Genomic DNA, 114,747 nt, shown 5'->3' with positions numbered 1-114,747 from the left:
TGCGATCCGGTTCCCGTGTACGACGTCCTCCTCCTCGACGGTGATGTCCACGTCCGCCTCGATCCTTAGCGCCACCATCACGGGCGCCCACGTGGAGCCCGTCGCATCGCGCGACGCCTTCCCGCTCCTCGCCGCCGACCCCGCGCTCCACTACCTGGACTCGGCCGCGACGGCGCAGAAGCCGCGCGTGGTGCTGGACGCGCTGCGCGACTACTACGAGACCGCGAACGCGAACCCGCACCGCGGCGCGTACCGCCTGAGCGTGGCTGCGACCGAGGCGTACCACGCGGCGCGCGCGCGCGTGGCGCGCTTCGTCGGGCTCGCGGACGCCGACTGCCTGCTGTTCGTGCGCGGCACGACCGAGGCGATGAACCTCGTGACCGGCAGCTGGGGCCGCGCGAACGTCGGCGCGGGCGACGAGGTCGTGGTGACGGCGATGGACCACCACGCGACGTTCGTGGCGTGGCAGCAGCTCGCGCGCGCGCAGGGCGCGACGTTCCGCATCGCGGAGCTGACGCCCGACGGGCGCGTGGACCTGGAGCACCTCGCGTCGCTCGTCAACGCGCGCACGAAGGTCGTCGCCTTCCCGCACGTCTCGAACGCGCTCGGCACCGTGAACCCGGTGCGCGAGATCGTGGCCCTCGTCCGCGAGCGGTCGAACGCGGTCCTGGTGTGCGACGGCGCGCAGGGCGTCCCGCACCTGCCGGTGGACTTCGACCGACTGGGCGTGGACTTCTACGCGTTCAGCGGGCACAAGGTCGGCGGGCCGATGGGGATCGGCGCGCTGCTGGGCCGCCGCGCGCTGCTGGAGGCGATGCCGCCCTGGCAGTACGGCGGCGACATGATCGCCGTCGTCGGCGACCAGGAGACGACGTGGAATGCGCTCCCGCACAAGTTCGAGGCGGGGACGCCGAACGTCGGCGACGCGGTGGGGCTGGCCGCGGCCTGCGACTTCCTGGCGGGGCTCGGGATGGACGCGGTGATCGCGCACGAGCGCGCGCTGGTGCGGCTGGCGATGGCGCGCCTCGCCGAGATCGAGGGCCTGACGGTGCATGGCCCGGCAGCCGACCAGCGCAGCGGCGTCGTCAGCTTCTCGATGGCCGACGTGCATCCGCACGACCTGGCGACGATCCTGGACGAGCGCGGCGTGTGCATCCGCGCCGGGCACCACTGCGCGCAGCCGCTGATGCGGCGGCTGGGCGTGCCGGCGACCGCGCGGGCGTCGTTCTGGGTCTACAGCGACGCGGGCGACGTGGACGCGCTCGTGGACGGGCTGCAGGCGGCCCGCCGCCTGTTCGGGGCCTGAGGAGGGCCGATGGCCGGCGTCCCCACCCCCGAGGCGGCCGAGGGCCGGACGGAGGCCCAGCTCGCGGCCATCTACCAGGAGCTGATCCTCGACCACTACCGGCGGCCGCGGAACAAGGGGGCCCTCGAGGCGCCCGACGCGTCCGCCGAGCGGCGCAATCCGCTCTGCGGCGACGAGATCGTGCTCCAGCTGGCGTTCGACGGGGACGTCGTGCGGGAGGCGCGCTTCACCGGGCGCGGCTGCTCGATCTCGCAGGCCTCGGCGTCGATGCTGACGCAGGCGCTGCGGGGGCGCACGCGGGCCGAGGCGGACGCGCTGCTGCGCCGCTTCACCGCCCTGGTGCATGGGGACGCCGAGGCGGCACGGGACGGGGCGCTGGGGGAATTGCGGGCGCTGCAGGGGGTGGCGCGGTTCCCGGCGCGGATCCGCTGCGCGACGCTGGCGTGGAGCGCGCTGGACGAGGCGCTGCGGGACGCGTAGGCTTGCGCGTAGGCTTGCGTGTAGCCACACCCAGGGCGTTGCGTGGACCGGTTGCCGGCCGTCCTCCCGCCGTCGTCCGCCGTCTCCGCCGTCTCCCGCCCGTCCCGTGAGCCTCATCCACGCGATCGAACGCCGCCTTCCCAGCGGCTACCGCATCCAGGACCAGATCGGGTCGGGTGCGACGTCGTGGGTCTACGTGGCGCGGCATGAGGGGAACGCCGCGCCGCCGCTGGTCGTGAAGGCGCTGCACCCGGGGCTCTCCAAGGAGGCGAGCGTCGACCGCTTCGCGCGCGAGATGCAGATCCTGCGCTCGCTCGACCACCCGCGGATCGTCCCGCTGCTGGAAGCGGGCGAGGCCGATGGCTCGCTGTTCTTCACGATGCCCTACGTCACGGGAGCGACGCTGGCCGAGCTGCTGCGCTCGCACGGGCCGCTCTCCGTGCACGATGCGCTGATCGTGGCGCGCGACCTGGTGGAGGCGCTGGGGCACGCGCACGGCCGCGGGGTCGTCCACCGGGACGTGAAGCCGGCCAACGTGCTGGTCGACACCGAGGGGCGGGCGCTGCTGATCGACTTCGGCTTCGCGAGCGCGCCCGGCCTGACGACGCCGAACGCGGCGGCGCAGGACGCGCGGCTCGCGATCGGGACGCCGGAGTACATCAGCCCCGAGCAGGTCACGGGGAAGCGCGCGGAGGACTGGCGGAGCGACTTCTTCTCGCTCGCCTGCGTGCTGCAGGAGATGCTGACCGGACGGCCGCCGTTCACCGGGGGCGCGGCGCGGGCGGTGATGCAGCGCCGGATGACCGAGCCGCCGGAGGACATCCGCGCGCTGCGGGCGGACGTGCCGGACGAGGTGATCGCGATCGTGCGCCGGAACCTCGCCGTGTCGCCGAACGACCGGATGGCGACGGCGGGCTTCTTCCGGATGGCGCTCGAGGCGGCGATCGAGCGGCTGGACACGCCGGCGGCAGCAGAGCCCTGAGTCGGCGCGCCGGACCCGGACGAGCGAACGGCATTCGACAGGATTGGACGGATTAGACGGACAAGATCGGATTGCTCTCCGTGTGGCAGCGCGGTGCCGTGCGCCGTGAGGAGCGTACATCAATCTCGTCCGTTCAATCCGTCTGATCCTGTCTGCTCTTGTCGTTCGAGCCCCGCGCGTCGCCGGCGACCATGCGCGCGAAGTCGAGCTGCGCCCGGTCGCGCAGCGCGTCGCGCATGAAGCGGAACTGGTAGTAGCCGTACTTCAGCGGCTCGCGGCCGAGCGCCTGGTAGTTGGCGCCGAAGTAGGCGACGGCGTCCTCGCCCGCCGGCGTGGGGTCCGGCAGCGTCGCGGCCGCGTGCGCGGCGAGCCGCTCCAGCTCCGCGAGGAGCGCCTCCCCGCCGGGCTGCGTGCGCCAGAACGCGACCGCGAGGCGGTTCGCGACGTTCTCGTTCTCGTAGAGCGTGCGCTCGCGGCGGTTCGCGCGCGCCTGGAACCAGTGCCCCGCCTCGTGCGCGATCAGGAAGCGGTTGAAGAAGGCGCGGAACAGGTGCTCGGCCTCCGCATCCCCACCGCCCGCGAAGGCGCGGAACGCCGCGCGCATCTCGGGCGGCGTGGTCTCCCACCACGGCACGGTGATCTGGTTCGAGCTGCCGGTGAAGAAGATCAGCTGCGGCGTGTCGCGGACCTGCACCGTGGGCGCGTCGGCCAGCGGCCCGCCGCGCGCGCGCGAGACCTCCGCGGCGAACGCCCGCACGACCGACTGCGCATCCGCGCGGAACGCCGCCGTGTCGGTGTGGACCGGCACCACGACCGCCGCGGTGGACGTGGACGCGCGCGGCGCGCCGGCCGCGCAGCCGACGGCGAGCAGCGCACCGGCGAGGGGCAGGACGCGGATCGAGCGCATGAGCGGCACGGGTGCGGGCGACGGCGACCAGGTGGGCGCGCGAACTTCCGCCACCACGGCGCGAGCCGCAAGCCGTCGCTAGACGCGCGGCGGCCCGCAGCGCCCGACCGCCGCGATCGACGCCTCGAGCCGCGGCGCATCGACCGGACGCAGCTTCCCGTCCCGCCGCAACGCGGTCCACACGTCGAGCCCGCGCCGGCGCACGTCGCACGCGGCCCGCGCGTCCCCGAGCGCGGCGTGCGCGGCCGCCAGCTCGTCCAGGCGCAGCGCCAGCCGCCCGCGCATCAGCGCGTTGCGCGGCGCGGCCACCGCCGCGCGCTCGCCCAGCGCGACCGCGCGCTCGTGCGCGGCGAGCGCCGCGCGTGGATCGCCGAGCGCGGTGTGCGCCTGCCCGACGAAGGCGTGGCTGACCGCGAGGTCCTCCAGCTCGCGCGCCGCGGCCGCCGTGTCGCGCTCCGCGCGCGCCTGCAGCGCCATCGCGCGGCGCGCCGTCGCCATCGCGCCGCGCGCGTCGCCCGCCCCCAGCTGCGCCTCGGCCAAGGACTGCAGCGAGAACGCGAGGTCGCGGCGGTTCTCGGCGTTGCCGGTGTCGGCGGCCGTGCGCGCCTCCTCCAGCGCGAGCGCGCGGCGTCCCGTCCCGACCGCCGCGGGCGCGTCGCCGGCGCGCGCGAGGTGCCGCGTGAGCGCGTTGAGCGTCACCGCGAGGTCGCGCTGCGCCATCACGTTGCGCGGATCGGCGGCCGCCAGCGCCTCCAGCAGCGGCACGCTGCGGCGCAGGTCGCGCGCGGCCTCCGCGTGCAGCCCGAAGTCGCCGAGGATCAGCTGCAGCCCCTGGTACGCGCCGAGCAGGTCGTGCTGGTAGACGACGTCGTCGGGCCGCGCCTTCACGCCCACCTCGTGCAGCCGCACCGAGCGCCGCAGCCGCGCGAGCGCGGTGTCGGCCGCGCCGTTGGCGCGCGCGAGCATGCCGCCGTACAGCAGCACGCGCCCCAGGGCGACGCTCCGCTCGACGTCGTGCGGGGTGGCGGCGAGCAGCGCCTCGCGGATGGCGATCGCGCGCGCATAGTGCGCGCTGGCGCCGTGCGGGTCGCCGAGGTTGGCGAAGCCCTCCATCCCCTTCACGTCGCCCAGCCGCTGCTCGACGAGCGCCTGCTCGCGCGTGTGCCCGGTGTCGCGCGGCGCGGCCGCGACCACGCGCACGAGGACCGCGGCCGCGCGCTCGTAGCTCGCGAGCGCGGCGCGCAGCGAGTCCACCGTGTACTGCAGGTCGCCGACCTCGCGCAGGCTCCCGGCCAGCTCGCGCTGCAGCAGCGTGTCGGTGGGCGACGCGGCGGCCAGCCGCTCGCGGATCGCGAGCGCGCGGCGCGTGCTGGCCAGCCCGCCCGCCGTGTTGCCGAGGTTCTGGAAGTACGAGTTGCCCTGGATGCGGCCGATGCGCTCGTACGCCGCGGCCAGCTCGCGCTCCAGCGACGCGTCGCGCGCGTCGTCCGCACCCACCGTGCCCGAGAGCCGATCGAGGTACTCGAGCGCGCGCGTCACGACCAGCTCGCGCGCGGGCGTCGCGCCGGCCAGCGGCTCGATCGCGTCGTGCACCTCGAACACGAGCGAGTTCGCGAGCCGCCGCAGGTCCGCGAACCGCTGCTCCGCGCGCGCCCGCTCGGCCCGCGCGACGCGCGCCTGCCACGCGGCGACGGCGAGCCCGCCGGCGAGCGACGCGACCACGAGCGACGCCGCGGCCACGCCGGCGGCGTTGCGGCGCACGAACTTCGTCGCCCGGTAGCGCCACGTGTCCGGGCGCGCGATCACCGGCCGCCCGTCGAGGAAGCGGCGCACGTCCTCGGCCAGCTGCTGCGCGGAGACGTAGCGGCGCGCCGCGTCCTTGTGCATCGCCTTGGCGACGATCGTGTCGAGGTCGCGCGGCAGCCGCGGCGACGCGACGCTGGGACGCGGCGGCTCCACCTCGCACACGACGCGCGCGACGTCGTGCGGGCTGTGGCTGGGGAAGTCGTACGGGCGCTTCCCGGTCAGCAGCTCGTACAGCAGCACGCCGAGCGAGTAGACGTCGCTGAGGGTGCTGATGGGGGCGCCGCGCGCCTGCTCGGGGCTCGCGTACTCGGGCGTCATCGCGCGCGGCGCGCCCGCGGCCAGCGTCGACGCCTGCTCGTGATCCGCATCGAGCAGCCGCGCCAGCCCGAAGTCGAGCAGCTTGGGCGTGCCGTCGGCGGTGACGAGGATGTTGCCCGGCTTGATGTCGCGGTGGATGACGAGGTGCTGGTGCGCGAAGTGGACCGCGCCGCACACGGTGTGGAAGAGGCGCAGCCGATCGGCCACCGACAGCGCGCGCGCGCGGCACCACGCGTCGATCGGCTGGCCGTCGATGTACTCCATCACGAAGTACGGCAGCCCGTCGTCGGTGCTGCCGCCGTCCAGCAGCCGCGCGACGTGCGGATGGTCGAGCGTCGCGAGGATCTGCCGCTCGTGGCGGAAGCGCCGCACGATCGCGTCGGTGTCCATGCCGCGCTTCACGAGCTTGACGGCGACCTGCTTCCGGTACGCGTCGTCGTCGCGCACCGCGAGATAGACGGTGCCCATGCCGCCGCGTCCGATCTCGCGCAGCAGGCGGTAGCTTCCCGCGCGCCGCCCCGCGTACGCCGACGCCTCGTCGGGCAGCGCGTCGCCGGCCGCGTCGAGCGCGGTGCGCGCGAGGAAGTCGTCCGCGTCGTCGTGCGCCGAGAGCAGCGACGCGACCTCGGCGCGCAGCGCGGCATCGTCGCCGCATGCGTCGTCGAGGAAGGCGTCACGTTCCGCGGGCGCGCGCTCCAGCGCGTCGCCGAACAGCGCCCTGATCCGCGCCCAGCGCGCGGCCGATGCGGTGCCCGCTCCCGTCGCGCTCATGCGCGGCTCACGCGGCGTGCAGCTCGCGGCGCAGCCACGCCCGCGCCACCGTCCAGTCGCGCTTCACCGTGGCGGGCGAGACGCCCAGCACCTCGGCCGTCTCGTCGATGCCCAGGCCGCCGAAGAAGCGCAGCTCCACCACGCGGCTGGCGCGCGCGTCCACCGCGGCCAGCGTCTCGAGCGCGCCGTCGAGCGCGACGAGGTCCACGTCGTCGGCCTCCAGCACGCGCACCGCCTCGTCGAGCGCGACGCGCGGCGCGTCCCCGCCCCGCTTGGCCGCCCGGCGCGCCACGGCGTGGTTCACGAGGATGCGGCGCATCATCTCGGCGGCGACGCCGAGGACCTGCGCGCGGTTCTGCCAGTCCACGCAGCGCTGGCCGACGAGGCGGAGGTAGGCCTCGTGGACGAGCGCGGTCGGCTGGAGGGTGTGCCCGTCCGCCTCGGCGCGCAGATAGGCGCCGGCCATCCGCCGCAGCTCGTCGTAGACGAGGGGGAAGCAGGCATCGAGGTCCGGCGGGGCGGCCGGACGGCCGTCGAGGGGAGGGGCGTCCTGCGACATGGCGTCTGGGCGGGAGCGGCCGCGAGGCGTCGGCGGCCGAGTGCGCACGAACATGAACGAACCGTGAGCCAAACTGCCGCGATTATCGGCGTTGGCAGGGTGAGACGCCAGATCGGCCTCACAGGTCACCCCGCCACCCGCCGCAGGAGCTCCCGATGCCCGCGATCCGCCACGCCGCCTCCGCCCTCGCCCTGACCGGTCTGCTGGCCGCGCCCGCCGCCGCCCAGACGTGGGACGCCCGCGCCGACTTCAGCCCGACGACCAACCCGAACGGCGCCTGGACCTACGGCTACGCGACGGCGGTCGGCACGCCGGGCGCCCCCGCGGCGGTCACGGTCCACACGAGCACGAGCACCACGGCCGACGTCCACTCGTGGTTCACGAGCGGCCTGTGTGGCGACAACACCCCCGCGGTCGCGAAGAACCTGGGGGCGACGGCGTTCACGTACGGCGGGTCGGGGAACATCGGCGCCGGGGAGCTCGTCCTGCACCCGGGGTGCAGCAACCAGTACAGCGTCGTCCGGTTCACGGCGCCGGCCGCCGGCTTCACGCCGGGCGCGTACGACCTGATGGCGAGCTTCCGCGGCGCGGACATCGGGTACCGCACCATCGGCCTGTACCTGAACGGGTCGGCGCTGTTCGAGGACTTCCTGAACGGGGGCGCCACCGCCAGCTGGACGGGCGCGCGCGTGCTGGCCGCGGGGGACGTCGTGGACCTCGTGGTCGGCGCGGCGGGCGACTACCGGTTCGACCAGACGGGGGCGAACCTGACGATCAGCGCCGTCTCGGCGCCCGTGTCGGCGGTGCCGGAGCCGGGCACCTGGGCGCTGCTGGCGACGGGGCTGGTCGCGGTGGGCAGCATCGCGCGCCGCCGGCGGGTGGTCGCGGGCTAACGTCCCGTTTCCCTTTGGAGAGGATACGGATGCTCCGGATGCGACGGATCGTGCGGATCGCTCCGCTCGGGCGCAGAGGACGTCGCGCTTCGGGGGACGATCCGGAGCATCCGCTTCATCCGGAGGATCCGCATCCTCCCCAATAGGCACATCGGTCCGGCGCCGGTCGCCGTGTTGACGAGCTTTTTCAGGCGGCGCCCTGGCGCTGACCCGGAGGGTGCGTCCATCGTCATCTGCCGGACTCCCGGAGCCGGGAGCGCCGCAGGCAGGTCCACGTTGGCACGTCCACCCCTCACGTCCCGGACTGCATGTCGTCCCCCCTTCCCCCGCGCGCCCGCTGGCCGCGCACGCGCCGGCCGCTCGCCGCGCTGGCCCCGGCCGCGCTGGCGCTGACCGCGCTCGTCGCGCTGCCCGGCGCCGCGCGCGCGCAGGCGGGCGCCGCGAGCGCGCGCGTCGCCGCGCCGCGCATCCCGCACACCAAGTTCACGCTCCCCAACGGCCTCACGGTCGTGACGCACGAGGACCACTCGGCCCCCGTGGCGACCGTCAGCGTGCACTACAAGGTGGGCTCCAAGCACGAGAAGCCCGGCCGCACCGGCTTCGCGCACCTCTTCGAGCACATCATGTTCGAGGGGTCGCAGAACGTGCCCGAGGGGTCGTTCGACAAGTACCTGGAGTCCGCCGGCGCCAACAACAACGGCACCACCGACAACGACCGCACGCTCTACTACGAGAGCATGCCGTCGAACGCGCTCGAGACCGCGCTCTGGCTCGAGTCCGACCGCCTCGGCTTCCTGCTGCCGACGCTCGACCAGAAGAAGCTCGACGGCCAGCGCGACATCGTGAAGAACGAGCGCCGCCTGCGCGTCGACAACCAGCCGTTCGGCTCGCGCTTCGAGGTCGTGAGCGCCGCGATCTACCCGGCCGGCCATCCGTACTCGTGGCCCGTCATCGGCTCGATGCGCGACCTGTCCGACGCGACGCTCGACGACGTGAAGGACTTCTTCCGCACGTACTACACGCCGAACAACACCGTCCTCGTGGTGGCCGGCGACATCGATCCCGCGAAGGTGCGCCAGCAGGTCACGCGCTACTTCGGCGACATCCCGCGCGGCCCCGCGCTCACGCGCCCCAAGATCGCGCCCGTGACGCTGGCGGCCGAGAAGCGCCTGGTGCTCGAGGACAGCAAGGCGCGCCTGCCGCAGATCGCCTTCACCTGGCCGTCGGTCGGCATCCGCAGCAACGACGACGCGCCGCTCACCGCGCTGTCGCGCGTGCTGACGCAGGACCGCACGAGCCGCCTCACCAAGCTGCTCGTCTACGACCGCCAGCTGGCGACCAACGTCGGCGCGTTCCAGGGCAGCAACGAGGACGTCGGCGAGTTCACCATCAACGTCACGCCGCGCCCCGGTGCGTCGCTGACCGAGATCGAGCGCCTCGTCGACAGCGTCGTGACGGGCCTCGTCGCCGCGCCGCCGACGGCCGCGGAGGTGGAGCGCTACAAGAACTTCTTCGCCGTCAGCACGATCACCGGCCTGCAGTCGGTGTTCGGCAAGGCGACCACGCTCGGCGAGAGCGAGCTGTATTTCGGCGACCCGGAGCACTTCCGGAAGGACCTCACGGACGCGCTGGCGGTGACGCCGGCCGACGTGCACCGCGTCGCGCGCCAGTACCTGTCGAAGGGGCGCATCGTGCTGAGCATGGTGCCCGCCGGACAGCTGACCCTCGTCTCGAAGCCCGACCTCCCGTACGTGAACGTGACCCCCAAGCCCGCGGTGCAGTGAGCATGGCGCCCCACACGACCCTCCGCGCCGCGCTGCTGCTGACGGCCTTCGCGCTCCCGCTCTCGGCCCAGCAGGCGCCGCGCGTCACCAAGGACGGCCCGGCGCGCCCGGCCGCCCAGCCGCCGCGCACCAGCGGCCTCGATCGCAGCAAGCCGCCCACGCTCCCGCCCACGCCGCAGCTGCGCGTGCCGGTGATCGAGACGCGCACGCTGAGCAACGGCATCACCGTCGCCGTGCTCGAGAACCACGAGATCCCCGTCGTGAACGTCCGCGCGCTGATGGACGCGCCGGCCGTGCTCGACCCGCAGGGCAAGGAGGGCGTCGCCGCGCTCACCTTCGCGATGCTGTCGGAAGGCACCAAGACGCGGACGGCCGAGCAGCTGGCGGACGCGTTCGCGGAGCTGGGGACGACCGTGTCGCCGACCGGCTTCCTGACGATCACGAAGAACGTCGATCCCGCGCTGGAGCTGATGCGCGACCAGCTGTGGGAGCCGTCGTTCCCGCAGGCCGCGCTCGACCGCATCCGCGCCAACCAGGTCGCGAACCTGCGCCGCCTGAAGGACCAGCCGACGTACCTCGCGGGCCGCGTGCTCGCCAACGCGCTGTACGGCACCGGCCATCCGTACGAGCGCTCGACGTCCGAGGCGAGCCTCGGCGCGATCACGCGCGACGACCTGGTGGCGTTCCACTCGACGTACGTGCGGCCGCAGAACGTGAAGTTCGTGGTGGCCGGCGACATCACGCCCGCGCAGGCGATGGAGAAGCTGGAGCGCGTGTTCGGCAAGTGGCCGGCGGGCGGGCAGAAGGCGCGCTACGAGGTGCCGGCGCCCACGCCCCTCGCGCAGACCACGATCTACCTGTTCGACCGTCCGAGCTCGACGCAGAGCGTGATCTACGCGGCGTCCACGGGCCCGCGCCGCGACGTCCCCGAGTACTACGCGCTCGACCTCGCGAACACGGTGCTCGGCGGCTCGTTCCTGAGCCGGCTCAACTCGAACCTGCGCGAGACGCACGGCTACGCCTACGGCGCGGGCTCGGGCTTCACGTATCGCCGCCGTCCGGAGATCGGGCAGTTCACGGCGAGCGCGCAGGTGCAGACCGACAAGACGGATTCGTCGGTGGTCGAGATCATGAACGAGCTGCGCGGCATCGCGGGCGGCCGCCCGGTGACGCAGGCGGAGTTCGACCTCGCGATGAGCAACGCGGTGAAGGGGCTGCCGCTCGCGTTCGAGACGGTGAGCCAGATCGCCGGCGCCGCGACGACGATCCTGCAGGACTCGCTGCCGCTCGACTACTACTCGACGATCTCGCAGAAGTACGAGGCGGTGACGGTGGCCGACGTGAACGCGGCCGCGAAGCGGTACATCGATCCGGGCAAGCTGGCGATCGTGATCGTCGGCGACCGCAAGCAGATCGAGCAGAAGCTGCGCGCGCTGAACGTCGCGCCCGTGGTGGTCGTCGATGAGCAGGCGAAGCCGCTGCCGGCGAGCGGAGGCGGGTCCGGGCGCTGATCCGGCGTCCACGCGCCGGACCCGAACGGCAACGGCAGCAAGGATAAGATCGGACAAGATCGGACAATGACGGATGGCTCCGTGTGGTGCGAGATCCCTCGCCACCCGTGGAGCCATCCGTCGTCATCAGACCTTCTCGGACTTTCATCCTTGCAGCCGTTGCCGTTCGTGGTTCCGCAGTCTCGCGGATCGCCTCCCGGCGGCCCACGTCGTGCCATCCGTCACGTCGGGTGTGACGGGAGGCGAGGGTGGCGGAGACGGAACGGACGGCGAGGCGGACGCGCGCGGTGCGCGGCCCGGTGGTGGACGACGCGACGCGCGCGAAGGTGCTCGTGGTGCACGAGCGATTGTGCGCGGCCTACGGCTGCCCGATCGCCTTCTTCCACGACCTGGACCCGCTGAGCGAGCTGGTCTCGTCGCTGCTGTCGCACCGCACGAAGAACAGCGACTCGGGGCGCGCGTTCCGGCAGCTCCGGGCGCGCTTCCCGGACTGGACGGCGGTGTGCGACGCGCCCACGGCCGAGGTCGAGGCGGCGATCGCGCCGGTGACGTGGCCGGAGCAGAAGGCGCCGCGCCTCCAGGCGGTGCTGCGCGCGATCGCGGAGCGGCGGGGCGCGCTGGACGCGCACGCGCTCGACTTCCTGGCCGATCTCTCCGTGCCCGAAGCCCGCGCCTGGCTGGAGACGATCCCGGGCATCGGCCCGAAGACGAGCGCCGCGGTGCTGCTGTTCAGCCGCCTGCGGATGCCCGCGCTCCCGGTGGACAGCCACCACCACCGCGTGGCGGTGCGGCTGGGGCTGATCCCCGCGAGCATCGACGTGGGCCCCGCGCACGCCTGGCTGGAGGCGCAGCTGCCGTCCGACTGGGATGCCCAGACGGTCTACGACAACCACGAGGCGCTGATGCTCCACGGGCAGCGCTGCTGCTTCCACCGGGACCCGGCGTGCGGGCGGTGTCCGGTGCTCGACCTCTGTCCGACGGGGCAGGCGCGGGTCCAGCGCTGAGCTGCGTGCTGCTGCGTGCTGCGTGGCCGGGTATCGACGCGCCGGACCCGAACGGCAAGGCATAAGATCGGATAAAGTCTGATGACGACAGATGGCTCCGTGTGGCGCGACGTTCCTCGCACCTGCATGGAGCCATCCGTCGTTATCCCATCTTCTCCGACTTCCATCCTTGCTGCCGTTGCCGTTCGGGTCCGGCGCGCCGGGCGCTGGTCGGCGAACTGGGGACTACGGATGCTCCGGATGAGACGGATGCTCCGGATGAGACGGATGCTCCGGATCGCTCCGCGCGGCGGCGACGTCCCCTGTGCAGCGAGGAGCGATCCGCACGATCCGTCTCATCCGGAGCATCCGTTGTCCTCCCGCGACGCTCGGGCAGTGCCGGGCGCGACGTGGGCGGCCGAGGGCAGGGCGCCCGCACGCCGCACGCCGCACGAAGCACGCAGCACGCAGCCCGGCTGCCGGCCCACCCCTTGCCCCCTCTGCCGGCTCCAACTTCCAGGAGCAGAGCAGATGAGCGACCGACCGCAGCCCGAGAAGGGCCCCCGTCCCCCGCGCGGCGACCATGCGCAGGGCGAGCGCATCGACGCCGAGGCGCCGGAGCGCGTGGCGTCCGCGGAGAGCCGCGCGCACGGCACGCACGGCAAGGGTGACGACCGCGAGCAGCTGATCGACGAGCAGGCCGTGGACACGGGCGACGATCCGCAGCTGCGCAACGCGGGCGGCGGCGGCAACCGCGCGCCCGAGCCGAACGCCTTCCGCGAGAACAGCGAGGGGCGCATGGGCGGGCCCGGCTGGGGGAGCGAGGCCGCGGGCGGCTCGTCGGTCGATCGCCGGCCGAACGACCGCAGCGCCTGACGCCGGCATGACCCGCGACGGGCGTGGGCCGGCCCGCGCGACGCACTGCGCGACGCACTGCGCGACGCACTGCGCGATGGCCGGCCCCGCCCGTAGCTTCCCGTCCTCGTGACGACCGCCCTCGACCCCACCACGCCGGCGCTGCCGACCGAGCACCGCGACGCCTCCGCCCCCGGGCGGCTGCGGCGCGGGCTGGTGGCGCTGCTCGCGCGCCTGCACCGGTGGGCCGAGTCGGGGCATGCGGGGAGCGCGGTGTGCACGTGGAACGCGCTGCAGGGCTCCGTGGTCCCCGGGCCGAGCGAGGCGCTCTTCCTCCCCCTGGGCCTCGCGGACCCGAAGCGGGCGCCGCACCTCGCGCTGATGGCGGCGATCGGCGCCACGGCGGGCGGGCTGATCGCCTACGCGATCGGCGTCTACGCGTTCGACTCGATCGGCATGCCGCTGGTGTCGCTGCTCGGCGTGAGCCCGGAGCGGTGGGCGTCGATGGAGGGGCTCTTCCTGCGCCGCGGCGCGCTGCTGGTGCTGCTCAGCACGATGTCGCCGCTGTCGACGAAGCTGGTGTGCATCGGCGGCGGGGCGTTCGGCGTCCCGTTCCTTCCCTTCCTGGGCGCGCTGGCCGTGGGGCGCGCGGCGCGCTTCGCGGTGATCGGGCTGATCGTGCGCTTCGCTGGCGACCGGCTGATCGCGCGGCTCGAGCGGAAGCTGGGGCGGCCGATAGAGCGGGTGCGATAGGGCTGCGGGCTGCGGATCCTGACCGAGCCCTGTTGCCTTTGGGGGGATACGGATGCTCCGGATGTAGCGGATGCTCCGGATCGTTCCCCGTGGCGGCGACGTCCCATGCGCTGCGAGGAGCGATCCGAACGATCCGCTCGGATCCGGAGCATCCGCATCCTCCCCGACAGGCACCATCTCCGCGGCGCGATGACGCGTCCCGAGGTCGTTCACGCTGCGCGCAGCACGCAGCCGCCCTACCTCGCCCCCCGGATCGCGCGCAGGGCCACCAGCGGCACCAGCGCCACCAGCGCCAGCGCCGCGGCCACCGGCAGCGCCTCCGACAGGCCGTAGCCCGTGAAGCGCTCGTAGGCGAGCGTGCTCGCGACGCGCGGATGGTACGCGACCACCACCACCGCGCCGAACTCGCTGATCGCCCGCGCCCACGCCACCACCGCGCCGGCGAGCAGCCCGCGTGACGCCAGCGGCAGCGAGACGCGCCAGAAACGACGCCACGGCCCCGCCCCCAGCGTGCCGGCGACCAGCTCGTGCTCCTCGTCCACCGCCGCGAAGCTCGCGCGCGCCGCGCTCACGAACAGCGGCGCGCTCACGAACAGCATCGCCGCCGTCGTCCCCGCCAGCGAGCCGACGATCCGCAGCCCCAACTCGAGCAGCGCGCCGCCGACCGGGCTCTGGCGGCCGAGCACGAGCAGGAGCGCCAGGCCGGCGACCGGGTGCGGAAGGACGAGCGGCAGGTCGAGCGCCGCCTCCACCAGCGCGCGCCCCGGGAACGGGCGACGGGCCAGCAGCCAGGCCAGCGGCGTCCCCAGCACCGCCGCCAGCAGCGCGGCCAGGCACGCCGCCAGCGCCGTGCGCCCCAGCGCGTCGCGCAGCTCGCCGTCGCGCGCGAGCGCCACCAGCGCGGCACCGAGGTTCGGGACCACCAGCACGGCCACGGGCGCCAGCAGGAAGAGCAGCAGCGGCAGCGCGAGGAGCGCGGCGGGAGAGCGGCGGGCGGTCATGGCGGGGATCGTCGCCGATGGGACGCGCGCCGGCAAGCGGATCGAGGGATGCGGCAGTTGCCGGGAGGTTAGCACCGCGTCATGATCGGCACCCTACCTCTCTCGTGGACGTCCCTCCGATCGTGCCCAGCCTCGCCCCGCCCGACCCGCGGCCCGCCGCCGTCGCGGCCGATCCGCCCGGTGCCGCGCCCAGCGGCGCGGCGGCACGGCGCGTCCCCTGGCAGCGTGCGCTCGCGTCGCTCGTGCTCGTGGCGTGCGCCGCGTGGAGCGCGCGGCTGCTCTGGTGGGCCCGCGACTACGTCCCCATGTGGGACGCGCGGATCTACGCCGAATGCGCCGTGTCGGCGGCCGAGCGGCCGTTCGCGCTGGAGGCGCTGCGCTGCGGCGGGCATCCGTCGCACGCCTACATCGGCGTCCTCTCGCTCCTGCAGCGGCTGGACGTCGGGAATCCCCAGCTGCTCCTGCTCGCGAACGCGGCGCTGCTCGCGCTCGGCGCGGTCGCGTTCGCGCGGCTGCTCCGGTCGGCCTTCCCCGATGAAGAGGTGGCGCTCGAGCGCGCGCTGCTCGTGGGCGCGCTGCTGCTCGATCCCGCGGTCCTCTCCAGCGTCCTCCACGTCAACGTCGACGTGGGCGTGCTGGCGTTCCTGGTGGGCGCGGCCGCGGCGCTCGCGGAGCGTCGCCTGTGGATCGCCGCGCTCTTCGGACTGCTGGCGAGCTTCAGCAAGGAGACTGGCGCGCTGCTCTACGCGGCGCTGGCGGCGATCCACGTCGCGGTGCTCGCGCTGCCGCAGCCCGTCCCCCGCCCCGTGCGACTCGGCGCCTATGCGGGGGTGCTCGGCGCGCTGCTGTCGGTGCTGCTCGTGCCGTGGGGCCCGTGGAGCGCGCCGCTCGCCGTTGGAGTGGCGCTCGCGGCGGCGCGGCTGGCGTCCGGCACGCCGTGGCGCATCGACGGCCGGCGGTGGCTCGCGGTGGCGGCGACGCACGCGCCGCTCGCGCTGCCGCCCGTGCTCTACGCCGCGCACCTGCTGTGGCGCGGGCACGCGAACGCCGCCGGGGGCGCGCTGTGGGCCGGCACGTCCGGCGGGGACGTCGCGCAGATGCTGCTCCATCCGCAGCTCGGGCCCGAGGCGCGCACGTTCCTGGCGCTGATCCTCGTCCTCAACTTCCACTGGATCCCGAGCGTGGCCCTGGCGGCGGACCTGGCCGTCGGGCTCCGCCGCTTCGTCGCCCGACTCGCCCCTCGCACGGTGCCGCACGCGCGCGCCGACGCGGTGATGGTGGTGACGCTGTTCGCGGTCGCCGCGGTGTACCTGGTGACGCGCTTCCCATCGCTGGTGATGGCGCGGTACGTGGTGCCCGTCTTCCCGTACGTGTTCGCGGCCGCGCTGGCGAGCCTGCTGCGGCTGCGCGTGCCCGCCGTCGCGCGTCGCGTCGCGCTCGCGGCGTTCGTCGCGCTGCTCGCCTGGTCGGCCCGCGCCACGCCCGACCCGGTGTCGCGCGCGCTGTGGGGCACGTACCGCGTCGGCCGGCACGAGCTGCTGTACGTGAACTCGTTCGCGGGCACGTGCTGCGGCCGTGGCCTCAACCAGGCCATCTACAACCTCGAGTTCCTGCGCTTCGCGCAGCTGACGCAGGCCGCGCTCTCGCACGTCCGCCCCGTCGCCACCGGGCGCACGCTCGTGCTTCCGGGGCCGGCGGACTGGCTCTCGATCAACGCGCTCGACCGCGACGAGCGGCGCCGCCTGCGCGGCCGCGACCTCACGGTGCCGACGCTGATGCGCGCACAGGATCTCGCCGACGGCCGTGCGCTGCCCGACACGGCGTGGTTCCTGGACGTCGCGTACTTCCCGGGCGACGCGGAGCTCGCGCGCGTCGCGCGCCTGTACCACGTCGGCGCGCCGGACTCGCTCTGGATCGACGGCTACGGCATCGGCGTCCGGCGCCTCGTGCGCCGTGCGGACGCCGGGAGCGCGCCGCGGTGAGGCCGCCATGAGCGCGACGCCGGCCGCGTGGCTCGACCGGGGCGTGCTGAGCGTGCTCGTCGCGCGCCTGCTCCCGCTCATGGCCGCGCCCGTGGCGCTGGTGCTGGTGGCGACCACGCGCTCGCCGGCCGAGCAGGGGTTCTACTTCATCCTGCTCAACCTGCAGGCGCTGGCGCAGCTCGCGGAGCTGGGCACGGGCGCGTTGCTCGTGCAGTTCGCGGCGCGCGAGTCGGACGCGGTGCACTGGGCGCACGGCGACCTCGCGGGCGACGCCGACGCGGTCGCGCGCGTGCGCGCCGTCACGCGCGCCGCCGTCGCCTGGTACGCGCGCGCCGCGCTCGGCCTCGCGCTCCTGGCGCCGCTCGTCGTCCTCGCGCTGCGCGAGGAGGGCGCGCGCACGGGCGTCGCGTACGGCGGCGCCACGATCGCCGCGCTGCTGCTGACGGCGTGCTACCTGCCGCTCGTGCCGCTGATCGCCGCGGCGGAGGGGATCGGCCGGCTGGTGGCGGTGCAGCGCATGCGGCTCGCGCAGGCCGCGCTCGGCCTCGTCGCGCTGTGGAGCGGCATTCTCACCGTGGGTGCGCCGTGGGCGGTGGCGCTGCTCGCCGCGGCGTGGCTGCTGGTGGCGGCGCTCTGGCTCGCGCGGCACGCCGCATCGTTCGCGCGCGCGCTGTGGCGGCCGGGTGCGCACGGCGCGGACGACGTGCGGCGGCTGCGCGCGGCGCAGTGGCGCACCGCGCTCCACTGGCTCGCGCTCTGGGCCGCGCCGCAGTCGCTCGGCCCGCTCCTGCTGCGCGGCCAGGGGGCCGCGGCGGCCGGACGCGCGGGCCTCGCGCTCGCGCTCGCGACGGCCGCCGCGACGCTCGGCGTCTCGTGGCTGCACGCGCGCTATCCGCGGCTCGCGGCGCTGACGGCGGCGGGCCGCCACGCGGAGACGGCGTCGCTCGCGCGGCGCGCGCTCGGCCAGGCGCTGGCGGTGGGCGCGGCGGTCGCGGTCGCGATCACCACGCTGGTCGCGGTCGCGGGCGTCTACCTTCCCGCGCTCGCCGCGCGCTCGCTGTCGCCGTGGGGCGTCGCGGCGCTGGGCGCGTCGGCGCTGGGGTGGGTGGTGGTGCACGGCGTGAGCGCGTGGCTGCGCGCGGAGCGCGCGGAGCCGCTGTGGGCGCACACCGTGTGCGGCGCGCTGGCGGTGATCGCCGCGAGCTGGTGGGGTGCGCACGCCGCGACGCCGGAGCGCGCGGCGCTTGCCTACGCGGCGGCCGTGCTGCTGGTCGCGGCGGTCATCGGGTGGACGGGCGCGCGGCGCGCCATGCGCACCACGCCTAGGTTGGGCCGCGTGGACGCCGCCGTCGACACCATCGCCACCATCGACACCATCGACGCGACGCCGGATTCGATGCTCGACCTCTCTTCCCGTCCCACATGACCACGCGCCTGATCACCGTCGTCACGCCCTGCTACAACGAGGAGGGCAACGTGCGCGAGCTGTACCTCGCGGTGCGAGGTGTCTTCGAGGGGCTGCCGCAGTACCGGTACGAGCACCTGTTCATCGACAACGCGTCGCAGGACGCGACGGCGGAGATCCTGCGCGCGCTCGCGGCGGCGGACCCGAAGGTGAAGGTGATCGTCAACTCGCGCAACTTCGGCCCGGTGCGCTCCCCGGTACACGGGATCCTCCAGGCCGAGGGTGATGCGGTCATCGGCATCGCGTGCGACTTCCAGGAGCCACCAGCGCTCATCCCGGACTTCCTGCGGGCATGGGAGGCTGGGTCGCCCATCGTACTGGGCGTGAAGCTCGAGGCCGACGAAGGACGCATCATGTACATGATTCGCGACGCGTATTACCGCTTGCTCGCGCGCATCGCAGACGTCGAGATCGTCCACCAAGCGACCGGATTCGGCCTCTACGACCAGGCGATCATCCGCGACATGCGGCGCATCGACGATCCCTACCCCTTCCTGCGGGGACTGATCGCCGAAATCGGCTATCGCCCCGTGACGGTTCCGTTCCGCCAGCCCGTGCGTCGCAGCGGCCAGAGCAAGATCAGCACGTACCAGCTCTTCGACGTCGCCTTCCAGGGCTTCGTCAACTATTCGAAGGTTCCCCTCCGGCTGGCCAGCCTTCTAGGCTTCGCCGTCGCGGGCGTTTCGCTCATCACGGCGTTCGGCTACCTCGTCGCGAAGCTGATGTTCTGGAGCAGCTTTTCGCTCGGCCTCGCGCCGGTCGTGATCGGCGTCTTCTTCGTGTCCGCGATTCAGCTCATCTTCATCGGCGTCGTGGGCGAATACGTCGGCGCCATCTACACACAGGTGAAGCACCGCCCGCTCGTGTTCGAGAAGGAGCGCATCAACTTCGCACCACAACCAGCGACGACCGCGTCGAGCCCGACGGACAGGCCATAGCAGACCTGTGGCGCGCCCGTCGCCGCGCGCTGATCGACGCGACGCCTCCGGAGGTGCCCGGAGGCGCGTGGCCTCCGTCCGGTGGCTAGCGAGCCACGGCGAGACGCGCAATCACCCCCTCGTGCGCGCCGCGGTGCAGGAAGAAGAAGTTGGTCTCCACCGTCGCCTCGTCCATGGTCGTGAACGGCACCAAGGACGCATTCTCCACTCGGAAGCAGCGATACTCGAGCTCCGCGAGATATGAGATGATCTCATTCGGGTGGTAGCCGAACGGCTTGCTGAGCTTCCGAAGCATCTCCGCGAACACCATCGGACGGTCGCGCTCGAGCATGCGTCGCGCACCACGGAGCGCAGCGAACTCGCCACCCTCGATGTCGAGCTTGAGGAAATCGGCGCGCACGTCGTGCACCCGCGCGAGGTCGTCCAGCGTGGTCGCACCGACGGACACGGGCTCGGCGCCCTGCAGGATCTCCGCAGGCGCCGCGGATGCCGCTCCCGCAATCCCCTCGCTGACGAAGAGGACAACCTCGCCGACCCGATCGGAGATCGCGCGCGCGACCACTTGAACGTTGGCCAGGCCGTTGAGCGCGACCGCGCGAACGAGCCAGGCGCGCGACGCCGCCACCGGCTCGATGGCGATGACGCGCGCGGCAGGATCTCCGAGCGCGACGTGGACGGAGTACCACCCGATGTTCGCGCCGACGTCGACGAAAGTGCCTCCCGGCGGGAACAGCCGCCGCACCATCTCGAAGTCCTTCCGCTCGTAGCCTCCGAAGTTCAGCGCCACGATCGGCGGGATGCCGCGATCCCGGGGATCGCACGGGAATCTGGCACCGCCGTATCGGCTGCGGAGAACGACCTGCCCATCGGTGATCTCGATCCCCTCCACGTCGGTCCCGCGCACGAGCTCTCCGTACTCGCGCAGCACGTCGTGAAGCTGTGCCATCCGCTTCGCGAACTCGTGCTTCTCGATCTCACCGCGCTCGAAGGCCGCGCGCGCGTCGAGCCGTTCCGTGCTCATAGCAGCGTGTCGAGTGTTCGCCGAAAGCCATCCGTGATGCCAACCGTTGGAAACCACCCCAGCGCGTTCATCTTCGCGATGCTCACCGGGCGCGGCGGGTCGCGATTCGGAAGGTACCCTACGCCGGGCGCCTCGCCCCCCTGCTGCACATGCACGCGCCGCTCGGGGGCGAGCTGCGCGATGATGGTGGCGAGATCACGCACGCTGCACGTCGCGTGCGGGTTCTGCACGAGGTAGGCCTCTCCGTGACTACCGGTCAGCAGCACGCGCAGCATCCCCTCCGTGGCGTCGGCTAGGTAGCAGTATGGGCGTACCGCAGAACCGTCGCTGTTGAGCACGATGTTGCGCCCGTCCACGACCGCGTACAGGAACTCGGCGAATGCGCGCTCGTCGGACCGGCTGACCCCAGGGCCGTACGTATGTCCCAGTCGGGCGATGACCGTTGGCACGCCGTACTGGGCGTGCCAGCTCCGGCACATGGTTTCCCCCATACGCTTGGACTCGGCGTAGCCCGACCGCAGGTCGAGCGGATCGACGACTCCGTACACATCCTCGGCAATGACCGCGTGCGCGGGGAGAACGCCGTGGACCGCGCCCGAGCTGACGAACAGAAAGCCTCTCGCGCCGTCGCGCCGGGCCCGCTCCAAGAGGAGATGGGTGCCGAGCACGTTCGGCAGATACGTGCCTACCGGATCGCCACCAAATGCGCTCGGCATCGCACGGCCGGCCGCGTGCACGATGAAGTCGAACCGCGTATCGTGTTGGATGGGCCTCGCCACGTCCTGCTTGAGCAGCAACAGGTCTCGACGTGTCGCGTATCCCGCATACCGCCCCTGAGCGCGTCCGAGGTCGCGCACCACGGCGCACACGACCGCCGGCCCCACGCCGAGCTGTTCGCGGAGGGAGAGCAGAAACTCCACGACGTACGAGGCGACCAGCCCACCAGCCCCGGTCACCAAGACCGAGCTGCGATCTAGCGCATGCCAAGGCAGTGGGGCGGAGGCGATGCGCGCGAAGTCCGCCTGCAGGACCGGATGCAACGACATGGTCATGACCGTGCGCGGTGCCAGGCCAGCGTCCGCTCGACGGCGTGCTGTAAGGGCACGCCTTCCGAGACGCCGAGCTCCGCGATTGCGCGCTGAACGGATGGCACGTACCGGTCGACGGGCGCGCCGGGCACCGGGGTGCCTCGAACCTCGACACGGACATCCCTGCCAGCGACGGACGCGACCACCCTGGCTACGTCCGCGAGCGAGGCGTCATGCGAAGAGCCGACGTTGTAGACCCGCCCGTCCCCGCCGGCCACGAACGCTGCCAGCAACCAGATGCTGAGATCCGCGGCGTACATGTACGATCGCACCGCGGTCCCATCGCCGGTGACCACGACCGGCCCCCCCGCCAGCGCATCGCGAAGGAAGTTCCCAATCGCAAAGTGTCGGTCGAGTGGCAGTCGCGGACCGACGAACGCGAAGCAACGAGCGACGACGCTCTCGATGCCATACTGCCGCGAGTAGGCCGCGCACATGGTCTCACCGATGCGCTTTCCCTCCGCGTAGACGGACTCCGCCCGGAAGGGATCCGGCCCTCCGCGATAATCCTCGGACACGCACGCGACGGCGGGTGGCAGCGGCCCATACACGGCGCCGGAGCTCACGAACAGCACTCGCCGGGCCCCGGAGGCTCGCGCGAATTCAAGCGTGCGACGCGTTCCCTCCACGGCGCTCTCCAGGGTGGGTATCGGCCGGGCGCTGATGGTGGACGCGTCTACGTGGATGGCGGCATGGATCACACCATCGAATGCATGGGAGGCGCGCGATGCATCCAGCGTCACGAGGTCGCCTGGAAGGATGCGCACGCCCGGTAGCATGGCGAGTCCGGCGACCCGCTCGGAGCTCAACTCATGCTCCGGGACGAGCAGCGTCAGATGACACGCCAGGTTCTGATGCTCGTTCGCGTGCGCGATCGCCTCCACCAGCCACGACCCGATGAAGCCCGTGCCGCCAGTGACGAACAGCCGCCCCCCTCGCAGGCGCGCCAAGTGCGGGAAGGCGCCCTCGAGGACGTAGTCCCTGTCCTCCCGGGACAACCGCTTCATGCGGCCAGCACGGACGACCGATGTTCAGGCCAGAGTGAGGCGGACGTGGCGTCAGCCGGCGACGGGTCAAACTTCATATAGCAGGATGATGTCATTCGGGAGCCGAAGCTCATCGCGAATCTGATCGCGGATCTCGCGCTCGAACACGCGGGATGAGATGAGGATCGCCTCACCTCGCCCGCGCAGCCACTCAGGCCCAACGACGGGGATGCCATTCAAGGTATGCCCGTGGTATTTGAGATTAGAATCCACAAACGCGATGATGCGAGCGTCGCGCAGTCGACTACTCGAGAGGAGCCGGCTGGTGTGGGTACCGACGCCCCACACGGCGATCGGGCGCGCCGAGTCGACGACGTCGTCGATCCGCTGTTGCAGTCGACCGTCCTGCGCGGCCGACCACGCCACATACTCACGGAGCGCCGGTAGCGTTTCGGAGTCCCGCGTGATCTCCGGCGCATCACCGTCGAGCGCGGGCAGCATGCGAAACATTGCGCTGAGGTTGGGCATGATGGTCCCCGAGCTCTGCGGTCGCGAGTTGCGCAGCACGGTCACCTCCTCGAAGCCGCGGAGCGACATCAGGTTGCTCAGCGAGCGTGGCGAGAAGAACTGAATGTGCTCCACGCTGAATTCCTGGAACGGCGCGTTCGGCCACTCGCTGAAGCCGAGCACGTCCGGCACTTCGACCCAGACGATCCCCGCTGGTGCGAGCAGGCGGCGCACCGCGGCAAGCGCAACGTCGAGGTCTTCGAGGTGCTCCAGAACCCCGATGAGGAGGACGACGTCGTATTGCTGCATCGAAGACGGCAGGCGATTCAGCGTGCCGGTGCGGACGTCGATTCCGTAGAGGCGGCGGGCGACGTCGCAGCAGCGCGGCGAGGGGTCGAGCCCGGTCACGCTGTCGACACCCTCCGCCCTGAGCAACGAGAGCAGCCGGCCGCTCGCGCACCCAACGTCCAGCACGCGCGCGTTCGTCCCCGGCAGGTGCGGGAGCAGATCCGCGACGACCTGCTGCAGTCGCAGGCGGTCATGCTCCGACTCCATGCCGTCACGCTGGTCGTACTCGTACTTCGACAGGTCGCGGTAGTATTCGTCGAAGTGGGCCTGTGTGGGGATGCGATCGGCGAATCCCGCACCGCATGCGCCGCAGACCACGACATCGTAGCCGGCCAGGAACCCCACCTCGCTCACGGTCGTGAAGCGCTGGGTGTAGACGTGCGTCCGGGGCCACGCATGGCACACCGGGCAGGCGCGCGGTGCGAGCTGGCTCACCAATCGGCCCCCCACGCGAAGTCCCCGCACTGCAACAGGCGCGTGATCGGGACGCCCACGCCTGTCCGAGCCTGCCCGCGGTCACCCAGCATCACTCGGCGACCGGCGCCACGATCATGTTCGCCAGGAACTCCTCGCGATCGAGGAATGGCCACAAGTCCTCCAGCGGCTTCGATACCATGCTGCCGTCCGGACGCTGCGCCGAGGCCACGCGGGGCCCGCGGGGCTCGTCGTCGGGGACGCGGACCTCACACACGACTGGGCCGGGCCGGTCCAGCACCTCGCGGATGCGCGCGCGCAGGCCGTCCGGCGAGTTGATGCGGGCGGTCGGCAGACCATAGGCGGCTGCCACGGCGGTGACGTCCGGCAGTCGTACTCCGCTGGTCGCATCCGCAGCCACGAGCCGTCCGAAATAGTTCGCCTGCGAGGTGCGGATCGACGCGTAGCCGCCGTTGTTGACGACGAAGAACTTGATGGGCAGTCCGTGGGTCGCGACGGTCGCCAGCTCCTGGATGTTCATCTGAAAGCCGCCGTCTCCATCTACCGAGATCGTCCGGCGACCGCTCGCGATGCACGCCCCGATGCTCGCCGGGAGCCCGAATCCCATGGCACCGGTCCCCCGATTGTGAAACAGCCGCTGCCCCGCCTTCACGCGCGCCACCAACAGGAAGATCTCGCAGGCGAAACCGGAGCTGCCGGGCGTGATCACGTCATCCGACGCCAGCTCGTCCGAGAGCACGTCGGAGAAGTGGTACATGCTCACCCCGTCCGCGCACGACCGGTGCTCCGGTTGGACCAACGGATAGCGCGCCTTCCACGAGCGACACCGCTCCCGCCACGCGGCGTAGTCGCCCGCAGGGTCGGCACCCGAGGCCGAGAGCGCTGCACGCAGGAAGTCGCCCGCGTCGGCGACCACCGGCATCTCGATACCATCGCGAAGCTTGGCGATCTCCGCCGGATCGACGTCGACCATCACCTTCCGGGCCCCGCGAGCCAGCCGCTCGGGCGCGTACGCCATGAGCGCGAGGTCCATGCGCGCCCCGATGATCAGCAGGAGATCGCTGTTCTGAAGCGCGAAGTTCGCGTAGCGCGGCGCGATCCCGCCGGGCCGCCCGGCAAAGAGCTGGTGGTCGTCCGCGATCAGATCGTGTCCGAGCCAGGTCGTGAGCACCGGGATGCCGTGCCGTTCCGCAAACGCCCTCAACTCCTCCACCGCGCCGGCGCTCCGCACACCATTCCCGGCGAGGATGACCGGGCGCTCGGCGCCTGCCAGCATGGCGAGCACGCGCGCCGCCGCTTTGGCAACGTCCGTGCACTCCCCTTCTCGCTCGGTCGGCGGCGTGAAGCCATCCAGCATCGCCGGGTCGACCTGCGCCGCCTGCACGTCGAGTGGGATGTCGATCCACACGGGTCCGCGGCGCCCATTGCGCGCGAGCCAGACCGCGCGCTCCAGATGGTACCGAATCGTCACCGGGTCAGTGACGGTCACCGCGTACTTGGTGATCGGCGCGACGAGCGAGACGATATCGATCTCCTGCACCCCGAGCATGCGCAGCGCGGTGCCCCCCTTCAGGTCGGCCCGCTTGACCTGCCCCGAGAGGAACAGCACCGGCGTCGAGTCCAGCCACGCTCCGGCGACGCCGGTGATCGCGTTGGTCCCGCCGGGACCCGTCGTCACCATCGCGCAGGCGAGGTCGTTGGTCACACGCGCGTACGCCTCGGCGGCGATCGCCGAAGCTTGCTCGTGCAGGTTGCACACGTACGCCAGGCGTTCACACTTCCCCAGCGAGTCATTCAGATGCATCGCGCCGCCGCCCGGGAGCATGAAGACATGCTTCACGCCCTGGTCGGCGACGAATTCCACTACATAGTCCGAGAGCTTCATCGAGGGGCGGTAACGGTCGGGGAGGCCGGACCGGCGTTCCGGTAGTCGGGAACCCACGCGTCGGTCGCGTAGTCGATCAGGCGGTTGTCGGCATCCAGAATGGGCACGACGCGCGTGCGCCCGTGCAGGCTCGCGCGGATCTGCTCCGGTGCCATGTCGACCGTGGCGTACACGTAGTGACGGGTCATGATGTCGGCGACCGGACCGGTGAGCGTGCGCCGCCGGACGAGCCCATGCCGGATGTCTCCGTCGGTCACGACTCCCAGCAGCACGCCCTTCGCGTCCACGACGAAGCCAATGCCCAGCGCGTTGGCATCGATCACGCGCAGTGCGCCCAGGATGCTGGCTCCTTCCGGGATGCGCACCAGATCGGTCGCCGGCCGGCGGCCGCGGTCCGTGGCGCGTGCGAGTGCTCGCGAGGCCCAGAGCAGGTCGGCGAGCGACTCCAACGCCACCTGGAAGCCCTTGCCACGCTGGTGATGTCCCATCCAGATCTCCGGCACGACGCTCGGCGCACGTGAGAGTACGGGCGGCAGCACCTCCGCGAAGTTCACGTCGCCCTCACCGATCTGCAGGCCCTCGCCACCGGTGCCGGCCGCGTCGGAGACGTGCAGGTGGCGCGTGTAGGGCGCCACGCGCTGCGCGAACTCGGTCAGGCTGGCGCCGCTGCGGTTGCACTCCATGCCGGCGTGCGACGTGTCGAAGCAGAAGCCGAGTCCCGACTCGCGGCAGAGATACTCGGCGCTGTCCGCGTTGGTCAGCACGTGCCCGAACCACTTTCCGCCGAAGAACCACGGGAACGGCGCCAGGTTCTCGAGGAGCAGATCGACACCGTCGTGATCGAGTCGCCTCAGCGAGTGCAGCAGGCGTTCGGTCGCCCCCTGGGTGTCGTACCCTTCGGCGACGGGCGACATGCCCCCGACGTGCATGACGATCTTCGGCCCGCGCTCGAAGGTGGGGGCGAAGAGCCGGGCGAGCCTGCGCGTGAAGTCGATCGTCTTCTGGATGCGATGGATGGACGCCTCGCGCTGGTCGGCGTCGACGGCGCACAGGTCGATGAGCCGATCGTGCATGTACTCGGGCGCGTGTACGACCAGCCCGTACGGACGTTGCACCTGTGGCAGCTCGTCCGGCCCGGCATCGAGGTCGCGATCGCTGACGTGGAACTCGACGAACGAGAGCCCTGCGTTCGCGAACCGGGCCATGAGCCCGTCGAGATCGTTGAAGCGGGCGACTATCCCCCACGGCACGCCGAGATCGATCGGCCCGCACACCGAGGCGGGGAGCCCCGCGTCGAGCAGGTCGTCGTCGAGGAACATGTCGTCGCGTGCCACCGCGCGCGTGAGGCGGCGGCCCACGAGCTGGTCCAGGTGCTGCGGCGACAGTCCCATGCCAGGGCTCTTGCTGGTCACCATGGCGCGCGTGACCTCGACCCCCGCGGGAATGTCGCGCGTCGCGACGAGGCTCTTGCCGAGCACCCGTCGGTTGAGCAGCTCACCGCGCGTGATCCACCGATGCGCCACTCCGAGCGAGGCCTCCGTGTCACGGATCGCAGCCACCTGCGCAGCGAATGTCGAAGGCTCCAGGCTGGCATGGTGATCGGAGCCGCGCATCGCACGGTCGAGCGTGATGTGACGCTCGATGAGGTGCGCACCGAGCGAGACCGCCGCGACGGACGCGGAGATGCCCGTGTCATGGCCCGAGTAGCCCACCGGACGTCCGCCGGACCACTCGTGCAGGACCGACATGAAGCGCAGGTTGAGCTCCTCGGGTGCAGCCGGGTACGTGCTGACCGCGTGGAACAGGGCGTAGTCAGCGCGGCGGTCCTCCAGGAACGTGATCGTGCGCCGGATCTCGTCCTCGGTCGACATGCCGGTCGAGACGAGGAGCGGCTTCCCGAGAGCTGCCAGGTGGTCCAGCAGTGGGAAGTTCGTCATGTCGGGCGAGCCGACCTTGAACGCCGGCACCCCGAGGGCATCGAGAAAATCGGCGCTGCTCGTGTCCCACGGAGTGCAGAGGAAGGTGATCCCGCGCTCCGCGCAGTACGCGTGCAGAGCACGAAAGGCCTCATCCGACAGCTCGAACTCGATCAGCAGCGGCACGACGTACTGGATTCCCTGCTCACCGAGCCGCGGCTCGTCGACGATGCGCTCCTGGTAGACCTCACGCAGACGACGCTTCTGGAACTTGACGGCGTCAGCTCCCGCCGCGATTGCCGCGTCGACCAACCGCTTCGCGATCCCGAGATCCCCGTTGTGGTTGACTCCCACTTCGGCAATGACGTAGCACGGCTCGCCCGGACCGACCCGGCGATCCCCGATGCGGACGTGTCTGCTCTCCGCGCTCACCCGAGGCTGGGATTGAAGTTGTGTTGATGCCACGCGAGCGTCCGCTCGACCGCGGCGTCGAGCGGCGTCCACGCCCGCAGCGCCAGCTCCGATTCGGCGCGCGCGACGTCCGGCACGTAGCGCGATGCCACGGCGCCCGGCTCCGGATCGCGCGCCCGCTGCACAGGCAGGCCGCCGGCGACGCGCGCCACGACCTGCGCCACGTCCCACAGCGGCATCCCGCACGCCGAGCCCACGTTGTACGCGCGCTGCGCCGCGCCGTGCGTGAGCAGCGTCCACAGCCACGCCGCCAGGTCCGCGGCGTACAGGTACGAGCGGTACGGCGAGCCGTCGCCGCTCAACCGGATCGGACCGCGCGCGAGCGCGTCGCGCAGGAAGTTGCCGATCGCGAAGTGCGCGTCCAGCGGCAGGTGCGGCCCGACGAAGGCGAAGCAGCGCGCCGTCACGACCTCGGGCCCGTCCGGCGCCCGCCCGGCGACCGCGCCGAGCAGCTCCGAGATCCGCTTTCCTTCGGCGTACGCCTGCGCGGGATCGAGCGTGTCGGGTCCCCCGACGTACGTCTCCGGCAGGTGCGTGATCGTCGCCGGCTGCGGTCCGTACACGGCGCCGGAGCTGACGAGCAGCACGCGCCGCGCGCCGCGCTCGTGTGCCAGCTCGAGCACGCGGTGCGTCCCGCCGACGATCGTCGTCAGCAGCTCGATCGGGTCGGACGCGTTGAGCGCCGCGCTCGTCGAGGTCGCGCCGTGCACGACGTGCGTGAAGTCGCCGTCCGGGAAGTCGAAGCGCCGCACGTCGCCCGCCGCCAGCCGGATCGCCGCGTCGTCCGCCAGGTGCGGCGCGCGCGCGCGGAACGCCGCGGGATCGCGCGTCAGCACCACCAGCTCCGCGCCCAGCCCGCGCGCCGCGTTGGCGTGCGCGAAGCTCTCCAGCAGCCACGTGCCGAAGAAGCCCGTGCCGCCCGTGACGAACACGCGCGCGCCGCGCAGCGCCTCGAACGCGGGCGCCGCATGCGCCAGCACGAGCGACAGGTCGGCCGCCGGCAGCCGCGCGTGCCGCACGCTCAGCGCGCCTCGCCGCGGCAGAACGCGCGGATGCTCGCCGCCACCCACGCCAGCATCGGCTCCGTGAGCCCCGGCCACACGCCCACCCAGAACGCGCTCCGCATCACGCGGTCGCTGTTCGCCAGGTCGCCCACCACGCGATAGGTCAGCCCGCGGTACGCCGGCTGCCGCACCAGGTTCCCGCCGAACAGCAGCCGCGTCGCGATCCGCCGCGCCTCCAGGAACTGCACCAGCGCATCCCGGCTGAAGGGGGCGCCGTCACGGACCAGAACGGGGAACCCGAACCAGCTCGGCTCCGACCCGGGCTGCGGCTCGGGCAGGAGCAGCACGTCCTCGAGGTCCGCGAGCGCCGCGCGCAGCCAGGCGAAGTTCGCGCGCCGCGCCGCCACGAAGCCCGGCAGCCGCTCCAGCTGCGCCACGCCCACCGCCGCCTGCATGTCGGTCGCCTTCAGGTTGTAGCCGACGTGCGAGTACGTGTACTTGTGGTCGTAGCCGCACGGCAGCTCGCCCAGCTGCCAGCCGAAGCGCTTGCCGCACGTGTTGTCCTTCCCCGGCTCGCACCAGCAGTCGCGGCCCCAGTCGCGGAAGCTCTCCACCAGCGTGCGCAGCGCGGGCGCGTTCGTCAGCACCGCGCCGCCCTCGCCCATCGTGATGTGGTGCGCGGGATAGAAGCTCACCGTCGCCAGGTCGCCGAACGTCCCCACCGGCCGGCCCGCGTACGTCGCGCCCACCGCGTCGCAGCAGTCCTCGACCAGCCGCAGCCCGTGCTGCCGCACGAACGCCGTCACCGCCGCGAGGTCGAACGGGTTGCCGAGCGTGTGCGCGATCATCACCGCGCGCGTGCGGTCGCTCAGCGCCGCCTCCAGCTGCGCGACGATCGGCCCGTACGTCCCCAGCTCGACGTCGAGGAACACCGGCACGAGCCCGTTCTGGAAGATCGGGTTCACCGTCGTCGGGAAGCCCGCCGCAACGGTGATCACCTCGTCGCCCGGCCGCAGCCGGTCCTCCAGCGACGGCGACGTCAGCGCCGACAGCGCCACCAGGTTGGCCGAGGAGCCCGAGTTCACCAGCGTCGCGTGGCGCACGCCGCACGCGCGCGCGAACGCGCGCTCGAACTGCGCCGCGAAGCGCCCCGTCGTCAGCCAGAAGTCGAGCCCCGCGTCCACGAGGTGCTGGATCTCGCGCGCGCCGAACACCTTCCCCGACACCGGCACCGGCGTCTCGCCCGGCACGAACGCGCGCGCCGGGAACGCCTCCGCGTGGTACTCGGCCACCAGCGCGAGGATCTGCGCGCGCAGCGCGTCCGCGCGCGACGGCGCGTCGTCCGCGGCGTCGTCCAGCAGGGGCAGCGGCTGCGTCACGAGCCCACCAGGCGAAAGAACTCGCGGTACCACGCCACCGTGCGCGCCATCCCCTCGTCCAGCGTGTAGTGCGGACGCCAGCCCAGCACGCGCCGCGCCTTCTCGGCCGACAGCCACTGGTGCGGGATCTCGTGGCGCGCCTCGTCGCGTACGTCGGGCTCCAGGTCCGAGCCCAGCGCCTCCAGGATTCGCCGCGTCATGTCCAGCACCGTCACCTGCAGCTCGTTCGAGAAGTTGAACGCCTCGCCCGCCAGCTCCGGCCGCGCGCGCAGCGCCTCCGCCAGCTCCAGGTACGCCGCGACGCCGTCCTCGACGTAGAAGTAGTCGCGCACCAGCGTGCCGTCGGAGCGGATCACCGGCCGCTCGCCGCGCAGCACGCTGCGCACGGTGCCCGGCACGAGGCGGTTCCAGTTCAGGTCCCCGCCGCCGTAGAAGTTGCCGCAGCGCGTGATGGCCACCGGCGTGCCGTAGGTCGCCGCGTAGCTCTGCGCGATCAGGTCCGCGCAGCTCTTGCTCACGTCGTACGGATGCCGCCCCTGCAGCGCGGCGTCCTCGGCGTACGGCAGCGTGTCGTGCGCGCCGTACGCCTTGTCCGAGCTCGCGAACACGACCGCGCGCACCAGCGGCGAGCGGCGGCACGCCTCCAGCACCGTCCACGTGCCGCGGACGTTGCTGTCGAACGTCGAGACGGGATTGCGGTTCGCGGTGCCGACGACCGTCTGCGCCGCGAGGTGGAACACGCAGTCGATCTCGTACTCGCCGAGCGTGCGCTCGACCAGCGCCTGGTCCTGGATCTCGCCGCGCACGACGCGCACGCGATGCGCCAGGTCGCCGCCGAGCACCGCGCTCGCGGGCACCCAGTCGCGCACCAGGCAGACGACGTCGGCCCCCGCGTCCACGAGCGCGCGCACGAGCCACCCGCCCAGCAGGCCGGTGGCGCCGGTGACGAGCGTCGGGCGGTCGCGCCAGAAGCCGGGCGTGCGTGTCGCGGGCTGCGTCATCGTCTCAGCTCCGCGCCCGCGCGGCGTGCGCCCACGGCGCCTGCCCCGATGCCCACAGCGACTCCAGCAGCCGCACGTCGCGCAGCGTGTCCATCGGCTGCCAGAACCCCTCGTGCCGGAACGCGCGCAGCTCCCCCTCGGCCGCCAGGCGCTCCAGCGGCTCGCGCTCCCACAGCGTCGCGTCGCCCGCGATGTAGTCCAGCACCCGCGGCTCCAGCACGAAGAAGCCGCCGTTGATCCACCCCTCGCCGATCTGCGGCTTCTCCTCGAAGTGCGCGACCGCGTCGCCGTCGAGCGCCAGCCCGCCGAAGCGCGACGGCGGACGCACCGCCGTGACGGTCGCGAGGCGGCCGTGCGCGCGGTGGAACCCGACCAGCTGGCCCACGTCCACGTCGGACACGCCGTCGCCGTACGTCATCAGGAACGGCGCGTCGCCCACCCAGTCGCGCAGCCGCCGGAGGCGGCCGCCCGTCTGCGTGTCGGCGCCCGTGTACACCAGGTGCACCAGCCAGTCCTCGGCGTCGCCGCCGTGCATGCGCGTCGTGCCGTCGGCGAGGTTGATCGAGAAGTTGCGGCCGACGTAGTGGTAGTGCAGGAAGTAGCTGCGCACGACCTCCGCGCGGTACCCCAGCGCGACGACGAACTCGGTGAAGCCGTGCGCCGCGTAGTGCTGCATGATGTGCCAGAGCATCGGGCGGCCGCCGATCTCCACCATCGGCTTGGGCTTGAGCGCCGTCTCCTCGGACAGGCGCGTGCCGAGTCCGCCGGCCAGGATCACGACCTTCATCGGGCGTCGCGCCGCGTGAGGCGCCGGAGGGACATGACGTAGCCGTCCACCTCGACGCGCACGGGCGGGCCGATGACGTACGTGGAGTCGAGTCGCTGCAGCAAGGGGAGGTTGTCGATGTACGGGTAGGCGAGATACCACGCGCTGTCGGGCCGCACCCCGCCGGCGATGACGTCCTCGGCGTGGGCGAGCGTGGGGGCGGAGAGCGGCGACGCCCCGAAGCGCCGCTGCGACCGCTCGTCCAGAGCACCGACGATCCACCAGTTGGCGAAGGAACCGGTCACCAGCACGCGGTCCCGCACGGGATGCAGCCGGTCCAGCGCGCGCTGGGAGAGCTGGGCGATGCGCAGAAACTCGAGGTTGTACAGCCCCTCGTCCAGCCCGTAGTGGAACCGGTGCACGAGGCGGTTGGTCCACAGCATCTCGCGCGAGCCGACGGAATGCGTCCCCCACACCGCGCGCGACACGGGGTCGAGCGTGCGCGTGAGCGACGCCCCGAGCAGGACGACGAGCGCGGCGAGCGTCGCGCGGCGCGCCGCGGTCGGCACGCGCAACCGCAGCAGGGCCGCCAGCGCGAGCAGCAGCAGCACCGGGAACACCGGCTGCATGTAGCGCGCGATGGGCGCCGTGGGGATGCGCGTGATCAGGAAGATGGCGGCCGCCCCGAACAGCGTGCACGCCAGGAGCATCCGCGGGTCAGCGCCGGGCACCGTCCGCGACGGACGCCCGGTGGCGAAGCCGCGGATCCCGACCAGCAGGTCGGCGAGGATCGCCGCCCCCGGGATCCAGTGGAAGTTCACGAGCAGCAGGAAGCCGAAGTACGTGACCGTCGGCGGCCGCAGGTGCGGCGTCACGAGCGCCTGGAGCATCTCGCCGGGATCGGACGCGGCCCACAGCAGCGAGGTCCGCGGCAGGGTGGCCCGCCAGGCCATGTACGCGGTGAACACCACCAGCGGCAGCACGGCCGTCCCCAGGGGCATCGCGCGGCGCAGGCGGGCGGCCGTCGCCAGCGGGGCCCAGCGCGCGCCCATCGCCGCCCGCAGCAGCACGCCGGCGCCCAACAGTGCCACCGGCACGCTCCACGGCCCCCACGGCAGCAGCGCGGCGATCAGCAGGAAGGCGACCGGTCCCGCGAGCAGGCCGTTGCGGGTGTCGCGCGCGACGGGGAGCCCGACCACCAGCGCCGTCGCGAACGACGCGACGAGCGCCGCGTACAGGACCGGCCCCGTCTCCTTGGAGAAGGCGGCCATGAGTCCGAACACGGCCGCGATCCCCCAGCGCCGCTCCGTGGCCGCGGCCGTCGCCACCAGCAGGAAGACGAGGATGCCGAAGTCGGGGTTGACGTGCACCGCGCCCGCCACGACCACCGGGTCGATCAGGAGCGCCGCGGTCAGGAGCGCGCGCTCGGGCGCGAGCGCCGGATCCGGGAAGACCCGCCGCAGCAGCCGCATGAAGGCGAGCGCGCCCAGGAGCAGGAGCAGCCCGTTGGCCAGCAGGAGCAGCGGCATGCTCCCGGGCGCCAGCCGCTGGAACGCCGCCAGCACGGCCACGTAGGCGTGGGTCGGATGCTCCGCGCACCGCAGGGCGCCCGGCGCCAGCGGCGCCACGGCCGCCCGCACGATGCAGTCGGCATAGATGCGCGCGTCCCAGACGGGGACGTAGTCGCGGGCCTGCCACAGCGCCCACGCGACCCGCCCCACCGCGCCGCCGAGCACCAGCCCGGCGAGGGCGCGGTGCCACGATCCGGCCATGCGCGGGCGCGCGGCGGCGGGGGTGGACGGGGTGGCGGGCGCCGTCGTGGACCGCGCCGCGTCGCGCGCCGCGGCGGAGTGGCCGGGACTCACGGGATCTCGGAGGCGACGGATGCGCGCGGCGCGAGCTCGGCGCCCGTCGTCAGCGGACGCGCGCGACCCGGGCGCGCGCGACGAGCGCCCGCGACCGCATCCACGCCGCGTCGGCCCACACGGGCAGCGCGCCATCGTTCGGCCGCCGCAGCACCAGCAGCAGCGCCGGCAGGTAGAGGCCGACGAGGACGTACGGTGCCGCGGCGAGCACGAACAGGTCGCCGGTCTCGAGCCGCGCCATCCAGACCAGCCACGCCGTCAGGCCGCAGGCCGCCAGCAGCTGCGCCTCCCCCTTGGTGCGCGCGACGAGGGCGAGCGGCAGCTGATCGGCGAAGAAGAGCAGCTGCGGGACGCAGGCGTAGAGCGCCAGCAGCCACGCCTCCGGCCGCCGCCATCGCAGCAGCGCGAGCAGGGCGAACGCACCGATCGCGGTGGTCACGGGCGCGGGATGCGCGTGCACGTGGTCGAGGTTGCGCAGCCACGCCATCGGCCACGTCGGCAGCGCGGCGACGCTCAGCAGCGCGACGAGCGTCGCCACCAGCGCGCCGCGCACGTTCCAGCGCGCGGCCAGCAGCGCCGCGCCGAGCGTGGGCTTGAGCACCGCGAGCCCACCGGCGCGTGGCGCGAGGTAGGCGACGCAGAGCAGCGGCGTCCACTGCCCGAACTTGAGCGCCATGATGAAGCCGGGGCCGGCCAGCGCCCACAGCCGCCACCACCCGCCCCGCACCAGCAGCGATGCCAGCGCCCCCGAGGCGAGCCCCATCAGCGTCGCGCCGGCGGCCGGCAGCGGCATCCACGCCACCGGGATCGTCGCGAGCACGGTCGGCATCGGATAGTAGAACCGATCCGGCAGGGGCCACGCCGGCGTTCCGGGCAGCTGCAGGTATGGATCGCCCCCCGCCAGATAGAGCCGCGCCGCACGCCACCAGAACTCGAAGTCGCTGGGGATGACGGTCGTCGCCAGGCAGTAGTACGTGTAGGCGGCGGCGAGCAGCGCGATCGCGCCGGCGGCAGCGTGCGCGGCCAGCGGCCGGGATCGAGCCTGGGGACCGGAGAGCACGACGTACCGAGAAGTGGGCGGCGCGGGAGTCGGGTGCGGTCCGGCCGGAGCCGTCGTGCGGCGAGCCGTCGGGGCATCCCCGGGAGGGCGCCGAGGGGAGGGCGGTGCGCCGGCGCCGGCCTGCCAGCTTGCACACGAGCCTCCCGGTCGTCAAGCTCGTAGTCCTTCCCCCACCCCGCCCCATGTCCCCTCCCGCGCTGGCCGTCCGCTCTGTCGTGAAGCGGTACGCCGACCACACCGCCGTCCGCGACCTCTCGCTCCGCGTCCCCACGGGCGTCGTGTACGGCCTGCTGGGCCCCAACGGCGCCGGCAAGACGACCACCATCCGCATGCTCCTCGGCATCATCGCGCCGGACGAGGGGTCGATCGAGGTGCTCGGCCGCCCGCACATGGAGCGCGGGGTGCTCGACCGCGTCGGCTACCTCCCCGAGGAGCGCGGCCTGTACAAGAAGATGCAGGTCCGCCGCGTGCTCGTCTTCCTCGCCGCCCTCAAGGGCGTCGCGCGGAAGGACGCCGAGCGGCGCATCGACGAGTGGCTCGAGCGGCTGTCGCTGCGCACGCCCGAGAAGGACTGGGGCGAGCAGCGCGTGGACGAGCTCTCGCGCGGCATGCAGCAGAAGGTGCAGTTCATCGGCACGCTGCTGCACGACCCCGACCTCGTGATCCTCGACGAGCCGTTCAGCGGGCTCGATCCGATCAACGCGCAGGCGCTCAAGGACACCGTCGTCGAGCTGCGGAAGCGCGGCAAGACGGTCGTCTTCTCGACGCACCTGATGGACAACGCCGAGCGCCTGTGCGACGCGGTGTGCATCATCGCGCGCGGCGAGAAGGTCCTCGACGGCGGCGTGGCCGAGGTGAAGGCGGCGCACGGCGGGCGGCAGGTCGCGCTGGCGCTGGCCGGCGGCACGGAGGTGACGCGCAACGGCGTCGGCGAGGTGCTGGCCGACCGCACGCTCGTCACGCGCGTGGACGATCACAACCGCTACCTCGATCTGGAGCTGGCGCCGCACGCCGATCCGCAGCGGCTGCTGGCGCGGCTCGTCGAGGTCGGCGCGCCCATCAGCCGCTTCGAGCTGGTGCAGCCGTCGCTCCACCAGATCTTCCTCGAACGCGTCGGCGCCACGGGCGTCGAGGCGGGGATGACGGGCCATGGGTGACTTCGAGAAGCTGAAGGCGATCGTCGCGCGCGAGTTCATGGAGCGCGTGCGCACCAAGTGGTTCTTCATCATCACGCTGCTGGGGCCCGTGCTCCTCAGCCTCCTGCTCTTCCTGCCGGCGTGGCTGGCGTCGCGCGACCGCACGTCGCGCGCGTCGGGCCCGATCGTCGTGCTCGACGCCACGGGCGCCGGCGTGGGCGAGCGCGTGCGCCAGGCGCTCTCCGCGCCCGCCTCGGGGCTGCCGCCGGTCATCGGCGCCGCCGCGCGCGCGACGATCCCGGTCGAGGTGCGCCCGACGACGCTCGACTCGCTCGCGCACGCCGAGTCGCTGGCGACGCGCGCGGTGATGGACAAGGAGGCGCAGGGCTACCTCGTCATCGGCCCGCGCGTCTTCGAGGGCGACTCCGCGCGCTACTCGGGGCGCAACGCGACGTCCGTGGGCGACATGGCGCGCCTCACGACCGCCGTGCGCACCGCGCTGCTGGACGTGCGCCTGGAGCGCGCCGGCGTGCCGCCCGAGCGCATCCGCGAGGTCACGCGCTACCGCGGCGGCCTGAAGACGGAGCGGCTCACCGAGCGCGGACGCGGCGGCTCCGGCGAGGCGAACCTCGCGCTGGCGCTCGGCGTCTCGTTCCTGCTCTACATCTCCATCGTGCTGTACGGGCAGAACGTGCTGCGCGGCGTGCTGGAGGAGAAGACGACGCGCGTCGCGGAGGTCGTGCTCTCGAGCGTGCGCTCCGACACGCTGCTCGCCGGCAAGGTGCTGGGCGTGGGCGCGGTGGGGCTGCTGCAGATCCTGGTCTGGATCGCGGGCACGATGGCCGTCGGCGCGTACCTCGCGCCCTTCCTGATGCGCGGCGCGGGCGGTGCCGCGGCGGCGGCGACGCCTGGCACGTCGGCCGTGATGTCGGGGATCGACTTCTCGTTCGGCGCCGCGGCCGCGCTGCTCGTGTTCTTCGTGCTCGGCTACACCTTCTACTCGTCGCTGTACGCGGCGGCGGGCGCGATGGTGAACTCCGAGCAGGAGGCGCAGCAGGTGCTGCAGCCGCTCATCCTGCCGCTGGTGGCGACGGCGATGCTCATCCAGCCGGTGCTGCTCAACCCCACCGGCAACCTGTCGCGCTGGGCGGCGATCTTCCCGCTCTCGGCGCCGATCATCATGCCGCTGCGCATGAGCCTCACGCCGGTGCCCGCATGGGAGGTCGCGCTGTCGGTCGCGCTGCTGATCCTCGCCTGCCTCGCCGCCATCTGGGCGGCGGCGCGCATCTACCGCGTGGGCCTGCTGATGTACGGCAAGCGGCCGACGATGCGGGAGCTGGCGCGGTGGATCGGACAGGCGGGGTGAGGCGGAGGACGGAACGGCGGAGGACGATGTAGCGGAGAACGATGGCGCGTGAAACGATGAAGCGGACGCTACGAGCCTGAAGCTCGTAGCATCCGCTTTTTCGTATCGCGCCCTTCCGTCCTCCGCCGTATCGGCTTCCGCGTTTCCGTCCTCCGCCTTTCGGTTCAGCGGAAGTTGACCGTTATGCGCGCCCCCGGCGTCACCGTCACCGTCGTCTCCGCCGGCGCCAGCGTCCCGTGCCCCGTCCGCACCGACACGCGGTGCTCGCCGGGCGTGAGGCGCACCCACCGCGGCACGCCGCCGCGCGGGATGCCGTCCACGATCGCCATCGCGTCGGCGGCCGGCGTGACCGGCACGATCATCAGCTCGCCCAACCGTCCGCGGGCGTGCACGCGCGCCTCCTCCAGCTCCGGCGACACCGGCACCACCGTCGAGGTGACCACCGGCTCGCGGAAGCCGAGGCCGATCAGGACCGCGTCCCACCGGTCGGAGAGGACGCTCGTCATCGTCGCCAGCGCGGCCGCCAGCGCCGTGACGCGCAGGCCCGAGCGGACCGCGGACGGCTCGCGCGGCGGCTTCCAGTCGAACGGATGCTCGCGCGGACGCTCGGCCGGGAAGCCGCAGGCCGTCGCGAACGCCTCGGCGAACTCGCCGGCGGACTCGTAGCGCCACTGCGGGTCGCGCAGCGTCGCGCGGTGCAGCGTCTCGTTCACCTCGGGGCTCAGCCCGTGGCGCAGCTCGCGCTGCGTGGCGACGTCGATCAGGTTGAACGCCAGCAGCGGCGTCGTGCCGACGCGGTCCTCGCGCACCTCGCCGATCAGCAGCTCGTAGGCGATGAGCGCGAGCGCGTACTGATCGACCTTGTGCGTGATCGGGAACTCGTCGCCCGCGCGCAGCTCGGGCGCGTGGTAGGTCGGCGAGCGCGCCGGCAGCGGCGGCTCCTCCTGCAGCTCGGCGTCGTCGACGACGATGCGGAAGTCGGCGACCTGGCAGTGCCCCGTGGAGTCGAACAGCACCGCCTGCGGGGAGAGCGCGCCGTGCCAGACGCCCTGCGCCTGCGCGTGCTCCAGCGCGGCCGCGATCTCGCGGACGATCGTGACGATCGCCTCGATCGAGAGGAGCTCGCCGGCGGCCTGCCGCGCCGCGAGCGTCCCGCCGGCGCAGTAGCGCCAGGCGCAGTACGCGACGTCGCCCTTCTCGCCCGCGGTGACCAGCGAGGCCGCGTGGCGGTGCTTGAGGCGGCGGGCGACCTTCGCCTCGCGCAGGCAGCGGCGGAACTCGATGTCGGCCGACGAGCGGTCGCGGCGCGCCACCTTGAGCGCGACCTGGCGACGGCCCCGCAGCTCCTGCGCGTGCCAGACCACCCCCGACCGGCCGGTGCCCAGCAGGGCGAGCGGCTCGAAGTCGGCCTCGAGCTCCGCCGGGAACGGCGGCGGAGCGCACGACGGCCCGACCAGCCAGGCGGGACGCGCGAGGGCGAAGGGGAGGGTGTCGGCCACGGGGGGTCGCGGGGATGGGCACGCCGGTGGGCGCACGTCTGGTGGACGCGCGTCCCGGCTGTCCCACGACGACGACGAGGGCGACGCGTCACGCCGCGCCGCCCCCGTGCCACCCGACCGCCGACCGTGCGCGGCGGCCCGACTGCGCTACGGCGTCCGGAAGGACGCGCTCGCGGTGTCGCCCGCGGACACGAGCACGGTGACGACCGCCGGTGCGTAGGCGCGGCCGGACGCCTGGAGCGAGACCGTGTGGAAGCCCGGGCCGGCGGCGATCGTGGCCGGCGCCGTGCCGGCCTGGCGGCCGTCGAGGATGATCGTCGCCGCGCCGCCGCCCGTCCGCACGTCGATGAAGCCCTGCGCGGCGGCCGGCGTCGTCGCCGACGTCGTCGCCGGCGGCGACGCCGGCGTCGTGCTCCCGGTCCCCGTTCCGGTCGCCGCCCCGGCCACCTGTGAGGCCACGGAGGGGCGGTCGCTGCCGCCGCCCCACAGGCTGCCCAACGACCGGCCGGTGACGTTGAGCGCCAGCATCGTGAGGCCGATGACCGCGCCGACGGCCAGGCCGCCGTACGCCAGGAGGGCGAGGAAGCGGCTGGCCGGCGAGGGGCCGGTCGATCCGCCACCGGTGCGCGCCGCGCGCGCCATCCGCGCCGCCGCGACACGATGGAGCACCTCCTCGTCCGGGGTGGTGACGGGAGGCGGCACGTCGAGCTGCGTGGCGAGCGCCTCGACGAACTCGGTGGCGCTGCCGAAGCGCCAGCCGGGATCGCGCGCCATCGCCCGGCGGATCACCTCGTTCGCGGTGGGGCCGAGGCCGGGACGGAGCGGGTGCTCGGGCCCGAGGCGGATCTCGTTCACGACGTCCAGCGCCGGCGCATCGGGGATGCGCGCCTCGCGGCGCTCCCCCGTCAGCAGCTCGTAGGCGATGATCGCGAGCGCGTACTGGTCCAGGCGCGTCTCGGGGCTGTCGCCGTGGCGCTGCTCGGGCGCCAGGTAGCCGGGGCGCAGCTCCTCGACGTCCTCGGGCGGCACCAGGTAGGCGCGCCCGTCGGTGCCGACGGCGATGGTCGACGGCGACAGCGCGCCGTAGACGCGTCCGTGCTCCGCCAGCTGGTCGATCGCCCGGGCGACCTCGCGCAGGATGTGGACGACGCGCGGGAGCGGCAGCAGCTCGCCGGCGAGCATCAGCTCCAGCGACAGGGCGGTGGCGGGCGGGGTCGTGAACCACCCGGCGGGCGTGTCGCTGCGCGCGACGGTCCGCAGGGGGACCTCGCGGTCGCTGAACGTCGGATCCAGTGCCGTGTCGCGCGGGCCCGCGGGCTCCGCCGGGCGACCAAGCGGCCGGTCGTCTGACATGTCGCCCCCGGAATGCGGCGCGTCGAAGGGTGGCATCGCGGCTCTCGCGGATCGGGGCGCGCGGCGTCGCGCGCCCCGCCATCACCGCACCAGGATCAGCCGCTGCTGGTCGCTGGTGACGTTGCCGAGCTCCGTGTTCGGGCTGATGACCGGCGAGGACAGCCCCTGGATCACGCCGACGACCGTCCCCTTCGGATAGGTGGCGACGATCGTCCCGCCGGGGATCTGGCACCCCTCGACGTTGTTCGCCGGCGCCCCGAAGACCGTGGAGATGCCGCGGAACACGCACACCACCTTGAGCCGCCCGATCTCGCGGAAGTCGGTGGCGTTGGAGCCGTTGTAGACGTTGTCGCCCCACGCCACGGTCTGCATGGTGCCGACCTGCGTCGCGGTGGTGCTCGCGTAGCAGCCGGAGTCCCAGCTGCGGATGCCCGTGGTGGCGTCGAGCACCGACGCCCGGTAGTGGCAGGTGACCGGCTCCGTGATGCGCGGCCGGTTGTTGCCGGACGGCCAGTCGGTGCTCTCGGGATTGGTCCAGTTGCTGGTGTTCGCGGGCTCGCACTGGTTCTCGGTGCTGCCCATCAGCGCGTTCACCATGGCGCACGGGATGTCGTTGGACCCCGGCAGCGTCGCGCCGTTGGCCGTGTTCACCGACACCGTCTGGTACGTGCAGCCGAAGGTGTTCTGCTGGAACGTCGTCGTGGACGCGTTGTTGTTGCCGCTCGGGCTGAGGAAGTTGTAGCCCGTGAACATCCCGTTGTTGTACCCGAGGTTCCCGAGCGCCGCCGTCGAGTCGGGGTTGCCGCCGGCGCCGTCGTAGGTCGGCGGGCGGAAGATCACGATGCGCATCGACTCGGTGATCGTCCCCGCCTCGATGCCGGCCGTCATCGTGGGCAGCGCGCGGGGATCGAGGTCCGGGCGCGGGTTGGCCGTCGAGGCGACCGCCGGGAAGCTCGTGATCGCCTGGACCTTGTCGTACAGCACCTTGTACGGCAGCGCCCACGGCTTGACGCACGTGCCGTTGTTGATGTTCGCGATCCACGCCGTGCCCTGGCGCCCGATGGTCGGCGCGACCGCGCGGTTCGTCCCCGCGAGCACGAGCCCCGGCGTCGCACGGGCGGTCACGCGTACCGAGTTCGCGTCCGTCCAGTTGCTGGCGGTCAGCGTCTGGGTCGTGGGGTTCCACCACATCGGCTCGACGTCCGCCGCGGCGACGGAGACCGCCTGCGCGAACGCCTTGTTCGCGGCCGCCGTGTTGATGGCGTAGGCCTCGGCCGTCGTCTGCACGTCGGCCTGGCCGCGGTAGAGCATCAGCGCGCGCGCGGCCGCGAGGGCCGAGGCGTCGGCGGTCGTCTGGAGCTGGTTGGCGCCCACCTGCCACCAGCCCGCGTCGATCGCGAGGGCGGCGATGGTGATGATCGGCACCGTGAGCAGCGCGACGAGGATCACCGTCGCGCCGCGACGGTTGGTCGGTCGGCGTGTTGTGCGCATGGAGGCCACGGCAGAGCGTCGGGACGGCAGACGCGAGACTCGGCCTGCCGCGCTCCCGCGCCTACGGCGGCGGGAGCGGCTTTCCCAAGATCATGACGCAAGCCTCATGCGGCAAGCACGAGAATACGGGCGCGCGGGACGCACGTCACCGACGCCGGCCCTTCGCGGCCGGCGTATCGCGTCCCCCGCGCCACAGCCTGTGGCGTCAGCGCACCAGGATCAGCCGCTGGTTGGTGCTGGTGACGTTCCCCAGCTCGGTCGCCGCGTCGATGGTCATCGTCGCCAGCCCCTCGATCGCCACCACGAGGGTGCCGATGGGCAGGTTGGTCAGCGTCGTCCCGCCCGCCGGCGCGCACGACTCGGCCGTCGCGCCGCCGGTGCTGCCCCCGCCGTTCCCGCCGCCGTTGTTGCCGCCCCCGTTGTTGCCACCCCCGTTGTTGCCGCCCCCGTTGTTGCCGCCGCCGTTGCTCCCTCCGCCATTGCTGCCGCCGTTGCCGTTGCTCCCGCCCGACGCGCTGGCGCCGAGCCCCCGGAACACGCAGAGGACGCGCACCATGCCGATGACGCGGTGGTCGACCGCGTTCGAGCCGACCCCGACGTAGTCGCCCCAGGCGACCTTCTGCGCGGTGCCGAGGGCGGTCGCGGTGGCGCTGGCGTAGCAGCCGGCGTCGTGGGTGGTGACGGCGTTGGCGCCGTTGCCGGTGGTCGTCGGCGCCTTGTAGTGACAGGAGACCGCGTACGCGGGCGCCTCGTCGATCCACCCGCTCTGGCAGGTCTGCGCGCTGCTCCCGGTGAGGGCGCGCATCGTCCAGCACTCGTAGTCGGTGCCGTTGCCGGGGAGCGTCGTGCCGTTGTTCTGCGTGACCGAGACGCTCGTCAGGTCGCAGCCGAAGATGTTGGCCTGGTACGACTGGTTGCCGGCGTTGCCGGAGAAGTTGTACCCCTCCCACCGGCCGTCGTAGGCCGTCAGGCCGCTGGCACCGGCGGGGATCGCGGCGGGGGTGTTCGGGCCGTAGAAGACGAGCGTCCGCGCGCCTTCGGAGTAGCCGCCGACGGCCAGCGCCGCCACCTGCGCCTGCGACAGGTCGGGCCGGCGCCCCCCGCCCGGCGACGTCGCGGTGCTCGCGATCCCCGTGAGCGACGTGACGCGGTCGTACAGTTCCTCGTACGGGAGCGACCAGGGCTTCACGCACGTGCCGCTGTTGACGTTCGCGATCCAGGCGACGCCCTGTCGCGCGACGGTCGGGGCGGAGGACCGGAGGAGCCCGCCCAGGATCAGCCCGGGCGTCGCGCGCGCCGTCACGCGCACCGCGTTGGCGGCCGCCCACGTGCTGGCGCTCAGCGTGGCCGAGGACGCCGTCCAGTACATCGGCTCGACGTCGGCGCCCGTGACGGACACCGCCTGCGAGAAGGCGCGGTTGCTGGCGGCCGTCTGCGCGGCGTACGCCTCCGCCTTCGCCTGCGTGTCGCTGGTCGGGTAGAGCTGGAGCGCCCGCGCGCCGGCCAGAGCGGCCGCGTCGGCCGTGGTCTGGAGCTGGTTCGCCCCGACCTGCCACCACCCCGCGTCGAGCGCGAAGGCGGCCAGGGTGACCAGCGGGACCGTCAGGATCGCGATCAGGACGAGGGTCGCGCCGCGACGGTCGGGCCGTCGCCGGGGGATGCGCATGCGGGTGGGGGCGTGGCGCCGGGCGGCGCGTCGTGACGCCGCGGGCGCGGCGCGGACGGCGGAGGCCGCCGTGCCCCAACTTTGTGACCATCCTGCAATGTTGCAAGATGACGCCGCCGACAGGTTTCCCCGTCGACGGCGTCGCGCGCGCACCACACCGTGGCGCGCATGCCTCCTGCGGCAGATCAGCGCACCAGAATCAGGCGCTGGTTGATGCCGACCGTGTTCCCGAGCTCCGTCGTGGCGCTGATGGTCGCGGAGGTGATGCCGTCGATCGCGAAGACCATGGTGCCGCGCGGCAGGTTGGCGATCGGGGCCACGCCCGGGGGCGAGCAGGTCTCGGTGCTGGCGCCGACGCCGACGCCGCCGTTGCCGCCGCCGTTCCCGTTGCCGTTGCCGCTGTTGATCGCGGCGAGGCCCCGGAACACGCACAGCATCCGCGTCAGCCCGACGATGCGGTGGTCGACGGCGTTCGAGCCGGTGCCGTTCAGGTCGCCCCAGGCCACCAGCATCGCGACGCCCGGCGCGGTGCTCGATGCGTCGTCGTAGCAGCCGGCGTCATGCGCGGTCACGGCCGCGGCCCCGTTGCCGGTCGTGCTGGGCGCCTTGTAGTGGCAGGTCGTCTCGTGCGTCGCCAGCTCGTTGTACCAGCCGGCGCCGCAGGTGTTGCTGTCGCTGCCCATGAGGGCGCGCACCGTCCGGCACTCGTAGTCGGCGCCGCCAGGCAGCGTCGTGCCCACGTCCTGGCTCACCGAGACGTTCGTCGGGTCGCAGCCGTAGATCAGCGACTGGAAGCTCTCGGTGCCCGCGTTGCCCGAGTAGCTGTAGCCGATCCACTGGCCGTCGTAGGCGGTGAGCCCCGTGGCCGTGCTGGGGATGCCGCCCGACGTCGTCGGGCCGCGGACGACCACGATCCGCTGCTGGTCGGAGTAGCCGCCGGTCGTCAGCGTGGCCATCTGCGCCTGCGTCAGGTCGGGCCGCCGGCTGCCCGAGCTGGTGGCGGCGAGGCCGGTGAGGCTGGCCACCTTGTCGTACAGCACCTCGTACGGCAGGGACCACGGCTTCACGCAGATGCTGCTGTTGAAGTTCGCGATCCACGCCATGCTCGAGCGCGTGATGGTCGGCGCGGTCGCGCGGACGACGCCGGCGAAGAGCAGCCCGGGTGTGGCGCGGGCGGTCACGCGCACCGCGTTCGCGTCGGTCCAGTTGGTGGGCGTCGCCGTGCCCGACGTCGGCGACCAGTACATCGGCTCGACGTCGGAGCTGGCGATCGTCACCGTCTGCGCGAACGCCTTGTTCGCCGCCGCGACCTGGTTCGCGTAGGCCTCGACCTTGGCCTGCGTGCCGTTGCTCGGATAGAGCTGCTTCGCGCGCGCGGCGGCCAGCGCCGCCGCGTCGGCGGTCGTCTGCAGCTGGTTGGCGCCGACCTCCCACCAGCCCACGTCCAGCGAGAACGCCGCGACGGCGACCAGGGGGACCATCAGCAGCGAGACGAGGACGAGCGTCGCGCCGCGGCGGTCGAGCCGCCGCGCGGTCCGGTTCGGAGTCTTCCGTCCTGTCGTGCGGTCGGTCGTGCGTTGCGACGTGCGCATGGAGTGCCTCCGGCCGCGGCCGGAGGCACCCGGGTGCGGCCTACTTGAACGCCTGCGAGATGTTGATCGCCGCGGGCCCGAGGATCACCACGAACAGGGCCGGAAGCAGGAAGAGCAGAAGGGGCCCCATCATCTTGAGCGACGCCTGGGCGGCCTTCTTCTCCGCGGTCTGCTTGCGCTTCCTGCGGAGAGTCTCGGCATTCACGCGCAGGACTTTAGCGATCGAGGTGCCCCACCGCTCCGACTGCACCATGCTGGCGGCCAGGCCGCGCAGCTCCTCGAGGCCCGTGCGCGACCAGAGGCCGTTGAGCGCCTGCTCGCGCGGCACGCCGGCGTTCACCTTCCGGTTGATCACCATCATCTCGCCGGCCAGGTCGGGGTGCGTCACCGCCAGGTCCTTGGCCACGCGCAGGATCGCCGCGTCGAGGCTGACGCCCGCCTCCACGCACACCACCAGCAGGTCGAGCGCGTCGGGCACCGCCTTGCGCAGGCGGTCCTGCCGGATCTGCACCAGGCGGTCGAGCACCGCCTGCGGCGCGAGGAAGCCGATGAGGACCGAGATCAGCACGTACATCAGCACCGTGCCCTGCGGACGGCCCGCGAGCGCCACGAACACCGACAGCGGCAGCAGGATGCCGAAGACGACGCGGATCGAGCCGTAGAGCACCGCGGCCGTCTGGCTCTCGAAGCCGGCCTGCACGAGCTTCGTGCTCGCCTGCTCCCCGCCCGTCCACGACTCCGGCGTGCGGTCGGCGAGCCACTCCGCCAGCCGGTCGCTGAACGACTTCCGCGGCGAGGCGAGCAGCGGCGACGGGAGCGTCGCCGCCAGCGTCGGGTTCTCGACGCGCATCAGGATCTCGCGCCGCTGTCGCCCGGCCGCCCACGCGTACACGGCGACCGAGACGGCGCCCGCGATGACGACGACCAGCAGGATGAGGGGCAGGGAGATCGGGAGGTTCTGCATCTGCGAGGATCCGTGCGATCAGATGTCGATCTTCGCGATCCGCATCAGGATCACGTAGCCCACCACGACCGACGACACGGCGTACGCGAGCAGCATGTGCCCCGTCGACGTCTCGAGCAGCGGCCGCATGTACTGCGGGTTCATCACGTAGACGAGCAGGAAGACCGCGATCGGCAGCCCGGTGAGCACCTTCGCCGACGCCTTCGGCTCCGCGGTGAGCGTGTCCACCTGGCCGCGAAACGCGACGCGCTCGCGCATCAGGAGCGCGATGTTGCCGAGCACCTCGCTCAGGTTGCCGCCGGTCTCGCGCTGGATGAGCAGCGCGGTGACGAACATCTTGATGTCGTACGTGCCCACGCGGTCCTGCAGGCGCATGAGCGCCGTGCGCACCTCGACGCCCAGGCGCTGCTCGTCGTAGAAGCGCCCGAACTCGGGGCCGAGCGGCTGCGGCAGCTCGTTGCCGACGAACTCCATCGCCGCCTGCAGCGAGTAGCCGGCGCGCAGCGCGTTGACGAGCATGTCGAGCGCCTCGGGCAGCTGCTCCTCGAACTTCTTCACGCGGTTCGCGGCCTGCCGGCGCACGAGCCCCACCGGCAGCAGGCCGCCGAGCGCCGTGCCGATGGCGACGCCCACCGGGCCGCCGAGGAAGCGCCCGCCCACGACCGCACCGAGCACCGCGCCCACGAGGCAGCCGAGCAGGAACTCACCCGGGTTGCGCGTGGAGCCGGCCAGCTCGAGCTCATGCTTCGCCCACTCGGTGATCCCCTTCCCCGAGAGCAGCCGGTCGAGAACCTCGCTGTCGGCGACGCGCTCGTCGCGCAGGATCGTCGTCGGGCCGGCGGCGCCGATGGCGAGCCCGGTCGGCGAGCGCCCCATCAGCTGCGAGCGCGCCTCCGCCTCGGCGGAGAGGCGGCGGCGGTTGAAGAAGACGAACAGGCCGACGAGGACACCGGCCGTGCCGACGAAGACGAGGAGGAGCGTCAGGTACAGCATGGCGTCACCGCGGGGAGAACATGCTCAGCGGCAGGTCGATGCCGGCCACCTTCAGCCGGTCGACGAACGACGGCCGCACGCCCGTCGGCTCGAAGTCGCCGATCACCATCCCCTCCGGCGACACGCCGCGGCGGCGGAAGCGGAAGATCTCCTGCGAGGTGATGATCTCACCCTCCATCGACGTCACCTCGGTGATGCTGACGAGGCGGCGCGAGCCGTCGGCCTGGCGCGACACCTGGACGATCAGGTCGATGGCCGACGAGATCTGCTCGCGCATGGCGCGGTTGGGCAGGTTCGTGCCGGCGAACAGGATCATCGTCTCGAGACGCGACAGCGCGTCGCGCGGCGTGTTGGCGTGGATCGTCGCCAGCGAGCCCTCGTGACCCGTGTTCATCGCCTGCAGCATGTCGAGCGCCTCGGCGCCGCGGCACTCGCCGAGGATGATGCGGTCGGGCCGCATGCGCAGCGCGTTCTTCACGAGGTCGCGCGCCAGCACCTCGCCGCGCCCCTCGGAGTTCGGCGGGCGCGTCTCCAGGCGCACCACGTGCTCCTGCTGCAGGCGCAGCTCGGCGGCGTCCTCGATGGTGACCACGCGCTCGCTGTTCGGGATGAACGACGAGAGCGCGTTGAGCAGCGTCGTCTTGCCCGAGCCGGTGCCGCCCGAGATGATGACGTTCAGGCGCGCGTGCACGCAGCCGGCGAGGAGGTAGAGCATCTCCTCGGTCATCGCCCCCTTCTCCACCAGCTGCTGCGCGGTGATCTCGGCGCCGAAGCGGCGGATCGAGAGCACCGGGCCGTCGAGGGCGAGCGGCGGGATGATGGCGTTGACGCGCGAGCCGTCGGGCAGGCGCGCGTCCACCATCGGGCTCGACTCGTCGACGCGGCGGCCGACGCGGCTGACGATGCGGTCGATGACCGTCAGCAGGTGCGCGTTGTCGCGGAAGGTGACGTTGACGCGCGACAGCTTGCCGCGCCGCTCGACGTAGCAGTCCTTCGGGCCGTTGACGAGGATGTCGCTGATCGTCGCGTCGCGGAACAGCGGCTCGATGGGACCGAGGCCGGTGATCTCGTAGACGATCTGCTCGATGACGTCCTCGCGCTCCTGCGAGGAGAGCGGCGCCTGCTCCGCGCGGAGGAACTCCAGCACCGCCTGGCGGATCTGCTGGATGAGCATCCCCTCGTCGGTGATGCGCTCCAGCGCCGCGAGGTCCAGGCGGTCGATCAGCTTGCGGTGCAGCTCGACCTTCAGCTGCTCGACGGCGCTCAGCACGCCGGTGTCGCCGCGGCCCGTGAGGGCCGAGACGGCGGCGGTGTTGACGGTCGAGTTGCCGGGCCGGCTGCCGAGCCGCTGCGCGGCCATCGGCCGCGCGGGCGTCGGCTGGCTCGGCATCGGCGGCAGCGCCGTCGGGCCGCTGGCGACGGCCGTGTCGCCGTTCGCGCCGTTGCCGCCGGGGAGGCCGGGGACGCCGGGGACGCCGTTGGCGCCGCGCGCGGGCGCGCCCGGCGTGGCCGGGGTGGCCGGCGGCACGTCCGGGGACGCGGGCCCCTCCCCTGGCGCGCCGGGCGGCGGGGTCTGGGGCTGCGAGCGCCCGAGCAGTCGGTCGCGGAGCGAGAGCGCCATCATTTCCTCCCAATGCCCAGGAGCCGGCCGAAGCGCGAGCTGCTCTGGGCGTCGCGTGCCGCGGGCGCGTCGCCGGCGCCTTCGGCGCCGGCGAGCTTCGCGGCGAGGGCCACGTAGGCCTTCGCGAGTGCGGTGTTCGAATCGTGCGCGACCACGGGCAGGCCGCGCGTCAGCGCGGCCTCCGAGGCGCGATAGTCGTTGGGCAGGCGGAAGAACAGCTCGCGGTCGAGCACCTTCGCCGCATCCGCCGGCGAGATCAGGTCGCTCGGCTGCGCGCGGTTGGCGACCACCGCCACCTTCTCGTCGGGATAGCCCAGGCGCGCGAACAGCTGCAGCGTGCGCTGCGCGCTGCGCACCGCGGCCACGTTCAGCTGGGTGACCACGAGGATGCGGTCCACCGCGTCCATCGCCGTCAACGTGCGGTCGGTGGGGTGGTGCTCGCAATCCACGACCGTGATCGCGAAGTGCGTGCGCAGCTCGTCGAGGATGCGGCCGGCGGCGAGCCCGTCGACGCTCTCCAGCGCCTCGGGCCGCTCGGAGGCGGCGAGCACCGCGACGCCCTGCGGCGTGCGGGTGATGAACGACTCGAGCAGCGAGGCATCGAGCTGGGCGAGCTTCAGCGCCAGGTCGCCGATGTCGTACGCCGGGCGCAGGTTCAGCATGACGCCGACGTCGCCGCCGCTGACCACGTAGTCGGCCAGCGCCACCCGCCCCGTGCCCACCGACTGGGCGAACGCGAAGGCGAGGTTGAGCGCGACGCTCGTGGTGCCGAGGCCGCCCTTGGCGCTGTAGACCGCGAAGGCGAGACGCGACGACGGCTCGGGGCGCGCGCGTCGCAGCATCCGGTCCACCGCGCGCGTCAGGTCGTCCGCACTCGGCGGCGCGACGAGGAACTCGTGGATGCCCGCGCGCATGGCGCGCAGGATCAGGTCGGGCTCCGCGGCGGTGGCGGTGCCGAGCACGAACGTCGACGACGCGCGCGCGATCTCGCGCTCGAGCGTCGCCAGGTCGGCCGCGGCCGGCCCCTGCAGCGGGATCACGAGCAGGTCCACGCGCTCGTCGCGCAGGCGCTCGAGCGCCTGCGCGACGGTGGGCACCTCGAGGGCGGGCGAGAAGCCCGCCCGCTGAAGCACGCCACCCACCATGGCTTCGGGTCCGGCGGCGCCGGCCACGATCACAGCCTTTCGTTGCATGGACTCCAGTCTCGACCTGCGGTCGTGCGAAATCAAACGGGACGCCGGCCGGAAGCGGCCGGCGTCCATCGGGCGTCAGGGCGCGTCAGGGACGGCGCGCCGGAGGAGCGGGCTGCGGCTGCGCCGGCGACGGGCTCGGGAGCCGGGGCTCGAGCGCCTCGCGCGCCGGGAGCGGCGGCGTCGGCAGCAGCTGCGGAGCGTCCTGCGCGCGGGGCCGGTTCGGATCGACGACCACGGGGGTCACGATGATCACCAGCTCCGTCTCGTTCTTCTGCCAGCGCGTGCTCGAGAAGAGGTTGCCGAGGATCGGGATGTCCATCAGCAGCGGGATGCCGGTGCGGTTCCGCTCCTGCTCCTCGATGAACAGACCCGAGATCACCAGGCTGCGCTCCCGGCGCACGTCCACCGTGGTCTCGACGCGGCGCGTGCGCAGCGCGGGGATGCGGAAGCCCGAGAGCGTGACGGCGTTCGCGAAGTCGAGGCTCGACACCTCGGGGCGCACCTTCAGCTTGACCAGGCTGTCGTTCAGGATCTCGGGGACGAAGTTCAGCTTCACGCCGAACTCGCGGTACTGGATGACGATCGCGATCTGGCCGTTGGCGCCCGGCTGGGCGATCGGGATCGGGATCTCGCCGCCGGCCAGGAAGGTGGCCGAGTCGCGGTTGGCGGCCATCAGGTTCGGCTCGGCCAGGATCTTGGCGCGGCCGCGCTGCTGCTCCGCCTCGATGAAGGCCAGGAGGTCGCGGGTGCCGAAGTCCGTGAGCACGGTCAGGAAGCGGTTCCCGGGGACCGTGATCGTGCCGTCGGTGCCGAACGGCGAGTCGGAGTTGAACAGGCCGGTGCCGACGCGCGCGTCCTTGGCGCGATAGAGCCCCGAGAGGCCGGCGTTCGTCAGCAGGTCCTTGCGCACCTCGGCCAGCTTCACGCCGAGGATGATCTGCGGGCGGTCGGACGGGGTGCCGACGACGACGCGCAGGTGGCGGCGGTAGTTGTTGGCGCCGAAGAGCAGGATGTCCGTCTCGCCGCCCGCCTTGCCGTTGAGGACGACGTCGGTCGTGCCCACGACGACGACGTCGGCGATCTCGGGATTGGCGACCGTGACGCGCGTGATCCCGACGGGGCTCTGGATGGGGAGCGAGCGCCCCACCGAGATGTCGATGCGCTCGACGCGCACGGCATCGGCCTGGGCGACGAGGGCCGCCGGGGCGGCGCAGGCGACGAGGCACGCGACGGCGACGCGGCGCAGCGCGGCGGCGGCCGCACGGCGCCGAAGGGTCGGGACGGACAAGTGGCTGGCTCCGGAAAGAGGGCCGGCCCGCGCCGCGGGGAGCGCGGCACGGGCGGAGGAGAGGACGATCAGGGCGTCTTCGAGGAGTCCTTCACGAACTTCTGCTGCGACTTGGTCGCGCCGCGGTAGACCTCGACGGCGACCGAGTCCGGCGCGCGCGGCGCCTGGACGACCGGCGCGGGACGCGGGGCCTCCACGCGCGGCTGCGGCGCCGGCGCGGAGCGGCGCGGCGCCGGACGCGGCGCCTCGCTCGGCGTGGGAGCGGGCGCGGCGGGCAGCGAGCCGAAGAGGTCGGACGCCACGGCGCCGCGCGTGCGGGCCGAGTCCGTCTCGCCGAAGCCGCGCAGCACCAGCTGGATGCTGCCGGAGTTGGTCGCGATCACCAGCCGCTCGGCTTCCTGCGGGGTGACCTCGAGCGTCACGGTGGTCGCCTGGATGGCCTGGCCGTCGGCGCCGCGCTCGACCTGCGTCCCGACCGAGAGGACGCGCATGTTCTCCATGAACACCTTCGCGACCTGCCGCCCGCCCGCCGCGCGGGTGTCGTTGAGCGCCACCAGCACGTCGACGCGGGCGTTCGGCTGGATGAGGCCCGCCACGCCGGCGACGTCGTTGATGCGGACCGCCATGGCGCGCTTGCCCGGGGTGATCTTCACCTCGAGGCCGGCGCTGCTGCCGACGGGCGCGAGACGGCCGGGGACGATCGGCTCGCCGTTGAAGACGGCGACGCGCGTCACGCGGCCGACGAGCGAGTCGGGCGTGTCGAAGGCGCCCTCGGGCACCGTCGTCGCGGGCCACTGGCGAACGGCCAGCATCTCGCGGTCGAGGCGCGCGCCTTCCGGGAGGTCGCGGGTGGTGACGACCACCGCGCGCGTCGGGATCTGGGCCTCCTTCTTGGTCGTGTCGAGGACACGATACACGCCGAAGGTGGCCGCCGCGGCGGTCGCGATGGCGACGAAGAAGACGAGGGTGAAGCGGCGCTCGGCCATGGGAGGGTCTCTGCGGTCCTGGAGGCGCCGGGTGGCGCGATGCGGGGGCGGGCGGAGCCTACCGGGCCCCAGGGACGGACGGGGGACGCCGCGCGGGCGCGCGGCGGACGATCAGTTGGCCTTCTCCCAGCGGTAGTTGGCGTTCGGCTGGAAGCGGATGTTGCCGAGGCCCATGCGCGAGGCGAACGGCGTCACCGGGGTGAACGGGAAGCCGGCGCTGCCCCCGACGGAGAGGCTGACCTTGATGAGGCCGTAGTCGGCGGAGGCCGGGGTCGTCGTGTTGACCGCCGGCACGGTCACGTCCGCCGTCGTCAGGCTCGTGCCGAGGATGCCGTTGATGTAGGCGACCGTCTTGGTCTTCGCGGTGGAGGCGGCGGTGGTGACGTCCGACTCCACCGCGGCGGCCCGCGCGCCCTCGCGCACGCCCGACGAGAGGACGTTGAGCGTCCACAGCGCGCGCCCGAAGTCGATGACCGCGAAGATGATGAGAAACAGCACCGGGACGACGAGCGCGAACTCGACGACCGCGGCGCCGTGGTCGTCACGACGCGCGCGGGCGAGCCGTCGGCGCATGTAGGTACTGATCACGTTCGACCTCCGCGAAAGCACTAGACCACGTTCCAGAGCCGCGCCACCTCGAGCAGCAGTACCGCCACCATCGATACGCCGTACGGCGTTCGCGCATCACGTCCGCCGGCCGCCGGCAGCGGCTGATGCAGAATATCGGACTGCCTGGTGGCACGCCGCAAACGCGCGAGGCTGAACCCGGCGCCTCGCGCGAACATCGCCCACAGGACGGCCAGCACGCCACCGACTACACCGGCCCACAGCGACGCGTTCACCACGGCAGTCGGGGTGAGCCATGCGGAGGCGGCGGCGAAGAGCTTCACGTCGCCGAACGCGACGAGCCCCAGGAAGCCGAGGGTCATCCAGATCGCGCAGCCCAGCCCGAGGGCGAGGCCCGACGTCCGAAGCGCCTCGACGCCCGCCCCGGACGCCGCGCTGACCCCGGCGCCGACCAGTCCGAGCACAAGCAGGGTGCCGGTCAGCGCGTTCGGGATGCGCCGCGCTCGCAGGTCCGAAATCGCCGCCCACATGAGCAACCCGACGAACGCCAGTCGCAGCGCCACCGACCAGAGGCCGACCGCGCTGCCCAGCTCCAGCGTCCTCACGAACATCGCTCTCCGACCGTCGTCGACATCCTGAACACTCCGGGTGCGGCACGGCGCGCTCGGCGCCGACCCCGCCCGGTCAGCTCCCGCTGAGCGACTGCGCCGCCTCGTTGAGCTTCGTGCTCGACGACGTGCCGAGCAGCGTCACCGATGCGATCAGCACCAGCGCGATCAGCGCCACCAGGAGCGCGTACTCCACCATGGTGGCCCCCGACTCGTCCCGCAGAAACCGGCGTGCCGCGAGCAGCGTTCTCTGCATCTGCAGTCTCCGACCAGAGTGAGGTGAACCACCGGTCACGCCACGGGCCGCCGAGCCGAGGGCCGGCGGCACCGCGCCAACGAGACGCCGTGGGCCTGACGGCCGACGTCGCCCGGCGGACGTGACGGAGCCGGACCGACGGTCGGTCCGGGACTGCGATCGTCACACTCTGACGGCCCGGACGCCCGCGCCATGCGCGGGCGTCCGGGCCGCCGACCCCAGGGTCAGCTGGCGCTGATCGACTGCGCGGCGGAGTTCAGCTTGGTGCTGGCGCCGGTGCCGAGGAGCGAGACCGCGCCGATCACGACGACGGCGATGAGGGCCACGAGGAGGGCGTACTCGACCATCGTGGCACCCTGCTCGTCGCGAACGAACTTGCGGGCGGCGGTGGCGAACTTGCGCATGGAGGTTCTCCGGAAGGATGGAGGGGGTAGGATCGGCAGCACGTGCCGGCGCTCGTCCGGGGAGGAATCAGGGGCCCCGAACATGACGAGAGGCGTCGCACGAGCGCGTTCCGGCGCCGCACGACCAGCGGGAGAGCCGCCGCTACGGTAGGTGATGCGGGCGCGCCACGCAAGTACGCCTGAATCATGTGTTTCCTACCGTTTGCACATCTCTCCCGCGGCGTTCGACCAGCAATCGCCAGACCCGTCAACGAACGTCTCGGTGCACGGGTATCGGCACCTTATGACGAGAGCTTGAGCGGATCGTCACATTCCTGGCCAGCCGACGCACACAAGCCCTTGTCGGCGCCGGGGTTACGTGGCGATTCCGCAAGGTCGCCAGATGACACGCGTCTCATGAGCCGCGACGTGCCGCATCTGTCGAGCCCGTCACGCGAATGCGCCCCGTGGCGAGGGAAACACCCGGCACCCTGCGTGGCCTCCTCACAACAGTGCGGAGGCCGCATTAACGATCGGCAATGCGCTGCAGGGCCGTCCGGTGTGGTGCCGGACGGCCCTGCTGCATGCGGCCGCGCGACGTGCTGCACTCAGTCGGCGCGCGGCATCCCCTGGCTGCCGGCACTCGACGGCGTCAGGCCACCCAGCGACGACGCGTCCGCGGACGCGGACCACGCCCCCGCCTCGTCGCGCTGGCCGAGCGCATCCGCCGGCCGGCCGGTCGCCATGCCCTGGTCGGCGCCATTGCCGGTCAGCGGACGCGCCGTGCCGGCGCCGCCGCTGGTCGGCGCCCCGATGGCCGCCTTGACCTCGTCGAGCAGGGTGTCGACGTGTCCCTGGAGCGCCGCGCCGACGCCCGCCATCAGGTTCGCGACGATGTCGTCGAGCGCCGGCCCGAGCCGGCTGGTGGCCCCGCGCGTGGCCGTCGCCGTGGCCGCGGCGGCCTTCACGTCCGCGCGCGAGCCGCTCAGGAGCAGCCCCGCCCCGAATGCGACGCCGACCGCCGGCCACGGGTTCTCGCGGACGATCTGCCCGAGGTGGAGCTTCCGCTCGAGCTCGGCCAGCGTTGAGGTCATGCGCTCGCGGGTGAGCTCGATGTCGCGCCTCACGTCCGCAGTTGTCTCAGCCATTCCTTGTCCTCCTTGAGGGTCGCGACGGTCTGGTCAGGAGCTAGGGCGTGCGGGGAGAGCAGCGCGAGCCCGCGCCGGGCGAACACCGCGCCGACGACGCCAGCGACGGCGGTCACGAGCAGGGCGGCGAGCCAGTAGCGGTCGCGCAGCCACTGGTCGCCCGCGAGCAGGATCAACCCGGAGAGGAGGGCGAGCCCTCCCAGGAGCGCGAGCACGGCGCCGACCGCCACCTCGACGGTCCCGACGCCGAGGCCGCGCGCCAGATCGCGCGCCTCGACGCGGGCCAGCCGCAGCTCCTGCCGCATCAGCTCCCCGCTGCCCTCCGCGAGATCGCGGAGGAGCGAGGAGAGGCCGCGGCCTTCCGATCCCGTGGACGAGCGTCCGTCGGCCGACATGGTCGGGCCGGCGCCGGCTAGCGGCGGTCGCCGCCGCGGATCGCCTTGCCCAGCACGTAGCCGAGGCCGACGGCGATGAGCAGCGTGCGTCCGGGGTTCGTGCGCATCTGCTCCTCGACGGTCGTGCGCAGGTCGCCGGTGCGGAGGAACTCCGCCGTCTTCTGCATCACGTCCGCGCCGGTCGAGCGGAGCTGCGCGAGCTGCGGGTTCGTGTCCGCGGTGGTGCCGTTGGCGCCCGCGAACTGGGCCGAGCCGTCGGACTGCTGGCGGAGCGCACCGGCGCCGGCCTCCAGCTTGTCGGCGAGCGTCGCCTTCAGCTGCGTCGCCTTCTCCTTCGCCTGGCCGAGGCGCTCGCCGGCCATCTCGCGGGCGCTGCCGAGGCGGTCCTGCAGCGACGCGCCGCCGGACGCACCGCCCGAGGTCGTGCTGTCGCCAGCCGAGCCGAGGTCGAGACTCCCGACGTCACCGCCCGTGCTGCTCGAACCGGTGGACGCGTTCTGTCCGACGCCGGTGCCCGTGACGCTGATCGAGTCGGTGCCCGAGCCGAGTGCGCTGGCGCCGCTGCCGGCGCTCGTCGAACCCGACGTGCCGGGCGCGCCGCTCGACAGCGAATCGTTGGGATTGCGCTCCATGATTGTCGTCCTCGTGGTGAATGCGCTGCGATTGCGCGGCTTGCGAGGGAGCGACGGAGGCAGTGCAGAGCGTGTGCCCATGACCATGGGCACGACCGCGAACGCACACGCGCCCGACCGGCGGGACCGGTCGGGCGCGTGCGTGGTGCGGGTGATGCGCGGGCCGCAGCCCGCGGGCTGCGCTCAGGCGGTCTGGGCGGCCGGTGCGCAGTGACGGTCGAACGCCACCGTGAGGTCGCGCGCGATCTGCTCGGCCGCACGGCCTTCGATCTGCCAGCGCTCGAGCATGAAGACGAGCTTCCCGTCCTTCAGCAGCGCGATCGAGGGCGACGACGGCGCGTAGCCGGTGAAGTACTCGCGCGCGCGCTGCGTGGCCGCGGTGTCCTGCCCCGCGAAGACGGTGGTCGCCGCGTCCGGCCGCGCGGGGTGCTGCAGCGCCTCCGCGACCGCGGGGCGCGCGTTGCGCGCGGCGCAGCCGCAGACGGAGTTCACGACGACGAGCGTGGTGCCGGGCTGGGTGAGCTTCGCGTCGACCTGCTCCGGCGAGCGCAGCTCCTCGACGCCGAGGCGCGTGAGCTCCTGCCGCATGGGGGCGACGAGCGGTTCGGGATACATCGGGATGGGTCTCCGGGAATGACGGACGGGTCTGGAAGCGACGGCGGCGGCCAACCGACAGGGGCGGCGCCGCAAAGCTGATGAAGCAGGTCGGACCGGTGATGCGTGTGGTGCTGATACCCCACGGAACGCCGGGTGGCGCGCCACGGGTCCAACGGCGCGAGCGCGGGGCGCTCAGCCGAAGCGGAGGTCCTCGTCGTCGGGCGCCGGCTCGCGCACGAGCGCGAGGATGGCGGCTTGGGGGACCACCAGGTAGCGATCGCCCTCGAACGTGATCTCGACGGCGGCCTTGCGGAAGAAGAGCGCGTAGTCGCCCTGGCGCGCCTGCATGGGGACGTAGCGCGCCCCGCTGCCGCGGCGCGACTCCAGGCGCCACGGCTCGTCGAAGTTGTCGCCGCCGAAGTCCGGCATCGGCGTGCCGGGGCCGGTGGCGACGATGCGGCCGCCCTGGACGGCCTGCGTGTCGATCGCGGTCGAGGGGAGGTAGAGCCCGACCTTGCTGCGCTCCTCGCCCTCCTCGGGCTTCACGAGCACGCGGTCGCCGACGACGATCAGTTGCTTGCGGTCGTGTGGCATGCCCGAAGTCTAACGGCTCCGGCGCCTCACGCGGCGACGCCGCGCAGCCAGCCGGGCACCGGCAGCGCGGCGACCATGCGCTCGCCCCACGCGGGCAGCGCGCCGACGTTCGGGCGGCGGAGGATGAGCGCGGTCGCGGGGACGAACGCGCACCACACGGACCAGAGCCCGCCGGTGCGGAATCCCTCGGCGAGCGTCGCGTACGGGTTGCCGAGCGCGACACCGACCGCGACGCCCCAGGAGAGCGCGGCCAGCGCGAGCGCCTCGAGCAGCGTCGCGGGGACGAGCGCGAGCAGCGGCACGAGCTCGTAGCCGCCCATCGTCTGCGGCACGCACGCCAGCACGGCGGCGAGCCGCGCCTCCGGGCGCCGCCACCGCAGCAGCGCGAGCAGCGCCAGCGCGCCGCCCGGCTGGAAGACGATCGCGTCGTACAGCCCGCCCGAGCTGGGCTGCCCCGACTGCGGGGACGGCGGGGTGGCCAGCGCCACGCGCCACCCCTCGACCCAGTGCGGCAGGCGCAGCGTCGCCAGCAGCACCAGCGCGCCGCCGCCCAGCACCGCGCCGAGCAGCCACCGCCGATCGGGGCGGTAGGCGGCGACCGCGAGGCCGATGGTCGGCTTGATGACGACCGCGCCCGCGAGCGCCGGCAGCAGCGCCGCGGCGGTGAGGAGCGGGGACCACTGCGGCGACGTGACCGCGAACAGGAAGGGCCAGCTGAGCACCACCGCGAGGCGATGCCATCCCGACGCCGTGACCGCGTACGCGCACGCCGCGGCCACGAGGCCCGCGAACGCGCACACCGCGGCCCACAGCGGGAGCGCCGCCAGTGGCCAGACGGCCGGCAGCATCGTGCCGGGATACACGAGGCCCGTGATCCACGGGAACTCGCGCCCTGGTCCGATCAGCGCGTACGGATCGCGCCCGGCGCTCCAGAGGCGGCTCGCCGTCCACTGGAACGCGAGGTCGGACCGCGTCACGTCGGGGAAGCGCGCGGTGCGATGCCAGGCGGCGAGCGCCGCGAGGACGCCGATGCCGGCGGCGGCCAGCAGCCGGCGCGCGCGCGTCGGCCCGCCGGCCTCCGCCCCGTCGTCCGTCACGACGGCACGTCCACCGGGCGCGCCGCGTTCACGGCGCCCGTGGGAAGCCGGCGCCCCGACGTCTCGAACAGCGGCGAGCGGCGGACGCCCAGGCGATGCAGCCGGTAGCTCGCGGCCGTCGCCAGCACGCCGAAGCCGTAGCGCACCGAGCGCCGGAAGTTGATCGACGACGCCTCCGCGAAGTAGCGCGTGGGGCAGCTGATCTCCCCGATCGCGAAGTCGAACGCGGCGCACTGCGCGAGCATCTGGTTGTCGAACACGAAGTCGTCCGAGCACTCCTCCAGCGGCAGCGTCTCGAGCACGCGCCGCGAGAACGCGCGGTAGCCGGTGTGGTACTCGGAGAGCTTGAGGTCGAGCAGCACGTTCTCGACGAAGGTGAGCGCGCGGTTCGCGACGTACTTGTAGAGCGGCATGCCGCCGGCCAGCGCGCCCTTCCCCAGGATGCGCGAGCCGAGCACGACGTCGAACTCGCCCGAGGCGACGAGCCACGCCATCGCGCCGATGAGCGTCGGCGCGTACTGGTAGTCGGGGTGCAGCATCACGACGATGTCGGCGCCGCGGCGGAGCGCCTCGGTGTAGCACGTCTTCTGGTTGCCGCCGTAGCCGCGATTGCGCTCGTGCACGACGTACGGGATGCCGAGTCGCGCGGCCTCCTGCACGGTGCCGTCGCGCGAGCAGTCGTCGACCAGCAGGAACTCGTCGACCAGCCCCGCCGGCACGTCGCGCATCGTGCGCTCGAGCGTGCGCGCCGCGTTGTAGGCGGGCATGACGACCATGACCTTGCGACCGTTGATCACGGAGCGTGAGGTGCGGAGGAGAGGGGATCGGAGTCGAGGAGCGCGCCGGGGCCGTCGGCGGGACGGCCGCGCAGCCGGGCCGGCACGCGCCACCGCACGAGGGCGCGCTCGACCCATGCGGGCACGGCGCCGACGTTGGGACGACCGAGCACCAGCGCGAGTCCCGGCAGCCAGAAGAAGAAGATGAGCAGCCACCGCGCGCGCGACAGCGTGGCGACGACGGTGGGGGCGAGCGCCCACTGCGCGTACGCGAAGGCGAACAGCCACGATCCCACCGCCAGGCCAAGGGCCTGAACGCGGCTGCGTGGCAGCGCGACCAGCAGGGGGAGCACCTCGTAGCCCATCGTCACCTGCGGGACGCAGGCGAGGGCGAGCAGCAGCCGCGCCTCGGGGCGTCGCCAGCGCGCGAGCGCGAGCAGCAGCAGCGGCCCGAGCGGATTCGCGATGGGCAGGAGGAAGATGCCGCGCATGCGGGCCGTCCCGGCCGCGGCGTCGCCCGCCCCGGACAGCGCGCGCCACCACATCAGCGGCCAATCGGGACGCCGCAGCAGCGTCGCGGCCAGCAGCGCGACGCCACCCACGACGGTCCACGTCCACCACCGCCGATCGAGGCGCTGCACGGCCAGCGCGACGCCGACGTTCGGCTTGCACGCCAGCAGCCAGCCCGCGCCCGGCAGCAGCGCCGCCGCCGTGAGCAGCGGCGCCCACTGGCCCGCGCGGCACGCGAGCAGCGCCGGCCAGCTGAGCAGGGCGAAGAGCGGCCACCACGCGCTCGCCGTGCTGGCGAACGCGGCAAGGCCCATCCCCGTGCCGACGAAGAGCGCGGCGGCCAGCGGCAGCGGGAGGTCGGCGAGCGGCACGAGGGGGAGCAGCGAGGTCGCCGGATAGTTCAGCGGCGCCGCCAGCGCGCGTCCCGGGCCGAACAGCGCGTACACGTCCTCACCGCGCGCGAACAGCGCCGCCGCCCGCAGCGGCGCGGCCAGGTCGGCGGGTCCGCCCTCGCTGGCCAGCCGCAGCTGCGCCCGATAGGTGACCGCGGCGGCGGCGAGGGCGACGGCCGCCGCGACGCCCATCCGCCGCGACCGGCGCGCCACCCGCGTGCTCGCCACCAGGGCCGCCTGGCCGCCGGGGCTGTGGTCCATGTGGGGACGACCGTCGATCACGAGCGCGCGGGGAAGCGTGGGTCCGGAGCGACGCCACCGGCATCGCGGCGCTGCGCGACCAGAATGGCGGGACGCATCGGAATGCACCAGCAGGCAGCGACGCGGGCGCGTATGCTTTGCCGCGTCCGCGTTCCCGCAGCCGGCGCCGGCCGCCGCCGGCCGCCGGCCGCGGCACCCGACCGCGTCGCCCGACCCACCTCCCATCCCTGCCCTGCTCGCGGATGCCGCCTCGCGACGCTGCCCGTCCCTCGATCCGCCAGCGCGTGGCCGTGGCCCTCGCGGCCGGGGTGTTCGGCGCGTACTTCGTCCACCTGGTGGCCACCAAGGGCCAGCCGATCATGGACGCGCGGACCGACTGGGACCACGTCTGGGTCGCGGCGCGCATGGTGCGCGACGGCGTCGATCCCTACCAGGCGATCGGTCCGCACGCCGGCGCCACCTTCCGGCTGCCGGCGCTCATGATCTATCCGCTGACGACGGTCGTCGCGGTCATGCCACTGACGCTGCTGCCGCTGGCGGTCGCCCGCGCGCTGTTCGTGGGCGTGTCGATGGCGCTGCTCGCCTGGGCGCTGAGCGCCGACCGGCTGTGGCGCTGCCTCTGGCTGGTAAGCGCGCCGATCGTGCTGACCATGGGCCTCGGGCAGTGGGCCGCGCTCACCACGGCGGCGGGGCTGCTGCCGTGGGCCGGGGGCCTGCTCGCGCTCAAGCCGCAGAACGCCGTCGTCTGGCTCGCGGCCACCCTCTCGCGCCGGATGCTGGTGCAGGTCGTGGTCGTCGGCGCGGCGCTCGGCGCGGTCAGCCTGCTGCTCCAGCCCGACTGGCTCGTCGAGTGGCGGCACGCGGTGTCGGTGCACTGGAGCATCCGTCCACTCGTCGTGCGTCCGCTCGCCTGGCCGCTGCTGCTCGCCGCGCTGCGCTGGCGCCGCCCCGAGGCGCGGCTGCTGCTCGCGACGGCGCTCGTGCCGATCAATCCGGGGCCGTACGAGCTCGTGCCGCTCGTCACCGTGGCCCGCACGCGCCTCGAGTTGCTGGTGCTCTGGTGGGGTGGCGTCCTCGCCCAGCTCGGCCAGCGGATCGCCCTGCAGCAGCTCGGCGAGTGGACGCACTCCATCGGCGCGCTGCGCGACGTGATGATCGTGGCGCTCTGCCTCCCCGCGCTGGTCATGGTCCTGCAGCGCCCCAACGAGGGCGTGGTGCCCGCGTGGCTGGAGCGGGTGGCCGGCGGCATCCGCCTGCCACGCCGCCCGCGCGACGACGCGCGCGGCGCGACCGGCGCGACCGGCGCGACCGGCGCGCCGGACTGATGCCCGCGTGGACCGCGCGGCTGTGCAATGCGGCGCGGACGCGCAGATTGGGGGGCGCCTCCCGCCTTCCCGCCCCTCCAACGTGCCGCCACGCTCCTCCCGCGCCTCCGGGCCGCTGCTGCTCGCCCTCGGCGTCGGTCTCGCGGCCGCGGCGTTCGTCTGGTTCGGCGCCCAGCGCGTCACGCCCAACGGGGATGCGCGGAGCGACTTCGACCACCTCTGGTTCGCGGCGCGCGTGCTGTGGAGCGGCGGCGACCCGTATGCGGCGATCGGCCCGCACGCGGGCGCGGCGTTCCGCTTCCAGTGGCCCCTGTACTATCCGCTCACCACGGTCGTCGCCGTGCTCCCGCTGGCGGCGCTGCCGCTGCCGGTGGCGCGCGCGCTGTTCGTCGCCGCGCCGGCCGCGCTGCTGACCTGGCAGCTCGCGCGGCGCTCGCGCTGGCATCCGCTCGGCCTCCTCAGCTACGGCGTGATCGACGCGCTGGGGGCGGCGCAGTGGTCGGTGCTGACGACGGCCGCCGCGCTCACCCCGGTCGCGGGCGGGCTGCTCGCCCTCAAGCCGCAGGCCGCCCTGGCATGGGTGCTCGCGACGCTGTCGCCGCGCCTGCTGCGCGACGTCGCGATCGTCGGCCTGGCGCTGCTCGCGGTCAGCCTGTGGCTCGACCCGGCGTGGATCGGCCGCTGGCTCCACGCCGTCAGCACGGCGACCCACGTGCGGCCGCTGATCGTGCGGCCGCTCGCGTGGCCGCTGCTGCTCGCGCTCTCGCGGTGGCGGCGCCTCGACGCGCGCGTGCTCCTGGCGACCGCGCTGGTGCCCATCACGCCGGCCCCGTACGAGCTGGTGCCGCTGCTGCTGGTGCCGCGCAGCCGCGTGCAGATGCTGGCGCTCGTGTCGTGCACGTGGATCGCCTATGCGGTGCAGTACCAGCTCGTCGTGCACGTCGCGATGGCGCGCCGCGTCGGCGTCGCGCAGGACGCGCTGCTGGCGCTCGTGCTCCTGCCCGCACTCGTGCTCGTGCTGCGGCGGCCGAACGTGGGGGCGGTCCCGCCGTGGGCCGCCGACGCGGCGCACTGGCTCCGTACGCGCGGCCGGCTTCCGACGGCGGCGCCATGACGTCCGCCACGCCGTCCACGACGCGGCGCGTGCCGCGCGCGCCCGTCCCGGCGCCACCGCGCTCCGTGGACGCGCCGCCGACCGGCGCGGGCTCGCAGGGGCACGTCGACGCGCTCGACGGCGTGCGCGGGATCGCCATCCTGCTCGTCATGCTCGTGCACGGCGTCGCGAACCTCGAGGCGTCGGGGTGGGCGCGCCTGCCGGTCGCGATGGCCCGCTTCGGCTGGTCCGGCGTCGACCTCTTCTTCGTCCTGTCGGGGTGGCTCATCACGCGCATCCTGCTCGAGGATCGCGGACGCGCGGGCGCGCTGCCCGCGTTCTTCGCGCGCCGCGCGCTGCGCATCTGGCCGCTCTACTTCCTCGTGCTGGCCGGCCTGAGCGTGCTCGCGTACGGCTGGCCCGCGTTCCAGCCGGGGGACGCCGCGGAGTTCCGCCGCGCGATGCCGTGGTACTGGACGCACACGTTCAACTGGTACCTCATCGTCCACCCGTCCGGGGACACGGGGGCGTACGGTACCGGGACGTTCTGGTCGCTGGCCCTGGAGGAGCAGTTCTACCTCGTGTGGCCGTTCGTCGTGCAGCGGCTGCACGGGCGGGCGCTCGCGCGGACCTGCGGCGCCCTCGCCGTCGGCAGCGCGCTGCTGCGCATCCTGCTGACCGTGGTCGGCGTGAGCTTCCCGCTCGCGGTCCTGCCGTTCACGCGGCTGGAGGGGCTGGCCGTCGGCGCCGGCCTGGCGGCGCTGCGCGACGTGCCGGAGGCGTGGGCCCGGCTGCGCCGCTGGACCGCGCCACTCGCGGACTCGCCGGTGCGGCTGGTGATCGCCGCCCTCGCGTGTCACGCGCTGCTGACCTGGGTGACGCAGCTCGACCCCGAGCTCCTGCAGGTGGTCGGCGTGCCGACGGTGGTCTGCGTCTGGGGTGCGCTGGTGCTCGCGGTCGTCGCGCACGGCCCGGAGACGCCGCTCGCCCGGATCCTCACCGTGCGCCCGCTGCGCGCGGTGGGGCGCATCAGCTACGGGCTGTACGTGTTCCACCTGCCCGCGATCTTCCTCGTCAGCTGCGCCGCGGTGGCGTGGCGCCCCGGCACCTCGCTCGCCGCGATCTTCTGGACCGGGTACGCCGTCACGTTCGTGGCCGCGCTGCTCAGCTGGCGGCTGTGGGAGCGTCCGTGGCTGGCGCTCAAGCGATGGGTGCCGCGTCCCGCGCGCGCCTGAGGCGCGACGGCCAGCGCGGCACGCTCCCCTCGTTCGGGCGGCGCAGCACCAGCACGAGCGTCGGGAGATAGTAGAAGAGCACGAGCGCGTCACCGGCGAGGTACTGCAGCTGCTGCGTGCTCGTCGCCACCTGCACGATGCGGTAGTGCGCGTAGCCCGCGGCGTACGACAGCACGGTCATCGCCAGCGCGGCGACGCGCGAGGCCGGCATCACCATGTGGTACACGGCCTCGTACGGCACCGTCGACTGCGGCACGCACGCCAGCGCCACCAGCCAGCGCGCCTCGGGCCGTCGCCAGCGCAGCAGCGCGAGCAGCACCAGCGGCCCACCCACGCGCCAGTGCGCGACGGGCGCCGACATGTGCGGCGCCTGCGCGGTGGCCGCGCGCCACGCGGTGAGCCAGTCGGGCGCGAGCGCGAAGCTGGCCGCCAGCAGCACGACGCCCGCGACGGCGGCCACGAGGTACGCGCGGAACGACAGCGACGCGGCGACCGTGGCCAGCCCCACGGTCGGCTTGAGCACCGCGAGGAGACCGAGCGGCCAGAGGAAGAAGGCCGCGGCCACGAGCACCGACCACTGGCCGCTCACCGCGGCGTGGTAGAACGGGACGCTGACGAACACCAGCAGCCGCCACCACGCCTCGCGCGTCACCGCCCACGCGAGCAGCGCCGCGGCGCCGCCGACGAACAGGGCGCGCGCGACGTCGAGCGGCAGCGCGGCGAGCGGCGCGAGCGCGAGCAGCGCGGGGGCCGGATAGTACAGCGGCGACGGCCACGCGACGCGCCGGCCCGGCCCGATCAGCAGCCACGGGTCCTGTCCGTCGAGGAAGAGCCGCGCGCCATGCCACACGACGTCGAAGTCGGTGGCGCGATGCGTCACGGCGCCGAAGCCGAGCATCAGCAGGACCGCCCACACGCCCATCAGCAGCGCGACGACGAGGCGCGCGCGGACGCTCGGCGACGCGCGCGCCTCAGGCATCGTCGTACGCGCGCCCACGCGGCGCGCGTCCGGCGGCGCGGCGACGTCCGAGCCATCCCGTCGCGCGCGTCACGAGGACGTCCAGCCAGCGCGGCACCTCGCCCTCGTTCGGGCGGCGCAGCACGAGCACGAGCGCAGGGAGGTAGAAGAAGAGCACCAGCACGTTGCCCGCCGTCCACTGCAGCGACACGGTGTCCGTCGCCCGCTCGGCGATGCGGTCCTGGAGCCAGGACGCGCCGAACGACGCGATCGCCATCAGCGTGACGCCGCGCAGCGTGCGCGGCACGAGCAGCAGGTAGAGGCCCTCGTACACGAGCGTGGACTGCGGGACGCACGCGAGGCCGGTGAGCAGGCGCGCCTCCGGGCGGCGCCAGCGCAGCAGCGCGAGCAGCACCAGCGGACCGCCGACCGCCAGGTGCGACACGGGCGCGGAGTAGTGCGGCGTGTCGCCGATGACCGCGAGCCATTCCATCGGCCACGTCGGCCGGACGGCGAGGCTCGCGAGCAGCACCGCCACGCCGCCCCCGATCGCGATCAGCTGCGCGCGCTGCGTGGGCGACGCCAGGAAGATCGCGGTGCCGAGCGTCGGCTTCATCGCCGCGAGGAGGCTCAGCGTCGGGAAGAGGACCGCCGCCGTCAGCAGCACCGACCACTGGCCGCCGCCGGCGGCGTTGAAGAAGGGCGTGCTGAGGAAGAGCGGCAGGCGGTGCCACCCGTCGCGCGTGAGCCCGAAGCAGAGCAGCGCCGCCGCGCCGCCCACCCAGATCATGCGCGCGATCGGCAGCGGCACGACCGTGAGCGGCGCGACCGCGACGAGCGCGGTGCCCGGATAGTAGAGGTGGTCGTTCCACTCGATCTCGCACCCGTGGCAGATCGCCGCGTACGGGTTGCGGCCCTCGAGCATCACGCGCGCGCCGTTCCACACGACGTCGAAGTCGGCGGGGCGCCCCTTGGTCGCGCGCTCCATCTGCCACAGGCACAGCACGCCCCACACGGCCGCGAGGCAGGCGACGGCGAGTCGCGCGCGGCGGGTGGGACGCGGTCCGGGCGCGGGGGAGGGATGGACCTCGCTGGGCATCGGCCCGGGACGATAGGCCGCGGGTCGGGGTCACGCCAGCGCGCGGGACGCGTGTGCGTGTGCCTGTGCGGACGGCGACGGCCGCGGTGTAAGTTGCCTTCCGCGACGGCCGGCGTCGTCGAGTGTCGCCGGAGCGATCCGTCATCCTCTGCCCCATCGTGGACGCCGCCGCCTACGACTTCATCTTCGAGCGCGAGCACCAGCACTGGTGGTTCCGCGCCCGACGCGAGCTGATCGCGCGGACGGTGACGCGGTTCGTGCCCGACGGCGCGCCCTTCCTCGACGTCGGCTGCGGCACGGGCTCGCTGCTGGAGCGGCTGGGGCGCGCGGTCGAGCCGTGGGGACTCGACCCGTCCGCGGAGTCGGTGGCGCGCGGGCGCGCGCGCGGGCTGCGCCGGCTGACCGAGGGCGGCGTGGACGCGATCGCGACGCTGCCGCAGCGGCACTTCGCCGGCGTGGGCTTCTTCGACGTGCTGGAGCACCTCGACGACGACGCGGGCGCGCTGCGACTGGCGTTCGACGCGCTGCGGCCGGGCGGCGTCGTGGTGGCGACGGTGCCCGCGTTCCGGTGGCTCTGGTCACGGCACGACGAGGTGCACCAGCACCGCCGGCGCTACCGGCGCGAGGAGCTGGCGGCGCGGCTCACGGAGGCCGGCTTCCTCCCCGAGCTGCTGACGTACTACAACGCGCGGCTCTTCCCGCTGGTCGCGACCGTGCGCCTGGTCGAGCGGGCCTTCGGCCTGGAGGCCGACGCCGACACGCGCGTCCCGCCCGCGCCGATCAACCGCCTGCTGGAGCGCGTCTTCCTGTCGGAGCGCACGCGCCTCGCGCGCGCGACCACGTCGGGCGGCTTCAGCGCGGGCCTGTCGGTGCTGGCGGTCGGTCGACGACCGGACTGACCGCGCGCCGCGCGCCGCGCCGCACGCGCCACGCGATGCGCGCGAGGTCGAGCCCCGAGCGCAGCGCGGCGCCCATCGTGAGCTTGGAGCCCGCGACGTCGCGCCACTCGGCGAGCGGGTGCTCGACGAAGCTCTCGTCGACGTCCTGGCCCGCGGTCGCGGCGTGCAGCCGCGCCAGCAGCTCGACGTCGAACGCCCAGCGCGAGAGGAACGGCGCCTCCAGCGCCGCGGTCAGCGGCCCCGCGACGCGGAACAGCTTCGCGCCGCACTGCGTGTCGTAGACGGGCATCCCGAGCACGACCGACGCCGCGGTGGCCCACACGCGCCCGAGGTAGTGCCGCGCCAGCCGCCGCGCGATGCGCCGCCCGAGCAGCCGCACGCGCGAGCCGAGGACCGCGTGACAGGCCGCGCGCGCGCGCAGCACCGCCACCAGCTCGGGCAGCGCCGCGAGCGGCGTCGAGAGGTCCGCGTCCCAGTACCCGACGTACGCGGCGCGCGTCGCCGGCGACTCGGCCAGCACGTGCCGGAGGCCCGACCACACCGCGCCCGCCTTGCCGCCGTTGCGCGGCAGCGCGAGCACCGCGACCCGATCGGCGTGCGCCGACGCCATCGCGTCGAGCACCGCGCGCGTGTCGTCGGTGCTGCCGTCGTCGACGAACAGGAGGCGCAGCGCGGGCGATGCGTCGAGCGCGCGCGCGAACGCCGCGACGTCGAGCCGCCGCGCCTCGTTGTAGCACGGCACGACGAGCGCGACTGACGGCGCGTCAGCGGGCGAGGTCATGGCGCGCGGGCTTGAGCGACTGGAAGCGGTCGAGCACCGCGAAGTCCTGGCGGAAGCGGTCGAGCGACTCGCCCACCTGCTCGATGCGCTCGATCTCGACGTTGCCGAGGAAGGCGCCCGCGTCGGCGAGGTAGTCCATGCGCGACGGCTCGAGCGTCATCAGCCGCGCGCACGTCGCGTCCACCGCGACCGGGTCCTCGCCGAACGCGAGCAGCCCGCTCTTCCGCGCCGTGCCCTGGATCGGGCCGTTCCCCTCCATGCCGACGATGCCGTCGACGATGGCGAAGCGGCGCACCGGCAGCGCGGCGTTGATGTCGACGATGCTGTTGGGGATCCCCTTCACGTGCAGCACGTTCTTCGGCCAGCCGTAGTGCGTGCCGGGCATGATGCCGAACAGGTTCTTCATCGACAGCGTGGCGCCGGCCCAGTGGTGCGTCTTGAGCTTCGGCATCGAGACGAACAGGTCGGCGCCGGCGACCGTCTCGGGGAGCCAGAGCTCCGACAGCCCCGTGAACCGCGACCGCGTCGCGACGCGGCGCACGCCGTCGACGTTGAGGTCCACGTAGCGCACGCCCGCGTCCTCGAGCGCGGCGCCGAGCCCGGACGCATCGAGCAGGTACTCGTTGTCGCGACGATGCCCCGGCCCCTCGGCCACGATCACCTCGCGCGCGTCCATCGAGCGGAAGACGCGCGCCGCCGCGGCGACGAGCGCGGGGTGCGTGTTGATGACGCCCGCCGGATCGAACTCGACGAGGTTGGGCTTGAGCACCACGCGGCGGCCGCGCACGTCGAGCGGGAAGAGCGCGAGCCCCTCGCGCAGCGCGGCGTCCAGGCGGTCGTCGTACGCGTCGGCGCGCACGATCGCGACGCGCGAGCGCGGCGGCTTCACGTACGCGTCGCGCCCCCAGCGCGCCTCGCGCTCGCGCTGCGGCGCGCGCGCGACGAGCGGCGCGAGGACGGCGCCGGCCACCACGCCGGTGGCGACGGTGCCGACGAACTGGCGGCGGGTGAAGGCCAACGTCAGGCTCCGGACGGGTGGAACGGGGTGGGCGGGCCGGCCAGGGCGAGCAGCGCCAGCGCCTGCGTGCGGACGTCGGCGGGCGGCGCGTCGATCACGCGCGCCGCGAGCGCGACGCGCACGCCGGCGTCGGAGGCGCCGTGCGCGCGCAGCGCGAGCGCGGACAGCGCGCGTGCCAGCGACGAGCGCGTCTCCGCGAGCAGCGCGGGCAGCCGCGCGAGGCCGGAGCGCACGACGGCATCGGCGCCGGGCGCGCCGCGCAGCGCGAGCAGCGCCCACGCCGTCGTGTCGGGATAGGGCGCCACGTCCTGGCCGAGGACCTTCGTGTTGCCGTAGTTCCAGCCGCCGCCCGGCACCGCGCGGTCGATCAGCATGCGCCGGCCCATCGCGATGCGGTCGGCCGCGTGGTCGTCGCGCGCGCCGGCGGCCCGCAGCGCGAGCAGCGCGACGGCCGTCGGCTCGACCCAGCCGAACGTGCCGTCGATCCACGGCCAGCCGCTGAGCGTCGCATCGAGCTCGGTGGGCACCGGCGCGCCGCGCCACTTCTGGAAGCGGAAGAGCAGGCGCGTGGACAGGTCGAACGTGTTCGCCTCGCGCGCCGCGAGCCACGCCGCGCCGCGCGCGACCGCCGCGCGATCGGCGCCGAGGCGCGCCAGCGCGAGCAGCGCGACGCCGCCGGCCCAGCTGGGCGCGTCGACCTGCGTGGTGGCGGGCCAGCTGCCGTCGGGCCGCTGGCGCGCGAGCAGCCACGCGGTCGCGCGCGCGGCCGGCGTCGGGCCGGACCCGGTCGCGTCGCCGCCCGCGTGCAGCGCGAGCGCGGCGAGCGCCGACGGCTCGACCGCGTCGGGCCCCTGCTCGCTCGCGCCCCATGCGCCGGTCGCGCGCTGCGCCCGCACGAGTCGCGCGCGCAGCGCGGCGGCCGCATCGCGCGGGTCAGGCACCGTCGGCCTCCCGCGCGACCGGCGCGACGGCCGGCGCGCGGCGCGCGGCGAGCCACCGGCGCGCCGCCTCGACGAGCGGCGCGGGTCGTCCATCGGGCTCGGGGCGCAGCAGCGCCAGCACCGTGGCCGGGAGGTACAGCAGCGCGATGATGCCGGGCGCCGAGCTCGGGCCGCAGTAGTTCGTGGGGCAGTCGCGCAGCGCGATGCCCCACGCCACGATGCTCCCCGCGCTCAGCGTCAGCGTGCCGAGCGCGTTCCAGGGCACCAGCCAGAGCGGGAGCTGGTCGTAGAAGTAGAGGTTCTGCGGCACGCACGCGAGGACGGCCACCAGGCGCGCCTCGGGGCTGCGCCACCGGAAGAGCGCGAGCAGCGGCAGCCAGCCCCACGGCATCGTCACCGGCGCCGGGTGGCTGTGGACCGCGCGCGTGACGTGCAGCCAGTCGAGCGGCCACGTGGGCACCATCGCGAGCGCGACGAGCGCCAGCACCGCGCCGCCGACGACCGCCGCGCGCGACGGCCGGTACGCGAACAGCGCCAGCCCCAGCGTCGGCTTGATCGACAGCAGGAAGCCGAGGCCGGGGAGCAGGGCGCCCGCGATGAGCAGCGGGCCCCACTGGCCGAGCGCGGTCGTGAGCGCGTAGGCCACGGTCGGCAGCGCCCACAGCCGCCAGAGCCCGGGGCGCAGGAACGCGTACGCGAACAGCGCGCAGGTGAGCCCCATGAACACCGTCGTCGCGACGTCCACCGGCAGGTGCGCGAGCGGCAGCGCCGGGAACGCGGCGGGCAGCGGATACGGGAAGCCGCTCTCCAGCGGGTACGGCCCGCCCGGCTGGATGACGTCGTACGGATTGCGCCCGGCGAGCAGCGCGCGCGCCGCGCGCCACGGATAGGTGAAGTCCTTGCCGAGGGTGTGCGGCGCGCCGCGCAGCACGCCCCAGGTGCGCGCGGCGCTCAGCACGCCGACGATCACGGCGAGCACGAGGCGCTCGCCGCGCTCCAGCGGCCGCCCGGAGAAGATGCCGCGCGACGCGGTGTCAGCGGGCGGCATCGGCGGCCTCCGGCGAACGGTCGCCGCGCGTGCGGCCGAGCAGGCGAGCGCCCAGCGCGGCGAGGCGCGCCTCGTGGCCGCGCGCGAGCACGAGCGCGGTCGCCGGCACGTACAGCAGCCAGAGCACCCACGGCTGCGCCTCGTCGCCGCAGAAGTGCGGATCGCTGCACACCGACTTCGTCCCCGCGAACGCGAGCCAGCTGAGCGCGGTCAGCGCGGCGGCCGCGCGCCCGGAGCGCGCGACGAGCCAGAGCGGCAGCTGGTCGTAGAAGTAGGGGTTCTGCGGCACGCAGGCGAGCAGCGCCACCAGCCGCGCGTCGCGGTCGCGCCAGCGCAGCAGCGCCAGCAGCGGCAGCCACCCGAACGGCTGCGTGACGAACGCCGGATGCCCGACGGTCGCGCGCGCGGCGCGCACCCACTCCAGCGGCCACGCGGGCACGAGCACCAGTCCGACGAGCGCGAGCACCGCGCCGCCGACGACCGCCGCGCGCGACGGCCGCGACACGAACAGCGCCAGCCCCAGCGTCGGCTTGAGCGACAGCGCCCACGCGCACGCGGGCAGCAGCGCGCCGGCCACGAGCAGCGGCGACCACTGACCGAGCACGAGCGCCATCGCGAACGGCGCGCTCACCAGCATCCAGAGCCGCGCGAGCCCGCCCCCCTCGGCCAGCAGCGCCCAGGTCAGCGCGGCGGCCGACAGGCCGAAGAAGGCGGCGCCCGCCACCGCCGCCGACAGCCAGGCGAGCGGCACCACGACCAGCGCGGCCGGCAGGGGATACGGGAAGCGGCTCTCGTACGGATACGGCCCGGTGGGCTGGATGACCGCGTAGGGGTCGAGCCCGGCGAGCAGCGCGCGCGCCGCGCGCCACGGATACGTGAAGTCCTTCGCGACGAACTGCGGGATCCGCCGGGTCACCACCCAGAAGCCGAGCGCGCAGACGACGCCCACGAGCAGCGCGAGCGCGATGCGCTCGCCCCGGCTCAGGGGTCGGCCCGAGAACAGCGACGGGGAGCGGTCCAGCGGACCGGACGCGGGGAGGGACACCCGGACGGGCGAGCGGCGGGGAGAGACGGAGGGGAGCGGCGGCGGGCGCCCACGGGGGAACCCGCTGAGGACGCGCCACGCCGGAGGATCGGCACGGCACCGCGCCGGGGCAAGCGAGCACGCGCCGGCTGGAAGATACCGGCTATGGCCCCCCCGCCCCGGAAGTCTTACCGTGGGCTGACCCGGACGTTCGAGCTCTCCCACTCATGCGTCTCCGGTCCCATGCTGTGCCGCCGCACGCGTCCGTCGTCCCGCCGCGGGATCCTCCCGGCCGCGGCCCCTCCGCTCGGCCCCCTCCTGGCCGCGCTGACCGTGCTGGCTGCATGCGGCGAGCGCGACGGCCCCTCGGTGTTCAATCCCGACGGTGGCGTCTCGGCCGGCGTCTCGGAGGTCGTCGTCGAGCCGAAGGTCGACACGCTGCTCGCGCGCGACTCGCTGCAGGCGACCGACTTCGGGCGCCTGAAGGCGACCGTCATCGGCTTCAGCGGCGGCGTGATCGGCAGCGCGCGCATCGAGTGGACGACGTCCGACACGACGATCGTCACCGTCGACGCGAGCGGCGTCGTGCGCCCGCGACGGATCGGCAGCGCGACCGTCACCGCCACGAGCGGCAACAAGGCCGGCCACGCGACGATCGTCGTGACGTGGGCCGCGCAGCGGCTGACCATCACGTCGCCCACGCGGCCGGTGGGCACGACGGGCGCGGCGACGGTGGACACCATCCTGGTGCGGAACCCCATCGTCGCGCAGGACACGCGCCTGCTGCGCGCCCGCGCCATCGACGCGCGCGGCGACACGCTGACCGGCGTGCGCTACACCTGGTCGTCGAGCAATGCCGCCGTCGCCACGGTCGACTCGGCCGGCGTGGTGCGCGCGCGCGGCGTGGGGAGCGCGACCATCACCGCGCAGGGCGCCGACCTGACGGCGTCGCGCACGGTGCTCGTGGCGTCGGTCGTGCGCGAGGTGCGCATCACCGCGCCGGCGACGCAGGCGCTCACCGACGACACGCTGCGGCTCACCGCGCGCGCGCTCGGCCACGATGGCCAGCCGGTCGCCGATCCGCGCGTGACGTGGACGTCGTCGGACCCGCAGACGGCGACGATCGACTCGCTGGGGCTGGCGCGCTTCCTCCGCGCGGGCACCGTGCGCTTCACCGCGACGAGCCACTTCGCGAGCGGCAGCACGGGCGCCGCCCCGAACGCGCCGGACGTCGTCGTGCAGCCGCGCGCGTACCTCCAGGTGGACGCGGGCCTCGACCACACCTGCAGCGTGATCACCCTCGGCCGCGTGTACTGCTGGGGGCGGCGCGCCGAGGGGCAGCTCGGCACCGCGTCGCAGGACACGACGTGCTTCGACGGCGTCTCGACGGCCGTGCCGTGCAGCTTCGTCCCCAAGCGCGCCACCACCGACCTCGCGTTCGCGCGCGTCGTCGCGGGCGACCTCACGACGTGCGCGATCGCCGTCACCGGCCGCGCGTACTGCTGGGGCACGGGCAGCGCGGGGCAGCTCGGCAACGGCTCCACCGCCAACTCGCCGACGCCGACGCTCGTCACCAGCGCTCTGACGTTCGACACGACGGCGGGCTCGCTGAGCGTCGGCGGCCAGCACGCGTGCGCGATCACGGCCGGCACGCGCGTGGTCTACTGCTGGGGCTCCGACTCGACGGGGCAGCTCGGCACGCAGACGGTGCGCGTGAGCAGCACGACGCCCATCCCGCCGGACCTGCCGACGCTCCCCGTCGAGACGAACCCCGCGCGCTGGGTCAGCGCGGGCGCGCGGCAGACGTGCGCGATCGGCGCGCGCGGGCAGGCCTTCTGCTGGGGGAGCAACACGACGGGCGCGCTCGGCATCGGCAACCTCCAGAGCCGCGAGCTGCCGACGCTCATCGCGAGCACGCTGGCGTTCACGAGCATCGCCGCGCCCGCGGTGGTGGGCGGCCACACGTGCGCGCTGACGACGGACGGCCGCGCGCTCTGCTGGGGCGCGAACAACGCCGGCCAGATCGGCGTCGACACGTCGGGCGGGCCGCTCCCCACGCCGCAGTTCGTGTTCGGGAGCGCGCGCTTCAGCGCGATCGGCGTCGGCCGCGACTTCACGTGCGCGCTCGGCGCGTCGGACAACGAGATCTACTGCTGGGGCGCGAACGACCTCGGACAGCTCGGCCTCGAGCCGGCGGGCCCGGGCACCGGCCACGCGCGCCCGAAGATCGTGAACACGCCCGTCGCCCTCGGCCCCGACGGCCGCGTGCTCGACCTGCCGCGCGTGACGTTCGTGGGGCTCACCGTCGGCAACCGCCACGCCTGCGGGCTCGCGTCCGACGGGACGCTGTACTGCTGGGGGTCGGAAACCTTCGGTCCGCTCGGCTCGCCTTTGCAGGCGCGCATCCAACCGCGGCCCGTGCGCGTCGTGCGCCCACTCTGACTCCGAAACGGCGGAGGACGGAAGGGCGGAGGACGATGAAGCGGAGGACGGAACAGCGTGAGACGGAAAGGCGGATCTCTCGGCTCGAAGCTTCGAGCTCATAGGGTCCGCCTTTCCGTCTCACGCTTCATCGTCTTCCGCCGTTCCGTCCTCCGCCCTTCCGTCCTCCGCTCTACCGAACGAGATGGAACTGAGTCTGGCGCTGCCACGCCCACTTCACGACACCGTCCGCGCCGATGATCACATCTTCTTCCTGCGCCGACCGCACCGGCTGGCCGCCCCACTCGGGCACGGGCGTCGTCGCCTGCAGCTCGATCGAGTACCACATGCGCGGGATGACGACCGCGTCGCCGCGACCGGGCACGCCGTCCTGGTAGTCCCACAGCCCGATCAGCGGGCCCGCGCCGTGGCCGTGCAGCCCGATCGGGTGCGAGTAGATCGTCCCGTCGATGCGCTCCGCGCGCATGCGCGCCTGCGACGCCGCCAGCACCGCGTTGCCCGTGCGGCCCGGGCGCAGCTCCGCGACGACGATGTCCTGCAGCCGGTTCGACGCGCGCAGCGCGGCCACCAGCCCTGCCGGCGGCGCGCTCTCGCCCGCGCGCAGCACGTAGCCCATGTGCTGCGTGTCGGTGTTCAGTCGGAACGCCGTGATCCCGAAGTCGCAGTGCAGCACGTCGCCGCGCTGGATGACCGGGTCCTCGCCGAGCCGCTCCGCGGTCCACCCCTGCCGCTGCACCTCGACCGACGGCTGGAACCAGGTGCCGAGCCCCAGGTCGTTGACGCGCTGGCGCATCCACCAGACGACGTCCTGCGTCGTCGTCGTGCCGGGCGTGATGACGCGGTTCGAGAACGCCTCGCCGATGATGTCCCAGACGAGGCGGTTCATCTCGCGGAACGCGGCCTCCTCGTCCGGAAGGCGCGCGGCGATCATCTCCAGCGGCAGCGCGTCGACGCGCACGAAGCGATTGGACCACTCGGCGCCGAGCGCTTCCTGCATCCCTTCCAGCTCGCCGGCGGAGAGGCCGTCGGAGAAGGCGAAGGTGCGCGACGCGTTGATGGCGATGCGGCGCGGCTTCCGCTGCTCGACGACGCGCTTCAGCACCTGCCACTGCTCGTCGCCCCAGAGCTCCGCCTGGCGCGTGTTCGCGCCGCTGCCCGCCGCCACCGTGACGCCGCCGGGCGCGGGGACGGGCTTGGTCGCGCGCACCGCCTCGTACACGCCGCCCTGCGACGTGCCGCCGAGCGCGAGCCGCTCGACGCCGCACGAGGTGTCGCGTGCCGCGGCGGCGGAGTCGCGCCCCGCGCAGCGGTCGAAGAAGACGTAGATCGTGCGCCGCCGCGCGGCGAACGTCGTCGGCGACACGAGCGACGAGAACACGGGGTCCTCGTTGTACTCGCGCATCGGCACGACCCACATGTCCACGCCGTGGCGCCGCAGCAGCGTGGGGAGCACGGTGCGCAGGCGCTCCGCGAGCCAGCCCTGCTGCCGCGCGGCCTGCGCGCGCAGCGTGCCGAACGGGCGCTCGGGCGTGGGGCGCGCGGTCTGCGCGGTCTGCGCGGCGGCGGGCGCGGCGAGCGCGCCGGCGACGAGGAATGCGCGGACGGCGCACGCGGTGCGACGCATCGGACGGTCGGGTGCGAGGTGGGCGCGCGTCAGTGCTGGTGCAGGTGGTGCGGCCCGCGGCGCGCGAGCGTCATGCGCACGAGCTGCACGACGGCGGCCAGCACCGTCGCGAAGATCGCGAACGTCAGCAGCCGCACGACCAGCGTGCCGACCGCCACCGACGGCAGGTCGTGCCAGTGCGCGCGCCCCGACGTGCCGAGCGGCTCGCGGCCCGCGGCGATCAGCAGCGCGCTCGCGGCCATCTCGGCCGCCACCTCGACCAGCGCGAAGACGAGCACGCGCCACGGCCAGCGGCGCACCGGGAAGTTCGACAGGTGCAGCGTCAGCATCCCGCACAGCATCAGCGCGCCGATGCCGAACGTCGCACCGACGTAGAGCCAGCCCGGGCTGCCGTCGGGCCCCGCGCCGTGCGCCAGCGCGAGCGCGCGGAACGCGCGCACGACGACGCCCGTCAGCACGCCCATCTCGACGGTGGAGCGCGTCAGCGCGCGCCACGCGGGCAGCTCGAACGCCTGCCACGTGGTCGTGTCGCGCGGGAAGAGCGGCGCCTTCATGGGAGCCTCACGTGGCGCTCACGGCCGCGCGCCGTCGGCCAGCCGCGCGCCGAGCCACGCCAGGCTCTCGGGCACGTGCGCGCGCCAGTAGGTCCAGTCGTGCGCGCCCGGATGCTCGGCGTACGCGTGCGCGACGCGGAGCGAGTCGAGCGTGAAGTGGAGCGCGCGGTTCTGGTCGAGGAACCGGTCGCCGGCGCCGACGTCGAGCCGGAGCGCGGGCATGCGCGCGGCGTCCGTCCGCTGCAGCCGCGCCGCGATGCGGCCCGGGTCGCGCGCCCACCAGCCCATGGTGTCGCGCCCGAAGGCGAACGGCAGCGACGCCCAGTAGTCGCGCCAGCGCGTCGCCATCGCCGCGACGTCGGTGGCGTAGCGCGGCGGACGGCTCGCGTCGAACGGGCCCGCGGCGTCGAGCAGCGGCGCGACGAAGCCCGAGTGGCTCGCGGCCGCCGACCAGACGTCCGGGTAGCGCAGCGCGAGCGAGACGGCGCCGTAGCCGCCCATGCTCAGCCCCGCGATGCCGCGGTGGCGGCGGTCGGCGCGCGTGCGGTAGCTCGAGTCCACCTTCGCCACGAGGTCGCGCGCGACGTAGTCGTCGTAGTGCGGCCACGGCACGCAGTACGCCGCGGCCGGCTCCTTCCGCGTCGAGTCGCGCTGGCAGGCGTCGATCGTGACGAGCGCGTTCCACGTCGTGTACCACGAGTCGTCGCCGTCGGGCATGACGACGATCATCTCGGGCCCGCCGGCGGCGACGAGCGAGTCCATCGCGGCGTCGAGGCGGCCGTTGCGGACCCAGTTCCACTCGTCGCCCCACAGCCCGTGCAGGTAGTAGGCGACGGGATAGCGGCGCGCGGGCTCGCGATCGTACGAGGCGGGCAGGTAGACGACGAACTGCTTGCGGGTGCGGAGCGCGTTCGACCAGAGCGTGTCGACGCGCACGCGGCCGGTCGTCTGCGCGTGCGCCTCGGCCGGCGACGCGAATGCGGAAGCCGCGGCGAGGGCGAGGAGCGCGCGGCGGGCGGTGCGGAGGAGGGAGACCACGACTGGAGTGTGACCTGATGCACGCCCCCACGCCAGGGCGGACGCGCTCGCCAGGAGAGGTCCACTGGTGACCCGGCGCACCGTCGCCCGCGACGCGCGCGGCCCGGCCGTTGCCACGTCGAGGGCCAATCCCGCGGCGACGCGCGCCGCGGTCGACCATCGCACGCCCCTCTCACCCACGAGGCCCCGATGCCCCAGCGCACCGACAGCTCCCTCCCCCCGGAAGACGCCCAGGGTCCCTCCGGCCCACGCAGCGTCGACCTCGGCCCCCGCGACTTCGCCGGCGCCGGCGAGTTCGCGGCGGACCAGCGGCGCCAGAACCATGAACGGGACGCGAGCCGGCGCTCGCGCGATGAAGCGGCAACCGATGAAGCGGAGAACGGTAGGGCGGAGGACGAGACGGCGTGAAACGGAAAGGCGGACGCTTCGAGCTTCAGTCGAAGGTCCGCCTCTTCGTTTCACGCCGTATCGGTGTCCGCCCTGCCGTCCTCCGCCCTTCCGTCCTCCGCCGTTCCGTTATCGGATCAGGTGCCCGATCCGCCCCCACCGCACGTCCGTCAGGAACGGCAGCGCCCGATCGCTCTCGGCGTTGTACGAGTAGTACACGAACAGCGGCCGCCCGCGCAGGTTCTCGCGCGGCACCAAGCCCCAGTAGCGCGAGTCCTTCGAGTTGTAGCGGTTGTCGCCGAGCATGAAGTAGTGGCGCGCGGGCACGACCAGCGGGCCCCAGTTGTCGTGCGTCGGCTGCGACGGCGCGCCGCCGAAGCGCGAGGCGGCCAGCGTGTGCTGGCGCTGCCACTCCATCAGCGGGCTGTACTCGTTCGGGTCGCCCTTCGGGTTGGCGTCGGCGGCGAAGCCCTGGCGCTGCGGCACGCCGTTCACGTGCAGCACCGCGTCGCGCATGTAGAGCGTGTCGCCCGGCGTGCCCACCAGCCGCTTCACCAGCGTCGGCGTCGGGTCGTTGCCGACCTGCGCCTCGTCGGCCTGGTACGGCGACTCGAACACCACCACCTCGCCACGCTTCGGCTCCGCGTAGCCGGGCAGGTTGACGCTCGTGAACGGGATGTGCGGCCCGTAGACCAGCTTGTTCACGAACAGCCAGTCGCCCACCAGCAGCGCCGGGATCATGCTCCCCGACGGGATGCGGAACGCCTCGACGAAGAAGGTGCGCAGGATCAGGAAGAGGATGACCGTGCCGAGGAAGGCACGGACGCTCTCCCAGGCCCCGCCCCGGCGCTTCGCGCCGCGGGAGGAGGAGCCGGCGCTGCGGCGGCCGGCACGCACCTCGGCGACGACGTTGCGGGGACGGGCGGAGGAGGAGGCCACGGACGGCGAGGCGGTGGGACGGTGGGCGGGTGGGGCGCGGGACGCGGCGGAGGATGCGCGGCGCGTCCCGGGACGACCGGCGAAAGCTGGCGCCGTCGCGGGGCGGCGCCAAGGGCAGCCGGACGTCCTCCCGGATGCGCCCCGTACGCGGCGAGGGGGCGCGTCGGTTTCCCGACGCGCCCCCTCGCCCGTGCCGTGCCGATCGTGGTGTGATCAGGCGGACGGCTTGAGGTGCTTGTTCACCAGGGCCGTCATCTCGAACATCGTCACCTGGTTCTTCCCGCCGAAGACCTTCCGGAGGTTGTCGTCGGCGTTGATGTTCCGCTTGTTGACCTGGTCCTGGAGGTTGTTCTTCTTGATGTAGGCCCAGATCTGCTTGGCCACCTCGCTGCGCGGCATCGGCTTGTTGCCGATCACCGCCGCGAGCTCGCCGCTCGGCTGCATGGGCGCGGCGAGGGCCGGGTTCAGCGCCCGCTTCTTCGCGGGAGCCTTGGCGGCGGCCTTCTTCGCAGGGGCCTTCGCGGCCGCCTTCTTCGCGGGCGCCTTCGCTGCCGCCTTCTTCGCCGGCGCCGCCTTCTTGGCCGGAGCCTTCTTCGCCGCGCTCTTCGCCGCGGCGCCGCGCGCCGGAGCGGCCTTCTTCGCGGTCTTGGCGGAGGACTTCTTCGCAGCAGCCTTCTTCGCGCCAGCAGCCGACTTCTTCGCAGTGGCCATCGCGTCTCCTGGTGGGGGAATCGAGCGCGCTCGCAGGTGGGGAATTAGGGGCGAACGCGACCAAACCTAAGCGCGCCCCCTGCGTACGCAATAGCCGTGCGCCCTACGGCGCCCTGCGTGAAGCGCTCGCGTCACGCGGCGAGATGCCGCGTCACGCGTTGTGACGCCTCGCACGCGCACACGTCACGCGCGACGCGTCGTCACCGCCCGTCACTTCCGGACCGGCACCGCGGCCCCACCCGCGCGCGGCCCCACACGCAGCGTGGTCGCCAGCCAGTCCGCGATCGCGCCCAGCACCTCGGGCGGCAGCCGCTTGCTCGGCAGCGCCAGGTAGCCGCCCGGCGCACCGCTCGAATCGGCCAGGAAGAGATGGTTCACCGCCGGGAAGACGCGGCGCGTCACCGCGCGGTTGCCCCCCGCGCGCAGCGCCGCCACCAGCGTGTCCGCCTGGTCGGGCGTCACCTGCACGTCCGTCGCGCCCTGCAGCACCAGCGTCGGCACGCGCACCCGACGCGCCACCGGCCGCGGATCGTGGGCCGCGAACCAGCGCAGCCACGCGCTCTGCTTGATCGCCGTGTCCACCGCGCGCGAGAGCGCGGTCAGCATCGAGTCGCGCCGCGCGGCGGGCAGCGCGCCCGCGGGCGGCATCCCGAGCCGGCTCTGGTAGTCGAGGATCTGCCGCCCCGGGATCCCCGGCGCCGCCAGCAGCACCACCCCCGCGAGGCTCGAGTCCTCGGCCGCCACCAGCGGCGCGATCAGCCCGCCCTCGCTGTGCCCCAGCAGCGCGAGCCGCGCCGGGTCCACGTCCGCACGCGTGCGCAGCCAGTCCAGCGCGGCCCGCACGTCGTCCGCGAAGTCGCGCGAGGTCGCGCTCGCGAACGTGCCGCTCGACGCGCCCACCCCCCGCTCGTCCAGCCGCAGCACCGCGATGCCGCGCCGCCCCAGCGTGTCGGCGATCGCGCGGAACGGCCGGTAGTCGGCGATGCCCACGATCTGGCCGTCGCGGTCCTGCGGGCCCGAGCCGCTGATCGTCACCACTACCGGCACCCGCCCCGCGGCGCCCGCGGCGCCCGCGGGGCGCGTCAGCGTCCCCACCAGCGTGTGCCCGCGCGGCGTCGGGACGCGCACCTCCTCGGCGGTGTAGGGCGCGCCGGGCGGCGCGTCGTAGCTCGGCATCCCCCGCCCCGCGTCGGCGGGCAGGTTCGCCACGCGCGTGATGGCGAGGCTCTGCGCCGGCAGCCGCCCGCCCAGCACCTGCCCCGCCGAGTCCACCGCCAGCCGCAGCAGCGCGTTGCCGAAGTCGAGCACCATCGAGTCGCGGCCGACCGCCGTCACCGCCACCGCGCTCCGCGCGCCGGTGCCGAGGTTCACCACCGGCAGGTCGCGCCGCAGCCCGTCGATGGTCGCGCCCATGCGCCGCGCGCGCCGCGTCATCTGCTCCGCGAACGCGAACGACGGGTTGATCCAGGGCAGCGTGCCGGGCATCAGCGGCAGCCGCTGCATCGCCACGTTCCCCGCCGCGCCGGTGACCACCAGCGTGTCGCCGCTGAACAGGTACTGCAGGTTGCCCATCGGCCGCGCGTCGGCCGCCGCGCGCGGCGCCCACTGGTAGAGCTGCACGCGGTGCACGCGCCCGTCGGGCTCCAGCGTCACCGTGTAGGCGATGCGCTGCCGCTGCCCGCGCAGGAACAGCTCGCCCTCGAACCCCGCCGCCGAGCGCGTGACGTGCTCCACCGCGAACGTGTCGGCGCCCACCGTCAGCACGAAGCCGTCGCGCGCCACGGGCAGCAGCGCGACGGGCGGCGCGGGCGTCTGCGCCGCGGCGCTCGCCGACCCCGCGCCCGAGAGCGCGACCGACAGCGCGACCGCGAGCACGACCGCGAGACGCCGGCCCGTCGTCACCGCCCGCGCCCCGCGCCGTCGGCGAGCTTCGTCAGCAGCGCCATCATGCGCACGTCGTGCGGATCGGGCGTCGCGTCGTCCTCCGCCGGCTCGTCCACCGCGTGCGGCGTCTCGAGGATCAGCGGCACGCCGCGCGCGCGGCGGTCGGCCAGCAGCCACCCGAACGGCGCCGCGCCGATCTGTCCCTCGCCGATCAGCGCGTGCCGGTCCCGGTTCGACGCCAGCGCGCCCTCGCTGTCGTTGAGGTGGAAGAAGCCCGGCGGCGCGCCGATCGTCTTCTCGAACTCGTCGAGCACCTCGGCCACCGCGCCCTCGTCGCGCCCCAGGTCGAAGCCCGACGCGTAGAGGTGGCAGGTGTCCAGCCCGTAGCCCGCGCGCGCCCGCAGCGCGGTCGGGATGCCGTCGAGGATCGCCGCGATCTCGTCGGCGGTGCGCGCGACGGTGCTGCCCGCGCCCGCGGTGTTCTCGACCATCAGCTTCGTGCGGCCGTCCACGCCTTCCAGCGCGCGCGTCATCGCGACGCTCACGCGCATCAGCGCCGCGCCGCGGTCGCCGTCGGTGGCGGCGCCGGGATGGAAGCACACCATCCCCAGCCCCAGCGCGGTCGAGCGCTCCAGCTCCTTCGCGAGCCCCGCGCTCGCGCGCTCCCACTTCTCGGCGTCGGGCGTGGCGACGTTCAGCACGTAGGCCGCGTGCGCCATCGCGTGCTCCGCCTGCAGCCCCGTCTCGTCGAGCGCGGCGCGCCAGCGCGCCAGGCGCTCCGGCTTCACGCCGACCTTCTCGTTGTAGAACTTCGGGACCGCGGTGAACAGCTGCAGCGAGCGCATGCCCGCGTTGCCCGCGCGGCGGACGGCCATGGCGATGCCGCCCGTGTCCGGGCAGTGCGAGCCGAGGAGGAAGGTCATCGAAGCGTCAGCGGGTGTCAGCGGGTGGTCGGGGGATCATCGGATGGCGCGGGCGCCTCGCGCGCGCCGTCGCGTGTGCCGTCGCGTGTGCCGTCGCGTGTGCCGTCGCGCGACAGGTCGAGCATCCACGCGCCCTCCAGGTACTCCACGCTCTGCGGGTGCCGCAGCGCGGAGATGCGCTTCACCACGCCGGCGATGCGGTGCGCCTGCTCGACGATCACGAGCAGCATCTCGCGCTCCTCGCCGGGCTCCACCAGCCCCTGCTCGATGAGCGCCGCGTGCCCCAGCAGCGCGGCCAGCGGGTTGTTGATCTCGTGCTGCAGCGTGACCGACATCTCGCCGATGCCGGCGAAATAGCGCGCCTTCGCGAGCGCGTCCTCTGCGCGGCGGCGCGCGGCCTCGGCGCCGATGCGGCGCTCGGCGATCGTCAGCCGCGCCGCGAAGTGGTCGGCGTCGGCGGGCTTGCCGATGTAGTCGTCGGCGCCCGCGTCGAGCACCTGCACGAGGTCCGCGTTGCCGTCGCGCGGCGTGACGACCAGCACGAACGCGCGCGCGCCGCCGTCGCTGGCGCGGATGCGCGCGCACAGCGCGAGGACGTCCAGGCCCGGCAGGTCGAGGTCGAGCACCACGAGCTCGGGCCGCTCGCGCGCGAACGCGTCCCACGCGGCGGCGCCGTCGGCGGCGACGACCACCGTGTGGCCGGCGCTGGCGGCGACGCCGGCCAGGCAGTCGCGCACCAGCGGATCGTCCTCGGCGAGCAGGACCTTCACGGGCGGGCGGGAAGCGGGAGCGGAGGGGAGGGCGCCGCCGGCGAGGCGGCCGCGCGCTTCACGCTACACCGGCGCACGGCGCGCCGTCACTGCCGGTGTAACGCCCGTCACTGCCGCAGCCGGCCGACGCGGACCACGACGCCGGTCGGATACGGCGTGGTGGCCGAGCGCGGGTCCTCCGTGGTGGTCAGCTCGCGCGGCGCCGAGCGCTCCACCCAGCCCAGCGCCACGTCGCGCCCGCGCACGCGCACCAGCGGCCGCTCGGCCGACATGCTGCCCTGCGACGCGGCGAAGCGCTCGTCCCACGTGTGCCCGGCCGTGCGCGAGACGGCCACCGAGATGAACGGACGCCCGCCCGTGTTCGGATCCTCGTACGCGACGAGCACCAGGTCGCCGGCCGAGACGACGCTCGTGGTCGCGGGCCGCTCGCCGTAGACGATCACCTGCGGCGGCTCGAACGCGGCGCGCGGATCCATGCGGTGCGCGTAGAAGACGCCGCTCCCCTCGGGGGCCGCCATCGAGTACGCGACGTGGACGAACCCGTTCACGGTGTCCACCGCGACGGCGGGCGCCGGGCGCTCGCAGCCCACGTGGCCGCGGTCGAGCGTGTCCACGCGCACGGGCGCGTCCCAGGTGGCGCCGCCGTCGGTCGAGCGGCTGGCCATCACCTCGGCGGTGCGGTCGGCGCGCACCGCCCACCACGCGGCCACGCGCTCGTCGCCGCGGCCGCCGGCCCACCGCAGCGACGCGGGGCAGCGCGCCCCGGTGGGATCGGGCGGCGCGGCCGCGAGGGCCGGCACCGCCGACGCGGCCGCGGGGAGCGCGGTGCCCACGGCGCCCGTGAGCATCGAGTCGGCGACGGCGTCGGGGTGCGCGATCGGCCGGTCGGGCGTGGGCGCGGGGACGACGAGGCGCCGCTCGGCGTCCTCGGTCCAGACGACGGGGTCGTTCGTGCAGGCGCACAGCGCGAGGGCGGCGGCGAGCAGCGCGGGCCGCCGAACACGGTTCAGCATCCCGAAAGCTAACCGCGCGCGGGCTAGATTACCCGCGACTCGCGCGACCGCGGCCACCGCCGCTCCCGCGCCCACGACCGATCCTTCCGAGGCTCCTCGAGGCTTTCGCATGACCTCCGTCGCCGCTCCCTCGCACGTCCCCCACGGCTCCGGCGGCGAGAAGCCGCTCGTCGGCGGCACCGCCGCCAGCGCCGACCAGCCCGTCCCCGCGATGGGCGGCGTGACCGGCTTCTCCGGCAACCGCCGCGTGCCGCCCCCGGTGAACGAGCCGGTGAAGGGCTACGCTCCCGGCTCCGCCGAGCGCGCGTCGCTGCTGGCGCGCGTGCGGCAGATGGCGGGCGAGCGCATCGAGATCCCGCTCGTCATCGGCGGGGAGCGCATCACCACGGGCGAGACGGCGCACGCCACGAACCCGTGCGCGCACCGCGAGATCCTGGCCGACTGGCACAAGGCGCGGCCCGAGGACGTCGCGCGCGCGGTGCGCGCGGCGCGCGACGCGCATCAGGAATGGGCCAACTGGAGCTGGGAGGACCGCGCGGCGGTGTTCCTGCGCGCGGCCGAGCTGCTCGCCACGACGTGGCGCGACACGCTCAACGCGGCGACGATGCTCGGCCAGTCGAAGACGGCGCACCAGGCCGAGATCGACGCGGCGTGCGAGCTGATCGACTTCTTCCGCTTCAACGTCGCGTTCGCCCAGGAGCTGTACGGCGAGCAGCCGCTCAGCACGCAGGCGATGTGGAACCAGCTCGACTACCGCCCGCTCGAAGGGTTCGTGTACGCGGTGACGCCGTTCAACTTCACGGCCATCGCCGGCAACCTGCCCGCGTCCGCGGCGCTGATGGGCAACACGGTGATCTGGAAGCCCGCGTCGAGCGCGATGCTCAGCGCGTGGTACGTGATGCGCCTGCTGGAGGAGGCGGGGCTGCCGCCGGGCGTCATCAACTTCGTGCCGGGCGAGCCGAAGCCGATCTCCGACCAGCTGCTGGCGCACCCGGATCTGGCGGGCGTGCACTTCACGGGCAGCACGGGCGTCTTCAACAGCATGTGGGAGACGATCGGCTCCAACATGGGCCGCTACCGCTCGTATCCGCGCATCGTCGGCGAGACGGGCGGCAAGGACTTCATCCTCGCGCATCCGTCGGCGGATCCGCAGGCGCTCGCGGTGGGCATGGTGCGCGGCGCGTTCGAGTACCAGGGCCAGAAGTGCTCCGCCGCCAGCCGCGTGTACGTGCCGAAGTCGCTGTGGCCGGACGTGAAGGCGCGCGTGGTGGCGATGATGGAGCAGATCCGCCAGGGCGACGTGCGCGACCTGCGCAACTTCGTGGGCGCGGTGATCGACGAGCGCTCGTTCACGAAGATCTCGGGCTACCTCGAGGACGCGCGCCGGAACGCCACGATCGTGCACGGCGGCGGCGCGGACCGCACGGCGGGCTGGTTCATCGAGCCCACGCTGGTGGAGACGACGGACCCGTCGTACCGCCTGATGTGCGAGGAGATCTTCGGCCCGGTGCTGACGGCGTACGCGTACGACGACGCGAAGTGGGAGGAGACGCTGCAGGTCATCGACCGCACGTCGAGCTACGCGCTCACCGGCGCGGTGTTCGCGAACGACCGGCGCGCGGTGAAGCAGGCGGCGGTCGCGCTGCGCAACGCGGCGGGCAACTTCTACATCAACGACAAGCCCACGGGCGCGGTGGTCGGCCAGCAGCCGTTCGGCGGCGCACGCGGCTCGGGCACGAACGACAAGGCGGGGTCGAAGCTGAACCTGATGCGGTGGGTGAGCCCACGCGCCATCAAGGAGACGTTCGTGCCGCCGACGACGTTCGAGTACCCGTTCATGCAGGAAGACCCGCGCGGGGACGAGGGGTTCTAGCTCCCTCTGCTGGGCGCTGGGAGCTGCGCGCCGCGCTGCGAGCGGCGGGGGCGCTTCGGCTTCCGCCGATCGCGGCCGCGCGGAGCCTCACCGCTGCGCGCGGGCAGCGTGTCCGCGCGTGGCGGACGGTAGATGCGCCTGCGGACGCCGCTGCCGCGACGATGTATGGAGGCGCGAGGTGTGGAGGTGGCGGAGGCGACCTCTGATCGCAGCAAGGCTTGTCCCGAGCGCAGCGAGGGAAGACCGAGGTTCGCCCGCAGCGGCCGCGATCAGTGGGAGCCGGAGCCGCCTCCACACCCCGCGACTACGGTACCAACCAAGGCCAAACGACTTGAACCGCATGCGCACCTACGACTTCGTCACCGCGGACGTGTTCACGGACCGCCAGTTCGGCGGCAACCAGCTCGCCGTGATCCTCGACGCGCGCGGGTTGAGCGGGGACGAGATGCTCGCCATCACCCGCGAGTTCAACTACTCCGAGACGACGTTCGTGCTGCCGCCCGAGCGCGGCGGATCGGCCCGCGTGCGCATCTTCACGCCCGGGGCCGAGGTGCCGTTCGCGGGGCATCCGACCGTCGGGACGGCGCACGTGCTGCTCGCCACCGGCGCCGTGCGCTGCGACGGCACCGAGATGACCGTCGTGCTCGAGGAGCAGGTGGGCGACGTGCCCGTGAAGGTGCGGCTGCCGCACGCGTCGCCGGTGGGCGGCGGCGTCGAGCCGACGTTCGCGCAGCTCTCCGTCGCGTCGCTCCCCGAGGAGCGCCCCGCGCCGTCGCGCGCCGCGCTCGCCGACGCGCTCGGCCTCGCGGTCGACGAGATCCTCGATGGCCCCTATGCGCCGTGCACCGCGAGCTGCGGGCTGCCGTTCGTGCTCGTGCCGCTGGCGAGCCACGACGCGGTGCGCCGCGCGCGCATCCGCCACGACGCGTGGGAGCGCGCGCTGCCGCCCGACGCGTGGAGCCGCGAGCCGATGGTGTTCGCGATGGGCGCGCCCGACGAGGCGAGCGCGCAGGCGGGCGTCGACGTGCACGCGCGCGTCTTCGTCCCCGGCCTCGGCGTCCCCGAGGATCCGGCCACCGGGTCGGCGAACGCGGCGCTCGCGGGCTACCTCGCCGCGCGCACGCCGCGCCTGGACGGCACGCTGCGCTGGACCGTCGCGCAGGGCCTCGAGATGGGGCGGCCGAGCCGGCTGGAGCTGGAGGCCGACAAGCGCGGCGGCGAGATCACGGCGGTGCGCGTGGGCGGCAGCGCCGTCGTCGTCAGCACCGGCACCCTTCGCCTCCGCTGACGTGAGCGCCGGACTCGGCGACCGGTGGCTGCGCGGCGAGCGGCTGCCCGGCGTGTCGTTCGCGCTGCACGACCGCGTGGCGATCGTCGGCGGCTCGCGCGACGGGCAGGTGGGCACCGTCGCGCTGCTGCTCGCGGTCGTGCCGCACCCGCTCTACCTCGTGACGCTCGACGGCGGCGCGGGCGAGCTGCGGGTGCGGCAGTCGTCGCTGCAGCTGGCGCACTGACCGCCGGCGGCGACGGAGTGCTGCGCGCGCGCCACGGTCCTGTGGGACCGTTGCACGATTGACGACATTAACGACCGTTCATACAATCGACGTGCCTGAGGCAGGTGATCCGCAGCACACCCGTCCCCCCCACGTCGAGCCCGATGAACCGACTCCGCACCATCGCCGCCGTCGCCGCCCTCGCCCTCGCGGGCACGGCGGGCGCCCAGACCACGTACACCGGCACCGGCAACGCCGGCTCGGCCACCGCGCGCGCCGACTTCCTGGCGTCGCTCAGCGGCCTGTCGTACACCGAGGACTTCGACAGCCGCGCCATCGGGTCCAACAGCGTCGTGCTGCCGGGCGTCGGGGTCTTCGGCGGCGGCAACGGCGTCCGGTCGGGCAACCCGTTCCCGTACGGCGGCACGACGACGTCGCTCTCCAACGGCTACGAGCTCTACACGGACGGTGGCTCGGGAACCGCCAGCGGGTCGTTCGCCGCCCCGATCTCGGCCTTCGGCTTCTACGCCACCGACCTCGAGAACCCGTTCAGCGTGCTGGTGACGCTCGTCGGCGGCACGACGAGCACCTTCACGATCCCGGGCTTCAACGATGCCGGTCGCGTCTTCTACGGCCTGAACTTCGGCGCGAACGTGGTCAGCGCCGTCACGCTGACGGCGGCCGCCGGGGACGCCGTGCTGCTCGACGACGTGACCGTGGCCGCGAACGCCGCCGCCTCCACGGTGCCGGAGCCGTCGACGTGGGCGCTCATGGGCTCGGGCCTGCTCGGCCTGGCGGGCGTCGCCCGCCGCCGTCGCGCGACGCGCTGAGCGGACGGACGGAACGCGAAGGGGGCGCGACCTTCGGGTCGCGCCCCCTTCGCGCATCGCGGCCCGTCAGGCGCCGCCGCCGCGGAACCGTCCCGCGTGCCGCTCGCCCAGGAGGACGAAGATCCCCGTCGCCTCGCCGTAGACCGTGCCGTCGGGGCCGACGAGGCGCGCGCTCACCGACGACTTCCGCTCGTCCGCCGGCCCCGCCGTCGTCTCCACCCGCCCGGTGAGGCCCAGCGGCACCGGGTTGCGGAAGTCGACCTCGATGTGCGCGGCGACGGCGGCGCGGTGCGCGAGCCAGACGGCCAGCCCCATCGCCTCGTCCAGCACCGCGGCGACGCTCCCGCCGTGCGCGTGCCCCGGCGGCCCCTCCGCCTTCGGGCCGAACCACACCTCGGCGCGCAGCTCGGCCGGCTGGGCGGCGGTGGCGTGCGGGACCGCGGCGGCGCGCGCCTCGTAGCGGATGCGCAGGCGGTCGCCGTGCGGGTCGTTGGCGACGAACGAGCGCGTGGCGAAGGCGGCGATCGTGCGGCCGACCGGGTGGGCGTCGAGCGGGCGCCAGCCGTCGTCCACGGCGGCCGGCGCGGGCGGGGTGTCGGGCGGTGTGAGCGTCACGTGCGGGGCGAAGGGGGAGTCGTGCGCCCGCAGTCTGCACGGGGCGCCCCCGCGTCGCCACCCACCGGCGCGCGGGGCCTAGGAGTGCCCGGCCGGCTCGCGCGGCGCGGCGTGCGGTGGATCGCCCGACGCGTCGGCCGGCTCGAGGTCCTGCAGCGTGAGCGCGCGGACCCCTTCGGGCGGCGTCGCGTCGGCGGGCAGCGCGCGGCGGTGGGCGAGCCCGATGTTGCGCGCGTTCGGGCGTGCGTCGTGTTGCTCCTTCGGCGTGGCCATGGCAGCTCCGATGGTCGGGGCCTCGCGACGGGCACGCGCCGTGCCGTGCTCGGGAGCGACCGTCGATCTCCAGCCCGCGCCTGCCACGCGCCAGCCACGCGCCGCGCCATGTCGATCCCGTCTGCCCCCACCTCGCGCGCGCAGCTGCTCGCGCGCGCCCGTCTCGAGGCCCGCATCGCGCGCGGGCGCCCCGCGTTCGTGCGACGCGCCCGGCTGCTGCCGCTCGGCGTGCCGCTCGCGGTGCTGGCGGCGGCCGGGGTGGCGCTGACCGTCGGCACGCAGCCGAAGCCGGTCTGGCGCCGCTACAGCCGGCGCGCGCGGCGCGAGGACCTGCAGCGCACGACCGCGCTCGCGCTGCTGGCGGCCGGCGGCGCGCTGGGCGCGACCTGGCTCGCCGCGCGGGCCGAGTGGGCGCGGCACGAGCGCCGGCACCGCGAGGACCACCAGTGGTGATCGACGCGCGGTGACCGGCGCCGCTCGAGCGTAGCCGCCCGCGGGCGGCGTGCCGTCAGCCCTTCTTCGGCTTGGCCGAGTCGCCCACCGCGACGGGCAGCTGCAGCTGGAAGCGGAACTCCTGCCGCACGAGCTGCCGCACGCGCTGGCCGCTCAGCTCCGCCGGCCGGAACTTCATCCCCGCCAGGCAGTCGCGCACCGCGCGCGTGAACAGCGGATGGGAAGACGTCACGACGCGGAAGGAGAGGGAGTCCGCCAGCCCGGTCGTGTCGACGATCCACTCGGCGATCACGGAGCCCTCGGTGTTCGACGCGCGCAGCACCTCGGGATAGCGCGGCCCGGCGCTCGACGGATCGCGCTCGACCTCGATGTCGAGCTCCGACGCGACGAACACCGGGCTGCCGTCGACCGGCGGCCCCTCCTCGGCCAGCTGGACGGGCGTGGCGCGCCCGCCGCCGTCACGGACCGCGGGCGCGAGGCCGCGCGGATCCATGGGCAGGCTCTTCGCGCCCGCGCCCTCGCCGGTCCCCTCCCCCGCCCACCGCAGGTCGGACGTCCCCTCGGCCGGCGGGGCCTTGGGGAGCAGCGGCAGGAAGAAGACGACCTCCTTCGTCTCCCCGAACGGTCCGGTGCCGTCCGACGAGGGCGCGGTGGCGACGAGCGACACCACGAGCGTGGCGTGGGCCGCCGCGCTCCAGAGCGTGGGGGCGGCCAGCCACAACCGGTGCCGCCCCGATTCGATGAGATGCAGACCCACCGGGCCCTCCTTGAGTCCCGATGCCGCTACCGTACCATGCGTCCCACGGGCGCACAATGGTGCAGTGACCCCGTGCAGGCGCCCATGTTTCGCGCCCGTCGGCGACCCGCCGATTCCGAGCTTCCCGCGCCTGCCCCGCCGTGTCGCAGCAGCCCGACGCTACCGTAGACCTCACGACCCGGGCCGCGGACACCGCCGCCGCGACCGTGCCCTCGCGCGTTGACGGAAACCTGACCGGTCGGACCGCGCTCGTCACCGGCGCGGGCCGTGGCCTGGGCCGGGCGATGGCGACCCACCTCGCGCGCGCCGGCGCCCGCGTCGCGCTGGTCGCGCGGTCGCACGCGGAGATCGAGGCCGTGGCCGCCGCCCTCCAGGGGGACGGCGCGACGGCGGTCGCCATTCCCGCCGACGTCACGGATGCCGACGCCGTCGAGCGCGCCGTCGAGGCGGCCGAGTCGGCGCTCGGGCCGCTCGACCTGCTGGTGAACAACGCGGGCGACGGCGCGGTGCCCGGCCCGATCTGGGAGGCCGATCCCGAGCGCTGGTGGCGCGTCTTCGAGGTGAACCTCCTCGGCGCCTTTCTGGGCACGCGGGCCGCGCTGCGGCGCATGGTGCCGCGCGGGCACGGCCGCATCGTGAACGTGTCCAGCCGCGCCGGGAACGTGGCGGTGCCGTTCGCGTCGGCGTACTCGACCAGCAAGGGGGCGCTCACGCGCTTCACCGAGATCGCCGCGGCCGAGGCGCGTCCGCACGGCGTGCAGCTGTTCGCGCTGGAGCCGGGCACGGTGCGCACGGCGATGACGGAGACGCTGCTGGAGTCGGAGGCGGGGCGCACCTGGCTCCCCTGGTACCGTCAGACGTTCGACGCCGGGCAGGACGCGTCCCCCGACGAGGCGGCCGCGCTGGTGGTGCGCCTCGCCCGCGGCGACGCCGACGCGCTGTCGGGCCGCTTCATCAGCCGCGCCGACGACCTCGACGCGCTGGTCGCGGAGGCGGAGGCGGTCGTCGGTGGCGAGAAGCTGGTGCTGCGACTGAACCGCTAGCGGCGTGCTGCGTGCTCCGCGAGGGCGCCGTGCCCTCGGCGTCCGTTCTCGCATCCGGCCTGCACGAACTACTCGGGAGGATACGGATCGAACGGATGAGAAGGATCAGACGGATCTCCTCCGCACCGGCGCACGGGACGTCGCCGCCACGCGGAGCGATCCGAAGGATCCGTTCAGATCCGGAGCATCCGTATCCTCCCCAACAGGCACCATCTCCGCGGCGCGACGACGCGTCCGGAGGCCCTCACGCAGCACGCAGCACGCAGCCCGTCCAGAGCCGCCCGCGCATGCTTCCTGCCCGCCTGCCAGGCAGGAGAACCGCGTGACGAACGGAGGATGAAAGTATGCGTGGGATCGTCGGAGGGCTCGCGCTCGCCGTGGCGCTGGGCGTGGGAATCGGCATCGGCGTGACCGGCGGGGACCGGCTCGCGAGCGCGTGGCGCGGCCCGGACACGACGGCGCGCGCCGCGGCGCTGCAGCTCGGTGGTGCAGCGGCCGCCGCCACGCAGCCGGTGATGGAGTCGGAGCGCACGATCATCCGCGTCGCCGAGCAGGCGTCGCCGGGCGTCGTGATGGTCGAGCGCCCGGGCGGCTCGGGGTCGGGCGTCGTCATCCGCCGCGACGGCATCGTGCTCACCAACGCGCACGTCGTCGGCGAGGCGCGCAGCGTCACCATCACGCTCGCCGACGGCCGCCGCCTCACGGGCCAGGTGCTCGGCCGCGACCCGACGGTGGACGTCGCGGTGGTGCGCATTCCCGCGAACGACGCGCCGGTGGTGCCCGTGGGCGACTCCGACCGGCTGGTGCCCGGCCAGATCGCGGTCGCCATCGGCAACCCGCTCGGCTACGAGCGCTCGGTGACCACGGGCATCGTGTCGGCGCTCAACCGCTCGATCCGCGGCGCGACGCTCGAGGCGCTCATCCAGACCGACGCCGCCATCAACCCGGGCAACTCGGGCGGGCCGCTGCTCGACTCGCAGGGGCGCGTGATCGGCATCAACACCGCGATCATCCCCAGTGCGACGGGGCTCGGCTTCGCGATCCCGATCAACCTCGCGCGCAACATCGCCGAGCAGCTCATCGCGACCGGCCGCGTGCGCCGCGCGGTGCTCGGCGTGGTGCCGGTGGACGTCACGCCGCCGCTCGCGCAGCAGCTCGGCCTTCCCGTGCGCGAAGGGGTGCTGATCTACCAGATGGACGAGGACACGGACGCGTTCCGCGTGGGCCTGCGCCCGGGCGACATCATCACGCGCATCAACGACACCGCCATCGAGCAGAGCGGCGACATGCGGCGCGTGCTGCGCGCGGTCGGCCCGGGCGGCACCGTGCGCGTGCAGGTGATCCGCCGCACCGGCGGGCGGCAGACGTACACGGTGCGGCTGGGGGAGCAGATCATTCAGTGAGGCTGCGGACTGCGGGCTGCGGATCCTGAGCCCGGGACGCTCCGGCGCGCCAGACCCAAGCGGCAACTGCAGCTAGGGATGAAAGTCCGAGAAGATCTGATAACGACGGATGGCTCCGGTGGAGTGCGACCGATCTCGCACCCACTCGGAGCCATCCGTCGTTATCAGATTTGTTCAGATCTTCATCCTTGCCAACGCCGTTCGTCGTTCAGGAACCGGTGCGCCGCTGCATGCCACGCGTCACGCACCATGGATCCCTCGCTGCGCTCGGGATGACCCCTGAAGGGAGCACCAACGGGTCACGGGTTCGAGATCCGCAGTCCGCAGCCCGCAGTCCGCGGCGCCGTCAGGGATTCGCCGGCGTGTTCGGGTTCGACGCCCGCTCCTGCTCCGGATAGGGCAGCCACGCCACGCGCGCGTCCGCCGTGCGGCCGAAGCGGCGCAGGTCCGCCCACGCGAGCCCGCTGAGGAAGAGCGACAGCCGGCGCTGCCGCAGGATCTCGTCGAGCACCGCCTGCTGCGTCGCGAGGTCCCCGGCCGTGCGCGCCGCGAGGCCGGCCGCGGTGCGCACGCGGTTCAGCTCCGTGATCGCCTGCGGCAGCCGCCCCTGCCGCGCGTGCGCCTCCGCGCGGATCAGCGACAGCTCGTCCTGCGTGAACAGCGGGTACGCGTCGGCCGACGTGCGGTAGATCAGCACCCCCAGCGTGCGCGTGCCGCCGAGCGAGTCGATCGGCGTGGCGCCGAAGAGGCGCGTGACGCGCGCGTCGCCCGCCTCCGCGCCCGTGCGCAGCGTCTGCACCGCGCCGAAGTAGCGGTTCGACGTGATGGCGCCCCAGATGGGGTTCGCGTCCACCGTCGAGTAGCGGTACTCCGAGGTCGCCGTCGCCGGCACCTCGTTGGCGAACGTCAGCGCCTGCTCGTACTGCCCCGCCGCCAGCGCCCAGCGCGCCTGGAACGCGCGGATCGTGTTCGGCAGGTCGATCCCCGGCATCAGGATCGTGCTCGTGAACTCCGTCGACGGCGCCTGCGCGGCGAGGTCCGCGCGCGCGCTCGCCAGCAGCTCCAGCACGCGCGCCAGCGTCGCGGTGCGGTCCGCGAACGTCGGCGTCTCCTGCGACGGCTCGAGGATCACCTGCTGCCACGCCTCGGCGAGTGTACCGAGGCTCGCCGCCTTCAGCGTCTTGGCCAGCGCGGTCATGCCCGACTCCGTGCCCGGCGTCAGCGCGACCTGCGCCAGCCCGGCGAGCACGTCGTCGGCCGCGCGGATGGTGGCGTACTGCCGCGACCAGAAGGCTAGCAGGTCGAGGTTCGTGGACTCGATGCGCGGCGTGTTGAGCGCCGCGTTGGGGAAGCGCTGGAACTCGCGGTGCTGCGACTGCGAGTTGGTGAGCGTCCCCAGCTCGCCGGCCACCAGGCCGGGCACCCACACCGCGTGCTCGAGCGCGTTGCCGTAGCGGCCCTGCATCCCGACGGCGATCGCGCGCACGCCGGCGGGCGTCGTGACGGCCACCTGCTCGGGCGCCGCGTTGGGATTCGTGACGTCGAGCGCGCAGCCGGCGAGCAGGAGCGCCAGCGCGGCCGCGGCGAGAGATCTGATGTGCGTCCTGATGTGCGTCGTCATGGCGGGGCGCCTCAGAAGTTCACCGTGACGGCGGCCGTCACGTTGCGCGGGATGGGCGTGGTGGCGAAGGCGAAGCCGCGCACGAGCGTGCTCTGCGCGCCGGCGTTCGTCTCCGGGTCCCACCCGGTGTAGTCGGTCCACGTCTTCAGGTTGCGGCCGGCCAGCGTCAGCGTCGCGCCCTGCGCGCTGCGCGCGCCCACGCGGCGCAGCAGCCCCGCGCCCAGCGTGTAGCTCACCGACAGCTCGCGCAGCTTCACGAAGTCGCCCTTCTCGACGTACTCCTCGAAGATGCCGCGCCGCGCCGCGAAGTAGCCGCGCGGCACCTCGCCCGTCAGCTCGCGCGCGTACTCGGCGCCCGAGCCGAACGCGGGCGTCTCCAGCAGGCGGCGGTCGAAGTTGAACACGTCCACGCCGCGCACGCCGTCCAGCTGCGCGCGGAACGTGAGGCGCTTCCCGACCGTGAAGTCGTTGGCGAGCGAGAAGAACGCCTTCGGGTTCGGGTTGCCGATCACCTGGCGCGGCCCGATCGCCGGGATGCCGACGATGCGGCCGCTCGCGTCCTCGATCGGCCGGCCCGCCGCGTCGAGGATCTGCCCCTCGGCGTTGCGCACGTACGTCGTGCCGAAGAAGTGGCCCGGCGCGCTCCCGTCGCCAGGCTCGGTCGCGACGCGGATGATGTTGAAGCTGCCCGGGATGAAGAACGCGCCGCCGGTCGACAGCCGCGTCACCTCCGGATCGCTCGTCGTCAGCGTCAGGCTCGTGTTCCAGCCGAGGCGCGGCCCGTCGAGGTTCACCGTGCGCACGAGCAGCTCCAGACCGCGGTTCCGCAGCTCGCCGACGTTCGCGAGCTGGTCCTGGAAGCCGGTGGACGGACGCACCGCGCGCGGCAGGATCAGGTCCGACGTCGTCTTGTCGAACCACGTCGCCTCGACGCCCAGGCGGCCGCGCAGCAGCTCCACGTCGGCGCCGAGCTCCAGCTCCTGCTGCCGCTCCGGCTTCAGCCCCTCGTTGCCGAGCGTCGTGCTGTTGGCGATGCCGGACACGGTGCCGGCGGGCTCGAAGACGTAGTTGGAGAAGCGCGCGAAGCTCTCGGCCGGCTGGCCGCCCGAGTAGCCGAAGGCGGCGCGCAGGCGCAGGCGGCTCACCGCGCTGCCCGCGAGGTCCTTCCACCACTGCGTCCCCGACACGTCGAACGACGCGCCGAGCTTGGGGAAGTACTGCGTGCGCTCGTCGGCGCCGAACGCGCTGGAGGCGTCGGAGCGCAGCGCGGCGGTCACGAACAGCAGCTCGCTCACGCCCACCTGCGCCTGCCCGTAGAAGCCGAGCGTGCGGCGGTCGTCGCGGGCCTGCGTGGCGAACTGCCGGCTCCCCTGCAGCGTCCCGGTGGACGGCACCAGGTCCTCGGCGCGGCTCACGAGCACGTCGAAGCGCTGCTGCTGCCAGTTCATGCCCACGCTCGGCGTCACCTGCAGCCACGTCGCGGGGCGCGCGCGCCAGCTCACGTCGAGGTCGGAGTTCAGCAGCCGCGCGCGGTTGTTCGCGTCGGTGGCGACGCCCGTCGGGAACGCGATCGCGGTGGTGCCGCGCGGGATGAAGATCGACGCGTTCTCGGTGTAGGCGTCGTAGCCGAAGCGGTAGTCCACCGTGACGTCGCTGCGCGGCGTCGCCTGCAGCTGCAGCCCGCCCACGTAGCGGTTCACCGCCTGCGGCGCCTTCCAGTTGGCGATCACGTCCAGCGGGTTCGCCGCCGACTGGCCGAGCGGGTACTGACCGGTGACCGCGTCGGGATAGAGGTTCCGGTCGTTGCTCATGAACAGGAAGTTCGTGAGCACGCCGTACTGCGCGACGATGCCGCCGTTGGGCGTGAGGTCCGAGTTGCTCGTGATGTAGCTCGTGCTCGTGTTGAGCTTGAGCCAGGGGTTGAGCTGCCGGTCGAGGTTCAGGCGCACGTTCTGGCGCCGGTAGTCGGTGGCGCGGATGACGCCCTGCTGGTCCTGCAGCGAGCCGGCGAGGTAGAACTGCGTGCGGTCGTCGCCGCCCGAGAGGTTGAGCGAGGTGTTGTACGAGCGCGCGGTGCGGAAGATGTCGTTCTGGTAGTCGTAGCGCGTCACCGGCTGGCCGGCGAGGTTCACCGGCGCCCGGTTCACGTCGACGAAGTGCTCGACCTCGTCGGTGCCGTACGTCTGGCGGAACGTCGTGCGCAGCGCGCCGGAGCGCCCGCGCTTGGTGAAGATCTGCACCACGCCGTCGTTGGCGCGCGAGCCGTAGAGCGCGGCCGCGGCGGCGCCCTTCACGATCTCGACGCGCTCGATGTCGTTCGGGTCGAGGTCCGCGAGGCGGTTCGTCGTGTAGCCGCCGAGGTCCACGAGCTGCCGCGACGAGTTGTCGACGATCACGCCGTCGACGATGTAGAGCGGCTCCGCGCTGCGGCTGATGGTCGAGAGGCCGCGGATGCGCACGCTCGTGCCGCCGCCGGGCGTGCCCGAGTTCTGCTGCACGAGCGCGCCGGCGACCTTGCCCGAGAGCGCGACGTCGAGCTGCGGCGTGGCCGCGCTGGCCAGCTGCTCGCCCTGCACGGTGGCGAGCGTCGCGCCGAGCTGCGCGCGCTCGGTCTCGGTGCGCGTGCCGGTGGTGACGATCTGCGACAGCTGCAGCACGTCGCGCACGAGGGCGAAGTCCTGCGTCGCGGTGCCGGACGTCTGCGCGATGGTGGCGCGGCCGGGGCGATAGCCGACGTAGCGGACGAGGAGCGCGGTCGGCCCGCGCGGGTCGCGCACGACCAGGCGATAGGAGCCGTCGTCGCCGGCGAGCACGCCGATGGCGGTGCCGGGCACGCCCACCTGGGCGCCGGCGACGGGACGGCCACCATCGTCGGTGACGCGGCCGGTGATGGTGAGCTGCGCGCGAGCGGCCGCGGGGACGGCGAGCGCCACCAGCGCAGCCACCCGGAGCTCCGGGCGGAGAGACATGGGTCGACGGGGAGAGAGGACGGACGACCGACGCGCGTCCGCGCAGCTGGACGCAGAGGCATGCGCACGCGGATGCGCCGAACGTGCGGACCTCCCCGCGCGCGCGCCAGTCACACGGACCGTGCGCGAACGCCTTCCGAACGGTCAGTCGCGGCCGGCCGCCAGCACGAGCGACAACGGCCGGCGCGTCTCGGGGTGCAGCGGCTCGTGCACGCGCTCCAGCCGCAGGCCGGCATCGCGCAGCGCGTCGAGCCAGCCGGCCATCGTGCGGAAGTACCACGGCATCGTGCTCGGGAACGGCACGGCGAACGCGGCGAACGTCTCCTCGCGCCATCCGGGCTCGTATGGACCGTCGCCGGCCGCGACCCACGGATGCACGGTCTGCACGACGACGCGCCCGCCGGGCGCGAGCCGCGCCGCGCACGCGGCCAGCGCCGGCGCTACGGGATCGCCGAGCAGGGCGAAGTTGACCGCGATCACGTCGAACGGGCCCCGCGCGAGCGCCAGGTCGGCGGCCATCGCCTCGTAGCTCGCGACCGCGTAGGCGGGCGCCGGTGCATCGGCCGGCGGCTGCGCGGCACGCGCCCGTTCGATCAGCGGCGCGCTCGCGTCCACGCCGAGCACCCGTGCGCCCTTCGCCGCGAGCGCGCGCGCCAGCCACCCCTCGCCGCAGCCGACGTCGAGCACCGCGGCGCCGGCGAGCGTGGGCACGGCCGCGGCGCACGCGGCGACGATGGCCGCATCGGTCCCCGCGCGGCGACTGGCGATCGCGCCCTCCCGCACCGCGCTCGTCCACGCGTCGGCGTTGGCCTCCCAGCTCTCGGCCAGCCGCGCGTGGCGGGCGTCGTCCGACGCGTCGGGCGTGGTCACGCCTCGTGCCGCCCCTCTTCCAGCTCCTTCCCGTCGTGCGGTGCGCATCGACGGTTCTTCGCGTCGACGAAGACGATCTTCGGCGCGAAGTCCTTCAGCTCGTGGTCCTCGTACTCGCCGTAGCTGATGACGATCACGAGGTCGCCCGGCATGCCGAGCCGCGCGGCCGCGCCGTTGAGCTGGATCGTGCCGCTGCCGCGCTCACCCTCGATGACGTACGTCTCCAGCCGCGCGCCGGTGTTGACGTTGACGACCTGCACCTTCTCGAAGGCGAGCATGTCGGCGGCGTCCATGAGGTCGCGGTCGACGGTGAGGCTGCCCTCGTAGTGCAGGTCCGCGCCGGTGAGGGTGGCGCGGTGGATCTTGGACTTGCAGAGGGTGCGGCGCATGACACGTGGGGCTGGTGTTTCCCCCAAAGGTAAACCGCCCACCCTCGCGCCAGGGCCACTGGCCCATTGGAGAGGATACGGATGCTTCGGATCAGAGCGGATGCTCTGGACCGCTCCACGCCGGCGCAGGGAGCGTCGTGCTCCACGGAGCGATCCGCATGATCCGTTCAGATCCGGAGCATCCGAATCCCCCACAAGCCAGAGGGGCTCGGCGCGACGACGCTCGGCTCAGGCGCCGACTTCGATCCGCGCCTCGACCCGCGACTCCCGAAGCGCCGGCGCGGCCGAGGCGGCGAGCGCCTGCTCGATGTCGGCGATGACGTCGTCCACGTGCTCCAGCCCGACCGAGATGCGCACCAGCCCCGGCACGATGCTCAGCGCCTGCCGCTCCGCCTCGCTCAGCTTCGAGTGCGTCGTCGACGTGGGGTGCGTGACGATCGTGCGCGTGTCGCCGAGGTTGGGGCTGTGCGTGAGCAGCTGCAGCGCGTCCAGGAAGCGGCGCGCGCGCTCCAGCCCACCCTGCACCACCAGCACCACGATTCCGCCGCCCGCGGACATCTGCCGGCGCGCCAGGTCGTGCTGCGGATGGCTGGGCAGGAACGGGTAGCGCACCGACTCCAGCTCGGCGTGCCCGTCGAAGTGCGTCGCCAGCGCGAGCGCGTTCGCGCAGTGCCGCTCCATGCGCAGCGCCAGCGTCTCGACGCTCTTCGACAGCACCCACGCGTTGAACGGCGCGAGCGCGGGCCCCGTGTGCCGCGCGAACCAGCGCAGCTCCGCGATCAGCCGCGCCGAGCCCACCGCGACGCCGCCGAGCGTGCGCCCCTGCCCGTCGATGAACTTCGTGGCCGAGTGGACGACGAGGTCCGCGCCGAAGCGCACCGGCTGCTGGAGGATCGGCGTCGTGAAGCAGTTGTCGACGACGAACGTCAGCCCGCGCGCGCGACAGAAGCCGCCGAGCCACTCGAGGTCCACGAGGTCGAGCCCCGGGTTCGACGGCGTCTCGACGAACACCAGCTTCGTCGTCGGCGTGACGGCGGCCTCCCACGCCTCGGCCGGCGCGGCGGGATCGACGTAGGTCGCCGTGATGCCCCAGCGCGGCAGGAGCTGTGTCAGCAGCTGGTGCGTGGAGCCGAACAGCGCGCGCGACGCGATCACGTGGTCGCCGGCGCGCAGCAGCGCGGCCAGCGACGCGAACACCGCCGCCATCCCGCTGGCGAACGCGAGGCCGTCCTCCGCGCCCTCGAGCTGCGCGATCTTGCGCACGAACTCGTCGGTGTTCGGGTTCGAGTACCGGGAGTAGATGTTGCCCGGGATCTCGTCCATGAACAGCGCGCGCGCCTGCTCGGCGCTGTCGAACGTGAAGCTCGACGTCAGGAAGAGCGGCACCGAGTGCTCGCGCTCGGGCGTGCGCGGGGCCTGCGTGCGGATGGCGAGCGTCTCGGGGTGCAGCAGACGCTTCGGGGCGCCGTCGGACATGGATTCCTCGCAAACAGGAGCGCCCGGCGGGCACGCAGATACACGTGGCCGCCGGGCGCTCGCGTTTTAGCTCGTTGTTTAGCGTGGCGGCAATAGGCGGCAAATCACCACGACTTCGGTTGTGCTCGGACTCTCGCCGGGATGGCTCCTCGCGTCAAGAGCTGCGGACTGCGGGCTGCGGATTTGAACGACGGGGCGTCCCGAGGTCCGATCCGCAGGCCGCAGTCCGCAGCCCTTTTGGTTCAGGCGGCCGCCCGCACGTCGGAGCCCACGAGCGGCATCACCTCCGCCGCGAACCGCTCCATCTCCTCCAGCTGCGGGCTGCTCTGCAGCAGCAGCAGGTCCACGCCCACCGCCTGGTAGGCGCGCACGCGGTCGGCCACCTGCTCCGCCGTGCCCACGAAGCCCGCGCGCAGGCCGCGGTTGGAGACCGAGTAGTCCTGCAGCGCCAGCGGGCGCTCCAGCTGCGTGTTCGTCGTCCAGTCGCCGAAGTTGGCGAAGCCCGGCGAGTCGGGGCGCACGGTCGTGATGCGCGCCAGCTCGCGCTTCGCCTCGGTCTCGGTGCCGCGCACGATCGCGTACGCCGCCATCCCGAACTTGAGCGGCGGCAGGCCGAGCGCCTCGCGGCGCGCGCGGAGGTCGGCCACGCGCGCGGCGATGACGTCCACCGGATCGCCGTGCATCACGTACGCGTCGCACTTGGCCGCGATGAGCGACTTCGCCGCCTCGCTCTCGCCGCCCGCGTACAGCGTGGGCCGCGGGCGCCCAGGCAGCGCGAGCGGCTTGGGCGACAGCACGGTCTCCTCGGCGCGGTAGTACTTGCCGCCGTACGAGAAGCCGTTCTCGCGCCACGCGCCGTCGAGGACGTCCAGCCACTCGCTCGTGCGCGCGTAGCGGTCGTCGTGCTCGTCGAACTGCACGCCGTAGCGGCGCGCCTCGTCCTTCCACCAGCTGCTGACGACGTTCAGCGACAGGCGCCCGCCGCTGATCTGGTCCAGCGTCGCCGCCTGCTTGGCGAGGATCGCCGGCGGGTGGAAGGTCGGCCGCACCGCGACCATCAGCTCCAGCCGCTGCGTGACCGCGGCCAGCGCCGCGGCGGCGGTCCACGCCTCCAGCGAGTCGGCCTCGATCCCCTTGATGTCGTTGAGGAACAGCTCCGCGACCAGCGACAGGTCGTAGCCGAGCTGCTCGGAGCGCTGCGCGAGGCGCTTCACGTAGTCCCAGCTCGCCTGCATGCCCTCGTCCTCGACGTTGCGCAGCCAGCCGCCGAAGACGGGCATCCAGTAGCCGTACCTCATGCCGCGACCTCCGCCGGCTCGGCCGCGCCGGCCAGCCGCGCCTCGAGGTAGTCGACCAGCTTCACGAACGGATCGAAGCCGACGACGTTCACCGCGTCCGCCACGAAGTTCGACAGCGCGTTGATGTCGTACACGTACCACTGCCCGTCGCGGTCGTCGACCAGGAACTCGATCCCGCCGACGTCGAGGTTGGTCGCGCGCGAGATGCGCTCGATCGCCTCGATGATCTCGCGCGGCGGATCGGCGCGCTCGACGCGCAGGCCGTTCTTCGGCGCGTCCAGCGCGCAGGCGTTGCGCGACAGCTCCACGCCGTCGCCGGTCTGGCAGGCGTCGGCCGGGCAGAGGTTGAAGCCCGTGTCGGCCGGATAAACGTGGATCGCGTACAGGTACTCGCCGCCCAGCGTCTCGACGCGCGTGATGCGCCCGTCGCGCAGCGGCGCCTGCTCCTGCACCAGCGCCGTCCCGTCGACGCCCAGGTCCAGCAGCCCCGCGTCGGCGGCCGCCGCCAGCTCGGCCTCCGAGTTGAAGCCGACGATCCCCGCGCCGCTCCCGCCGACGTTCGCCTTCACGAGCACCGGGTAGCGCAGCCCGCGCGCGGCGGCGACGGCCTGGCTCGGGTGGTTGATGACGCGCGACTTCGGGAAGGGCACGCCGAGCTCCGTCATCAGGTCGAGCTGCGTCGCCTTCGACAGCTCCAGGCCGTACGCCTGGCTCCCGTTCACCACCGGGACGCCGAGGCGCTCCAGGTGCCGCAGCCAGTGCAGCGTGTGGAACGTCGTCTGCCGGGCCTCGCGCAGGTACGCCGACGGCGACGCGCGGTTGAACACGAGCGACCAGGGCACGCTCGTCTCGGACGGGTCGTAGCGGTGCGCGGCCGCGTCGATCCGCTCGAACGGGATGCCGCGGCGCTCCAGCTCCGCGAACAGCGGGCGGAACCAGTCGGGGTGCTCGTGGAAGATCGCGATGGTCATGGCCGTGGGGGCAGGAAACGAGAACCGCCCCGGTCCGTTGGCGGGACCGGGGCGGTGCGGAGATGGCGCCGGGAGCGTTCGCCCGATCAGCCGTCCGAGTGCACAAACGCGCCGTCCGCCCCATGGCCCATCATGGGCATGTGGTGCCAGTGGCACATGTGACACCGGTGGCTGGCGGGGCGCGGCATGACTCTCAGACTCGTCGATGACGGTCTAAAAGTCAAGCACTGAGATTGTACACGAGGCTCCCGAATGCGGCGCTTCCGAGCTCGGCCGGGACGTGAGAGCTGCGTGCCCTGTACTGCGTGAAAGGCCGCTCGGGACACGCCGGCGCTCTGCGGAGATGGTGCCGTTGGAGGGGGTGCGGATGCTCCGGATCGGAACGGATCGTTCGGATCGCTCCCTGTAGCGCACGGCGCGTCGCCGCGACGCGGAGCGATCCGCGGCATCCGTCTCATCCGAAGCATCCGTAGTCCCCGATTCGCCGACGCGTGCACCGCACGCCGGACCCGAACGGCAACGGCAGCAAGGATGAACGTCTGAGAAGATCTGATAACGACGGAGGGCTCCGCATCGGGCGACGTTCCTCGCCACCACGCGGTGCCATCCGTCGTTATCAGATCCTGTCCGATCTTATCCTTGCAAACGCAGTTCAGGGTCCGGCGCGCCCATGCGCGACTCAGAACCTCGCCTCCACCGCCAGGTCGAACCGCATCCGCTTCTGCGGCCAGAGGCCGCGCGAGAGGTCCGCGCGGATCAGCCCGTCCATGAACGAGATCCCCGCGCCGTAGCCGCTGAGCGGGCGGCCGGGGTGCCCGACGTCGCGCCGGTCGCCCGCCCAGCCCAGATCGAAGAAGACCACCGGGCGTGCGCTCGTCGTGTTGAAGCCGAGCTCCGAGCGCGCCATCCAGAACGCGTTGCCGACGTAGCCCGCGCTGTCGGGGCGCGCGAACTGGCCGCGCACCGTCTGGTAGCCGCCCGCGTAGAACAGGCGCTGCGGCGTGGCGTCGCCCACGATGCCGCCCGCGGCGCCCGTCAGCGCCCCCGCGAACCGGCCGAAGCCGCGCGACAGCGTCGCGTCCAGCAGCGCGCGGCCGTAGCCCGCGGCCAGCCCGTCGACCACGCTGTCGGCGCCGCTGCGGTCCACCCACGCGGCCTCGCTGCGCCCGCGCACGAAGAAGCGCCACCCCGACGGATCGCTGCCCCAGGTGCGGTTCGACTCCGCGCCCGCGCCGACCACGTTCGCCTGCGCCGCCGCGATGTTCTCGATGTAGTCCGCGCCCGTGATCGACTGCTTCAGCTCGCGCGCCGCGCCGCGCTGGCGCTCCGCGAACAGGCGCCAGCTCACCGGGCTGCCGCCCAGCAGCTGGGCGCGCGTGCCGCCCAGCTCCGCGCCGAAGGTGCGGTAGTAGAAGCCCTCGTCGCGGCCGTAGAGCAGCCCCGCCAGCGACGCGCCGAACGACAGCGGCGAGCCCCAGTCGTCGTTGGCCACGCCCAGCCGGTGGAAGATCGTGCCGCGCAGCGCCTTCGCGCCGCTGCTCCGCTCCAGCGTCAGCTCCGCGTTCGGCACTAGGTCCGAGATGCCGAGCCGCGCCTGCGCGGTGGCCGTGTAGCCCATGCCCAGCACGCTCTTCGCCTCGGCGCCCACCGACAGGCCCTCGACGCGGTTGTAGCGGATCAGGTCCACACCCGAGCGCAGCGTGGGGCGCTGCGGCGACCACCCCGCCTGCAGCCCGAAGTCGTCGAGCGCCGCCAGCAGCGCGTCGCGCTCGGTCGCGCCGAAGATCGCCTCGCCCGGCTCGTAGATGGAGCCCGGCAGCTCGGTGGACGTCGCCAGCTTCGTCGGATCGCACGGCAGGCGCACCGCCATGCGCACCGCGCCGTCGTGGCGCGTGCGCGTCCCCGCGAAGTACGTGCTGTCCTTCTCGCACTCCTCGCGGCGGCGCGTGATCTGGCGCCCGGCCGCCTCGCTGCGCCCGGCGCGCCGCAGCAGCTGGCGGGCGCGCGTCGTGTCGCCGGCGGCCGTCGCCTTCGCCGCCTCCTCGCGCAGGCTGTCGGCGCGGAACGCGTAGCGCCGCGCGGCCGAGTCCTCGCGCTGGCGCCGCGCGGCGGCCGACGTGTCGCGCCGCGCGCGCGTGTAGTCGTTGTCGCCGACGTTCACCATCACGTTCATCCCCGACGACGACGAGTCGCCCGCCATCAGGCCGAGCTCCTCGGGCGTGGGGATGCGCGGGATGGGGCGGTCGCCGTTCACCGCGTCGTACTTGTACGTCTCCTCGAACTTCACGGGCATGCGCACGAAGCCCGCCTGCCCCTCCCCCTCGGCGACGTTCAGCTTGGGCAGCCAGAAGCGGCCCTCGTAGAGGCCGTACTCCACCGTGATCGCCGTGATGTTGGCGCGCATCGGGGTGATCAGGCCCTTCACGAGCGCCGGCACCTCGTCGTCGTCGCCGTCGCGCTTGTTCTCCTCGTCCGCCACCTTCCAGATGTCCATCTCGGCGGCCATGCGGTAGGCGGCGCGCACCAGGCTCCCGCGCTCGGTGTCGAACCAGAACGAGCCGTTGAACGCGCGCCACTCGGGACGCCGCGCCGTGATGCGCAGCTCGCGCAGCGCGATGCGCCGCCCGTCGGGGAGCCGGATGCTCACCGAGTCGCCGGTGGCGTAGCGGTAGTAGGCCTCCGCGCCCGTCGCGAGCGGGTGCAGCATGTCGCGCTCGTTGACCTCCGCGCGCGCGACGCCCATGTCGCCCGACGGGAACCAGAGCGTCTCGCGTCCCGGGAAGTACGGGATCGGCGCCATGTCCTCCGGGTCGATGTCGATGTCCGCGTCCTTGATGGCGGGCATCACCGAGCGGCTGGCCAGCGGCTCCACCCAGATCCCGTTGCCGCGCGACCAGCGCACGCGCGACGCGCTCTCGGTGCGCATGAACAGCCGCTCGCGCCCGATGCGCCGGATGCCGACGCCCAGCGAGAGCCGCTGGTAGGTCTTGGCGTCGTAGGCGCGGAGCGCGGAGTCCTGCGTCAGGCGGGCGACGCGCGCGCGCTCCAGCAGCGTGCGGGCGGTGGCGTCGGCGAAGGCGGTGCGCTCCATCTCCGGCGTCACCGTCTGCCGGATCACCTCGCGCTGCCGGCGCTCGCGCCGCGCCTGCATCGAGTCGCGCATCAGCTCGCGGAGGCTGTCGCGGACGACCTGGCGGTCGGGGCGGGACGGGGAGGCCGCGGGCGGGTTGGCCGGCGCGGCAGGAGGCTGCGCGACCGCGAGGCCGGGCAGCAGGAGGACCAGCGGGAGGATTCGGCGCATCGCGGGGGGAGTGGCGGGGGCGAGCGGGCATCCGTACGGCCCCGGAAAGCGAGCGGTTTCCGCACAGCGCCAACCCTCGCGCGCCCGTTGTCCGGGGGCGCGCGCCGGCCTATCGTAGCGCGCCCTGCCGGCGTCCCGCCGGTCCGGCCCCTGGCCCCTCGCCGTCGTTCCCCATGACGTCCCGACTCCCCCGCCTGGCCGCCCTGCCGCTGCTGGCGGCGCTGCCCGGCACCGCGCTGGTCGCGCAGACCAACGCCGGTGCGGCCCCCGCGCCCGCCGCGACGCCCGCCGCCGCGACCACCGTGCCCGCGGCGCGCCGCGACTTCGCCCCGCCCGACCTCAAGGGGTGGAAGACGGTCCGCAGCGCCCAGCTGTCCAACGACGGCCGCTGGTTCGCCTACCAGTACGCCCCCAACGAGGGCGACGCCGAGGTCGTGCTGCGGTCGATGGCCGACGGCAAGGAGACGCGGATCCCCATCGGCGAGGCGCCGGCGCAGCAGGGCTTCGCGCCAGGCGCCCCGGCGCCGGTGCAGTTCAGCGGCGACGGCCAGTGGCTGGCCGTGACCGTCTATCCCAAGCAGGCCGACGCGCGCCGCCTGCGCCGCGAGCGCAAGCCCGCGCAGAACAGGCTCGTGCTCGTGCGCACCGCGACCGGCGAGACGCGCGAGTTCGACAAGATCCGCCGCGCGCAGTTCGCGGGCGACCGCCCGACGCACGTCGTGCTGCAGGCGTATCCAGCGGACGCGGCTCCGACGCCGCCCGCCCCCGCGCCGACCGGCCCGGGCGCGCCCGCGGCGCCCGCGCGCGTCGAGGCGAGCGACCTGCTCGTGCATCGCCTCGGCACGCACGACGTGCTGACCGTCGGCAGCGTCGGCGAGTTCGCGATCGACGACGACGGCCGCTGGCTCGCGTACACCGTCGAGCGCCGCGACCTGCAGGGCAACGGCGTGCAGCTGCACGACCTGACCAACGGCGCGGTGCGCGTGCTCGACAGCGAGAAGGCGCTCTACCGCCGGCTGGCGTGGAGCGACACGCTCCCGCAGCTCGCCGTGCTGCGCGGCACCGTCGACAGCGCCGCCAGCGACACCGCCTACGCGGTCCTCGGCTTCCGCGGCTTCGGGGCGGCCGGGCCCAAGGCGACGGTGATGGCGCTCGCCGGCCGCGCCGACGCGCCGGCCGGGATGCGCGTCTCGCCCGACCGCACGCCGCGATGGACCGTGCAGGGCGACGGGCTGCTGTTCGGGCTGCGCGAGAAGAAGGCCGCGCCGCCCAAGGAGGAGCCGGACGACGAGAAGCCCAACCTGATGATCTGGCACTGGAAGGAGGCGCGCCTCCAGTCGCAGCAGCAGGTGCAGGAGCAGGCGGACCGGACGTTCAGCTACCTGGCCGCGTACTGGCCGGGCACGAACAGGGTCGTGACGCTCTCCGACTCGACGATGCGCCAGGTCGCGATGCTCCCCACCGACCGGTGGGCGCTCGGCACCGACGGCCGCGCGGACGAGCGCCGCGGGCTGCTGGAGGGGCTGCCGCGCTCCGACCAGTACGTCGTCGATCCGCGCACGGGCGAGCGCCGCCTCGCGATGAAGGCGCTGCGCCAGGGCCCCGTGCTCCCGTCGCCCGACGGGCGTCGCGTGCTCTTCTTCGACGACGGCCACTTCCACACGCTGGACGTCGCGACGCTGGCGAAGCGCAACCTCACCGCGGGCGCGTCGGTCGCGTTCTGGGACACGGAGGACGACCACAACGTCGACAAGCCGGCGACCTTCCCGGTGGGCTGGGCGAAGGACGGCAGCGCGGTGCTGCTGTCGGACAACTGGGACATCTGGAAGGTGCCCGCCGCGGGCGGCGCGCCGGTGAACCTCACGCGCGACGGGCGCACGCGCGGCCTGCGCTACCAGCAGCGCGTCGTGATCGATCCGCGCGAGCCGGGCATCGACCTCGCGAAGCCGCTGTTCGTGCGCCTGTTCGGCGAGCGCACCAAGCAGGGCGGGCTGGCGCGCGTGGACGCGCAGCGCGGCGGCGCGACGACGCTCGTGCTGGACGACGCGGCGTTCAACCCGCGCCGCGCGCGCGACGCCGACGTCTGGATCACCTCGCGCAGCACGTTCGCCGAGTATCCGGACTGGTGGAAGATGGAGCACGGGAAGCCGACGACGCGCCTCACGTCGGGCGGCGGGCAGCTCGCGCAGTTCAAGTGGTCGGCGGGCACGCGCCTCGTGAGCTACGTGACCGAGAAGGGCGACTCGCTGCAGGGCGTGCTGTACCTGCCCGCGGATTACCAGGAAGGGCAGAAGTACCCGACGATCACGTACATCTACGAGCGGCTGACGCAGGGGCGCCACCAGTTCTCGCACCCGAACGAGGTGAACGGCGTCTCGATCCACCCGGGCCTGATGACGAGCCGCGGCTACGCGGTGTTCATGCCCGACATCACCTACAAGGTGAACGATCCCGGCATGAGCGCGGTGTGGAGCGTGGTGCCCGCCGTGAAGGCGGCGATCGCCACCGGCATCGTCGACTCGGCGCGCGTCGGCCTGCAGGGGCACAGCTGGGGCGGATACCAGACGGCGTTCCTGGTCACGCAGACGAACATCTTCAAGGCGGCGATCGCGGGCGCACCGCTCACCGACATGGTGAGCATGTACAGCTCCGTGTACTGGAACAGCGGCCTCGCGAACCAGCCGATCTTCCAGTCGAGCCAGGGCCGCTTCACGGGCAACTACCTCCAGAACATGGAGGCGTACGCGCGCAACTCGCCCAACCGCTTCGCCGACAGGGTGCAGACGCCGCTCGTCATCCTGCACAACGACAAGGACGGCGCGGTGGACTTCAACCAGGGCATCACGTACTACAACACGCTCAAGCAGCTCGGGAAGGAGGCGATCCTGCTCGAGTACCCGGGTGAGAACCACGGCCTCGTGCAGCGTGGCAACCTGAAGGACTACCAGACGCGCATGGTCGAGTGGTTCGACGTGAAGCTGAAGGGCGCGCCGGCGCCGGACTGGATCGAGCGCGGCGTGCCGCGGCTGCAGATGGACGACCACCTGCGCAGCCGCAAGCCGAAGCCCGAGCCGAAGAAGGAGGAGCCGAAGCGGATCGCGACCGCCGGCTGACGCCGGCCGGAAGCCTCGCTACGACGCGCGCGCCCCGCGTGCTTCCTCGTGAAGCGCGCGGGGCGCGCGTGCGTCGCCCACCTGCGCCGTCGCGAGGCCGGCCAGCCGCCGCGCGCGCAGCCGCAGCGCCAGCACCAGCAGCAGCGCGCCCGACACGAGCGCGTGCACGCCGATCCACCACACGATCGCGACGACACCCAGCAGCTCGGCCAACCCGAGGAAGAGGCCGATCGCGAGCGACGCCAGGCCGGCGGCGCCGAGCCACCAGGCCTCCGGAAGCCGCGTGCGCAGCCGCAGCGCGGCGATGACCGCGAAGACGCCGGTGACGAGCGCCCAGCAGGCGAGCAGCACGACGACCACGAACACGGTCGGGTCGGGCCAGAGCGCGACGACGAGCCCCATCGCCAGCCCGGCCAGCCCCTGCAGCAGGAGCGCCTCGCGGCGCGGGGTCGCGCGGCGGTCGCGCACGCCCGGGCGCAGCGCGGCGATGGTGGCCAGCAGGCCGTCGGCGAAGGCGAAGGCGGCGAAGCCCGCCACCAGCGCGTCGAGCGTCAGCCCTGGGAACAGGAGGGCGAACGCGCCGAAGAGGATGGCGGCGCCGCCACGTGCGGCCAGCGCCCACCAGTTGCGAACCAGGAATTCCGCCATGCCGGCCCGATGGGCAGGTTTCCGGCCACCCGTTCCCTGCCCCTGACCCTGCTGCATGCCCGCCACAGCCGCCTCCCGCCCGCTGGCCGTCGTCACCGGCCCCACCGCCGGCATCGGCCGCGAGTTCGCCGAGCGGCTGGCCGCGCGGGGACACGACCTGCTGCTGGTGTCGCGCGACGCCGCCCGTCTGCACGAGGTGGCCGACGCCCTGGCGGCCGCCCACGGCGTGAGGGCCGAGGTGGCCGCGCACGACCTGACCGACCCCGCGGAGGTGGAGGCGCTGGCCGCCGCGCTGGCGGCCCGTCCGCGCGTGGACGTGCTGGTCAACAACGCCGGCTTCGGGACGCTGGGCACGCTCGCCCGCACGGACCCGGCGCGGCAGGCGGCGATGATCCAGCTCCACTGCGCGACGCCGCTGCGGCTGGCGCAGGCGGTGCTCCCCGGCATGACGGCGCGGGCCGCGGGGCTGATCGTCAACGTCTGCTCGGTGGCGGCCTTCCTCACCGGCCCGGGCAACGCGACCTACTCGGGGACGAAGGCCTTCCTCCGCCTCGCCACCGACGGCCTGTCGGCCGAGCTGCAGGGGACGGGCGTGCGCGTGCAGGCGCTCTGCCCGGGCTTCACGCGCACGGAGTTCCACGACCGCATGGGCTTCGCGCCGACGAACATCCCGCGCCCGCTCTGGATGTCGGTGGCGGCGGTGGTGGACGCGTCGCTGCGCGCGGCGGACCGCGGTGGACCGGTGACGGTGATTCCCGGGCTGCGCTACAAGGTGCTGGTGGCGGGGTGGCGGTTGCTGCCGCTGCGGATCGCGTCGTTTCTCACGCGCCAGGGACCGAGGGTAAGAGCGTGAAGCGGAGGACGATAAGGCGGAGAACGGTGAAGCGGAGGACGGAAGGGCGTGAAACGGAGAAGCGGACCCTTCGAGCTTGACGCTTCAAGCCTGAGGGGTCCGCCTCATCGTTTCACGCTTCATCGTCTTCCGCCCGTCCGTCCTCCGCCGTTCCGTCCTCCGCCTTACCGCGTGAGCGGACGGAGCTTGAAGAGTCCACCCATCATGTCCGACGCCCACAGCGCGTCGCTCGTCAGCTCCACGCCCCACACGAACGGCGGCGCCTCCTGTCCCGTGCGCGGCTCGCGCGTGCGCGGCGAGCCGGCGAGCGCGACGCCGATCTCGCGGCCCATCTTCACGAGGTCGCAGCGGCCGTCCGTGGTCTTCTCGGCCGCGGTGCAGGTCCCGAGGTCGCCGCGAACGTCGATTGCGCGCACGCCGCCGTCGTAGTACGCCGCGTACAGGATGCCGCGCGCCTCGTCGGCGACGAAGTTGTGTGTGCCCGAGTTCGTCACGCGGTAGACGGCCACCTCGCGCCAGCTGGACGGGTTCGCGAGGTCGTTGATGTCGACGATGTGCACGTCGCCCGCCGACGAGTTGCCGATCGTCGAGCCGGTCGTGAGCTCCTCGCCGACCGCGAGGAAGCGCTTGCGGCCGTCCGTGTGCAGCCACCAGACGTTGTGCACCGACGCGCCCTGCCCGCTCATGCTCGGGCGCGTGACGACGTTCCCCATGCGCACCGGCGCCGACACCGAGCCGCCGCGCGCGCCGCCGCCGATGTCCCACACCACCACGCCCTCGTCCCAGTTGGCGGTGAACAACAGCCCGTCGCGCACGAACGTGTCGTGCACGAACGGCTGCCCCATCGTCTGCGACCAGACCTCCGTGGGCGCGGACGGGTTGCTCAGGTCGACGATCGTGAGGCGGGCCGGCGCGCCGGGCGCGGGGTCGATCGCCGCGAACGCGTACAGCTTGCCGTTCACGCGCGACACCTGCGCCGTGTGCACGCCGTTCGCCAGGTTCGGCGTCTTGTAGCGCGTGATGAAGCGCGGATGCGCGGGATCGGCCAGGCTGTAGAGCACGAGCGAGCCCTCCGGCCGCGGCTCCGTGGCCACCACCAGCAGCGACCCGTCGTCGCTCACCTGCACGTCGCCGGTCGTCCCCACGCCGTCGATGATCAGGGTGTCCGTCAGCACGGGCACGTTGCCCGCGCCGTTCCAGACGTAGACCACGTTGCCCTTGGCATACCGCTGCCCCCACGACGACGTGTAGACCCACTGGCCGCGCGCGGTCACCTCGGCCGTCACGCGGTCGGTGACGACGCCCTGGCCGACCACCGCGATGGCGGCCGGCGTGCTGGTGCCGCCGTTGGAGCCGGTGCCGGGCGTCGGCGGCGGCTCCACGGTGCCGCTGCCGCCGTCGTCGCCGGAGCTGCAGGCGGCCAGCGTGGCGGTGAGCACGAGCGTGAGGAGGATCGTCGGGCGGCGCATGCGAATCGGGCGAAGGGTGGACGCCGCGCTCAGTGCGCGGCGGCGACGCCGTAGCGCCCCATGCGCCCGTGCGGCCGGCCGAGGCCGAGTCGCACGCCCGCGGCGAGCGTCCACTGCACGCGCGCGCGGTAGAAGAGCTGGGGCTGGAAGGCGGACGGACGGACGAGCGCGCGGGGCTCCGCGCGCGCGGCCTCGACGAACGGCGCGAGGCGGAGGCGTCCCGCGCGCGGCCGCACCGACGCCGCGAGCGTGAGGATCCGCCACTCGGTGATGCCCAGGACGTTCTGCTCGAAGTGCGGACGCACGGTGCGGAACGGATCGAGCAGCCGCTCCTCCTCGGGCCGTCCCGTGCGCTCGGCGCGCGCGGCCAGTGCCACCGGCGTGCCGAGCACGGGGCGCCACGCGGACGCCTCGGCCAGCACGCTCTGGTAGCGGAAGGCGCGCCGCGCGCCGCGCACCTCGTCGGTGCGCGCCCACTCCAGCAGCGCGTACCCTCCGGCCGCCGAATCCGTCACCGCGCCGTCGCTGGCCGCTCGGTCGGCGGTCGCCCAGCGCGCGGCCAGGCTCGACTTCCGCTGGTCGAGGCCCACGCCGGTCGGCTCCTCGGGCGACGGGACCCACGCGTGGCTGGCCGACAGCTCGAGCGCGCCCGGCCCGGCGCGCCGCGCGCGTCCCGCCAGCTCGAGCGGCAGCAGCGTCGCGCGCCCCGCCCACGCCTCGCCGAAGCGTCGGGCGCGCGGCCACGTCCACGGGCCGGCGGGCTCGTCGCCGCCGAAGGTCGCGCCCTCGAGCAGCGCGCCCGGCACGCGCACGCCCGCGATCGCGACGTAGCGCTCCAGCAGCTGCGCGAGGTGGTGGTTCACGGGGAAGAGCACGAACGGGCGCAGCATCGGGTCGTCGGTGCCGAACGGGACGAAGCCCTTCCCCGCCGCCAGCGACATGCGCACGGGGCCGAGGGGGCGGCCCTCGACGCTCGCCATCGCCTCGTGCACGAAGGTGTGCGGGTGCCGGCGGTCGACGAACCCCTCGCCGTAGCTGCCGGGCGTGAGCTGTCCGTCGCGGAGCGTGAGCGCCTCGAGGTTGAGCGTGCCGGTGAGCCGCAGCCGTCCGCCCCAGAGCGGCGCGTGGCCCATGACGACGGGCTGCGTGAGGTAGCCCTCGTCGATGGTGCGGCCCTCGACGCTGCGGAGTGCGCGCACGACGAGCGCGGTGACGTCGGCGCTGAGGCGGGCGCGCTCCGCGTCGTGACGCGCGGCCGGGTGCACGTGCGCGCCGTCCTGCGCGCCCGCGGCGGACGCGCTCAGCAGCAGCGCCGCCGTCATGGCGGCGGCGGCGCGGGGGACGCGAGGGCGTCGGCGGTCGGTCACGCCGCGCAAGCTGTCCGCGCGCGCGGGGGGCGACAATGAGTCAACCGTACCATGGCCTGACGTCGAGGGCCTCCTGTCCGACGGCAAAAGGGGGCATGCCTGCTGGCACGTTGCGTACCGCGCGCGGACGCCGGCTCCGATCCTCCGGCCGTGTGGCCGCGCGCGAGTGACCCGCAGCACGCCCGGCCGTGTGACTGGCGCATGGTTTGCGGTGTGCCGTCCGCTGCGTACACACCGCGGACGCTGCCCGTTCCGCGCGGTGCGATCGAGTGTGCGCGAGGTCATCATCGGGGGAGTCTTCGCATGCGAGCAGCTTCCGGCACTGCCGGCATCATCACCCTGGCGCTCACGATCGGCGTGACGGCGGCGGACGCGCAGTCCGTCGCGCGGTCGTCGGCGCACTCCGCGGCGCGGGGCGGCGACGCCGCGCCCAGCGCCGTCGCCGCCCCGGTGGCCAGCCGGCTGCCCGGCGCGCTCGCCGGCGAGTCGCCGCTGGCGAAGGTCGAGCTCGAGTACCTGCCGGCGCAGGCGGTCCAGGAGAGCGACGACGACGACGAGCGCGCGTTCTGGCCGACCCTGTTCGGCCTCCCGGGGTCGGAGGGCTCGGGCCACCGGGTGGGCGGGCTGGCCATCGCGCGCAGCGCGGGCTGGCGGAGCTACCTGCTGCCGGGGCTCGAGCTGCTGCAGCGCGCGCTCCCGAGCAGCGCCGCCGCACGGCTCCCGGGCGCGGCGCGGCTGCGCCTCGGCCTGCAGGGCGCGGACGACGACGTGTCGGAGTTCGAGGAGGCGATCGGCGCCAACGCGCGCCGCGACGCGGGCCAGTCGGGCGACGCGCACGGCCGCGGCGCCGAGATGCGCGCGCTGCACGCCAGTGCGCACGCGTCGTTCAACCGCGACGCGGGCTCGGGCCTGCCGGGCACGAACGTCCCGGGGCGCACCGAGAGCGCGGCGGACTTCGACTTCTCGCTCGGCGGCAACGTCGACCAGACCACGGCCGCGTCGCTGCCGGTGGCGCTGGCGGCGGTGGACGCCGCCGCGGCCGTCACGGTGACGCCGGAGCCCGCGAGCCTCGTGCTGCTCGGCACGGGCGTCGTGGCGTGGGGCGCGCTCGCTCGCCGGCGCCGCACGGACTGACCGGACGCACCGACCGCACGCACCGATCAGTCGCGCGCCCGTGCCCCAGCGGCACGGGCGCGTTGCGTTTGCGGGCTGCGATCCTGCTCCGCGCACCGTGCGACGTCGCACCGGACCCTTTGGCCCATTGGGGAGGATGCGGATGCTTCGGATCTGAACGGATCGTGCGGATCGCTCCTCGGAGTGCGACGTGCCATGCACCAGCGCGGAGCGATCCGAAGCATCCGCTCCATCCGGAGGATCCGTATCCTCACCAAGAGGCGCCAAGGTCCAGCAATCCGGACCCTGAAGAGCGAATGGCTTCGGACAGGATGACAGGGGCTCTGTTGAATCCTTCTCCGGCCGTAAAGCAGGAGCAGGTTGTGGGTGAGCACGCGGAGGAGCTGCTCCTGCGCTTGCGTGGTCGCCGCGCGGGCGGTGAGCGCGGAGCCG

Annotated in this window: 100 protein-coding genes and 1 riboswitch (1 of these 101 only partly in view); of the genes, 31 read left to right on the top strand and 69 right to left on the bottom strand. The window is 73.6% G+C overall.

The features are described 5' to 3' along the window. From rosag_RS16095 to rosag_RS16080, 4 genes are all read left to right on the top strand, one after another. Positions 1-69: the final stretch of a Rieske (2Fe-2S) protein gene (locus rosag_RS16095; RefSeq protein ID WP_284351176.1), read on the top strand. Its footprint begins 261 nt before the window's first position; only the last 69 of its 330 coding nucleotides appear in the window; its start codon lies beyond the left edge, outside the window; it ends in the stop codon at positions 67-69. Next, positions 44-1,306: a SufS family cysteine desulfurase gene (locus tag rosag_RS16090; protein WP_284351175.1), complete on the top strand. Its 1,263-nt coding sequence runs from the start codon at positions 44-46 to the stop codon at positions 1,304-1,306. Before rosag_RS16095 ends, rosag_RS16090 begins: the two co-directional genes overlap by 26 nt. Positions 1,307-1,315: 9 nt before the next feature. Continuing rightward, on the top strand, positions 1,316-1,786 hold the full coding sequence (sufU, locus tag rosag_RS16085) for a Fe-S cluster assembly sulfur transfer protein SufU (protein WP_284351174.1): 471 nt from the start codon (positions 1,316-1,318) through the stop codon (positions 1,784-1,786). 106 nt (positions 1,787-1,892) lie between these two features. Then, a complete protein-coding gene (locus rosag_RS16080; protein WP_284351173.1) occupies positions 1,893-2,768 on the top strand; it encodes a serine/threonine-protein kinase in 876 nt (291 codons plus the stop codon). Positions 2,769-2,901: 133 nt separating this feature from the next. Here the strand turns inward: rosag_RS16080 and rosag_RS16075 are convergent, their stop codons facing one another. From rosag_RS16075 to rosag_RS16065, 3 genes are all read right to left on the bottom strand, one after another. Further along, positions 2,902-3,675, bottom strand: coding sequence for a hypothetical protein (locus rosag_RS16075; protein WP_284351172.1), 774 nt, complete (start codon positions 3,673-3,675; stop codon positions 2,902-2,904). Between the two features lie 78 nt (positions 3,676-3,753). Further along, positions 3,754-6,570: a protein kinase domain-containing protein gene (locus rosag_RS16070; RefSeq protein ID WP_284351171.1), complete on the bottom strand. Its 2,817-nt coding sequence runs from the start codon at positions 6,568-6,570 to the stop codon at positions 3,754-3,756. A gap of 7 nt (positions 6,571-6,577) precedes the next feature. After that, entirely contained in the window at positions 6,578-7,129 is a 552-nt protein-coding gene (locus tag rosag_RS16065; protein ID WP_284351170.1) for a sigma-70 family RNA polymerase sigma factor, read from the bottom strand. Between the two features lie 155 nt (positions 7,130-7,284). Between rosag_RS16065 and rosag_RS16060 the strand changes: the two genes are divergently transcribed. The 6 genes from rosag_RS16060 to rosag_RS16035 all read left to right on the top strand — a co-directional run bounded on the left by rosag_RS16060 (position 7,285) and on the right by rosag_RS16035 (position 13,908). Then, complete coding sequence (locus rosag_RS16060; RefSeq protein ID WP_284351169.1) at positions 7,285-8,022, top strand: PEP-CTERM sorting domain-containing protein; 738 nt, start codon at positions 7,285-7,287, stop codon at positions 8,020-8,022. Positions 8,023-8,330: 308 nt separating this feature from the next. Next, the gene (locus tag rosag_RS16055) at positions 8,331-9,806 is read left to right on the top strand and encodes a M16 family metallopeptidase (protein WP_284351168.1); all 1,476 of its coding nucleotides are present in this window, start codon (positions 8,331-8,333) and stop codon (positions 9,804-9,806) included. Between the two features lie 2 nt (positions 9,807-9,808). Then, positions 9,809-11,317 carry a M16 family metallopeptidase gene (locus tag rosag_RS16050; RefSeq protein WP_284351167.1) on the top strand — a complete coding sequence of 503 codons (1,509 nt, stop codon included), beginning with the start codon at positions 9,809-9,811 and terminating at the stop codon, positions 11,315-11,317. Positions 11,318-11,604: 287 nt separating this feature from the next. Beyond that, positions 11,605-12,321 (top strand): endonuclease III domain-containing protein, encoded by a 717-nt coding sequence (locus rosag_RS16045; RefSeq protein ID WP_284351166.1) that lies wholly within the window; start codon positions 11,605-11,607, stop codon positions 12,319-12,321. 510 nt (positions 12,322-12,831) lie between these two features. Beyond that, positions 12,832-13,176 carry a hypothetical protein gene (locus rosag_RS16040; RefSeq protein WP_284351165.1) on the top strand — a complete coding sequence of 115 codons (345 nt, stop codon included), beginning with the start codon at positions 12,832-12,834 and terminating at the stop codon, positions 13,174-13,176. A gap of 108 nt (positions 13,177-13,284) precedes the next feature. Next, the gene (locus rosag_RS16035) at positions 13,285-13,908 is read left to right on the top strand and encodes a YqaA family protein (RefSeq protein ID WP_284351164.1); all 624 of its coding nucleotides are present in this window, start codon (positions 13,285-13,287) and stop codon (positions 13,906-13,908) included. A 236-nt stretch (positions 13,909-14,144) separates the two neighbouring features. On the opposite strand, the gene rosag_RS16030 is transcribed toward rosag_RS16035, so the two are convergent. Further along, positions 14,145-14,909, bottom strand: a complete 765-nt coding sequence (locus tag rosag_RS16030) for an ABC transporter permease (RefSeq protein ID WP_284351163.1) — start codon at positions 14,907-14,909, stop codon at positions 14,145-14,147. A 122-nt stretch (positions 14,910-15,031) separates the two neighbouring features. On the opposite strand from rosag_RS16030, the gene rosag_RS16025 reads away from it, so the two are divergent. From rosag_RS16025 to rosag_RS16015, 3 genes are read left to right on the top strand one after another with little or no spacing between them, the layout of a single operon-like run. Beyond that, positions 15,032-16,891 carry a hypothetical protein gene (locus rosag_RS16025; protein WP_284351162.1) on the top strand — a complete coding sequence of 620 codons (1,860 nt, stop codon included), beginning with the start codon at positions 15,032-15,034 and terminating at the stop codon, positions 16,889-16,891. A gap of 7 nt (positions 16,892-16,898) precedes the next feature. Beyond that, positions 16,899-18,317 (top strand): hypothetical protein, encoded by a 1,419-nt coding sequence (locus rosag_RS16020; RefSeq protein ID WP_284351161.1) that lies wholly within the window; start codon positions 16,899-16,901, stop codon positions 18,315-18,317. After that, on the top strand, positions 18,314-19,294 hold the full coding sequence (locus tag rosag_RS16015; protein ID WP_284351160.1) for a glycosyltransferase family 2 protein: 981 nt from the start codon (positions 18,314-18,316) through the stop codon (positions 19,292-19,294). The genes rosag_RS16020 and rosag_RS16015 overlap by 4 nt, the downstream gene beginning before the upstream one ends. A gap of 85 nt (positions 19,295-19,379) precedes the next feature. On the opposite strand, the gene rosag_RS16010 is transcribed toward rosag_RS16015, so the two are convergent. From rosag_RS16010 to rosag_RS15955, 12 genes are all read right to left on the bottom strand, one after another. After that, positions 19,380-20,372, bottom strand: a complete 993-nt coding sequence (locus rosag_RS16010; RefSeq protein ID WP_284351159.1) for an FkbM family methyltransferase — start codon at positions 20,370-20,372, stop codon at positions 19,380-19,382. Next, positions 20,312-21,367, bottom strand: coding sequence for an NAD-dependent epimerase/dehydratase family protein (locus rosag_RS16005; RefSeq protein ID WP_284351158.1), 1,056 nt, complete (start codon positions 21,365-21,367; stop codon positions 20,312-20,314). Before rosag_RS16005 ends, rosag_RS16010 begins: the two co-directional genes overlap by 61 nt. Further along, positions 21,364-22,410, bottom strand: coding sequence for an NAD-dependent epimerase/dehydratase family protein (locus tag rosag_RS16000; protein WP_284351157.1), 1,047 nt, complete (start codon positions 22,408-22,410; stop codon positions 21,364-21,366). The genes rosag_RS16005 and rosag_RS16000 overlap by 4 nt, the downstream gene beginning before the upstream one ends. 66 nt (positions 22,411-22,476) lie before the next feature. Further along, entirely contained in the window at positions 22,477-23,598 is a 1,122-nt protein-coding gene (locus tag rosag_RS15995; protein ID WP_284351156.1) for a class I SAM-dependent methyltransferase, read from the bottom strand. 172 nt (positions 23,599-23,770) lie between these two features. Further along, positions 23,771-25,564 (bottom strand): thiamine pyrophosphate-binding protein, encoded by a 1,794-nt coding sequence (locus rosag_RS15990; protein ID WP_284351155.1) that lies wholly within the window; start codon positions 25,562-25,564, stop codon positions 23,771-23,773. Continuing rightward, entirely contained in the window at positions 25,561-27,912 is a 2,352-nt protein-coding gene (locus rosag_RS15985) for an N-acetylneuraminate synthase family protein (protein WP_284351154.1), read from the bottom strand. The genes rosag_RS15990 and rosag_RS15985 overlap by 4 nt, the downstream gene beginning before the upstream one ends. After that, positions 27,909-28,970 carry an NAD-dependent epimerase/dehydratase family protein gene (locus rosag_RS15980; protein ID WP_284351153.1) on the bottom strand — a complete coding sequence of 354 codons (1,062 nt, stop codon included), beginning with the start codon at positions 28,968-28,970 and terminating at the stop codon, positions 27,909-27,911. Before rosag_RS15980 ends, rosag_RS15985 begins: the two co-directional genes overlap by 4 nt. A 2-nt stretch (positions 28,971-28,972) precedes the next feature. Beyond that, entirely contained in the window at positions 28,973-30,313 is a 1,341-nt protein-coding gene (gene rfbH, locus rosag_RS15975) for a lipopolysaccharide biosynthesis protein RfbH (protein WP_425607518.1), read from the bottom strand. A gap of 17 nt (positions 30,314-30,330) precedes the next feature. Next, entirely contained in the window at positions 30,331-31,335 is a 1,005-nt protein-coding gene (locus tag rosag_RS15970) for an NAD-dependent epimerase/dehydratase family protein (RefSeq protein WP_284351151.1), read from the bottom strand. A 4-nt stretch (positions 31,336-31,339) separates the two neighbouring features. Further along, positions 31,340-32,122, bottom strand: a complete 783-nt coding sequence (gene rfbF, locus rosag_RS15965) for a glucose-1-phosphate cytidylyltransferase (RefSeq protein ID WP_284351150.1) — start codon at positions 32,120-32,122, stop codon at positions 31,340-31,342. Further along, positions 32,119-33,966 (bottom strand): hypothetical protein, encoded by a 1,848-nt coding sequence (locus tag rosag_RS15960; RefSeq protein WP_284351149.1) that lies wholly within the window; start codon positions 33,964-33,966, stop codon positions 32,119-32,121. The genes rfbF and rosag_RS15960 overlap by 4 nt, the downstream gene beginning before the upstream one ends. Before the next feature lie 49 nt (positions 33,967-34,015). After that, positions 34,016-35,026 carry a hypothetical protein gene (locus rosag_RS15955; RefSeq protein ID WP_284351148.1) on the bottom strand — a complete coding sequence of 337 codons (1,011 nt, stop codon included), beginning with the start codon at positions 35,024-35,026 and terminating at the stop codon, positions 34,016-34,018. Between the two features lie 182 nt (positions 35,027-35,208). On the opposite strand from rosag_RS15955, the gene rosag_RS15950 reads away from it, so the two are divergent. Next, positions 35,209-36,183, top strand: a complete 975-nt coding sequence (locus rosag_RS15950; RefSeq protein WP_284351147.1) for an ABC transporter ATP-binding protein — start codon at positions 35,209-35,211, stop codon at positions 36,181-36,183. Further along, positions 36,176-37,528 carry an ABC transporter permease gene (locus rosag_RS15945; protein ID WP_284351146.1) on the top strand — a complete coding sequence of 451 codons (1,353 nt, stop codon included), beginning with the start codon at positions 36,176-36,178 and terminating at the stop codon, positions 37,526-37,528. Before rosag_RS15950 ends, rosag_RS15945 begins: the two co-directional genes overlap by 8 nt. Positions 37,529-37,692: 164 nt before the next feature. On the opposite strand, the gene rosag_RS15940 is transcribed toward rosag_RS15945, so the two are convergent. The 23 genes from rosag_RS15940 to rosag_RS15830 all read right to left on the bottom strand — a co-directional run bounded on the left by rosag_RS15940 (position 37,693) and on the right by rosag_RS15830 (position 60,390). Beyond that, positions 37,693-39,027 (bottom strand): serine/threonine protein kinase, encoded by a 1,335-nt coding sequence (locus rosag_RS15940; protein WP_284351145.1) that lies wholly within the window; start codon positions 39,025-39,027, stop codon positions 37,693-37,695. A 147-nt stretch (positions 39,028-39,174) separates the two neighbouring features. Then, positions 39,175-40,380 (bottom strand): PEGA domain-containing protein, encoded by a 1,206-nt coding sequence (locus tag rosag_RS15935; RefSeq protein WP_284351144.1) that lies wholly within the window; start codon positions 40,378-40,380, stop codon positions 39,175-39,177. Between the two features lie 81 nt (positions 40,381-40,461). Beyond that, positions 40,462-41,871 (bottom strand): pilus assembly protein TadG-related protein, encoded by a 1,410-nt coding sequence (locus rosag_RS15930; protein WP_284351143.1) that lies wholly within the window; start codon positions 41,869-41,871, stop codon positions 40,462-40,464. 205 nt (positions 41,872-42,076) lie between these two features. After that, the gene (locus rosag_RS15925; protein WP_284351142.1) at positions 42,077-43,537 is read right to left on the bottom strand and encodes a pilus assembly protein TadG-related protein; all 1,461 of its coding nucleotides are present in this window, start codon (positions 43,535-43,537) and stop codon (positions 42,077-42,079) included. Between the two features lie 185 nt (positions 43,538-43,722). Further along, positions 43,723-45,129, bottom strand: coding sequence for a pilus assembly protein TadG-related protein (locus rosag_RS15920; RefSeq protein ID WP_284351141.1), 1,407 nt, complete (start codon positions 45,127-45,129; stop codon positions 43,723-43,725). 40 nt (positions 45,130-45,169) lie between these two features. After that, positions 45,170-46,093, bottom strand: a complete 924-nt coding sequence (locus tag rosag_RS15915; protein ID WP_284351140.1) for a type II secretion system F family protein — start codon at positions 46,091-46,093, stop codon at positions 45,170-45,172. Positions 46,094-46,111: 18 nt separating this feature from the next. Beyond that, positions 46,112-47,086 carry a type II secretion system F family protein gene (locus tag rosag_RS15910; RefSeq protein WP_284351139.1) on the bottom strand — a complete coding sequence of 325 codons (975 nt, stop codon included), beginning with the start codon at positions 47,084-47,086 and terminating at the stop codon, positions 46,112-46,114. A 4-nt stretch (positions 47,087-47,090) separates the two neighbouring features. After that, positions 47,091-48,446 carry a TadA family conjugal transfer-associated ATPase gene (locus rosag_RS15905; RefSeq protein ID WP_425607517.1) on the bottom strand — a complete coding sequence of 452 codons (1,356 nt, stop codon included), beginning with the start codon at positions 48,444-48,446 and terminating at the stop codon, positions 47,091-47,093. Positions 48,447-48,706: 260 nt separating this feature from the next. Next, on the bottom strand, positions 48,707-49,900 hold the full coding sequence (locus tag rosag_RS15900) for a CpaE/TadZ family protein (protein ID WP_284351137.1): 1,194 nt from the start codon (positions 49,898-49,900) through the stop codon (positions 48,707-48,709). Positions 49,901-49,985: 85 nt separating this feature from the next. Next, positions 49,986-51,188, bottom strand: coding sequence for a type II and III secretion system protein family protein (locus tag rosag_RS15895; protein ID WP_284351136.1), 1,203 nt, complete (start codon positions 51,186-51,188; stop codon positions 49,986-49,988). A gap of 68 nt (positions 51,189-51,256) precedes the next feature. Further along, positions 51,257-52,174, bottom strand: coding sequence for a Flp pilus assembly protein CpaB (gene cpaB, locus rosag_RS15890; RefSeq protein WP_284351135.1), 918 nt, complete (start codon positions 52,172-52,174; stop codon positions 51,257-51,259). A 111-nt stretch (positions 52,175-52,285) separates the two neighbouring features. Further along, entirely contained in the window at positions 52,286-52,762 is a 477-nt protein-coding gene (locus tag rosag_RS15885) for a TadE/TadG family type IV pilus assembly protein (protein WP_284351134.1), read from the bottom strand. A 20-nt stretch (positions 52,763-52,782) separates the two neighbouring features. Then, positions 52,783-53,346, bottom strand: coding sequence for a prepilin peptidase (locus rosag_RS15880; RefSeq protein ID WP_284351133.1), 564 nt, complete (start codon positions 53,344-53,346; stop codon positions 52,783-52,785). 79 nt (positions 53,347-53,425) lie between these two features. Continuing rightward, positions 53,426-53,605, bottom strand: coding sequence for a Flp family type IVb pilin (locus tag rosag_RS15875; protein WP_284351132.1), 180 nt, complete (start codon positions 53,603-53,605; stop codon positions 53,426-53,428). A gap of 224 nt (positions 53,606-53,829) precedes the next feature. Next, on the bottom strand, positions 53,830-54,009 hold the full coding sequence (locus rosag_RS15870) for a Flp family type IVb pilin (protein WP_284351131.1): 180 nt from the start codon (positions 54,007-54,009) through the stop codon (positions 53,830-53,832). Positions 54,010-54,596: 587 nt separating this feature from the next. Beyond that, complete coding sequence (locus rosag_RS15865; protein ID WP_284351130.1) at positions 54,597-55,136, bottom strand: DUF3618 domain-containing protein; 540 nt, start codon at positions 55,134-55,136, stop codon at positions 54,597-54,599. After that, entirely contained in the window at positions 55,112-55,531 is a 420-nt protein-coding gene (locus rosag_RS15860) for a phage holin family protein (protein WP_284351129.1), read from the bottom strand. The genes rosag_RS15865 and rosag_RS15860 overlap by 25 nt, the downstream gene beginning before the upstream one ends. A 17-nt stretch (positions 55,532-55,548) precedes the next feature. Beyond that, positions 55,549-56,163, bottom strand: a complete 615-nt coding sequence (locus rosag_RS15855; RefSeq protein ID WP_284351128.1) for a hypothetical protein — start codon at positions 56,161-56,163, stop codon at positions 55,549-55,551. 183 nt (positions 56,164-56,346) lie between these two features. Further along, positions 56,347-56,778, bottom strand: coding sequence for a BrxA/BrxB family bacilliredoxin (locus tag rosag_RS15850; RefSeq protein ID WP_284351127.1), 432 nt, complete (start codon positions 56,776-56,778; stop codon positions 56,347-56,349). A gap of 174 nt (positions 56,779-56,952) precedes the next feature. Then, positions 56,953-57,354: a co-chaperone GroES gene (locus rosag_RS15845; protein ID WP_284351126.1), complete on the bottom strand. Its 402-nt coding sequence runs from the start codon at positions 57,352-57,354 to the stop codon at positions 56,953-56,955. Between the two features lie 26 nt (positions 57,355-57,380). After that, positions 57,381-58,451, bottom strand: a complete 1,071-nt coding sequence (locus rosag_RS15840; RefSeq protein WP_284351125.1) for a hypothetical protein — start codon at positions 58,449-58,451, stop codon at positions 57,381-57,383. Beyond that, positions 58,448-59,248, bottom strand: a complete 801-nt coding sequence (locus rosag_RS15835; RefSeq protein ID WP_284351124.1) for a glycosyltransferase family 2 protein — start codon at positions 59,246-59,248, stop codon at positions 58,448-58,450. The genes rosag_RS15840 and rosag_RS15835 overlap by 4 nt, the downstream gene beginning before the upstream one ends. Next, positions 59,245-60,390: a hypothetical protein gene (locus tag rosag_RS15830; RefSeq protein ID WP_284351123.1), complete on the bottom strand. Its 1,146-nt coding sequence runs from the start codon at positions 60,388-60,390 to the stop codon at positions 59,245-59,247. The genes rosag_RS15835 and rosag_RS15830 overlap by 4 nt, the downstream gene beginning before the upstream one ends. Before the next feature lie 284 nt (positions 60,391-60,674). Between rosag_RS15830 and rosag_RS15825 the strand changes: the two genes are divergently transcribed. From rosag_RS15825 to rosag_RS15815, 3 genes are all read left to right on the top strand, one after another. Further along, a complete protein-coding gene (locus tag rosag_RS15825; protein WP_284351122.1) occupies positions 60,675-61,715 on the top strand; it encodes a hypothetical protein in 1,041 nt (346 codons plus the stop codon). A gap of 82 nt (positions 61,716-61,797) precedes the next feature. Next, positions 61,798-62,829, top strand: a complete 1,032-nt coding sequence (locus rosag_RS15820) for a hypothetical protein (protein WP_284351121.1) — start codon at positions 61,798-61,800, stop codon at positions 62,827-62,829. After that, positions 62,826-64,043: an acyltransferase family protein gene (locus rosag_RS15815; RefSeq protein ID WP_284351120.1), complete on the top strand. Its 1,218-nt coding sequence runs from the start codon at positions 62,826-62,828 to the stop codon at positions 64,041-64,043. Before rosag_RS15820 ends, rosag_RS15815 begins: the two co-directional genes overlap by 4 nt. Here rosag_RS15815 and rosag_RS15810 read toward each other — a convergent pair. Together rosag_RS15810 and rosag_RS15805 are read right to left on the bottom strand one after the other, a co-directional pair. Beyond that, positions 64,009-65,022, bottom strand: coding sequence for a hypothetical protein (locus rosag_RS15810; protein WP_284351119.1), 1,014 nt, complete (start codon positions 65,020-65,022; stop codon positions 64,009-64,011). The two genes, rosag_RS15815 and rosag_RS15810, sit on opposite strands and share 35 nt — an antisense overlap. After that, positions 65,015-66,100 (bottom strand): hypothetical protein, encoded by a 1,086-nt coding sequence (locus rosag_RS15805; protein ID WP_284351118.1) that lies wholly within the window; start codon positions 66,098-66,100, stop codon positions 65,015-65,017. Before rosag_RS15805 ends, rosag_RS15810 begins: the two co-directional genes overlap by 8 nt. A 158-nt stretch (positions 66,101-66,258) precedes the next feature. Between rosag_RS15805 and rosag_RS15800 the strand changes: the two genes are divergently transcribed. Beyond that, entirely contained in the window at positions 66,259-66,999 is a 741-nt protein-coding gene (locus rosag_RS15800; protein WP_284351117.1) for a class I SAM-dependent methyltransferase, read from the top strand. Here the strand turns inward: rosag_RS15800 and rosag_RS15795 are convergent. From rosag_RS15795 to rosag_RS15775, 5 genes are read right to left on the bottom strand one after another with little or no spacing between them, the layout of a single operon-like run. Beyond that, positions 66,953-67,780 carry a glycosyltransferase gene (locus rosag_RS15795; protein WP_284351116.1) on the bottom strand — a complete coding sequence of 276 codons (828 nt, stop codon included), beginning with the start codon at positions 67,778-67,780 and terminating at the stop codon, positions 66,953-66,955. The genes rosag_RS15800 and rosag_RS15795 overlap by 47 nt on opposite strands. Continuing rightward, the gene (locus rosag_RS15790) at positions 67,764-68,798 is read right to left on the bottom strand and encodes a DUF362 domain-containing protein (protein ID WP_284351115.1); all 1,035 of its coding nucleotides are present in this window, start codon (positions 68,796-68,798) and stop codon (positions 67,764-67,766) included. The genes rosag_RS15795 and rosag_RS15790 overlap by 17 nt, the downstream gene beginning before the upstream one ends. Positions 68,799-68,800: 2 nt before the next feature. After that, complete coding sequence (locus rosag_RS15785; protein WP_284351114.1) at positions 68,801-69,739, bottom strand: hypothetical protein; 939 nt, start codon at positions 69,737-69,739, stop codon at positions 68,801-68,803. Further along, a complete protein-coding gene (locus rosag_RS15780; RefSeq protein WP_284351113.1) occupies positions 69,732-70,787 on the bottom strand; it encodes a hypothetical protein in 1,056 nt (351 codons plus the stop codon). The genes rosag_RS15785 and rosag_RS15780 overlap by 8 nt, the downstream gene beginning before the upstream one ends. After that, positions 70,774-71,832 carry a hypothetical protein gene (locus rosag_RS15775; RefSeq protein WP_284351112.1) on the bottom strand — a complete coding sequence of 353 codons (1,059 nt, stop codon included), beginning with the start codon at positions 71,830-71,832 and terminating at the stop codon, positions 70,774-70,776. Before rosag_RS15775 ends, rosag_RS15780 begins: the two co-directional genes overlap by 14 nt. Positions 71,833-72,144: 312 nt before the next feature. On the opposite strand from rosag_RS15775, the gene rosag_RS15770 reads away from it, so the two are divergent. Next, positions 72,145-74,253 (top strand): RCC1 domain-containing protein, encoded by a 2,109-nt coding sequence (locus tag rosag_RS15770; RefSeq protein ID WP_284351111.1) that lies wholly within the window; start codon positions 72,145-72,147, stop codon positions 74,251-74,253. A 172-nt stretch (positions 74,254-74,425) separates the two neighbouring features. On the opposite strand, the gene rosag_RS15765 is transcribed toward rosag_RS15770, so the two are convergent. The 3 genes from rosag_RS15765 to rosag_RS15755 are packed head-to-tail and all read right to left on the bottom strand — an operon-like array spanning position 74,426 to position 77,469. Beyond that, entirely contained in the window at positions 74,426-75,877 is a 1,452-nt protein-coding gene (locus rosag_RS15765; RefSeq protein WP_284351110.1) for a M24 family metallopeptidase, read from the bottom strand. 29 nt (positions 75,878-75,906) lie between these two features. Further along, positions 75,907-76,431, bottom strand: a complete 525-nt coding sequence (locus rosag_RS15760) for a hypothetical protein (protein ID WP_284351109.1) — start codon at positions 76,429-76,431, stop codon at positions 75,907-75,909. An 18-nt stretch (positions 76,432-76,449) separates the two neighbouring features. Beyond that, complete coding sequence (locus rosag_RS15755) at positions 76,450-77,469, bottom strand: alpha/beta hydrolase (protein WP_284351108.1); 1,020 nt, start codon at positions 77,467-77,469, stop codon at positions 76,450-76,452. A 189-nt stretch (positions 77,470-77,658) separates the two neighbouring features. Between rosag_RS15755 and rosag_RS15750 the strand changes: the two genes are divergently transcribed. Beyond that, positions 77,659-77,877, top strand: a complete 219-nt coding sequence (locus rosag_RS15750) for a hypothetical protein (RefSeq protein ID WP_284351107.1) — start codon at positions 77,659-77,661, stop codon at positions 77,875-77,877. Positions 77,878-77,985: 108 nt separating this feature from the next. Here the strand turns inward: rosag_RS15750 and lepB are convergent, their stop codons facing one another. The 6 genes from lepB to rosag_RS15720 form a co-directional block, all read right to left on the bottom strand. Continuing rightward, on the bottom strand, positions 77,986-78,795 hold the full coding sequence (lepB, locus tag rosag_RS15745) for a signal peptidase I (protein ID WP_284351106.1): 810 nt from the start codon (positions 78,793-78,795) through the stop codon (positions 77,986-77,988). 213 nt (positions 78,796-79,008) lie between these two features. Further along, positions 79,009-79,506: an SWIB/MDM2 domain-containing protein gene (locus tag rosag_RS15740; protein WP_284351105.1), complete on the bottom strand. Its 498-nt coding sequence runs from the start codon at positions 79,504-79,506 to the stop codon at positions 79,009-79,011. 210 nt (positions 79,507-79,716) lie between these two features. Next, positions 79,717-81,408, bottom strand: a complete 1,692-nt coding sequence (locus tag rosag_RS15735) for an alpha/beta hydrolase family protein (protein ID WP_284351104.1) — start codon at positions 81,406-81,408, stop codon at positions 79,717-79,719. Continuing rightward, complete coding sequence (locus rosag_RS15730; RefSeq protein ID WP_284351103.1) at positions 81,405-82,313, bottom strand: deoxyribonuclease IV; 909 nt, start codon at positions 82,311-82,313, stop codon at positions 81,405-81,407. The genes rosag_RS15735 and rosag_RS15730 overlap by 4 nt, the downstream gene beginning before the upstream one ends. Positions 82,314-82,330: 17 nt before the next feature. Continuing rightward, positions 82,331-83,083 (bottom strand): ATP-binding response regulator, encoded by a 753-nt coding sequence (locus rosag_RS15725; protein WP_284351102.1) that lies wholly within the window; start codon positions 83,081-83,083, stop codon positions 82,331-82,333. A gap of 107 nt (positions 83,084-83,190) precedes the next feature. Continuing rightward, positions 83,191-84,096 (bottom strand): sialidase family protein, encoded by a 906-nt coding sequence (locus tag rosag_RS15720; RefSeq protein ID WP_284351101.1) that lies wholly within the window; start codon positions 84,094-84,096, stop codon positions 83,191-83,193. A 211-nt stretch (positions 84,097-84,307) separates the two neighbouring features. Here rosag_RS15720 and pruA point away from each other — a divergent pair, with 211 nt between their 5' ends. The 4 genes from pruA to rosag_RS15700 all read left to right on the top strand — a co-directional run bounded on the left by pruA (position 84,308) and on the right by rosag_RS15700 (position 88,292). Beyond that, on the top strand, positions 84,308-85,969 hold the full coding sequence (gene pruA / locus rosag_RS15715; RefSeq protein WP_345784847.1) for an L-glutamate gamma-semialdehyde dehydrogenase: 1,662 nt from the start codon (positions 84,308-84,310) through the stop codon (positions 85,967-85,969). A 340-nt stretch (positions 85,970-86,309) separates the two neighbouring features. Further along, on the top strand, positions 86,310-87,257 hold the full coding sequence (locus rosag_RS15710; RefSeq protein ID WP_284351099.1) for a PhzF family phenazine biosynthesis protein: 948 nt from the start codon (positions 86,310-86,312) through the stop codon (positions 87,255-87,257). Between the two features lies 1 nt (position 87,258). After that, entirely contained in the window at positions 87,259-87,483 is a 225-nt protein-coding gene (locus rosag_RS15705) for a hypothetical protein (RefSeq protein ID WP_284351098.1), read from the top strand. 143 nt (positions 87,484-87,626) lie between these two features. After that, positions 87,627-88,292, top strand: coding sequence for a PEP-CTERM sorting domain-containing protein (locus tag rosag_RS15700; RefSeq protein ID WP_284351097.1), 666 nt, complete (start codon positions 87,627-87,629; stop codon positions 88,290-88,292). A 66-nt stretch (positions 88,293-88,358) separates the two neighbouring features. Here the strand turns inward: rosag_RS15700 and rosag_RS15695 are convergent, their stop codons facing one another. Then, positions 88,359-88,907, bottom strand: coding sequence for a PaaI family thioesterase (locus rosag_RS15695; RefSeq protein WP_284351096.1), 549 nt, complete (start codon positions 88,905-88,907; stop codon positions 88,359-88,361). A 78-nt stretch (positions 88,908-88,985) separates the two neighbouring features. Further along, positions 88,986-89,180 carry a hypothetical protein gene (locus tag rosag_RS15690; RefSeq protein WP_284351095.1) on the bottom strand — a complete coding sequence of 65 codons (195 nt, stop codon included), beginning with the start codon at positions 89,178-89,180 and terminating at the stop codon, positions 88,986-88,988. Between the two features lie 108 nt (positions 89,181-89,288). On the opposite strand from rosag_RS15690, the gene rosag_RS15685 reads away from it, so the two are divergent. Further along, positions 89,289-89,633, top strand: coding sequence for a hypothetical protein (locus rosag_RS15685; RefSeq protein WP_284351094.1), 345 nt, complete (start codon positions 89,289-89,291; stop codon positions 89,631-89,633). 55 nt (positions 89,634-89,688) lie between these two features. Here rosag_RS15685 and rosag_RS15680 read toward each other — a convergent pair whose 3' ends face one another. Then, the gene (locus rosag_RS15680) at positions 89,689-90,390 is read right to left on the bottom strand and encodes an energy transducer TonB (RefSeq protein ID WP_284351093.1); all 702 of its coding nucleotides are present in this window, start codon (positions 90,388-90,390) and stop codon (positions 89,689-89,691) included. 206 nt (positions 90,391-90,596) lie between these two features. On the opposite strand from rosag_RS15680, the gene rosag_RS15675 reads away from it, so the two are divergent. Both rosag_RS15675 and rosag_RS15670 read left to right on the top strand, forming a co-directional pair. Continuing rightward, positions 90,597-91,433 carry an SDR family NAD(P)-dependent oxidoreductase gene (locus rosag_RS15675; protein WP_284351092.1) on the top strand — a complete coding sequence of 279 codons (837 nt, stop codon included), beginning with the start codon at positions 90,597-90,599 and terminating at the stop codon, positions 91,431-91,433. Between the two features lie 344 nt (positions 91,434-91,777). Beyond that, the gene (locus rosag_RS15670; protein ID WP_284351091.1) at positions 91,778-92,836 is read left to right on the top strand and encodes a S1C family serine protease; all 1,059 of its coding nucleotides are present in this window, start codon (positions 91,778-91,780) and stop codon (positions 92,834-92,836) included. A gap of 346 nt (positions 92,837-93,182) precedes the next feature. Here the strand turns inward: rosag_RS15670 and rosag_RS15665 are convergent, their stop codons facing one another. From rosag_RS15665 to rosag_RS15630, 8 genes are all read right to left on the bottom strand, one after another. Continuing rightward, the gene (locus rosag_RS15665; protein ID WP_284351090.1) at positions 93,183-94,457 is read right to left on the bottom strand and encodes a RagB/SusD family nutrient uptake outer membrane protein; all 1,275 of its coding nucleotides are present in this window, start codon (positions 94,455-94,457) and stop codon (positions 93,183-93,185) included. Positions 94,458-94,468: 11 nt separating this feature from the next. Then, positions 94,469-97,426 carry a TonB-dependent receptor plug domain-containing protein gene (locus tag rosag_RS15660; protein WP_284351089.1) on the bottom strand — a complete coding sequence of 986 codons (2,958 nt, stop codon included), beginning with the start codon at positions 97,424-97,426 and terminating at the stop codon, positions 94,469-94,471. 144 nt (positions 97,427-97,570) lie between these two features. Further along, positions 97,571-98,296, bottom strand: a complete 726-nt coding sequence (locus tag rosag_RS15655) for a class I SAM-dependent methyltransferase (protein WP_284351088.1) — start codon at positions 98,294-98,296, stop codon at positions 97,571-97,573. Continuing rightward, on the bottom strand, positions 98,293-98,685 hold the full coding sequence (gene panD, locus rosag_RS15650; RefSeq protein ID WP_284351087.1) for an aspartate 1-decarboxylase: 393 nt from the start codon (positions 98,683-98,685) through the stop codon (positions 98,293-98,295). The genes rosag_RS15655 and panD overlap by 4 nt, the downstream gene beginning before the upstream one ends. A gap of 228 nt (positions 98,686-98,913) precedes the next feature. After that, positions 98,914-100,161, bottom strand: coding sequence for a trans-sulfuration enzyme family protein (locus tag rosag_RS15645; protein WP_284351086.1), 1,248 nt, complete (start codon positions 100,159-100,161; stop codon positions 98,914-98,916). 45 nt (positions 100,162-100,206) lie between these two features. Continuing rightward, a riboswitch (SAM riboswitch) is annotated at positions 100,207-100,282 on the bottom strand. A 121-nt stretch (positions 100,283-100,403) separates the two neighbouring features. Beyond that, positions 100,404-101,459 (bottom strand): LLM class flavin-dependent oxidoreductase, encoded by a 1,056-nt coding sequence (locus rosag_RS15640; RefSeq protein WP_284351085.1) that lies wholly within the window; start codon positions 101,457-101,459, stop codon positions 100,404-100,406. After that, entirely contained in the window at positions 101,456-102,430 is a 975-nt protein-coding gene (locus rosag_RS15635) for an ATP-grasp domain-containing protein (protein ID WP_284351084.1), read from the bottom strand. The genes rosag_RS15640 and rosag_RS15635 overlap by 4 nt, the downstream gene beginning before the upstream one ends. Before the next feature lie 679 nt (positions 102,431-103,109). Then, positions 103,110-105,731 (bottom strand): ShlB/FhaC/HecB family protein, encoded by a 2,622-nt coding sequence (locus rosag_RS15630; RefSeq protein ID WP_284351083.1) that lies wholly within the window; start codon positions 105,729-105,731, stop codon positions 103,110-103,112. Positions 105,732-105,904: 173 nt separating this feature from the next. Here rosag_RS15630 and rosag_RS15625 point away from each other — a divergent pair, with 173 nt between their 5' ends. Then, on the top strand, positions 105,905-108,844 hold the full coding sequence (locus rosag_RS15625; RefSeq protein WP_284351082.1) for a S9 family peptidase: 2,940 nt from the start codon (positions 105,905-105,907) through the stop codon (positions 108,842-108,844). Positions 108,845-108,862: 18 nt separating this feature from the next. On the opposite strand, the gene rosag_RS15620 is transcribed toward rosag_RS15625, so the two are convergent. Continuing rightward, the gene (locus rosag_RS15620) at positions 108,863-109,492 is read right to left on the bottom strand and encodes an HdeD family acid-resistance protein (RefSeq protein ID WP_284351081.1); all 630 of its coding nucleotides are present in this window, start codon (positions 109,490-109,492) and stop codon (positions 108,863-108,865) included. 55 nt (positions 109,493-109,547) lie between these two features. Here rosag_RS15620 and rosag_RS15615 point away from each other — a divergent pair, with 55 nt between their 5' ends. Then, on the top strand, positions 109,548-110,345 hold the full coding sequence (locus rosag_RS15615) for an SDR family NAD(P)-dependent oxidoreductase (RefSeq protein ID WP_284351080.1): 798 nt from the start codon (positions 109,548-109,550) through the stop codon (positions 110,343-110,345). A 164-nt stretch (positions 110,346-110,509) separates the two neighbouring features. Here the strand turns inward: rosag_RS15615 and rosag_RS15610 are convergent, their stop codons facing one another. Together rosag_RS15610 and rosag_RS15605 are read right to left on the bottom strand one after the other, a co-directional pair. Next, on the bottom strand, positions 110,510-111,814 hold the full coding sequence (locus rosag_RS15610; protein ID WP_284351079.1) for an LVIVD repeat-containing protein: 1,305 nt from the start codon (positions 111,812-111,814) through the stop codon (positions 110,510-110,512). A gap of 29 nt (positions 111,815-111,843) precedes the next feature. Further along, entirely contained in the window at positions 111,844-113,136 is a 1,293-nt protein-coding gene (locus rosag_RS15605; RefSeq protein WP_284351078.1) for a hypothetical protein, read from the bottom strand. Positions 113,137-113,484: 348 nt separating this feature from the next. Here rosag_RS15605 and rosag_RS15600 point away from each other — a divergent pair, with 348 nt between their 5' ends. Further along, positions 113,485-114,315, top strand: a complete 831-nt coding sequence (locus rosag_RS15600; RefSeq protein WP_284351077.1) for a PEP-CTERM sorting domain-containing protein — start codon at positions 113,485-113,487, stop codon at positions 114,313-114,315. The last annotated feature ends 432 nt before the right edge of the window (positions 114,316-114,747 follow it).

Source organism: Roseisolibacter agri, from assembly GCF_030159095.1.
Taxonomy (GTDB): Bacteria; Gemmatimonadota; Gemmatimonadetes; order Gemmatimonadales; family Gemmatimonadaceae; genus Roseisolibacter; species Roseisolibacter agri.
The sequence above is the reverse complement of the archived record's forward strand: the minus strand, read 5'-3'. Positions and strand labels throughout refer to the sequence as shown.

Bases quoted from the DNA above. Each gene is read 5' to 3' on its own strand.
- rosag_RS16090 (WP_284351175.1), top strand. From the start codon at position 44: ATGTCCACGTCCGCCTCGATCCTTAGCGCCACCATCACGGGCGCCCAC.
- sufU (WP_284351174.1), top strand. From the start codon at position 1,316: ATGGCCGGCGTCCCCACCCCCGAGGCGGCCGAGGGCCGGACGGAGGCC.
- rosag_RS16075 (WP_284351172.1), bottom strand. From the start codon at position 3,675: ATGCGCTCGATCCGCGTCCTGCCCCTCGCCGGTGCGCTGCTCGCCGTC.
- rosag_RS16070 (WP_284351171.1), bottom strand. From the start codon at position 6,570: ATGAGCGCGACGGGAGCGGGCACCGCATCGGCCGCGCGCTGGGCGCGG.
- rosag_RS16065 (WP_284351170.1), bottom strand. From the start codon at position 7,129: ATGTCGCAGGACGCCCCTCCCCTCGACGGCCGTCCGGCCGCCCCGCCG.
- rosag_RS16060 (WP_284351169.1), top strand. From the start codon at position 7,285: ATGCCCGCGATCCGCCACGCCGCCTCCGCCCTCGCCCTGACCGGTCTG.
- rosag_RS16055 (WP_284351168.1), top strand. From the start codon at position 8,331: ATGTCGTCCCCCCTTCCCCCGCGCGCCCGCTGGCCGCGCACGCGCCGG.
- rosag_RS16050 (WP_284351167.1), top strand. From the start codon at position 9,809: ATGGCGCCCCACACGACCCTCCGCGCCGCGCTGCTGCTGACGGCCTTC.
- rosag_RS16040 (WP_284351165.1), top strand. From the start codon at position 12,832: ATGAGCGACCGACCGCAGCCCGAGAAGGGCCCCCGTCCCCCGCGCGGC.
- rosag_RS16030 (WP_284351163.1), bottom strand. From the start codon at position 14,909: ATGACCGCCCGCCGCTCTCCCGCCGCGCTCCTCGCGCTGCCGCTGCTG.
- rosag_RS16020 (WP_284351161.1), top strand. From the start codon at position 16,899: ATGAGCGCGACGCCGGCCGCGTGGCTCGACCGGGGCGTGCTGAGCGTG.
- rosag_RS16015 (WP_284351160.1), top strand. From the start codon at position 18,314: ATGACCACGCGCCTGATCACCGTCGTCACGCCCTGCTACAACGAGGAG.
- rosag_RS16005 (WP_284351158.1), bottom strand. From the start codon at position 21,367: ATGACCATGTCGTTGCATCCGGTCCTGCAGGCGGACTTCGCGCGCATC.
- rosag_RS16000 (WP_284351157.1), bottom strand. From the start codon at position 22,410: ATGAAGCGGTTGTCCCGGGAGGACAGGGACTACGTCCTCGAGGGCGCC.
- rosag_RS15990 (WP_284351155.1), bottom strand. From the start codon at position 25,564: ATGAAGCTCTCGGACTATGTAGTGGAATTCGTCGCCGACCAGGGCGTG.
- rosag_RS15970 (WP_284351151.1), bottom strand. From the start codon at position 31,335: ATGACGCAGCCCGCGACACGCACGCCCGGCTTCTGGCGCGACCGCCCG.
- rfbF (WP_284351150.1), bottom strand. From the start codon at position 32,122: ATGAAGGTCGTGATCCTGGCCGGCGGACTCGGCACGCGCCTGTCCGAG.
- rosag_RS15950 (WP_284351147.1), top strand. From the start codon at position 35,209: ATGTCCCCTCCCGCGCTGGCCGTCCGCTCTGTCGTGAAGCGGTACGCC.
- rosag_RS15945 (WP_284351146.1), top strand. From the start codon at position 36,176: ATGGGTGACTTCGAGAAGCTGAAGGCGATCGTCGCGCGCGAGTTCATG.
- rosag_RS15935 (WP_284351144.1), bottom strand. From the start codon at position 40,380: ATGTCAGACGACCGGCCGCTTGGTCGCCCGGCGGAGCCCGCGGGCCCG.
- rosag_RS15930 (WP_284351143.1), bottom strand. From the start codon at position 41,871: ATGCGCACAACACGCCGACCGACCAACCGTCGCGGCGCGACGGTGATC.
- rosag_RS15925 (WP_284351142.1), bottom strand. From the start codon at position 43,537: ATGCGCATCCCCCGGCGACGGCCCGACCGTCGCGGCGCGACCCTCGTC.
- rosag_RS15920 (WP_284351141.1), bottom strand. From the start codon at position 45,129: ATGCGCACGTCGCAACGCACGACCGACCGCACGACAGGACGGAAGACT.
- rosag_RS15915 (WP_284351140.1), bottom strand. From the start codon at position 46,093: ATGCAGAACCTCCCGATCTCCCTGCCCCTCATCCTGCTGGTCGTCGTC.
- rosag_RS15910 (WP_284351139.1), bottom strand. From the start codon at position 47,086: ATGCTGTACCTGACGCTCCTCCTCGTCTTCGTCGGCACGGCCGGTGTC.
- rosag_RS15905 (WP_425607517.1), bottom strand. From the start codon at position 48,446: ATGGCCGCGCAGCGGCTCGGCAGCCGGCCCGGCAACTCGACCGTCAAC.
- rosag_RS15900 (WP_284351137.1), bottom strand. From the start codon at position 49,900: ATGCAACGAAAGGCTGTGATCGTGGCCGGCGCCGCCGGACCCGAAGCC.
- cpaB (WP_284351135.1), bottom strand. From the start codon at position 52,174: ATGGCCGAGCGCCGCTTCACCCTCGTCTTCTTCGTCGCCATCGCGACC.
- rosag_RS15875 (WP_284351132.1), bottom strand. From the start codon at position 53,605: ATGCAGAGAACGCTGCTCGCGGCACGCCGGTTTCTGCGGGACGAGTCG.
- rosag_RS15870 (WP_284351131.1), bottom strand. From the start codon at position 54,009: ATGCGCAAGTTCGCCACCGCCGCCCGCAAGTTCGTTCGCGACGAGCAG.
- rosag_RS15865 (WP_284351130.1), bottom strand. From the start codon at position 55,136: ATGGCTGAGACAACTGCGGACGTGAGGCGCGACATCGAGCTCACCCGC.
- rosag_RS15860 (WP_284351129.1), bottom strand. From the start codon at position 55,531: ATGTCGGCCGACGGACGCTCGTCCACGGGATCGGAAGGCCGCGGCCTC.
- rosag_RS15855 (WP_284351128.1), bottom strand. From the start codon at position 56,163: ATGGAGCGCAATCCCAACGATTCGCTGTCGAGCGGCGCGCCCGGCACG.
- rosag_RS15850 (WP_284351127.1), bottom strand. From the start codon at position 56,778: ATGTATCCCGAACCGCTCGTCGCCCCCATGCGGCAGGAGCTCACGCGC.
- rosag_RS15845 (WP_284351126.1), bottom strand. From the start codon at position 57,354: ATGCCACACGACCGCAAGCAACTGATCGTCGTCGGCGACCGCGTGCTC.
- rosag_RS15830 (WP_284351123.1), bottom strand. From the start codon at position 60,390: ATGGACCACAGCCCCGGCGGCCAGGCGGCCCTGGTGGCGAGCACGCGG.
- rosag_RS15815 (WP_284351120.1), top strand. From the start codon at position 62,826: ATGACGTCCGCCACGCCGTCCACGACGCGGCGCGTGCCGCGCGCGCCC.
- rosag_RS15810 (WP_284351119.1), bottom strand. From the start codon at position 65,022: ATGCCTGAGGCGCGCGCGTCGCCGAGCGTCCGCGCGCGCCTCGTCGTC.
- rosag_RS15805 (WP_284351118.1), bottom strand. From the start codon at position 66,100: ATGCCCAGCGAGGTCCATCCCTCCCCCGCGCCCGGACCGCGTCCCACC.
- rosag_RS15795 (WP_284351116.1), bottom strand. From the start codon at position 67,780: ATGACCTCGCCCGCTGACGCGCCGTCAGTCGCGCTCGTCGTGCCGTGC.
- rosag_RS15780 (WP_284351113.1), bottom strand. From the start codon at position 70,787: ATGCCGCCCGCTGACACCGCGTCGCGCGGCATCTTCTCCGGGCGGCCG.
- rosag_RS15765 (WP_284351110.1), bottom strand. From the start codon at position 75,877: ATGCGTCGCACCGCGTGCGCCGTCCGCGCATTCCTCGTCGCCGGCGCG.
- rosag_RS15760 (WP_284351109.1), bottom strand. From the start codon at position 76,431: ATGAAGGCGCCGCTCTTCCCGCGCGACACGACCACGTGGCAGGCGTTC.
- rosag_RS15750 (WP_284351107.1), top strand. From the start codon at position 77,659: ATGCCCCAGCGCACCGACAGCTCCCTCCCCCCGGAAGACGCCCAGGGT.
- rosag_RS15740 (WP_284351105.1), bottom strand. From the start codon at position 79,506: ATGGCCACTGCGAAGAAGTCGGCTGCTGGCGCGAAGAAGGCTGCTGCG.
- rosag_RS15730 (WP_284351103.1), bottom strand. From the start codon at position 82,313: ATGACCTTCCTCCTCGGCTCGCACTGCCCGGACACGGGCGGCATCGCC.
- rosag_RS15720 (WP_284351101.1), bottom strand. From the start codon at position 84,096: ATGCTGAACCGTGTTCGGCGGCCCGCGCTGCTCGCCGCCGCCCTCGCG.
- pruA (WP_345784847.1), top strand. From the start codon at position 84,308: ATGGGCGGCGTGACCGGCTTCTCCGGCAACCGCCGCGTGCCGCCCCCG.
- rosag_RS15710 (WP_284351099.1), top strand. From the start codon at position 86,310: ATGCGCACCTACGACTTCGTCACCGCGGACGTGTTCACGGACCGCCAG.
- rosag_RS15700 (WP_284351097.1), top strand. From the start codon at position 87,627: ATGAACCGACTCCGCACCATCGCCGCCGTCGCCGCCCTCGCCCTCGCG.
- rosag_RS15690 (WP_284351095.1), bottom strand. From the start codon at position 89,180: ATGGCCACGCCGAAGGAGCAACACGACGCACGCCCGAACGCGCGCAAC.
- rosag_RS15685 (WP_284351094.1), top strand. From the start codon at position 89,289: ATGTCGATCCCGTCTGCCCCCACCTCGCGCGCGCAGCTGCTCGCGCGC.
- rosag_RS15670 (WP_284351091.1), top strand. From the start codon at position 91,778: ATGCGTGGGATCGTCGGAGGGCTCGCGCTCGCCGTGGCGCTGGGCGTG.
- rosag_RS15665 (WP_284351090.1), bottom strand. From the start codon at position 94,457: ATGACGACGCACATCAGGACGCACATCAGATCTCTCGCCGCGGCCGCG.
- rosag_RS15660 (WP_284351089.1), bottom strand. From the start codon at position 97,426: ATGTCTCTCCGCCCGGAGCTCCGGGTGGCTGCGCTGGTGGCGCTCGCC.
- panD (WP_284351087.1), bottom strand. From the start codon at position 98,685: ATGCGCCGCACCCTCTGCAAGTCCAAGATCCACCGCGCCACCCTCACC.
- rosag_RS15645 (WP_284351086.1), bottom strand. From the start codon at position 100,161: ATGTCCGACGGCGCCCCGAAGCGTCTGCTGCACCCCGAGACGCTCGCC.
- rosag_RS15640 (WP_284351085.1), bottom strand. From the start codon at position 101,459: ATGAGGTACGGCTACTGGATGCCCGTCTTCGGCGGCTGGCTGCGCAAC.
- rosag_RS15635 (WP_284351084.1), bottom strand. From the start codon at position 102,430: ATGACCATCGCGATCTTCCACGAGCACCCCGACTGGTTCCGCCCGCTG.
- rosag_RS15630 (WP_284351083.1), bottom strand. From the start codon at position 105,731: ATGCGCCGAATCCTCCCGCTGGTCCTCCTGCTGCCCGGCCTCGCGGTC.
- rosag_RS15625 (WP_284351082.1), top strand. From the start codon at position 105,905: ATGACGTCCCGACTCCCCCGCCTGGCCGCCCTGCCGCTGCTGGCGGCG.
- rosag_RS15620 (WP_284351081.1), bottom strand. From the start codon at position 109,492: ATGGCGGAATTCCTGGTTCGCAACTGGTGGGCGCTGGCCGCACGTGGC.
- rosag_RS15615 (WP_284351080.1), top strand. From the start codon at position 109,548: ATGCCCGCCACAGCCGCCTCCCGCCCGCTGGCCGTCGTCACCGGCCCC.
- rosag_RS15610 (WP_284351079.1), bottom strand. From the start codon at position 111,814: ATGCGCCGCCCGACGATCCTCCTCACGCTCGTGCTCACCGCCACGCTG.
- rosag_RS15605 (WP_284351078.1), bottom strand. From the start codon at position 113,136: ATGACGGCGGCGCTGCTGCTGAGCGCGTCCGCCGCGGGCGCGCAGGAC.
- rosag_RS15600 (WP_284351077.1), top strand. From the start codon at position 113,485: ATGCGAGCAGCTTCCGGCACTGCCGGCATCATCACCCTGGCGCTCACG.